Source organism: Nocardia huaxiensis, assembly GCF_013744875.1.
GTDB lineage: Bacteria > Actinomycetota > Actinomycetes > Mycobacteriales > Mycobacteriaceae > Nocardia > Nocardia huaxiensis.
Window position 1 is genome coordinate 3,045,860 of sequence record NZ_CP059399.1, and the last position, 115,343, is coordinate 3,161,202.

Here is a 115,343-nt window from a genome sequence, read left to right on the forward strand (position 1 = left end):
GTCGCGTTCCAGCTGGTGGACGATCTCATGGGCATCTGGGGTGATCCGGCCCGTACCGGCAAACCGGTCGGTAGTGATCTCATGCGGCACAAGCGCAGCCTGCCGGTGGTCATGGCGCTCGAATCCGCTTCTCCCGCAGGGCGGGAACTGGCCGAGCTGTACGCCTGCGACCGTCCGCTCGACGGCCCGTCCGCCGCCCGCGCCGCCGATCTGGTGGCCCGCGCCGGTGGAAAGCGTTGGGCGCAAGCCGAATCCATCCGGCACCTGCGGGCGGCCCAGTCCTGTCTGGCCGGATATCGCAATGCGCACGATCTGCTGGAGCTGGCCGAATGCGTCGTGCACCGGGATCGCTGAGCTCCGCTGTCCGATAATCGAATTCGACCCGAATTGGTTTGACCGTACGGTATTCATTTGCTGTACAGGCTATTTCAGCAAACTCGTGTCAACCCCCGTATACCCCTAATTCGACGGAATTCATTGCTCCAAAACCGCTCGGCTGCCAGGATATTCAGCAAATTCACGGCTTGCCTATTTCCTGGGAGTTCGAGCATGACGACGGGGGCCCACATCGCGCCGGCGCAATTGCTGGCATTGGGCCGGGAATCAGCCCGCGAACTCGTGCGGGAACTGGCGCACGCGTCGGCCACCGCCCGCACCGGCACCCTGCGAGTAACCGGTGAACCCGGCGGCGATCTGTATGTCGCCGAAGGCCGCGTGCTCACCGTGGAATCGCCCGGCGCGCCGGGGATCCGGGAGTTGCTGGCGCGCCCCGGCCGCACCTGCACCGGCATGGCGGATCTGCGACTGGTCGCCATGATGGCGGCCCTGGACGGCGCCTTCGCCATAACGTCGGGCTGGATCGGCGGTTGCCACTGGCAGGACCGCCCCTCCGGACCGCCGGTAGCGGACAGTCCGATCCCGCCCGTGCCCGGCGTGGATCCGGGCTGGCTGCTGCTGGAAACCGATCGCCGGCTGCGCGCCCTCGCGCACGGCCGGGTGTCCCCGCATCGGAATCACCTGCAGCTCACCGAGGCCGGGCGGCTGCTGCTGAGCGGCCCTGACAACAGTCAGTGGCAGCCGATTCTGCTGTGGGTCAACGGTCGTCGCAGCTGCCGCGACATCGCCATGCTGCTGTGCCGCGCACTGTACGCGGTCACCGTCGACGTCGTGCGCATGCTCGACTGCGGTCTGCTCGTCATCGGTCCGGCCGAGCGGGAACCGGACGTGCAGCCCGCGCGCGGCGGGAGTGCTCGTTCGATGCTGCCGCGCCGTCGCCGCGGGGCCAGCGGCATCAACGACACACTCCCGCCGCGCCCACCCATGGCGACCCGCGGCATGCAGCTTCTCGCACGGAAATCAGAAAGGACGCAATGAATACGAATACCCCGGGCCAGAATCCGCCGGCCAGCCTCACCGACCGAATCGCGATTCTGGTGAAGGTGCTGCGCTCCGAGGTCCCCGAATGCATAGCCGCAGGCGCCATAGACATGGCCACCGGAATGCTGCTCGCCGTGGAAACCGTCGACAACCATCCCCAGGAAGTCCTCGACCTTCTCGCCGCCGCCACCCTCGACATGTTCCAGGGCCGCAATGTCATCATGATCGAAGACATCTGGAAGGAACGCCGCGGAATTCGCCTCGAACGCCACTATTTCCAGGAGATCCTGGTCAACAGCGACAACCTCACCCACCTGTTCATCCGCACCGAAAGCCGGGACGACGTGGTCATCGTCGTGGTCTGCCGCAAATCGGTCAATGTGGGCATGCTCTTCGCCCAGGCTCGCCGAGTCCTGAAGGACACCGGCCGCCTCTGACTCCGCGCTCCGACACGATCAGGGAGCTCTCCTGGCGGGAATGGGGACGAATTCCCGCCGTGCGAGCTCCCTGATCGTGATGGTGGTGGTCAGGGGATGCGGGCGAGGGCGCCGAGCATGGAGACGGCTTCGGCTCGGGGGTGGGGGCGCCAGACTTCGGGGCGCCAGTCGGTGATGGGGGTGATGCCGGGGGCGATGAGGTCGAAGCCGTCGAAGAAGCGGGCGAATTCGGGGGTGGAGCGAAGGCGGAAGGGGATGCCGCTGCGCTGGTTGGATTCGGCGGTGCGGGCTACGTCCTCGGGGTCGAGGTAGTCGCTGGTGGCGTGGGTCATGGCCAGGTAGCTGCCGCTGGGGAGGGCGTCGGCCAGGTGGCGGACCAGGTCGTAGGGGCGCTGGTCGTCGGTGATGAAGTGCAGCACGGCCACCAGCATGAGGGCCACCGGGCGGGACAGGTCGATGGTGGCGCGCAGGTCGGGGTGGTCGAGGATGCGCTGGGGGTCGCGCAGGTCGGCGTCGAGGAAGCTGGTCGCGCCCTCGTCGGTGCTGGTGAGCAGGTCGTGGGCGTGCACCAGGACGATGGGGTCGTTGTCGACGTAGACGATGCGGGATTCGGGCGCGATGCCCTGAGCGATCTCGTGCACATTGCCGGCGGTGGGCAGGCCGGTGCCGATGTCGAGGAACTGGCGGATGCCGGCCTCGGCGGCCAAGTAGCGGGTGACCCGGCGCAGGAAGTTGCGGTTCTCGACCGCGGCCAGCCGTACCGTGGGGAACGCCTCGGCGACCGCGTCCGCGGACTCGCGGTCGGCCTCGAAATTGTCCTTGCCGCCCAGCCAATAGTCGTAACGACGGGCCGGATGCGGTTTGGTGGTGTCCACCCGTGCGGCGGCCGAATCCGGTGTCGGTTTCGAGTTCACAACGCCCCCAATCCTTCTCGACTAGTGTTGCATCATGTCAGCCCGAGTTGCGAACCGGTAGCGGCGGGGGCCGCACCGACCCGGAAGGTCAGTCATGCAGTTGCGCTACAGCCCGTACGACTTCGACGTCCACGCGGATCCGTATCCCCACTATGCCCGATTGCGTACCGACGCCCCGGTATACCGCAATGAGACGGACGACTTCTGGGCGCTGTCCCGGCATGCGGATGTGCTCGCCGCCCTGCGCGACTCCGAGCGTTTCTCCAGCGTGAACGGCATTCGCATGGAACCGGCCTTCTGGGGGCCGCAGGCCGAGCGGTTCTTCTCCTTCGTCGCCATGGATCCGCCCAAGCACACCCGGCTGCGCGGACTCGTCACCAAGGCGTTCACCGCACGGCGCGTGCAGGGGCTGGAACCGCGACTACGCGAGATCGCCCGCGGTCTGCTACAGCCGCTGCTCGAACGCGGCAGCTTCGACCTCATGGCCGATTTCGCCGGGCCGTTCCCCACCGATGTGATCTCCGAACTGGTCGGCGTCCCCGAGGCTGATCGCGACATGCTGCGCAAACTCGGCATGGAGATCATGTACACCGAAGAGGAATCCACCGACCTGCGGCCCGAGGCCATGCAGGCCATCGGCGCACTCGTCGGCTACTACACCGAGCTGACCATCGAGCGCGCGCAGCGGCCGCAGGACGATCTGCTCTCCGGGCTGCTCGGAGCCAGCGAGGGGGAGGACCGGCTGACGCCGGAGGAGATCGTCGGGGTACTGATTCTGCTGGTCGGCGCGGGCATCGAAACCAGCATGCTGACCTTCGGCAATGCCTGGCACGCGGCGGCCCTGCATCCCGAGCAGCGGCGGCAGGCGCTCGACGGGCGCATCGACGACTGGATCGCCGAGGCCATGCGCTGGGATCCGGCCACGCAGACCCAGCTGCGCAGCACCACCGAGGCGGTCGAACTGCACGGGGTGACGATTCCGGCCGACGCCAAGATCCTGCTGCTCACCGGATCGGCCAACCGCGATCCGGAGGTGTTCGAGAATCCGGACACCTTCGATCTGGATCGCGATACCGGCGCTTCGCTGGTCTTCGGCAGCGGCCGCCACCACTGCCTCGGCTCGAACCTCGCGCTGCTCGAGCTGCGGGTGGCCTTGCAGGAGGTCGCGGCGGCGGTCTCGGACTTCGAGGTCGACACCGCCGGGTTGAAACGCATCCACTCCTCGAACAATCGCGGTTTCGCCGGCCTGCCCACCACGGTGACGCGGCGCTGATCAGCGATCGGAAGGCGGTGCCGCGGAAGACCTCGTCCTCCGCGCCACCGGTATCCGGCGTTGCTGTCGAGGGTGATCAGCGCCGGAAGAGCTTGCGGCGCAGGGGTTCCCGGGGATCGTCGGATTCGCGCGGGGGTAGCGGGGCGGTGCCGGTGGCCTCCAGGACCAGAAGGGTGGCGATCCGGTGGGGCAGGTCCAGGCGCAGGCGCAGGGAGCGCCAGCCGCGTTCCAGGGCGGCGACCTGTTCGGCCGGGTCCAGGCGCAGAGCGGAGGCGGCGCGCAGCAGGATGTGCGGGTCCAGTTCGGGATGGCGGGCGGCGGCGGCGATCAGGGTGGGTAGACGGTCGATGCCGGCGCTGGCCATGACCCGGGCCAGCACCTTGGCCCCGCTCGGGGTGCGCGAGCGGCCGGCCATACAGTCCGCCACCAGTTCCACATCGGAATCGATTGCGGCCCGCAGGATTTCGTAGCAGTCCTCGATCATGAAGTCGTGATCGGCGGTGCTGAACATGTGGATGATCTCGGATTCGTGCCATTCCGTCTGCGGGCGGCGGCGGATCAGGCCGAGCGGGGACGGGAGCCCGCGGCGGCCCTCTCGTTCGACGAAACGCTCCTCCGCGGTCGCGTCGAGAACCACCAGCGGTGCGATCGCATCCGGCAGCGGCAGCAAGGCGCGCAACGATTCCCAGCCGGGTTGCAGCGCGGCGACGATATCGGCGGGGTCCGCGCGCACCAGGGTGACGGCGCGCAACAGCTCGATCGGGTCGCAACCGTAGTAGGCGCACGCGGAGATCAGCGCGGGCAGCCGGTCGTCGGGCGCGCAGCCCAGAACCTGCTCGAGGATGTAGCGGTCACCGCCGGTGGCCGACACATCGGCCAGGAGCCGGCCGACGATGTCCACATGGGTGTAGATCGCGTTCAGCAGTAGCTGACTGCTGCCGGGATGTGCGGCGGGATCGTTCACCTCCGCGAGAATCGCCTCGTACGCCAGATCCCGGTCCTTGGAGACGAGCGCGTACTCGCGCAGCGTCCGATGCTGTTGCAGATGCGTAAGAACCTGTGCGCGTGTGGATTTGCTACCCGAGGTCCACGACTGGAGCAGCCGCGGCCACACCGTCTGTGCGTCCTCGGACGCGAGCGCGCCGTCACCCAGCCGCTTCCAGGCCGACTCCTGGATCTCGCGGCTGATATCGAACCCGAGCTGACCTGCCAGCTGCGCGGCCCGCGTCCGCTCCCGGCCGCCGTGGCGGACGTGTTCGACCAGCACCTTCTCGAAGAGGGACCGGAGCTCGCGGTGAAACTCCAGGCGGCCGAGCGCCTTTGCCACCGGCTGCTGGTCGAGCGCGAGCGCGATGGCGCGCCGGGCCACCGCCGGATGGGCGAACCAGTCCGCGGTCAGCTCCGGATCGGTGATCACGGCGGCCAGTTCGTCGTCATCGAGCCGGGACGGTTCGATGGTGCGCAGGTGCCGCTGGTAGCACCACTGGTAGATATCGTGCACGCTCGCAAGCGATTCCGGCGGCATCACCCCGTCGCGGCGATGCCGGACGAGCTCGCGGCCCATGCTGGAGAAGGTGTCGGTGCGGCTCTCGGCACTGCTGTCGCGGGTGATCACACGGCGTTCGCCGGAGACGGTCATGGTGTTGCCCGGCACCGTCGCGACAATGGCGGGCTGGGTCGACGACTGTTCGGCATAGGTCGAGAAGGTGAACTCCCGCAGTGGTTTTCGCGGCAGCATGCCGTAGAGTGCGCGCAGCATCCGCACGGCCTGCCGGGCACTGTCCACCTGGAGCGTGATCGACGGTCCCTGACCGGCGAGCCGGGCCAGCGCGGCGCCGATCAGCACCGGCAGCCAAGGTTCGTCCAGGGCATCGAGAGCCGCTGCGGCGCACAGGTTCTCGGTGGACCATGCGGGCAGCGCGGCGGTATCCCACTGATCGGTGGGGGAGACCGACCCGTTCAGCGTGCTCACGAAGCCACCCGAATCGAACAGGTGCAGCGCCGAAACCCCGTCCAGCACACCGGGTTCCCCCGCCACCAGATGCGTGACACAGGTTCCGGGCCGCGCGTTCGACGGCGTCTTCAATCCCGCCAGCGCGATCCCGCCCACCACGGTGAACTCCAGCGCGAACATCTCCGCCGAATCCGGCGGCTCGTCGCCGGGCATGGTGACCAGCGAACCCATCTCGCGCACGGTCGAACCCAGCTGCGCGGGCCATCCGGGCGATCGAGCCACCACTCCCACGCCGGCTCCGGAGGATTCCAGATTCACCATGGCCCAGCCGCACAGCAGCTGTGGAAATCCGGTCATCGGTCCATCCGCAGTTCTTCGATGAGGTTGAGCATGTACAGCATCGGATCCGAGGCGGCATACGGCTTGAACACGGGATAGGAGTTGTCGCTGCGCTTTCCACAGCCGACCGCCGAGACCGGGAAGTACCGGTTGTACGGGAAGTGGATGGACAGCGTGGTGTCCACCGCCGGAAACAGTTTGCGCACCAGGCTTCTCGTCGCCTCGCTGCGATAGTCGATCTGATTCCAGTTGTAGAGATTGCCGGATCCATTGGTGCTCAACGGCGACTGCGCCCAATCGGCGGGCGGCGCGACAATGCTCACCTCCGGCATGTCGATGAGCGAGAGCAGATCGGATTTGGCCAGGATCGTCGAAACATGTAGTCGCGGCGGTTCGATCGGCTGATGCGACGGATAGCTGTTGGCGGCGCGCCACATGTTCGAGATCTGATCGATCATCACATTGGTGCGCCCGACCGTCTGCGAATGCTCGACATCATTGCTCAGGCTGTCCTCGTTGGCGGGGCCCGCGTGCTCCCGCATGATCGACAGGTACTGCTTGTTCAGGGTCGAGGGCACCACGAACCACAGGAAGTCGGCCACCGCCAGATGCGGGCTGACCTGCGCCGCCACCGCGCCATCGGTGATGTCCTCACCGGCCACGTCGATGAAGGCCAGATTCACCGTGCGCCGCGTGTACAACGACGACACCTTGACCACGATGGGCGTGCGCTGCTGCAGATGGCTCCAGGCGTGATGGCGCGCCTGTGTCTGCGTCTGCCGTTGTCCGCCGGGCGGTGGTGGCGGCGGATCGTCCAGCTTCTGCAACTGATTGCCCGCGAACTTGCGTCCCTCGGTGGCGCGAATGGCCTTGCGGTTCACCAGCTGATCCTCGAGCGATGCCCACTGCCGCACCGATTTCCGGGTCAGGATGATCGACCACTCCTGCGCCAGCACCGGGTCGTTCATCATCGAGTGGATCATGGACACGATCAAATGCGTTTTGGAGGACGCGGATTCGCCGACGAAGCCGATCACCTTGGTGGGGTGGTTCAGCATCTCCTCGTCGATCTCGCAGCCGTTCGGGCATTTCAGATTGAACCTGTCGAACAGCACGCCGAGCTGTTTCGCATGATCGCCGTTGGGTTTACGGATGATCCGGAACCAGGAGTCGGTGCTGCGGTCGTAGCGGAACTCGGACAGGCAGTTCAGGCAGACGGTGCGCATCGCGGCCCTCTCAGGTCGTGAGGCTGTAGAGCAGCACCATGACCGTGAGGCCGAAGGTGGTCAGCCCCACCATGAACGCGACCCGCAGCCAATGCGAGGCGCGCGACCCCGCGAACACATACTTCTGCCACGCCGTCCCCACCGGTCGATATCTCATTGCCCCACCTCAGAATTGGTCCACGAGGGTGACGATCACCCAGCCGATCAGCAGGAAGGCGAGCCACCCCAGCAGCACGCCCGTCACCGCCGCCGACGCGATGACCCCGGCGACATAGCGGGGATCGCTCTTGGAGAGCCGTTCCAGGACGCGCTGCCGCGATTCGATCACGGGCGCGAGCAGGAAACCGGCCGTCGTATCGGTGGGCAGCTTCGGCGGGGTCGGCACCTGCACCGAATCCTGCATGTCGCCGGGGGTGAGCACGCTGGTGTGCCGCATGCCGCCGCCCTCGCGGACGGGACGATGCGCCGCGACGTGCAGCGGCCACGCCACATGCGCGACCGCCTGGCGGAACTGGGCCTGGAATTCGCGCGCGGAGCGTTGCCGCGCAGCGGGTTCCGGCTCCAGCGCCCGGGCCAGCACCACCTGCACCGGTTCGGGTAGCGGCGCGCCGTTGTGCACATGGCTGAGCGTCTCCCAGCACACGCGCGCGAAGGAGAACACGTCGCTGAGTTGCGTCAGCTGACCGCCATTGAGTGATTCCGGGGCAGCGTAAGCCGGTGTGGCGACCTGATAGTGGGCGCGCGTCAAGCGCTGGAAGTTCTCCCGCAGCTCGACGGCGATGCCGAAATCGGTGAGCTTGGCCGACCCGTCCGGGCACACCATGATGTTCTCGGGCTTGATATCCCGGTGCACCACATGGTGTTCCGAATGCGCGTACACCAAACCCGCCAGCGCGCCGTCGAGATAGTTCAGCAGCACCGGCAGCGCGCAGGGTTCGCGCAGCCGCTGCCGTAGATTCGGGCCGTCGATCAGCTCCATCACCAGGAACGGCCGCACCCCGCGCCCGTCCTGATAAACGCCCGAATCATGCACCGTCACAATGTGTGCCGAGGTCATGCGGGCGGCGATGCGCGCTTCCCGCTCGAAGCGGGCACGCTGCATGCCGAGATCACCGCCCGCCGCCGCGAGGCTGCCGGAATCCAGCATCTTCACAGCGACCGACCGCCCTAGCTGGTGGTCCAGCCCGGCGTAGACCTCGGCCATCCCCCCAACGGCAATCAGCTCTTGCAGCTCGTACCGACCATTGATCAGCTTCAACCGCGTGCGATCCCTTCGAACCGGACCCGTCCATCACCCCCGACGATTCACCGCCGAGTGTACGCGTCCGCGCTCGATTCGCGACTGCTTATCTCCTTACGCCCCAAGCCCTCTCGACTTTCGTAAGGCCACCAAAACACCTGGACGATGGCGGCGACGAGCACCACACCGGTTCCCAGCAGCGCCCCGCCCAGCACATCGGTGAGCCAATGCACACCCAGATACAAGCGCGTAATCGCCATGAGCCCCACCACGATCACTCCCACCCCCACAGCAATCACCCTGCGCCCCAACCCCTCATGCGCGCGCAGATACACCAGAACGAGCACACCGACCAGCGCTGCCGTCCCCGTCGCATGCCCCGAGGGAAACGACAGACTGGTCTCGGCCACCAACCGGGTTCCCACCGGCGGCCGCTCGCGCCCCACCAGCGCCTTGACCACATGCCCGATCCCGGTGGCGCAACCCACTGTCGCCACCACGAACACCGCGCCCCGCCAACTCCGGTACCGCCACCCGACGAACGCCCCCACGCCGGCCGCGAGGAACACCGCCCGCTCCGGATTCCCGAGGAACGTGACCTCCTTCGCGAGCACCGTCCACGCGTCTCCCCGATGGCCGACGAACCAATCCAGCGTTCCCGCATCGGCCCCCGTCAACCACCCCGCCACCACGACCTGCCACACCACCACCCCGAACGCGGTAAGCACCCCACCAGCCCACACAGCCCGCCGGAGCGCCACCGCACGCGCGTCACCCATCCCGTTCCGACCCATCCAGCCATCATCCAGTTCCATCCTGAGAACCACCGGATTTGGCTCTCAGGGGTACCAATGGTGTAACTTCTTCCACGCACTCGGGAAACCGAAGGCAACCATCCGGGGCTATGGCGCAGCTGGTAGCGCACCACACTGGCAGTGTGGGGGTCAGGGGTTCGAGTCCCCTTAGCTCCACCGTGTTTCGCGGTTCAGGCGAACATTGTTTTTTAGGGGACTGTGTCGTGGCCGTTGACAGTCCCGTGACTCCCTCGACCGCATCGACCGGCACCGTGGTGCGCGGCCGTGGCGGCCGCTTCGAATTCCTCGATGCGCTGCGCGGACTGGCCGCCATGGCCGTGGTCATTCAGCACTGTTCGGAACGGCTGTTCCCGGCGTATTTCCGGTTCTCCCAAGCCTATTTCGGGCTCGGCGAGTTCGGGGTCTTCGTCTTCTTCCTCGTCAGCGGCTTCATCATCCCCGCGTCCATGGAGCGCGGGCGGTCACTGGGCGCGTTCTGGGTGGGCCGGTTCTTCCGGCTGTTCCCCTTGTTCTGGGCCTGCCTGGCCGCGGCGCTGATCCTGCACTCGATGGGCCGATACGGGCTGCCGGCGCAGTTCATGGACGATCCCGTGGTGAACCTGCTCTCGAACCTCACCATGATGCAGTTCTTCATCGGCGGCTGGGATATCCAGATCGTCGGCGCCTCCTGGTCGCTGTCCTACGAGCTGGCGTTCTACCTGTTCCTGTCGCTGCTGCTGATCGCCCGGCTCAATCGCCGATCGGTGCCGCTGGCGGTGCTCGCGGTCATCGTGATCGTGCCCGGGGCGCTGCTGCCGCCCGCACTGATCAATGGCGCGCAGGCGAATGCCGTCACCCGGTCGATCGTCGTGGTCGCGACAATCCTGGTGGCAGCGGTGTTCGCCCGGCTGGCAGCCGATCGGCGCATGGCCCTCGCCGCGATCCTGCTCGCGGTCATCACCGTCCCGCTGGTGCTCAACCAGCCCGGGGAGTCGGTGCTGACCTTCGGGTACTTCGCCACCATGTTCGTCGGCACGGTGCTGTACCGCATGGCGTCGGGCGAGATCAGCGCGTGGCTCGGGTGGGCGGTGTTCGGGTTCACCCTGTGCGTGATCTTCGGGATCAGCCTCTTCATTCCGCCCACGCTGGCTCCGGAGACGGGTGTGTGGGTCACGTGGGTGAAGCAGCCCCTCACCATCATCCCGGCCTACCTGCTGTTCGCCGGGGCGTTGTTGCTGCGGCGCTGCTCCTTTCCGCGTCCGCTGCTGTACCTGGGGCGGATCAGCTACTCGCTCTATCTCGTGCACGTCCTCGTGCTCGACAGCCCGCGCTGGAGCACCTCCGTTCTCGGCGTTCCCGCCGCATGGCTCACCCTGTGCACGTGGGTGATCGGCGTGCTGCTGATCGCGACCGCGACCTACCGCCTGATCGAGCAGCCCTGCCAGAACCTGGGTCACCGGATCATCACCGGAATGGATGCGCGCAAGCGTGCGGAGAACCTGCCGCAAACCGTTGCCGCATAACGTAGTCGGTCGCCTGCCCGGTTTATGCTGGCGCTCATGCTGGTGGGACGCGACGCCGAGCTGACCGCAATCGATGGGCTGCTGGCCGATGCGGCGGCCGGACACGGCCGCGTGCTGGCGATTCGGGGTGAGGCGGGGATCGGGAAATCGGCGCTGCTGGAGTACGCCGCCGAGACCGCCGCCGGCATGCGGGTACTGCGCGGGGTCGGCATCGAATCCGAGGCCGAACTGGGGTTCGGCGTCCTGCACATGCTGCTGCATCCCTTCTCCGCACGGATCGACGGGCTGCCGGGACCGCAGGCGGCGGCGCTGCGGGCGGCGCTCGGGCAGGCGGAGGCGGGGGAGGTCAATCGATTCCTGGTGGGCGCCGCCACCTTGACGCTGCTGGCCGAGCTGGCCGCCGAGAAACCGACGCTGCTACTCGTCGACGACGCCCAGTGGATCGACCAAAGCTCCACGGACGCACTGCTGTTCGCCGCCCGGCGGTTCGGCGAGGATGCGGTGGCCATGATTCTCGGGGTGCGGGAGACCGCCGTGCCGTTCGCCACCCCCGGTATCGCGAGCATGCGCTTGTCCGGGCTGCCTCCGGCGGCCGCCGCCGAGCTACTGGACCGGCACACCCCGGGCCTCACCCTGCCGGGGCGGGAGCGGGTGCTGACGGAATCGGGCGGAAACCCCTTGGCGCTGCTGGAATTGGGTGGTGCGCGGCGCAGCGCGGAAGCCGCCGGGCAGGTCGATCCCGGGCACGAGGTGGGTCCGCTGGCGGCGACCTCCCGGGTGCAGGAGAGTTTTCGTGCGCAGATCGCCGAACTACCCGCGGGCACGAGGACTCTGCTGTTGATCGCGGCGGCCGACAGTGGCACCGATATCGGCACGGTGCTCGCCGTCGCCGCCGGGCACGGCCTGTCGGACGCGGATCTGGAGCCCGCGGAGCGCGCCGGACTGGTGACCGTGGAAACCGATCGGCTGGTGTTCCGGCATCCGCTCATTCGCGCGGCGGTCTACCGGAACGCGGCGCACCACGCGCGAATCGCCGTGCACGACAGCTTCGCTCGCGTGCTGACCGCACCCGCCGACGCCGACCGCCGCGCCTGGCATCTCGCGGCCGCGACCACCGAACCCGACGAGACCGTGGCGCTCGCGCTGGAACAGACCGCGCGGCGGCAGCAGCGCCGGGGCGGGGCGATGGCCGTCTCCGCCGCCTACGACCGGGCCGGGCGGCTGAGCGTGGATCCGCAGCGCAAGGCACATCGCATTCTGCTGGCGGCGCGCGCCGCCTACGACGCCGGGAAACCGGATCGCGCGACCCGGCTCGCCGCCGAAGCCGCAGCGCTCACCGAGGATCTCGGAATCGTCGCCGACGCAACACATATCAGGGCGCAGGTCGAATACGAGCGCACCTCACCCGCCGCCGATGCCGAGCTCAGCCTGCGGGCCGCCGCGCTGATCGCGGACACCGATCCCGAGCGCGCGGTGTTCATCCTCGCCGAGGCGATCTGCTGTGCGCGCGACGCCGCGGACCGCGCCCTCCTGCTGCGGGGTACCGAACTGCTGAACTCCATTCGGCTGCCGGAGGATTCGCCACTGCGTCCGCACGCGGCCGCGCAGATCGCCTGGGCGGACCTGCTCGGCGGGCAGCCCGCGCCGGCGGTCGCGGTCGTGGCGGCGCACATTCGTGCGGCGCGGGCGAACACGGTGGATGACCTGCACAAGGTGGTCGCGGCCTTCAGCGGACTGATGCTGGCCGACGACGCGGCCGCCGCCGCGATCATGGAGGAGATGATCGCGGGCGCGCGGGCGACCGGTGAGCTGCAATGGATTCCGTACGCGCTGGAACCGGCGGCCCTCGCGCACCTGTTGTCCGGCGCCTTCGGCGAAGCGAGAACCGCTGTGGCCGAGGGAATCTCGCTCAGCGAGGAGATCGGCATGCCGATCGAGGCCGGAGCGCTGCGAGCCATCGAGGTGTGGCTGACCGCCGTCAGCGGGGACAGGACGGGATGCCGGGCGCTGGCCGGTGCGATCCTGCCGGGATTGTCCGCGACCCACCGCACGCACGCGGCGCTCGCCGAGTGGGGCGTCGCGCTCGCGGACCTGGCCGCAGGCGATTTCGACGCCGCCCGGGACCGGCTCGACAGCGTGTGCACCGGTCCCGCCGCGCACGACTTCCTGATTCGCGCGGTGCCCGATCACGTCGAGGCGGCGGTGCGCGGTGGTCGGCCGGAGCGGGCGGGCGATCACCTCACCGCGTTCGAGCGGTGGGCCGCCAGTGTCGCAAACCCGGTGGCGGAAGCCCTGTTACAGCGCTGCCGGGCCCTGCTGGCCGGCGGCGACGACGCCGAGAAGCACTACTCGGCCGCGCTGGCACAGCACGGCGACATCGGCAGCCCCTACGATCGGGCGCGCACCCGGCTGGTCTACGGCGAGTGGCTGCGCCGCCGCCGCAGACGCTCCGACGCGCGCACCCAGCTGGTCGAGGCCCTGGAGACTTTCGAGCAGCTGGGCGCGGGAGCGTGGGTGGGCCGGGTGCAGACCGAGCTCGCCGCACTCGGGGACCAGCCGGCGACGCCGCGCCGCAGCGATCCGCTCGCGCAGCTGACTCCCCAGGAAACCCAGGTGGTCCGGCTCGCGGCCGCCGGATACAGCAACAAGGAGATCGGCGCCCGGCTGTTCCTGAGCCCGCGCACCATCGGCCATCATCTCTACAACGCCTACCCCAAGCTGGGTATCGCCCGGCGGGCCGACCTCGCGCAGTTCCGGCTGTGAGCACGCTCGGGTGACCCATTCGACCCCGGTCGCCCGCCCCGAACGCCGGTAGGTTGACCGATGCCGCCGAAAGTACCGGCGAAATAGCGTTTTTCGTGTCAGGAATCCACCGCACGGAATGAGACGCTCATGCTCCTCGACAACAAGACCGCGGTCATCTACGGCGCCGCCGGTTCCATCGGCTCCGCCCTCGCCGCGGGTTTCGCGGCCGAAGGCGCGAACTGCTTCCTGGTCGGCCGCACCGCCGCCACCCTGGAATCCGTCGCCGGGAAGATCCGGGCCGACGGCGGTCGCGCCGAAACCGCCGTGGTGGACGCCCTGGACGCCGCCGCCGTGCACGATCACGCCGCCGCGATCGTGGAAAAGGCCGGGAGCCTGGACATTTCGGTGAACGTCATCGGCCAGGAGACGATCTTCGGCTCGCTCGCCGGCATCCCGGTCGCCGATTTCGCCGGCTCCCTGTCGCGGTTGCTCACCTCCCAGCTGATCACCACGCAGGCCGCCGCCAAGTACATGGTCACCCAGGAATCCGGTGTCATCCTCTTCTTCGGCGGCTCCGACTACGCGGGCAAGATGCCCGGGCTCGGCACCGTCCAGATCGGCAGCGACACCATCGAGGCGTTGCGCCGCCAGTGGGCCTGCGAGCTCGGACCGCACAATGTCCGCGTGCTCACCCTGCGCACCGGCGGCATCCCCGAATCCCTGCCCGACATCCCGCAGACCGAACTCGCCAAGCAGAGCATGGTCGACGCCACGCTGTTGAAGCGCGCCGCCACCCTCACCGATGTCGGCCACGTGGCGGCCTTCGCCGCCTCCGACAAGGCACGGTCGATGACCGCCACCCAGCTCGACATCTCGTGCGGGGCCTACGCGAACTAGCTCTGCGGGGTGCAGGTGTAGCGCGGGTGCCCGTTGAGGGCGTCGATCAGATACTCCGGTCGCTGCACCATGATCAGCGCGGCGCGATCCGGAACGCGCAGGCACAGTTTCGGTCCGGCGGCGCCCTGCGGGGCGTATTCGCTGGCGAATCCGCGCGACATGATGCTGTCGGATTCCAGCAGCGCGTCACAGGCGGCCGGGTCGGCTTCGGCTCGGCCGTAGCACTTGAACCAGTTGACCGAGTACTTCACCGACATGGCCGGGGCGTGCACGTTCTTGTCGGGGACGCCGATCCAGTTGATCGAGTCGGCGTGACCGCCCGATTCGGAGATGATCGACTGGATCGGGGCGGTCGTGCCCTGCCGCAGCAGCTGGTCCACCTTGTCGGTGGTGCCGAACGGACCGTCGGTCGCATTGAACAGCGGTTGATAGAAGTTGGTGAGCCCGTAGCCGGCCAACCCTGGGATGTCGTAGTCGCCGGTCTGCATCTGCACCGGGACATCGGCGTGCATGTTCTGGAAACCCGACATGAGCGAGGCCGAGGAGACGCGGGGGAGCGGGCGCCCGTCGAAGCCGTGGCCCTTGACCTGCCAGTCCAGATAGCTGGAAACGCCTACGGCGCCGATGGATTGGCCGTAGACACTGATGTGCTCGGTGTCCATCAGATCGATCCACGGGTTGCGCTGGTTGGCGCCGACCGGGGCGTAGGCCGGATCCTGGCGGACCAGTCGCGGCACCATGAGCACATTGTTGAGCTCATTGTTCAGGTCGACCACCGGGATGATGTCGTCACCGGCCACCCAGCGGATGCCGTCCTGTGCGGACCAGCAGGTGGACGGCGCAAAGCAGTCCGGCACGGTGAACTGCGGCAGGAACATGTCCAGTATGGTGCCGGGGCTGTCGGGCTGACCGACCTGCGCGACGCTCACTGCGATGAAGCCGTTGCGCACATACGATTCGGTGTACATGGAGATGTGGCTCATGGATTCGCCCGCACCCGGCATGCCGTACGCGACCGGGAACTTCTGACCCGAGCCCTCGGCGCCCTCGGGCAGCCACACCATGGCGGACATGGGGATTCCGCGTGATCCGATGATCTGAGTCTTGTGTACGGTGCCGAGCTTGAAGTCGGCGCCGGGGGTGTCGCCGGGAACGCAGGTGCCGGAACGGGTTTCGTAGAAGACGCTGCCGTCCTCATTGACGCACGGGTACCGGAAGTCCGCCTGCATGAAGTCCGGGTTGTCGTAGACGTCGTCGAGCGCGACATCGGAGGTCTCCGAGGCCGGGGCCGGCCAGTTGCCCGCCGTGTCCGCGAGACCGAACTTGCCGTCGTGGTTCCAGTCGGGGAGGTAGTCCGGGTGCGGTGGGAAGTTGACGCCGAGCCCCTCCAGATGCGCGAGCACATCCCACGCCTGCTGGGCGGCGGTCAGAATCTTCTGCTGCGAATCGGGGCCGGTGTAGGTGGCCGGGTTGGCCAGATCGGCGAAGCCGCCCTGCCAGTTGCCGGTGATATCGGTGATGCCGGCGCGGATCAGGTAGTCGAGCATGCCGGGGGTGGAGAGATCGCGGACCGTGGCGCTGAACGCGCCATTGGACGGATCGAAGGGGTGCAGCAGATAGGCGGGGTCCGGGTTGGGGTCCGGCGGCGGCGCCGGGGCCGCGGCTGCCAGGGGCAGTGTGCCGCCCGCCATCCACAGCGAGACCGCCGCGGTGAAAGTTATTGCTGCTCTTGCCAGCTGTGGCCTCAGTCTCACCGCTCGAGCGTATGGTCGCGAGGCCATGCCGCTGAACGACATCGGCCGCCAATGCCATGGCCCGAGCGGCCATTCGGCGCTGTCGATCGGCAACGCGGCTTCATCCCATTCGGTGCGAATTGCGCGGAATTCGGGTGCGCGCATTCGCCGATGCCCCTGCTTCATTTGTCTTGACGAACGCCGCGAGTGGACGTGGGATCGATCGACGTCGGAGTACAGCGAATCGCTATCAGTAGGCAACGCAGTGTGTTTGCGCACTCAGCGCTCACTGCGTTTGCAAACTCCTCTATTTCAAACTAGCGTCCATTCAAAACTTCATAATCCGAGCAGGACCATGAGCTACTTGCGCTCATCATGTTCGCTGCCGGGAGGGAATCGGTTCATCAGCGAACAGATACGACGCCGCAGGTCAACGGTGGCGTTCGGCCCTGTCTGTCGGAAATAATTTTGGGGGCAGTTCATGTCAGCGATCCTCACGGTTCGCGTCGAGCCGGAGCATCGTCCGGATACCCACCCGTCGTTCGCACTTCGCCCTGTCGCCTTGATGGCCACCATCACCGCGATAGCCCTGACCGTGACGGCGGGGCGCTACGAGTTCTTCGGCGACGAACTCTATTTCTTGTCCGCCGGAAGGCGACTCGACTACACCTATGCCGATCAAGGCGTGATCGTTGCGCTGGCGGCGCGCATCGCGGATCTGCTCGCACCGGGCTCGGTGACGGCACTGCGCTTCCCGGCCGTGCTCATGGGCGTGGGCGCGGTCATCGTGGCGGCGCTCATCGCCTACGAGATGAAGGGCACCCGGCGCGCCCAGTTGCTGGCCGCGGGCACCTACGCCACCTCCTACCTGCTGGCGACACAGGTCGCGCTGAGCACGTTCTCCTTCGACGCCACATTCACGGCCGTGATCACCTGGCTGTTCATCCGCTGGGTGCGGACCCGGCAGGACCGGCTGATCGTGTTCGCGGGACTCGTCGCCGCGCTGGACATGCAGGTCAAGTGGATGATCCCGCTGGTCTGGGCATGCCTGGGCGCGGGTGTCCTGCTGTTCGGACCGCGGGAGATCCTGCGTCGCCCCGCACTGTGGGTGGCCTCCGGCATTCTCGCGCTGTCGCTGGTGCCGATTCTGTACTGGCAGTCGCAACACAACTGGCCGCAGCTGGCCATGGGGCCGATCATCGGCGCCGAGCAGGATGCGACGGGTTACGGTCCGCCCGGATTCATTCCGCAGTGGCTCGGCCTGGCCGGCATCCTCGGCTCCCTGATGCTGGGCTTCGGATTCTGGGGCGTGTGGAAACTGGAAGCCCTGCGTCCGTACCGCTTCATCGCGGCCGCGCTGGTGCTCATGACCGCCTTCGTCATCTTCACGCACGGGCGGCCGTACTATCCGACGGGCTTCTTCCCCGCCATGTTCGCGCTCGGCGCGATCGCCTTCTTCCAGTACGACCGCAAGCGCTGGATGAACCTGGCGATGATTCCGATCATCGGCGCGCAGGTGGTGACCTTCATCGCCTCGCTCACCGTGCTACCCCTCCCGCCGAGCTGGCGCACCGAGACCCACGATGCCATCGACCTCGGCTTCCGTTCGGCGTTCTTCGGAACCACCAACTGGGACCGCATGGTCTCCGCCGTCGACATGGGCTACCAAACCCTGACGCCGGAGGAGAAGGCCAACGCCGTCATTGTCGCCCAGGGCTATTGGCAGGCCGGCGCCGTCGAACAGTTCGGCGGCAAATACAACCTGCCCGCCACCTACAGCCCGAGCCGCGGCTTCGGCTTCTTCGGCCCGCCGCCGGACACCGCGAACACGGTGATCTACGTCGGCCTCGACACCGCCGAACCCACCCTCCGCGCACAGTTCACCGAAGTGAAGCGGGTCGTCAAACTCGATGACCAGATGGGCATCCCAGGCATCGACCGCATGGTCGCCGTCTGGAAACTGACCGGCCCCAAACAGCCCTGGTCCAAGCAGTGGGACTCCATGACCACCCTCTACTTCGACCTCGGCCTCTGGCGCGACACCCGAGCCACCACCCGCCCCACCCGCTGACCCGATCGAGCCCGGCCCACCCGCCGGGCTCGACCCCTGTCCACCGGAAATCCGATGGACGTGCGGCATTCGTGCACCGCATGATGCCCCAATGGTTTTCGATCTACGCACCGCCGACCTGAACGCCGTCAACAGCGCGACGAAGTACCCGTCCATCGCCACCTACCACCAGCTCGGTGAACGTGGCGCCCTGACGGATGTCGCGACCCCCTTCACCGGCACGGTCATCGGTACGGAAAAGGTCGACGGCACCAACTCGCGCGTGATCAGCCTCCCCGACGGCACCTGGCTGCTGGGCAGCCGCGAGGAACTGCTGTGCGCCAAAGGCGATCTCATCGGCAACCCCGCGCAGGGCATCGTCGCGGCGCTGCGCGAATTCGCCGACGGCCTGGAACCCGCCCGCGGCGTGGTCCGCGTCCATTACCTGGAGCTCTACGGGGGCAAGATCACCGCGGCGAGCAAGCAGTACACCGGCGCCCGCTCCGTCGGGTACCGCCTCTTCGACATGATCGAGCTCCACGACTACGAGTCCATCCTCGCCATGGCACCGGCAGAGATCTCCGCCTGGCGCGAATCCGGCGGCCAGCCCTTCCTGCCCGAATCGGCCCTGACCGCAGCAGCCGACCAGGCCGGCCTGGAACTGACCCCACGCCTGTTCGCCCTGAACGCCACCGACCTACCCACCGAAATCGAGGCAACCCGAGACTTCCTCACCACCCACCTGCCCACCACCCGCTGCGCCCTGGACGACGCCGCCGCGGGCCACCCCGAAGGCATCGTGCTGCGAACGGCAGACCGCTCCGTCATCGCCAAGGCCCGCTTCGAGGACTACGACCGCACCCTCCGCCGCAGACAGCCTGCCGCCCGCTGACTCTCCGGTGCCGTCCGCAACACGCCGTGCGGCACACGGGGAGGCGGTATGTGCGCGCGTGTCAGGGGTATCGGGTCGGGTGGGGGCGGCGGGATAATTCTCTCCTGCGGAAATGCTCTTCTATCAGGGGGTTGGGGTCATGGCCCGCACTCTTCCTTTCTTCGGTGATGCTTGGCCGCTGCTGCGGGATCCGGTGGGGTTTCTGGCGGGGTTGCCTGCGCGTGGGGAGTTGGTGTGGCTCAAGTTGGGGCCGATGCCGATGGTGATGCTCTGTGATCCGGAGCTGACCTATCGGGTTCTCAAGGATGACAACACCTTTGACAAGGGTGGGCCGTTCTTCGATCGGTTGAGCGATTTGTTCGGGGATGGGGTGGGGACCTGTCCGCGGTCGAAGCATCGGCGGTTGCGGCGGCTGGTGCAGCCGGCATTCCGGCCGGCGCAGATGCAGCGGTACGAGGTGGTGATGCGGGAGGAGGCCGATCGGATGGTCGAATCCTGGAATGCGGGAGGGGATTTCGATGTGAGCCGGGCGTCGATGGCGTATACCGGGCGGATCGTGTTCCGGACATTGTTCTCGGCGTCGCTGACCGAGGAGTTGTTGAACGGGGCGCTGACCGATCTGGACGACTTCGTGGCCGAGGTGCCACGGCGCATGCTCACCCCGGATTGGATGGCGCGGCTGCCATTGCCCAGCAATCGGCGGTGGCATCGGACGATCGCGGGACTGCGCGACGCCGTCGACGGGATCATCGAGCAGCGGCGGCGGCAGACCACCACCGACGAATCGGATCTGCTGGCCAGCATGATCCTGTCGCACGACGAGGAAGGCGGGTGGCTCACCGACGCCGAACTCACCGACCAGGCCGTCACCTTCCTGGCCACCGGAACGGAAACCAGCGCAACAACTTTGGCGTGGGCCATGTATCTGCTGGCCACCCATCCCAAGGTGCAGCAGGACCTGCGCGACCAGGTGTCCGCCTCCGGCCCCACCTCCCTGTCGGATTCCGAGAACGACACAACGGCCCTGTGCCACCGCATAATTCACGAATCCCTGCGCATGTACACCCCACCCTGGATGCTCACCCGCGTCACCACCACCGACACCACCCTGGGGGAACACCACATCCCCGCCGGCACCGCCATCGCCTACAGCCCCTACATCCCCCACCGCAACCCCGACCTCTACCCCGACCCCGACACCTTCGATCCGGACCGCTGGATCGCCCGATCACCCTCCACCCCTTGCTCTTTCCTCCCCTTCGGCGACGGCCCCCGCGGCTGCATAGGCAACCGCTTCGCCTACCTCGAACTGACCGCCGCCCTGCAGGCCATAGCCGCCCGCTGGGAACTCCACACCCGCACCGACGCCCCCCTGCACCCCCGCATCGGCACCACCGTCGCCCCGCACGGCCTCCGCCTGCGAGTCACCGCGTAGCGCCGCGACCGGTGCGGTTTCGGGTTCGAGTTCAGAACAGGATCAGCGCTGCGCACAGCCCGGCGAGGGCGGTGAACTGCAGGCCGATCCGGTATTTCAAGATGCTGTCCCACCTGTCCTGCAGCGCACGGGCATTGGCCGGAATGATCCCGCTCTGCGCGGCTGCCGTCTGCTGCGCATTGATCGGCTTGGCAATACGAACGTAGAACCCGAGCCAGGTAACCAGCGCCACCAGTGCGACCCCCGCTCCCGCGGCGGCCCCGATCTGTCCCGCTCCCAATGCGATCGCCAGTGTGAGCACCGCGGCCACCACCCCGCTCACGCCGAAGAACGGCATTCGCCTGTCGCCGTAGTAATGCCCCCACCCCGCACTGACGGTCACGGTCGCATCATCCAGCCGTCGATACACCGACCGACTGATCACGGCCGCACAAACATCGGTGCCATAGATAACCGCATTGGTGAGAACCGCGGCAACAGCGACGATCTGGCCGGCAACGATGAGCATCCTCAGCTCCCTCTCTTGAAATCTAGCAACGCTAGGAACTGAAGCAACGGTAACAGTCACCCGCCAGATTGTCTAGCGGCGCTAGATTTTTGGCCCGAGCGCAGCCGCGGCATCACCGTCGGCGGAGTGCGAACTGGCGGTGAGCGCGCCGGACCCGGGCTCAGAGTTCGTCGAGGGTGAGGTAGCCGTCTTGAAGGGCTCGGGCCAGGAGGGCGGCCTTGGTGGGGGCGGGGCGGCCCACGTGGTGGTATTTGTCGCGGATTCGGGCTATGTGGGTGTTGACGGTGCCTGGGGAGATGAAGAGTTGGTGGCAGACTTCGGATTTGGAGTCGCAGAGGATCCAGGCCAGGAGGACTTGGAGTTCTCGGGGGCTGAGGGTGGGGACCTGGCGGGGGGTGGTGGTGAGCACGACGTGTCCTTTCGCCGGGCCTGGCGGGCTCTGTTCCATGGTCCCCGATGCGGGTGGGGGAGAACAGGTGCATTGGTCATCGTTCAGCGTTTGTCGGTTGGTCGGCGGATACCGGTGCGGGCGTGGGGGTGCCACAGTGGAGTGGGTCAGATTCACCGGATGCCAGTGAGCTCAGCATGTTCGGCCGCTACGAGGAGACGGTTCGGGCCGGGGAGGGTGTGTCCGCGCCGCCGCGGGCGCCCGGCTCGCTGCTCACTCCTACGCTGCTGATTTTCCTGACGGTGTCGGCGCTGGTGCTGACCGGCGGGGTGGTGGCGGTCTACTTCGAGAGCGCGAGCCGCGGTGCGGGGCAGGCGCTGCCGGGGCAGTTGCGGAATACCTATCCGACCATGCCCACGGCGGAATGGAAGGCCGAGGCCGCGAAGGTGGCCACCAATCTCGTGTACGTGCGGCCGGACCCTACGTCCATGCAATACCTGTCGCCCGGATTCATCGACCTGGGCGACCTGCTGATCAGCACACTCGTGGTGAAGAACAGTGATGTGGATCCGCTGCTGGTCGCGATCGATTCGCGGACGGGTGCGGTGCGCTGGCAGACGCTGATCGAGATGTACCCGCACAAACCGTCGTGCGCCACGCAGGCCGTGAACGGATTGCTGCCGTGCATCGGCGGGGATGCCGTGCACTTCTTCCGGCTGTCGGACGGAACCGTCGATCACGCGCTGCCGGTGGGGGAGGTGTCGCGGGTGGAGGTGATCGGCGCAGACGTCGTGACCGCCGGATATCGCGAAATGTCCAGGGGGACACCGGAGAACCTGACGGCCCGCTGGCATCGGACCTACCCGCAGGAGCCGGGGGACTGCCCCGGATCGGGAGATTCGCAGCAGTTCGGGGTCACCGATCGGTTCATCTATTTCGGCAGCGATGTGGGAGCGGTGGTGGCCGATGCCGCCACCGGACAGCAGGTGATCGACAGCCAATTGCAGGGCATCGCCGTGTATCCCGGGCAGGGGCTCGTCGGACGGCGGTGCTCCGGGACCACGGTGGAGACGGTTGTGCTGGACGAATCCGGGAGAACATTGCGCACGCACGCCGGTGATGGCTGGCCCGCCCGGCCCTCGCTGCTCACGAAACAGGATCGCGGACCGTACGTGATCGGCGGCAGGGCATACGATTTCGCGCGCGGTGCCGAACAATGGAGTGTCGACGCCGACGGTGCGCGCATGGTCGGGGATCTGATCCTCGCCGTCGAATCCGGGACGATGACCGGCTACAACCGGAACACCGGTGAGCAGATGTGGGCCACCGCGACGCCGGGGGATCCCGTCACCTCCGATGGTGAACGCGTGCTGTGCTCGTCGGACAGTGGCGTCACCGCCGTGGAGATGCGAACCGGGCGGACCGCCTGGACGCAGCACAGCGTGACCTCGCGCGGAATCGCCCCCGCGGGAACGGGATTCGCGGAGGGGACGGCGGACAGCATCATCTTCTACCCGCCGACCGGCGGCGCCGCGCATGCGCCCGGCCCGCTCACCACGGGCGTGGCCGCCTCCGAGAACTCGGCCGAGGGCAGCCGGCTGGTCACCAAGTGCGGGAAGGTTCCGGTCCTGCGGCCGGTGTCCTACCGCACCGACACCGGGGCGCTCATAGTGAAATTCGAGATCAAGGCCGCCTGCTCGACCGGGGATGTGGTGTCCACCAGTGCTTTACGGATCACTGTCACGGCGGGCGGACAAGTGATCGCCTCCGGGGTCTTCGACTTCGGAGACAGCCCGATGTATCTGCCGCGCACCGACAACTCCGCGGGTACGACGCTGCGCGAATTCCGTTATCCGCTGGGCAGTTTCTGGCAGTTGCCGACCGGTTCCGGGCCGAGCGGCGATCAGGTCGTCGAATGCGAGGACCAGGGCACCAGTCGTGGACCTGAGCGCGGTGAGCCGCCCAGCACGTCGGCCGGTGGCACGCCCCTCACCGCGGTCCGGTCGGTGCTGCCCGCCGGGAAGGACTCCGACACGGTGAGCCTGGCGGCGCTGCGCGCTCGCGCCGACGCCGACAAGGCCACTGTCGCAGCGGATCTCGCGGACCGCTGGGTTCCGCAGATCTCCTCGAAGCGGGTGAATCTGGTCGCGCCGGATGTGGACGGGCAGATGGTGACCTGGTACGCCACCGACATCCTGAACCAGCACCTGCGCATGCGGTTGCAGTACCCGAATGTGCGGCTGGTGTGGAGCAACGAGTGGCGCAGTTTCGATCTCGACGGCTGGTGGGTGACGCTGGCCGGGGTCACCAGCACCGATGCCGATTCCGCCAACCGCTGGTGCGACAGCAATGGCATCCCGACCGACGAGTGTTTCGCCAAAATCGTGAGCAATTCCCGTGATTCGACCGGCACCACCAGGTACCGCCGCTAGCGAGGAGGTCGTGCGGTGTATCCATCGGGAATGAGCGGGCCCGCCTATGTGCGGCCGCCCAGCGGGGTGACCGCCGTCTTCGCGGCGATATTGGCATTGCTCGGCGGGGGAGCCGGGGCGATCGGCGTGCTGGCCTTCCTGTCCTTCGTCGAGGAGCTCGGCGGGGTGGACCAGGCCGCCGGATATCTGCGCGGATTCGGACCGGACTGGTGGGAGGCGGTGGTCGTCGGCGGGCAGATCAGCAATGCCGTCTCCGCGATCCTGCTGCTGGCCGGTGCCATACAGCTGTTCCGGCGGCGGCTGTCCGGACGCACCATGATCATCTGGGGCTGTCTGCTCGTCATCGCGACCGGCATCGCCGGACTGATTGCGTCGCAGGCGGTGGTGAACTCCTGGCGCAACGGCATCGGCGGCGAATACTTCTCCGGCGAATACAGCGAGCTCATTCGCGGCGCGAGCCTGTCCTCGGCGGGAATCTCGCTGGGGCTGTTGATCTTTCCACTGGTCACGCTGATCCTCGCGGCAGCGCCGCCCACCCGGCGCTGGTGCGACTTCCGCGTCGTGGCGCTGCCGCCGGGCACGCCCGCGCCCTTCTACTTCCAGGCTCCGTCCGGCCCGGTCCCGATCGTGCCAACGCAGCAGCCGAATCCGGTTGCGTCACAACCCTATCGACCACCGGTGGTGCCGTCGCAACCGCGTATGCCGGTAGCCGTCCTACTGGGTGATATCTCGACGGCCGATCGGGTCCGGGATGGCGTCGCGGTGGTGCTGCTGTCGGCGGCGTGGCTGCTGCCGTGGAATCGACGTGTGGATCTGCCGGGTGGGAACGGACAGGCGTCGGTGCGCGCCATGATCGTTTTCACGACCTTGCTCGCGCTGGTGGCGGTCGCGGTGCCGTATCTGTCCCGTCTCGGTGCGTGGGCGCGGGAGTGGAGTGCCGCCCGGTCGCGTGTGGTCCAAATACTGGCGCTCGCACCGTATCTGATCCTGATCGGCGGATTCTTCATCGCCGATGTGGCCTCGGCGCGGTACCTGTTCGAGGCGCAGGCCCCGGCCGGTCCGGGGACCGGACCGGCCGTGTGGGCCGGTGCGGCGGGCGCGATGCTGGCGATTCAGCCGCGAACGGTACAGGGCGACAAGGGTGTTCCGCTGTGGTGGGGGCAGGCGGCGCGGGCGGTGCTGTGGGGCGCCGCCGTGCTGGCGCTGCTGTCCGGGCTGCTGGCTGTCCTCGCCCAGGCGATGGACTCGGAGGCTGGTTCGGAGGATGTCGCGGCTGTCTTCGCCCTGCGGACGATGCTCGCCGTGGGTGTCGCCGCAATTGCCGCCACCGGGCTGGGGATCGACGAGACCGCGTGGCGGATCGCCGTACTCGCCTACGGTGCGGCGGTTCTCGTCGTCGGTGTGCTGGACGCGCTGTTCGGGACCGGCGGCATCGAGTTCTTCGGCGGTGCGGGCTTCTGCGCCTGCCTGCTCTGGTGTGTGGCCGCCGCGGTCGCCGTCGCTGCCCCGCGCGACCCGGACGCCGTGCGGCACACCGGCCATGTCCTCGTGGCCGCCTGCCGTAATGTGCTGATACTCATTGCGTTTCAAGCCTTCTTCGATGGCGCGGCAACAGTGCTCGGGGCACTCGGTGCAGCCCGCGAGATCGGGGTGGGCCTCGTCGTCGCCGTGTTGTCGGCGGTGATACTGGCGGCCGCCGCGACGGGCGCGCACATGTTGCGGCCCTGGGCATTACCCGGCCGGGACCCGCGTATCCCGCGACTGGTCTCGATGGTGGCGTGCGCCGTGATCGTGGTGCTTTCGGTGTGGCGGGCGGTCACCGGTCCAGCGCTCGACGCGGAGGTGACCACTGGCCCGGTCGTGCTCGTCCTGTCCGCGGTCATTGCCGTGGTGCTGGTCGCGGCCGCCCCGGTGACCGCGCTGTACGGCGAGAAGCCGCTGCTCGCCGAACTCTCGGCCGCTCTGCACGCCGCGCTCGCGGCTCCGGGCCCGGTCTCGGACGATCCCGATCACCAGGCCGTCACCGACCCGAACACGCCGGAGGCGCGTCTCGCCCGCATCGCGCAGCGCCGCCCGGACCTGCGCGCCGCCGTCGCCGCACACCCGCATACGCGGCGTGGACTGCTGGAATGGCTGGCCGCCCAGGGCGATCCCGAGGTCGCGCGGATCGTCGCGGGCCGCAGCGGAGGTTTCACGCAACCCCGGTGAGCGATCGGACCGCACCTCATCCGTGATGGGCGACGTGCCCGCCGCCGGTCTCGGCTTGACTCGCGCTGTGCGAAAGATGCTGATTCCGCTCGCCCTGGCACAGTTCATCTGCAGCTTCGCCGGCTCGAGCATGAATGTGATGATCACCGATATCGGGACGGATCTGCACACCACGGTCGCAGGGGTGCAGCTGGCGATCACGGTCTTCCTGCTGGTGATGGCCGCGCTCATGATTCCCGGCGGCGCGCTCACCGAACGCTGGGGGCGAAAACGCTGCTTCCAGCTGGGGCTGCTCATCTACGCGGCGGGCGCGTTGCTGAGCGCCGTCGCACCCGGTCTGGGCGTGCTCATCCTCGGCAACTCGATACTCGAGGGCGTGGGAACGGCCCTGCTCATCCCGCCGGTGTACATCCTGACCACCCTGCTGTTCACCGATACCGCCGCGCGCGCCGGGGCGTTCGGCCTGATCACCGGGATGGGCGGGGTGGGGGCGGCGACCGGGCCGCTGATCGGCGGGGTGATCTCGACGACGATCTCCTGGCGGGCCGTCTTCCTGTTCCAGGTGCTGATCATCGTCGTCATCATGGCGCTGGGCCGGAGGATCTCCGATCCGCTGCCCGCCGTGCCGGATCGGCCGTTCGACCTGGTGGGGACCGTGCTGTCGGCGAGCGGCATGGTGTTCCTGGTGCTGGGAATCATGCAGGCGAACAATGGATTCAGCGTGATGATGCTGCAGATCGCGGTGGGCGTCCTGGTGCTGGCCGCCTTCGTGTTGCACCTGCGTTCGCGTGAGCGGCTGGGCCGCCCGGTCCTGTTGTCGCTGAGCATGTTCGGCAACCGGACCTCGAATCTGGGTCTGATCACGCAGAACATCCAGTGGTTGCTGCTGATGGGCAGTTCCTTCGTCGTCGCCACCTATCTGCAGGTCGTGCGCGGCTTCAACGCCGTCGAGACGGGCGTGATCTGCACGGCCGCCACCATTGGAATCCTGTGCAGCTCACTGCTGGCCGCGCGGTCGGCCCGAAATCATCCGGCGCGGGTGATGATCATCGCCGGCTTTCTGGTGACGATCGCGGGCATGGTGGTCCTGCTCGTCCTCGTGCGCGCCTGGCATTCGGCCTGGGCATTCACGCCCGGACTGCTGCTCACCGGTCTGGGCCTCGGCGCGATGCTGACGCCCTCGGTCAATGTGGTCCAGTCGGCGTTCCCCGAAGATCAGCAGGGCGAGATATCGGGACTGTCCCGCGCGGTGTCGAATCTGGGTTCGGCCCTGGGTACCAGCATCGCCGGCACGCTGCTGCTCGTCAGCCTGGCCACGCCCGGCCGGGCCTATCTGCTGGCGGTGGCCGTGCTGGTCGCTTTCGCGGTCGCCGGGCTGGTAGCGGCCTGGTTCCTGCCTGTCACCCAGCCGGAGCCGGTCGAGAATTCCGGCTAGGTCGTCCACCGCGACGAACTTGCAGTTTCTGAAAAATTGCAGATTCTGCTAGATTCTCGGGCATGGGTGAGGCGAAGGGCAGCGAGCCGGAACTCGGGCTGCGCGAGCGCAAGAAACGACAGACGAAGATCGATCTGTGCATGGCGGCGCGACGGCTGACGATCGAGAAGGGCCTGGACGCGACCACCACCGATGACATCGCCAAGGCGGTCGGGGTGTCGCCGCGCACGTTCTTCAACTACTACGACACCAAGCTGGACGCGGTCGTCGGGCCGGTGACCGAGATCGGAACCCCGCAGGCGCGCACGGAATTCGTGGCCGGCGGTCCCACCGGGGTGCTCATCGACGACGTGGTGTGGCTGTACGCCTCCGGCTACGAGCCGGAAGACGAAGTGCGCGAAAGCATTGCGCTCGTCGCCGAGATCATCAAGACCGAGCCGCGCGTGCTGGCCGGATTCATCGCCGCCGGAGCACGGCACGAGGCGGCGGTGGGGGAGCTGCTGACCGCGCGCCGGGGCGCGCAGGTCTCGGCCGAATTCGCCGGAGTCACCGCAGGAATCATGTCCAACCTCACCACCCGGGCAGCAATGTCGTTGGCCGCCGATCCTTCTCGGTCGCTGGCCGAGGCGCTGCGAGCGCAGTGCGCATTGGCGGCCGACCTGTTCCGCCGACCTGATGAGAGATGAAGGAGTAGTGCCGATGACCACGACGGCTGATTCGCCGCCGACCCCGATCGTCCTGACGCAGAAACGAATCTGGCTCATCTTCGCCGCGCTGATCGCCGGCATGTTCCTGGCCAGCCTCGATCAGACCATCGTGGGCACCGCCATGCCGACCATTGTCGGCGAGCTGGGCGGCGTCAACGAAATGGCGTGGACCGCAACGTCCTACCTGCTGGCCACCACCATCGTCATGCCCATCTACGGCAAATTCGGCGACCTGTTCGGCCGCCGCTGGCTGTTCCTGTTCGCCATCGGCGTCTTCACCGCGGCGTCGGTCGGCGCGGCGCTGGCCACCGGATTCTGGGAGTTCATCGCCTTCCGCGGCCTGCAGGGCGTGGGCGGCGGCGGTCTGATGATCCTGGCGCAGGCCATCATCGCCGATGTGGTGCCGGCCAAGGACCGCGGCAAATACATGGCCCCGATGGGCGCGGTGTTCGGTCTCACCTCGGTGGCCGGGCCGCTGCTGGGCGGTTTCTTCGCCGATCACACCGGCTGGCGCTGGTGCTTCTGGATCAATGTGCCGATCGGGCTGGCGGCCTTCGCCGTCGCGTTCAAATACCTCAACATTCCCAGCCATCGGCCCAAGGCGAGGCCGGACTACCTCGGCGTCGTGCTCATGTCGGCGGCCACCACGCTGCTCATTCTCGTAACCGATTGGGGCGGTAAGCGTTACGCGTGGGATTCCGCGGTGATTCTGGCCATGATCGCCGCCCTGGTGCTGGTGGTCGGCGTGTTCATCATGGTGGAGGCGCGGGCCGAAGAACCCATGCTGCCGCTGTGGCTGTTCCGCAATCGCACCTTCGTGCTGACCTCGGCCATCGGCCTGGTGGTGGGCCTGGTCATGTTCGCGGCGCTCGCGTTCATCCCCACCTATCTGCAAATGGCCACCGGCGCTTCGGCTTCGGTGTCCGGCCTGCTGCTGATCCCCATGATGGTCGGCATGATGGCCACGCTCATCACCTCCATGAACGCCATCACCAAGACCGGCCGCTACCGCGTCTATCCGCCGCTGGGCGCACTCATCATGGGCGCCGGCATGCTGTGGCTGACCCAGCTCAGCGCGAGCACCTCCATGTGGGTGGTGTCCGGGATGCTGCTGGTCATGGGCGCGGGGCTGGGCCTGATCATGCAGATCATCGTGCTGGTGGTGCAGAACGCGGTTGCGCCCGATCAGATCGGCACCGCGACCAGCGCCAACAACTACTTCCGGGAAATGGGCGGCGCGATCGGCGTGGCGGTCTTCGGGTCGATCTTCACCAACCGGCTGACCGAGGGACTCACCGGCGCGTTCCGGGACAACTGGGCGCAGGCGGCGGGCTCCGGGGTGGATCCGAGCGCGCTGGTGCCGTCGGTGGTGAAAAACCTTCCCGCCCAACTGCACGACGCGATCGTGGGCGCATACGTCGACGCCCTGGTGCCCGGGTTCTGGTACCTGATTCCCGGTGTGGCCGTGGCCTTCCTGCTGGCGCTGTTCATCCCGCACCTGACGCTTTCCGACGAGGCGGGCATGATCGCTCGCGGTGAAGCGGTGCTGGAGGAGGATCTGCCGAAGGCGGACGCGAAGGCATAGTGACGGTTCAACCGTTGTAGCGGAAGACATTGTCCCAGTGGCGATCCAGATCCTGTTTCGCCCGGGGCAATGTCACCGCGTGCAGCCCGCCGCTCTCGTCCGCGGTCACCAGGCCGAGCTCGCGCAGCGTGCCCAGCCCGTCCTGGACATCGAAGTCGAAGGTGGTGTTCCAGCGTTCGCGGAACCAATCCTCGACCTTCTTGTCGAGGTCGGCGGTGCTCAGCGGCCGGTCGGCGGTGCGCAGGAAGTGGTAGGCCAGTACGGCTTCGGTGACCTCGGATTCCTCGGCCGCGCCGAGCAGATGGTGGAAGACGCCCGCGCCATTGTCGAGATTGCGGAAGTACAGGTGCTCCTGCAGCGACTTCATGAGCTTGATCTTGCGATTCTTGAACTTGGAGAACTGCCGCACCAGATAGCCGCCCAGCGCCGCCATGCCCGCGCCCAGGGTGACCAGCGCCGTCTGATCCAGTCGCACCGATTCGTCGCGCAGCCCGACCCAGAAGGCGAACAGCAGCACCAGCAGCCCCAGGGAGGCAATGAGTTTGGTGACCAGCACGATGATGCCGGACACCACCGCGGGCACCCCGATCAGCAGCTTGTCCAGCGGCCGCATGCGCACCCGCACGGTCGGATACAGCATCTCCAAATCATTGCTCGGCACATTCTGGAACAGCTTCAACAGCACCGAACCGCCCTCGGGCGAACGCTGCTCGTCGTCGGTCTCGCTGAAGGCGACGTAGACGAGAACCTTGGCGTAGCTGGTGAATTCGACGGTCCGCTTGCGTAAGCCGTAGAACGACTTCACCTCCGCGGTGCGCCGCGCCGCCCCGCGCCGGAAGAACAGCACCGTGTCGATGCCCTCGTCCTCGACCCGCAACCGCACCTTGAGCAGCGAGTGCTCACCGAACGCCCGCCCGATCTCCGCGGCGTCGATGCGGGTGAAGTTGGCGTCCTCGGCCAGGGCGACCAGTTCCCGCTCGACGGTTTCCCGGGCGGCGACCCGATCCTGTGCTGTCACAGCGCGAATCGCGCGCATGTTCACCGCCGGATCGATCACGTGATAGGCGTCCAGCACCGCCTCGCCGCGCTCGTGGAACCGGTGGTGGAGCAATGCGGCCAGCAGCCGCGCGAACTCCCGGAACTCGGCGCGCTCGGCCTCGGGCAGCTCACCGGCGCACAGCGAGATGACCGCGCTCTTGCGGAACGGCAGAAAGTGTTCGGTCTGCATCACCAACTCCTCGCCTCGAAATATCCGCCGCGACAACACGAGTGCGCAAGGGCCGGCTGTCTCAGCCGAAGGGATTGCCGTCGATGCCGCAGCCGGTGCCGGCCGCGGGCAGCACCCCGGAGAACAGGTAGTCGCGCTTCACGCGTTCGGCGCAGGTGCTCGGCACGTACATGCTGCTGTGCCCGGCGCCCTCGACCACCACCACCTGCGCGGCGGCCAGCTGAGCGGCGCCCGCCTGCGCGCCCGCCAGCGGGGTCGCCGGGTCGAACCTGCTGTTGAGCACCAGAATCGGGGCCGCGGTGCGGCGGTTCCACGGCCCGGTGTAGCGGTCGGCGTCGCGACCCTGCCAGAAGGCGCAGGCCATCATGTCGAAGACGCCGATCCGGCCGAAGTAGGGCACGCGGCGGTCCTCGGATTCGGCGGCGCGGCTGTACACGGCCAGGTCGGTCGGGACGACGCTGTCGCTGCACTGAATGGTGTAGTACGCCTCGGTGCGATTACCCGTGTACCCGGCCTCGGCCGCGATGGGGACCACGCCCGACAGCGTGGCGCCCGCGTCGAACAGCGATTGCAGCAGGGCGGCCAGGTTCGGATAGGTGTCCGAACGCGAAAGATCCGCTGCCGCATTGACGATCGCGGAGTAGGTCCACTCCTGACCGTCGAGCAGGATGGGAGCCAGGCGCGCCCGCTCGGCGATGACCCGCCACTTCAGCGCGGGATCACCGGAGGAGAAGGCACAGCGCGGACCGGCTTCGGTGCACAGGCGCAGGAAGGCGTCGAAGGTCTGGGCGATGCCGGTCGCCACATCCTGGCGCATATCGATGGGGACGGTGGCGCCCTGTGTCCCATGGCCATTGGCGCTGCCCTCGAAATCGAGCGAGCCGTCGAAGACCATGGCGCGCACGCGCCCGGGGAACATGTTCGCGTAGATCGCGCCGAGCTGGGTGCCGTAGGAGATGCCGTGGTAGGTCAGCTGTGCGTCGCCGACCGCACGCCGCAGCAGATCCATATCCCGGGCGGTGTTCGCGGTCGAGGCGTGATGCAGGATCGGACCGGCCAACTGCGCGCAGCGGTCCGCGAATTCCCGGTTGTGCGAGAAGAATTCGGCTTCACCCGCCGGATCGCCGGGCATATCCGGGAACGCGCCGAGGAAGGCCAGCTGCTCCTCGGTATTCGGGAAGCAGCGGGCCGTGGCACTGCGCGCGACCGATCGCGGATCCCAGGAGACGAGGTCGAAGCGCGCCCGCAGTTCCTCGGAGAACAGCCACGGCCAGTGTGCGCGCTCGCGCAGCCGGTCCACGCCGGAGGCTCCGGGTCCGCCGAAATTGACGAACAGCGTGCCGATTCGGGCCGCCGGGTCGCTCGCGGGCAACTTGATCACGGCGAGATCGATCTGATCGCCGCGCGGGGCGTGATAGTCCAGGGGCACCCGCGCGGTCGCGCACTGGAAGCCATCAGCGCACTGATCCCACTGCAGCACAGGGGTTTCCGCGGCTTCGGCGAGTGCGTCGAGGAAGGGGTCCGGTGCGGCCGCCACATCGGCCGACACCGGCCGCGCCGAGGCGCCGGCTCCGAGGGCTACGACGAAGGCGACGATCCAGACCAGGCGAAATCTGTTGCGTACCAATCGTGGAGCCACCACACCAAGAGCCTTCCGAGCACAGATGAACACTTGCCCGCCACACCCTGCCATACCGCACCCGCAGTCGGCATGCGGGTCGGCGAAAAGTGAGCGCCGCAGGGTGAAAAACTCGTCGCGAAGCCGGGCGTATCGCCCGCGTCATGTCATGTGCGCAGGTGGGCAAGGCAATTCGTGGTCATGGACCATGCGGTTCGAAAGAGAGTAGAAGGTGAGTACTCGACCAACTTAGAGTTCGAACTCCACCGATGAGGTTCCGGTCGGAAGGAGTCGACGATGACCACTGATGGAGGATTGCGGACGGGGCTGACAGTCTCCGGACGGCCCATGTCCATGCCGCTGCAGGATGTGCGGACGCTGTCGCGGCGGCTGGTCGGACATTTCGTCGACACGGTGATTCCGTGCGGGACATTGCCCGGAGACGTCATATCCGGTGATGTCACCACGATCACCCGCCTCTGCCTGGAGCTGGCCGTGAGCATGCTGGACGGGGAGGACATCCCGGCCAAGACCGGCCGGCTGGCCGAGGCCGCGGCGGGCTGGGCACGCGAGGGCGTTCCCATCGACGTCGTGCTGCACGCGATCCATGAGGGCTTCAAAGTCGGTATGGGGCTGACTGTTTCGAATGCCACGGCGCAGGACTTCGAGAGCGTGGTGAACGGGGCCAAGCTGGTGATCGAACTCCTCGACACCATCAGCGCGACCGTGGCGCGCGCCTACGTACGCGAGCACAAGGCGGTGGTGAGCGAACATCACACCGCCGTGCACACCCTGACTTCGGCACTGCTGGGCGGACATTCGACCTCGACCATGGCACGCGAATGCGGGATCGAGATCGCCGACGCGTATTCGATACTGGCACTGGATATTCCGCAGCATCCGGACGAGCGGCATCCCATGCTCGACGGGAAGGTGGTGGCGCGGCGCAAGTTACGCCGGGTACAGGCCGAACTCGCCGTGCGCTGCGGGGAGACCGCGCTCGCCCTGCTCAGCGTGGACGGGGGCACCATCCTGCTGCCCGCCGCCGAGAATGACGAATGGCTCGGCGAACTGCTGGAACGGCTGTCGGCGGCCGCGCATGTGCCCATTACCGCGGCGGTGGTGACCGTGCCCGCGACCGACGTGCCCGCGGCGGCCGACCGCGCCCACGAGCTGCTCGACATGGTGCAGCGCCTGGAATGCGTGCCGGGACTCTATCGATTCGCCGACATGGCCCTGGAATATCAGCTCACCCGGCCCGGCCCCGGCCGGGAATCCCTCGGGGCGCTGCTGGATCCGCTCGATGCGCATCCGGAATTACTGGAGACCCTGCGCGTCCACATCGGCAACAATCTGAATCGGCAACGCACAGCGCGAATCCTGCACATACACACCAATACCGTCGACTATCGCCTGAAACGGATCGGCCAACTCACCGGATTCGATCCCACCGTGACCTCCGGACTGTGGCAGCTGCGCTCCGCGCTCATCGCCCGCACCTTCACCGAGCACCGTGTCGCCTAACACCGCGCCGGCCGGTCCGCGCCGGTCGGAAAAGGTCTCTGTTTCGGCTCACCGAATGCTTCCCCGCCATTCGTGAGCTGGTCCAGAATTCGGCCGTGAACCTTCTGAGCGCGTTTCGCCCCGGCCTAGCGTGAGCGCGCACCAGGCGGTCCGAAGAAAGGCAAGTCCATGAGAAAACCATTCCGGCGCAGGATAGTTCGCACGGCAATCCTCACGGGGGTGGCAGTGCTCGCCCTGGCCCTCGGCGGGCCGGGCGCTGACGCCGCACCGGGGACGGGGTCGGCGTGCACCTCGGGCAGCGGGGCCGGCTCGGGCAACGGCTCGGGGAACTGCTTCGGCGGCTCGGGTTCCAGCGCGGGGCTGTCGGGCGGATACGCCTCCGACACCCAGGGCTTCGGCCCGGTCATGACGTCCTGGCTGGCAGCGTTCGGGTACGGCCTGTTCCATCCGGACGCCACTCCGCCGGGCGCGAACGACTGGGGCTGCAAGCCCACCGCCGAGCATCCCCGGCCGGTGGTGCTGCTGCACGGCACCTGGATGAACGCGTACAACGGATTCGCGTACATGGGTCAGCCCATCAAGGACGCCGGGTTCTGTACCTTCACGTTCAATTACGGCCGCTCGAATCTGATCCAGGGCGGCGGTCTGGGGTCGTTCCTGCCGGGCACCATGGGCACCGGCTACATTCAGGATTCGGCGAAACAGCTGGCCGTCTTCGTCGATCGCGTGCTGGCGGCCACCGGCGGCACACAGGTCGATATCGTGGCGCACTCGCAGGGCGGCTCGATGGCCAACTGGTACACCAAGTTCGACGGTGGCGCGACCAAGGTGAACAAGCTGATCACCTACGGTGCAACGCATCACGGCACCTCGCTGGACGGAATCGGCGCACTGGGCCGGGCCGTCAACAACTTCGGCATCGACATTCTCGGCTTCGTCGAACTCTTCGTGGGCCACAGCGGAATTCAGCAGACCATCGGCTCGGATTTCGTGAATCAGCTGAATGCGGGCGGCGATACGGTGGCGGGCATCGACTACACGATTGTCGGGACCCGCTACGACGAGATCACCAACCCCTACGATCTCACCTTCCTCACCGCCGGTCCCGGGGCGCAGGTGGACAATATTCTGCTGCAGGACGGCTGCGAAACCGATCTCTCGGACCACCTGACCATCATGTATTCGCCACGCGCCCTGTCCATTGCACTGCGCGCCCTCGATCCGGCGAAGTTCCCTGAGCTGCAATGCACCTTCAACCCGTGGCTGCTCGGCGGCGGCGGGTCCCTCTAGGCGCGAGCCTCGGCCTCGATCCAGGCGGCCATCATCTGCGCGGTGGTGGCGATGGCCTCCTGGCGCTCGGCGGGGTCGACCTCGAGCGCGGTGGCGCGCAGCACAGCCGCGAAGCCGGTATTGATGAACACGAACGTCATCACCTCGTACCGGTGGTCGTCACCCGGCCCCAGCAGCTGAATCAGCAGCACCTTGACCAGCAGGCGCAGCCGCGGCTCGAATTCCGGCAGGCCGCTGCTGTAGAACTGCACCCCCGCCACCAGCGCCCGCACCAGCTTGGCATTGGCCACCAATTCCTCGGTGAACACCTCCAGCAATTCGGTGATCAGCCGGGGCGCGTCGGCGAGCAGATCGCCGGGCGGCTGCCGGGACAGCGTGGACACCCAATCGGTGGCTCGCCGCTCCAGATTCTCCAGCAGCCGCCCCAGCAGCTCGTCCACCATCACACTGCGATCGGAGAAATACCGATATACCGTGCCGATACTCACCCCGGCCGTGGCCGCGATCCGATTCGTCGAAGTATTGGAGATGCCGCGCTCACCGAACAATGCGGCGGCGGTATTCAGAATGTGTTCGCGAGTTTCCTTGGAGCGCAGCTGAGTCGGGCGACGCCGCGGTCGGACAGCTTTCGGCGGCATCCGCTCATCATAGAGTCACAGGAAGTCGAACAGGGGCGGGAAAACGAGAACAACCGCCCATGCCCAGACCGCATAAATCACCAGATAGCGGGTCTGCCATTGTTCGAGGCGGCCGAATGGCGTACGGCGGCGCAGGAATCCGAACAGCAGCCGGGCCGACCAGGCGAGATTGGCCAGCAGAATCAGGTTCTCACCCAGTGCCGCAATGCGATTCGGAGTCGAACCCCATTCGGTGATGCGTCCCGCGACCGCGGCCAGCACCAGAACATCCACGAGCAGCGCGCTGACCACCAGAGCCAGCTGCAACCTGTCGAAAGCGCCTGGAGCAGGGGCGGGTTCACGGGCCGAGATCGAATAGAGCAGCAGGGCGAGCACCAGCGCCAGCAGCACGTCGAACAGGATCAGGGCGTCGCGATCCACGTCGATTCCCCTGCCGCTCAGCCCGATTCCGGCGAGCAGCGCCAGCAGCACAGCGGTGAACAGGGGAGTGAAGACCTTCGTCAGCAGCGGCGCGATATTCCCGACCACATTCTGCGTGCCCTCGGCCGGCCACGCCGCCACCACCACGGCCGCGACGCCACCGCACGGCAGCAGCCACTGCGAAACGAACTCCTCCGCATCGACCCCGATGGCATCGAACGTGCCGAGCGTGACCCCGATCAGCACCCCGCCACCGAGACAGATCAGCACGAAGTAGATGAACCACTCCCCGGTGAACCGAATGAAATCCATCCGCCGCCGACCCGAACGCCACGCACCCGCGGTGTAGGCCACCCCGGTCACCAGCCACAGCGCGATCGGCAGATGAATCGCGGTGAGCACCAACGACTGCGAATCCGACCCGAGCGGATAGGCATTGGCCGCAACGGCCCCGAGCCCGAACAGCCCGGCCAGCATCGCCACCACCCGCAGCGAAAGCCGGTGCCGGATGGCGAAATACACGGCCAGCGGCGCGAACGCGAACAGCGCGGCATTGCGGCCGTAGAACTCCGGATGCCCGTCCAGATCGACCCCAAAGGCCACCGGCAGCTTGACGGCGACAGCCGAGGCCACCGCACAGCCGACCATCACCACCAGATCCGGCCGCGTGACGCGATTGCGGGCCGCTGCATCGGAGAGCGGCACAAGCTGTTTCCACAGCAGCTCATCCGCCCCGCCGAGCCGCTTCACCGCGATGAGAAACGCCTCATCCGCCGCCAGCCCCGCCGCGGTCAGCTCCGTCACGCTGCCACGCAGCCGGGCCTCCGAGTCCGTGATATCGGACTCCGGCAACTTCCTCCGCTGTTCCACATACGCGCGCCACCGCGCGATCCGTTCCTCGACATCGCTGTCCGCGGTCATGAGCCGTGGATAGTAGTCCCTGACCAGTAGGCATGCGGGGGAACAAACCGAATGACCACCCGGTGTCGTCGACTCCGCGCGGTCACCCTCGTGCGGCCCGCCGCATTGCCGCGCGGTCTGCCGGCTCTTCAGCCCACCGGGTACCTCGCGCCCACCCGGCCGCGTCGGTCTGCGCGGCCGAAGTACGCGCGTCGAATGCCCTCCGCCACCGCGCCTGCACCGACTCGGTACTGCCTGGGTCGACGCCTCCCACCGGATTCTCGCCGTTCGTCATGTCCGAGATATCCCCGCCGTACAGGTGGCAGGTACGGGATATCGCGGTCTCGGCAGCGCAGTGGGTGTGTGCCGGATCGGGGCGGCCGGTAAAGTGGCCCCGGATGAGTTTTTCCACCGCTGTTGCTGAGCCGAAGTCGCTGGACCGCCGATTCGGGCGGGTGATGTGGCTGGTGCCGGTGTTGTGTACGGGCTTCGCGGCCCTGTGTCTGATGGTGCCGCTGTGGCCGTTCAAGGAGATCTCCGACAGCTTCATCGACCTGCAGGTGTATCGGCTCGGGATCGAGACGCTGCGCGATGGCGGTGATCTGTACGGGCAGCTGCCCAAGACCTCGGTCGGGATCGGGTTGCCGTTCATCTATCCGCCGTTCGCCGCGCTGGCGCTCGCGCCGTTCGCGCTGCTGCCGTGGGATGTGGCCGCGTTCTCGTTCTTCGTCACCTCGGTGGCCTGTATCGCGCTGACGCTGTACCTGGTGGCGCGGCGGGTGTGGGCGGGCGAGGATCGCAAGCTGCTCGCGGTGTGGGTGATGGCATGTGCGACGCCGCTGGCGCTGCTGCTCGAGCCGGCGCGGGAGACCCTCGATTTCGGGCAGGTCAATCTGCTGCTGATGGCCTTGGTCGCGGCGGACTGTTTGACCGAGAAACCGAAGTGGAAGCGCGGGATGCTGATCGGCATCGCCGCCGCCATCAAGCTGACGCCGGGTGCGTTCGTGCTGTTCTTCCTGGTCCGCAAGGATTACAAGGCGGCCGTGACCGCGGCGATCACGGGTGCCGCCGCGACCGCGCTGAGCTTCGCGGTCATGCCGAAGACGTCGACCGAGTACTGGTTCGGCGGAATGGGCAATGTGAAGGGGCTGAGTGGGTCGGCCTTCCACACCAATCAGTCGATCCAGGCGGTGCTGGCGCGCTTCCAGATCGAGAAGCCGCTGTTCACCATTCTGTGGCTGGTGCTGAGCGCCGTCCTGCTGGTGCTGGTGGTGGCGGCCATGCGCAAGGCGGCGGCCATGCCCGCACTGGCGCTGGCCCTCAATGCCGTGTTCACGCTGCTGGTGTCGCCGATCTCGTGGTCGCACCACTGGATCTGGATCGTGCCCGCGCTGCTGGCCATGCTCGGCTACGCGACGCGGTTGCCGTGGCGGCAGGCGGCGGGCTGGTACGCGGTGACGGCCGTGACCGCGTGGGTCTTCGTCTACGGGCCGCAGAACTGGCTGCCCGGTGACGACAATCGCGAATTCGCGTGGTCGATCCGGCAGCACATCGAGGGCGACACCTACGTGTGGCTGAGCGTGCTGCTGGTGGTGCTGTTCCTGGTCACGGGACGCCGGACCGGCCCGGCCGCCGTCGACACCGCCGCCGTGGCCGCCCCGGTGGGGGAGACCACGGCTTTGGAGGGCACGACTACTCCGCGGTGAGCCGCACCGGGAGCTCCCGGTGCCCATTGGAGATGAAGCCGATGACCGGGGCCACCTCGGCCGGGTCCACCGCCAGCGCCAGCTTCGGGAACCGCTCGAACAGCGCGGGCAGCGCGATGCTCGCCTCCAGCCGGGCCAGCGGTGCGCCGATGCAGTGGTGCGCGCCGTGCCCGAACGCCAGGTGGTCCTTGGTCACGCGGGTGACGTCGAAGGCGTCGGCGGTCGCGCCGTGCACCTTCGGGTCGCGGCCCGCGGCGGCGTAGGAGGCGAGAATGGCCTCGCCCTTGGCGATGCGGATGCCGTCGATCTCGATGTCCTCCACCGCGTAGCGCAGCGGCAGGTGCGCCACGGGCGATTCCACCCGCAGCGTCTCCTCGATGACGTCCTCCCAGCTCGCCTGGCCCGCGCGCACGGCGGCCAGCTGTTCGGGGTGCGTGAGCAGCAGGAAGATGGCCTGGTCGAGCAGGTTCACGGTGGTCTCGTGCCCGGCGTTGATGACCAGCATCAGCGTGTCGATCATCTCCTTCTCGGTGAGCCGCTCGCCGTCCTCGTCGCGGGTGGAGATGAGCACGCTGGTCATGTCGTCGCCCGGATTGTCGCGGCGGAAGGCCACCAATTCCGCGATGAGACCGCCCATTTCGATGTAGTTGGCGACCGCGGCGTCCGGGCTGATCTCGGTGTCGAAGAAGCGCGCCACGCAGATGCGCAGCCCGGCCTCCATGGACTCCGGCACGCCCAGCAGCTCGGTGATCACCTGGATCGGCACCGGATAGGCGAAACCCTCACGCAGGTCCGCGATCTCACCGGCTTCGGTGGCGGCCAGCTTGTCCAGCAGGGTGTTGACGATCTCCTCGATGCGCGGCTTCAGCGCCATGGTGCGGCGGTTGGTGAAGGCCGGTGACACCAGCTTGCGCAGCCGTCGATGATCGGCACCGTAGGCGGTGAACATGTTTTCGGCCACCACCCACGGGAACAGCGGCCACTCCGCGCTCACCGTGCCGTCGATGAAGGCGGGCCAGTGCTGCGAGGCGGACTTCGATACGCGCGGATCGGCCAGCAGCCGCTTGAGCACATCGGCATCGGTCACCGACCAGGCGGGCACACCCATCAACTCGATCAGGGCCACCGGCCCGCGCTCCCGGATGCGGGCGTTCTCGCCTTGAATGTCGACACCGGTCAAATCCAATGCCAGGGGTTCGATCGTCACTGCTGGTACTCCTTGTCCTACTTCACATTCAAGGGCGGGCTCGCCGGGAAGATGACCGGCAGCCCCGCCAGCGCCCGGTGGAAAGGCCCTGGCCGCCAAGACAATTCTTCGGCAGGAACGGCAAGTCGCAACTCGGGCAAGGCATCCAGCAGCTGATCGATCGCCTCCTGCGCCACCAGCGACGCCACCGACCTGGCCGGACAGGCGTGCGGGCCCAGGCTCCACGCCAGATGCGAACGGTTGCCGATGCGTTCGCCGCCGCCGATGGCCGGATCGTTGTTGCAGCCGGTCATGCTGATCACCACCGGCTGATGCGCGGGCAGCCAGGTCTCGCCGATGAGCATGGGCTGGCGCGGGTAGGAGACGGAGAAGTTGGCCATGGGCGGGTCGTTGAAGAGCACCTCGTCCAAAGCGTCACGGGTGGAAAGGCTTCCGCCGAGCACGTCACCGGCGAAACGGTCGTCGGTGAGGATGAGCCGCAGGGTGTTGATGATCAGGTTCTGCTGCGGTTCCAGGCCCGCGCCGTAGATGCTGATGATGTTGTAGAGCATCTCGGTGTCGTCGAGGGCGGCGTCGTGCTGCAGCAGGCGGGTCACCATATCGTCGCCCGGCTCGGCGCGTTTGAGCGCGATGAGCTCGAGCAGCGCCTCGCTGAGCATCTGCATGCCGAGGGCTGCGTTCTCGTCCACGGAGTCGAACAGCGCGGCCATGCCCGCGGCCACCCGCGCGCCGATATCCGGTGGGCAGCCCAGCATGTCGTTGAGTCCGGCGAAGACCAGCGGCATGGCGTACTGGCTGATCAGCTCGGCCTCGCCCGCCTCGCAGAAGGCGTTGATCAGCGGCAGCGCCTCGCGTTCCACGATGGCGTGCAGGCCGTGCAGGTCCACGCCCTCGACGGCGGCCACATTCGCGCCGCGGTAGCGCCGGTGCGTCTCACCGGCATTGCGCAGCACGTTCGGATACCACTGCAGCATCGGCTTGATCGGGCTGTCGTCGGGGATCGAGTCCTGCCACAGCCGTGGATCGGCCGGGAAATGCTCGGGATCGTTGAGGATCCGCACGGCGTCGTGGTAGCCGATCACCAGGGTGGCGGGCACGCCCGGGGCCAGTTCCACCGGCACCAGCGAGCCGTAGCGGCGACGCATCTCCCGGTACGCGCCGTGCGGGTCGGCCGCGAATTCCGCTGTGTAGAGCGGGAAGTGGCGTGCTTGCGCGAGGGCGGACAGTCCGATCGGCGAACCGGTCGACGTGGTCACAGGCGGGACTCCTGACGGGAATGAAACAGGAACTCGACGAGGGTGATGAGCGATTGCACGCAGGTGCGGCGATCGCGCGCATCCAGGGCGGTCAGCGGCGTCTCGTCGGTGAGATCGAGGGCGTCGCGGATCTCGCTGAGCGGGTACCGGTGCGCGCCCTCGAATTCGTTGACCGCCACCGCGTACGGCACGCCGCGCTGCTCCAGCACCGCCAGCACCTCGTCGGACTGTTCGATGCGGCGGGTGTCGACCAGCACCAGCGCGCCCAGCGCACCCAGCGCCAGCTCCTCCCACAGCGGGACGAAGCGCTGCTGGCCCGGCGTGCCGAAAAGGTACAGGGCCAGTTGTGGATTGAGCGTGATGCGGCCGAAATCCAGTGCGACGGTGGTGGTCGTCTTCTCGCGCAGCCCGGCCATATCGTCCACACCCACGCTGGCGTGCGTGATGGTTTCCTCGGTGCGCAGCGGCTTGATCTCCGATACGCTGCCGACGAAAGTGGTCTTGCCGACCCCGAAATTGCCTGCCACCAACAGTTTCACCGACTTGGTGACGGTCGGCGGCAGGTAATCGACGCCCGCGGGAGCCGACTCAAACCGCGAGGGCTCGAAGCCCATTCAGTACCTCTTCCAGCAAGCTGACATCCGGCAGGGTGTGCTCGGGTGTCCGGGTTATCAGGTGACCGCTGTCCAGCAGGTCGGCCACGACGATCTTCACCACCGAGGGCGGCAGGTCGAGGTGCGCGGCGATCTCGGCCAGCGACAGGGCGTTGCGGCACAGCGCGAATATGCGGCGCGCGTCGGGGGAACCGCCCTGCAGTGGCGTTTCGGCGGCGACGATCACGGTGACGAGGTCCAGGTGCCGGGTGGCGCGCGTCCGCCCACCCGTGCGCACATAGGCCCGGACCAGATCGGGATCCCGCCGCGGGCCGGTCACGGCCGGGCGGCGTCGCGGCGCGGCACAGCGCCGAGCTCGTGCCCGACCCGGGCGGCGAGCTCGTTGAGGCGGTGCGCGACCAGTGCGACGTCGACCTCGGTGGTGGTCGAAACACCCAGTACCGCACCGACTCCGGCGGCGGTGATGAAGATCATCCCGCCGTCGTACTCGGTGACGTTCTGGCGCACATTGTCACCCGGCCCGCCGCAGAATTCCCCGAGCGCCTTGCCCAGCGACCGCAATCCCGATGCGGCGGCGGAGAATCGCTCGGCATTGTCGCGAGTGATATTGCCGTGGTGCGCCATGCGCAGCCCATCCTCGGACAGCAGCACCGCGAAACGCACCCCCGGCATCTCGAGATCGGCCAGCAGCCAGGCCAATTGGTTGGGTCCGTCGGCGGAATTGGATAGCACCGCGTTCTGCTGGCCGGCGGCGGTCGGAGAGTTCACGAGTTCATCCCTTCGGTGTGGTCGGCTCCGGCCGCGGCGTGGCGGCCGCTGACCGAGCCGCTGTGCCAGGCCACCGCGATATCGGGTCGCGCGAGTTGCAGGGTCGGTGCCGGGGCGGATTGCGGAGCGGGCGCGGGGGCCGATGCGGCTGCCGCGGTGGGGTGGAGCACCGGCGCCGGTGCCGGATGGAGCGAGGGGGCCTGCGCGCTGGGCTGAGTCACGGTGCGCCGCCGCCGTTTCGTGAGGCCGCTGGCGGTGAGGGCGGCGGAAATGGTGTTCTCGCGCACCGACTGCTCCTCCACGGGCTCCACCGGCGTCACGACCGCCGGTATCACGGCAGGCTGCTCCACGACCACGTCATGCGGTGCCACGAGCAGGGTTTCGGGGATGAACACCATGGCGCGCACACCGCCGAAGGCGTTCGGGCCGTCCACGTAGACATTGAATCCGTAGCGGCGCACCAGCGCCGCGATACTCGGGAAACCGATCTTGGGCGAGGGGCCCAGTTCGAGAATGTCGACACCGCGCTCACCGGCCAGCACCTGGCGCGCGTCCTCGAGCTGCTCGGTGTTCATGCGCACACCGGCATCGTCGATGAGGATGGTGACGCCGTGGTGCCCTTCCTGAAAACTGATGTCCACGAACGAGGTCGGCGGCGAATACCGCAGCGCGTTGTCCACCAGCGTCGCCACCGTGTGCACCAGCGGCTCCACCACGCGCGACACCACCACGCGCTCGGCCTGTCCGGCCCGCACCCGCTGGTAGTCGCGGACACGGCCGACCGCGCCGCCCACCACGTCGGTGACGGCCTGCTGCGGCCAGCGGCGGCCGGGCAGGCCACCGCTGACGATCACGTAGGACTGCGCCTGCCGGATCATCTGCTGCACACTGTGATCGATGCGGATGAGGGTCTCGTAGACCGCGTCGTCGCGGTGCTCGCGCAGCGCGGCGCTGACCACCTTGCCGACGTCCGCGCCGAGGCTGACCACCGACGTGCCGAAGGAGCGCACGGCCGCGGCGGTCACGTCCCGCGACGCGCTCTGCATCTCCTCACGCACGGCCTGGGCCTGGTCCTGGGCAGCCTGCTCGGCGGCGCTGATCGCCTGCCGCGCTTGAGTTTCGATCTCGCGTCGGCCCTGTTCGGCGGCCTCGGTCCAGACCCGCCGCAGTTCCTCGCCGTGGTTCTCGACGGTCTGGGCGAGCAAATGCTCCGAGGCGCGCAGCTGGGCCTGCAGGGCATCGACGCGTAGTCGATCCGCGCGCCACCGCATCGTGACGAACCCCGCCACCCCCACAGCGAGTATCAGTACAGGTAGGAGTATCCAGAGAAACATCACGGCCATATGGGGTTTCGTCAATCCTGTCGGCTACACCAAGGTCGATCACGGACGGGCAAACACGCCCGACAGTAGCCCACAACATACCGATTCCGTTACCCCAGCAACACTTTCAGGCGGGATCCGGCCGGGCCGACGCTGCGACCCGCCCGGATCCGGTGTGTCCGTGCGGGATTCACCCGTCACGAAACCGCGCCGATGAAACCTCCGATCGCGGCCCCGATCGCGCAGCCCACGATGGCTCCGACCAGGAAGAACCAGATGCCGATGACAATGCCGACCAGGCAGCCGATGAAGGCGCCGGCGAGGATCGCGTCACCGCCGCCCGCGGTGTGGATGAACGGCAGATCCTGTGAGCTGGTGGCGGCGGGGGTGGGGCCGCCGACCGGGGTCAGGGTCAGTTCGGTGTCACTGGCGAGCGTCGGGGTGACCTGGAAGGCCGCGCCGGCGTCGGTGCGCAGGGTCAGGGGGATCGCTCCGATGACCACGCCGTCGTCCGCGACCACCTGAACCGCGTCAGGAGCGAGGACGAATCGGCCGGAGGCCAAGGTGACCAGGGCATTCGAATGGTCGGCGGCCAGGGTGGTGGTGTATCCGACCGAGCCGTCCACGCCGCTGACGGTGAGCCCCGCCTCGCCGTGCGCCGTCGCCATGGTGATTCCGGTGGCCGCGATGGCGAAAACAGCTGTCGCCACCAATTTCTTGATGAACATGATCTCTTCCATCCGTTCGGGTTTCCTTTGACGTTCCCCCGACGAACGGCACCGGATGTTCTTTCATGATGCGCTTGCGGACCGTTTGCTGTCCATGGCTTCTCGCGGCTGTATGTGATCGAGACCTCGAGGGGGTGGACGTGAGCGTCGAAACCGTCCACTATGCTTAGGCTTACCTATCAACAAGGAGATTTGCCATGGTCCGCAAGTTCGTCGCCGCTTCGATGTCGGCCGCCGCTCTGCTGCTGCCGGTTTCGGCCGCCGTCGTCGTCTCCGCGCCCGCGGCCATCGCCGCGCCGGCCACCCCGTCGGCCGGTGAACTCCAGGGCAAGCTGCAGTCCGCGCTCAATGGCAATGCCGCCGAACTGGAATCGGGCGATGCCAGCCAGATCGTGAACGTCGGCACGACCATCGCCCGCATCCCCGGCTACAGCTGGGACGTCTCGGGCGTGTCCGTCGACGGTGACGTCCTCTCCGCCACCCTCAACAGCCGCCTCGGCTCCTACAGCTTCCCGATCCCGCTGACCTGGAAGAACATCGGCGGCACCTGGAAGCTGTCGCAGGAGAGCCAGGACACCCTGGTCAGCTACGCGAATATGGCCTGGTAACAACGCCTTACCCGGCTTGCTGCCCCGGTCCTCGCGGCCGGGGCGCGGGTCAGATCGTCTGCGCGGCGTCCGCCTCGACCAGGTTGCGCAGGAAGTCGATGGGCACCTCGGGCCAATCGGCATGCCAGCGCCCGGCGAGGCGGTCGGCGTACAGGGCCGCGAGCGTGGCCACCACGTGCGGTCCGCCGTCGAGGATGTAGCGGACCGAACCGTGCTCCGCGCACTGGGCGGTAATGGTCGCCAGCAGAGCCTTGGCCTCGTCCGTGCGATCGGTCGCGGCCAGGCAGGCCACCAGCAGCCGGCGTGCCTTCAGCAGTTCCCTCGGGCGATGCACCGATTCGAGGTGCTCGACCCACTCGCGGGCCCAGGCGCACGCGAGTTCCCGGCTGTCGGAGGCCGATTCGGCCAGCAGCAGCCGGATGGCGGTGAATTCCTCGTAGAGCACCGTGAATTCGTCGATCGGATCCACCGGCCTGCGACGATGCTCGTACTCGACCACCGGTTGCGGGCCGAATTCCGGATGCGGCGGCAGGCCCAGGCGCAGCCGCTCGTTCTCGACTTCCGCGCGCAGTCGCGGCAGTGACATCGAATGCGCCACGCGCGCACCCTCGTTCAGCCGCCGGATGGCGGCGGCCCGGTCGCCGAGCAGCGCCTTGATGCGCGCGCCGACCACGTACCGCGCCAGTTTGAAATCCACCACGCCCGCGTCCGGACCGAGTTTGTAGCCCTCGTCGAGATAGCGTTCGGCCTCGACGATCTCACCGCGCTCGTAGAGCACTTCGCCCAGCAGCGAACCGGCCAGGCGCGCACCGTAGGAGTGGCTGCCGCCGGACTGCTTGGCGACTTTCAGCGCACTGCGGAAATACCGTTCCGCCCCAGCGATATCCAGCTGGAGGCTGGCCGCCAGGCCCAGGAAGCACAGGCCGTGCACATTGTTGTAGAAGCCCTTGTTGCGGCGCATGTACGGCGCGGACCACTCCTGGATGCGCACCGCCTCCTCGAAGTCGCAGCGGTAGCCGGCGGCCAGGCTTGCCACATTCGCGCCGATGGCCACCACGTAGGGCGACAGTTCGTCCGCGTGCGCGAAACATGGGGCGAGCATGTCCTCCACGCCGAGCAGCACATCGGCGCGCACCGAGACCACGGCGTGCACGACGCCCGCCTCGGCGCGCAGGCGAGTGGTGGTCGCCGGGTCGAGCGAGTCGCCGTCGAGGTTCGATTCGGCAAGGCGCAGTGCGCGTTCCGCGGGTCCGGCGCGATGTAGCAGGATATTCGCCCACGCCAGATCCAGTTGCAGGCGCGGATGCGTCTCGATGACCGTCGGCGGTAGCTTGTTCACCAGTCCGATGAGGCTGGCCATCTGCCCGTACTCGAGCAACGACATGCCGTCGCGCTCGACGATCTCGACGGCGTACGCGTCGTCACCGGCCATCACCGCGTGATCGACCGCCTCACCGACCTGCCGATGCTCGGCGAACCAGACCGCGGCCGCGCGGTGCAGGCCCTCGATCCGTTCCGGCGCGGCCAGTTCCAGCCGCTGGCGCAGGAAATCCTGAAACAGGTGGTGGTATTGGAACCAGCGGCCGCCGTCGATGCGGCGCAGGAACAGATCCTGCTGCTCGATCTGCTCCAGCAGCGCCTGCCCGTCGGCGACGCCGGTGAGCGCGGAAGCCAGTTCGCCGCAGGTGCGTTCGGTGATCGAGGTGGCGACCATGAACTCCAGCACCTCGGGTTCCAGGGTCTCCAGGACATTCTCGGCCAGGAATTCGCCGATGGCGTGATGGCGGCCGGTGAGGGTGCCGATGAGGCGGGCGGGATCCGCACTGTCACGCAGATTCAGCGCCGCCAGTTGCAGGGCCGCGGCCCAGCCGCCGGTGGATTCGGTCAGATCCGCGACGTCTTCGCGGTCCAGGTCGAGCCCGCCCAGCCCGACCAGCAGCGTGTACGCCTCGTCGGCCTCGAATCGCAGGGCGGCGGTGTCGATTTCGGCGAGCTCGTGGCGGGCGCGCATGGCGCTCATGGGAAGTCCGGTCTGCCGGCGGCTGGTCACCACGATGCGCAGCACCGGACCGCACCCTTCGATCAGGAAGCGCAGGGCGGCAACGGTCGCCGCATCGGTGACCCGATGCCAGTCGTCGATGACCACGGTCAGCGGTTCCCCGCGCCGGTCGAGCTCGTTGATCAGCGAGGTGAGCACGAACCGCCCGGCCCCGTCGGCGTGCTCCTCCAGCAGTTCGCCGAGTTCTCTTGCCAGCGTGGGCCGTACCGCGCGAATGGCGTCCACCAGGTGCGCGAGGAACCACACCGGATTGTCGTCGTCGCTGTCGACGGTCAGCCACGCCACCGAGCCGCCCTCGGCGCTGATCGTGGCGCACCACTGGGCCGCGAGGGTGGTCTTGCCGAAACCGGTGGGGCCGTGGATGACCACGAGCCTGCGGTCCGATCGCAACCGGTCGAGCAGACGCGGGCGGTCGACCAGTGCACGGGGGAGTGCGGGCGGGCGCAGACGTGTCGCGGGCACGGGCGGGGTCCGGGTCGTCTGGCGGCGGCGATCGGAGCCCGTGGTCGCCGGTGGGCCGGCGGCGGCCTGGAACAGGAGGGGGTTGGAGCCGGTGATCGGCGGGTACGGGCGCTGGGTGGAATCTGCCGGCGTCGCGGGCGAACCCGGCTCGGCGCTGTCGGTGGCGGGCAGGGGGATCGGCAGGTCGTCGGGCGGAAGACCGTGCAGCACCTGGATATCCCGCAGTGCCGTCCCGAATTCGGCGGCGCTGCCGGGTCGTTCACCTCGATCGCGGGCCATGGCGGATTCGATGACCGTGGTGAGCTCGGCCGGCAGCCCGGAGGCGCTCAGATCCGGGATCGGTTGTTTGGTGATGCGGACGAACTGGGCGACCAGCTGTTCGCCACTGCGGCGTTCGAAGACGGCGTGGCCGGTGCCCGCGCAGAACAGCGTGGAGGCCAGGCTGTAGATATCGGCGGTCACATCCGGGGCCTGGCCCTGCAGCACCTCCGGCGCGGTGTAGGCGGGCGAGCCGGTGATCGTCCCGGCGGTGGTCTCGAAACCGCCTGCCAGCCGGGCGATTCCGAAGTCCGCCAGCTGTGGCTCCCCGTATTCGGTGAGCAGGATATTGCCCGGCTTCACATCCCGGTGCAGCAGTCCGCGCCGATGCGCGGTCTCCAGCGCGCCCGCGATCCGCACCCCGATGTGCAGCACGTCCTGCCAGCTCACCGGCCCCTGCTGCTGAATCCGCGCATCCAGTGACCCGTGCGCGTGGTACGGCATCACGATGTAGGGCCGTCCGGTCGCGGTGGACCCCACCTCGAAGACGTTCACGATATTCGGATGCCCGGAGAGTTTGCCCATGGCGAGCTGCTCGCGCACGAACCGTTCGAGGCTCTCCGATTCCAGGTCGGCCGTCAGCACCTTGATGGCGACCGTGCGCTCCAGCGCGGCCTGGAAACACCGGTACACCACACCGAATCCGCCCCGCCCGACCTCGGCCGGATCGGTGAATCCGGCCGCCTCGAGTTCCGCCGCGAACCCCGCCGTCGGGTCGCGGCGCGTGGAGAACGGATCGATATGCGCCACAGCCGACCCCGATAACCAAACGAGCCTGTTACCCCGAGCATAAGCCGGTTACCCGAACCACGCGGTGTTGATCGCCAACCGTTTCCCCGGGAGCCCCGGGGTGCGTTTCGGTGGAACCGTTCGTCCAGGTCAGCCGCCGGAGTGCGGTCAGGGGGGTCAGCTGCCCAGCGCGGCAATGCCCGCGCGGGCGAAGGTTTCGTCCTGATCGCCGCTCGGCGCGCCCGCCACACCGATCCCGGCGATCGGCGCGCCACCCTTGGCCTGAATCGGCGCGCCGCCACCCAGGAAGAGGGTGCCGGGGATGTCGGCCAACTGCGGGGCGGACTTCAGGCGCTCGGTGAGCTGCGAAGTGGGCGCGTTCCAGGAGGCGGCGGTGAACGCCTTCCGCTGGGCAGCGTCATAGGACTGCGGGCCCGCGCCGTCGCCGCGCAGCACCACGATGGTGTTGCCATTGCGATCCACCACGGCCACGGTGACGTGCTGATTCGCCTTGGTCGCCGCGTCGAGGGCGGACTGCGCGGCGCGGGTGGCGGCGGCAATCGTGAGATGGGTGCTCTGTTGCAGGTCGGCATCGCTGATGTCGGCGGTGATCGGGGCCTGCGCGGCCGGATCGGGGCCGTTCGCGTTCACGGTGGCGATGCCGATGCCCCCGGCCGCGATCACCGCGGCGGCGGCTCCGGCGATGACGAGGCGAGTACGGGCGGGCTTCTTGGTTTCGGTCATGCCTTCAGCCTGCTGCCGTTCTCGCGAATTCCGATCGGTGGATCGGGTGGGACCTGCGAGCGCATCGGGGGAGTCCGCTATCAACCGATCGGATGACCGTAGGCTGGGTGGCGCACCCCAGAATGGAAGTGTATGCCCACGTCAGCGCCATCGAGGAGGTGATCGGAGTGCGCAATTCCGGTGCGGGAACCCAGGATTCCCGGCTGCTGGCAACCATCGTGCACTGCGCCTTCTACGTGCTGCTGGCGGCGTCGCTGCTGCGGTTCATGCTCCGGCACCGCGGTTCCCCGCAGCTGTCGTGGGTGCTGGGGCTGACGGTGGTGGTGGTCGTGCTGTACGTCATCAGCGAGCTGCGCGAGTCGCGGCGGGTGCTGTGGTTCGTGCTCCTGGTGGCGGCCTGGTCGGCGCTGGTGGTGCTGGCGCCGAGCTTCGCCTGGTGTGCGGTGCCGCTGCTGTACACCGGACTGCGGATCCTGCCGGTGCGGATCGCACTCGGCCTGGTGGCGGCCCTGACCGGGCTGGTGGTGGCGGCCCAGCTGCGCGTGGCCACCTGGGCCGATCCGAACCTGCTGCTGGCGCCGATCGCGGTGGCCGCCCTCACCACCGCCCTGTTCGTCGGCATGCAGCGGCAGACCGAGGAACAGGCGGCGCTCATCGACACCCTCCGCGCCACCCGCGCCGAACTGGCCGCCACCGAACGGCGCGAGGGCGTGCTCGCCGAACGGGAGCGGCTCGCCCGGGAGATACACGACACCCTCGCCCAGGGGCTTTCGAGTCAGCGCATGCTGTTGCAGGCGGCGGATCGGGTGTGGGAGACCGACGGCGAGCAGGCGCGCGGGCATGTGCGCACGGCCGCCGATGTGGCGGAACGGAATCTGGCCGAGGCCCGCCGGTTCGTGCACGATCTCACGCCCTCCGAGCTCGCCGCCGGCGGCTCGCTGTAAGCCGCGCTGCAAGCGCTGGCGGAACGCGAATCCGGGGTAAGCCTGTGCGTGTGCGTTCATCTCGATGGGGTTCCGGTGGCGCTGCCCGATCCCATCGCGACGGCCCTGCTCCGCATCGCGCAGGGCGCGCTGGCCAATGCCCGCGAGCACGCGCACGCCACGCTGGTGACACTGTCGCTCACCTACCTCGACGACAGCGTGATGCTCGATATCGCCGACGACGGAACGGGTTTCGACCCCGAAGCGCCCGTTTCAGCACCGCAGCGCGGTCACGGCCTGCCCGCCATGCGCGCCCGCATGCGCCAGCTCGGTGGCCTGCTGACGCTCGAATCCGCGCCCGGTGACGGCACCGTGGTGTCGGCCTCGGTGCCGCTCGGGCACTCCGCCCCCGCCCTGGAGGATCGATGAATTCGGTTGTGCGCCTGGTGCTCTGCGACGATCACGCGGTGGTGCGCGCGGGCCTGCGCGCTCTGCTGTCCAGCGCCGAGGGCATCGAGGTGATCGGTGAGGCGGGCAGCGGCCCGGAGGCCATCGCCCTGGCCGGTCACCTGCACCCCGATGTCATTCTCATGGATCTGCAACTGGGCGGGGACATGGACGGCATCGAGGCCACCCGCCGCATCACCGCCCTCCCTGCCCCGGTACCGCGCGTGCTGGTGCTCACCACCTACGACACCGACGCCGACATCACCCGCGCCATCGCCGCGGGCGCGACCGGCTATCTGCTGAAAGCCGAACGGCCCGAGGAGCTTTTCAGCGCCATCCACGCCGCAGCGCAGGGTCGCACCGCCCTCTCCGCGCCGGTCGCCGACCGCATGATGACCCAGCTGCGCAACCCGCGTCCCGCGCTGACCGCCCGCGAACTCGACATCCTCACCCAGCTCTCGCTCGGCCTCGGCAATCGGGAGATCGCCCGTGCGCTGCACGTCAGCGAGGCGACGGTGAAAACCCATCTGGGCCGGATCTACGAGAAGCTCGGCGTGGACACCCGCGCCGCCGCGGTCGCGCACGCGAAAGAGCAACGCCTACTGGGGTGATCCGGGTGCGCGCAGGCCGTTGAGCATGAGGTCCAGCATCACGTCGATATGGTGTGCGCGGCCCTGGGGGCCCAGTGGCTCGGTCAGCATGTCGACCAGGCTCGGTGACAGCATCATGTAGATGGACCGTCCGATCAGCCGGGTGTCGATCCCTTCGCGCAGATACCCTTGCCTCACACCGTCTTCGAGCATCGAGGCGATGGCCGCGCCGAGCGCCTCGTGCACGCCGAGCAGTCGCGCGGTGAGCTCCTCGTCCACGGCCGTGCCCTCGAACAGCAGCATGCGCACCATGCCGGGTTCCTCGTCGAGGGCGCGCATCATGGCCTCGCCCACCGCTTTCAGATGCGCGATGTATCCGTCGAAGGTGTCGTCGGGCCCCTCGCCCCAGGCGGCCTGCATGGCGTCGAACATCTTCTCGATGCCGAATTCGATGACGTGGTCCAGGATTTCGCGTTTGCTGTCGAAATACCGGTAGAACGTCCCGGTGGCGACGCCGAGCCGATCGGTGATGTCGTTGACGCCGGCGGCGGTGTAGCCCTTGTCGATGAAGACCGCGTACGCGGTCGCGACCAATTCGCGGCGGCGTTGCGCGGTGCGGTCCGCGCTCGGCGGCCTGCCGCGCCGGGGCGGCGCGGGTTCGGTCGGTGGGGTCATGGCGCTTTCTCTGGACGGTGGGTCGGCGCGGCCATCCTACCGCGCGCCGGTTAATTGAGTGAGATCTCATTCACCTAATTCCCAAAGTGTCCCAGACGTGCTAGCTTTCGATGCGAATGAGGTCTCATTCACCTAATTCTTTCGGGCAAAACCGCAGTTCAGCAGGGGAGAACACGATGGCACGAGACGCATCGGACAAGAAGGTGCCCACCTCGCGCGCACTACGCACCGCCGCCCTCGGGCGGGTTGCGGCAGGGGCGGTCCTGCGTCAGGCGGGGGTGAAGGTGGCCACGGTCGGCCGCAGCGAGGAGAAGAAGAAGGCGGTCATGGACCGCAAGCAGGCCGAGGCCATGAAGGCGCTCGTCAACGGTCTGGGCACCATGCGCGGCGCGGCGCTCAAGATCGGCCAGGCGCTGTCCATCGTCGACGGCGGCATCTTCCCCGACGAAGTGCGTGACGACTTCCAGAAAGCCCTTGCCAAGCTGCGGGATTCGGCCCCGACCGTCGGATTCGACAAGATGCGCAAGCTGATCGAGACCGAGCTCGGCGGCAAGCTCAGCGAGCACTTCGCGGAATTCCGCGAGACCCCGATCGCCTCGGCCTCCATCGGCCAGGTGTACCGGGCGCGACTGCACGACGGCCGCGAGGTGTGCGTGAAGGTGCAGTACCCGGGCATCGACAAGGCCGTGCGCGCCGACATCAAGAACATGGCGCTGTTCAGCCACGCGCTCAAACTCATTGCGCCCGCGCTGGATACCGCCGCGCTGTCGGCCGAGATCCGCGACCGCGTCGAAGAGGAGCTCGACTACGAGCTCGAGGCGCAGAACCAGCGCGCCGCCGCCCGGCTGTTCCGCGGCCACCCGTTCATCGTGGTGCCCGATGTGGTGACGGCGCTGTCCGGGCAGCGCGTGCTGGTCACCGAATTCTTCGACGGCCGCGGCTTCGAGGACATCAAGAACGACGATCAGCAGGCGCGAAACCGCGTCGCGGAGATCATCTTCCGGTTCTTCTGCGCGGGCCTGCTGCGCTACGGCCAGTTCTCCGGTGACCCGCACCCCGGCAACTTCCTGGTCGGCGCGGACGGGCGCATCGCCTTCCTGGACTTCGGGCTCTACAAGTTCATCGATCAGAAGTCCATCGAGGATCTGCTGGTCATTCAGCGCGCCATGGCCGAGGGCGATGCCCTCGCGGTGCACCGAGGTCTGGCCGCCGGCGGCTTCCTGCCCGACCCGGACGAGGTGGACGCCGAGGAGGCGCTGCCCATCGTCGAGTCGGTCTTCGGCTGGCTCACCGTCGACGAGGTCGTGGAGATCACCCCGGAGATGGTCAACGACGCCCTGGCCAACACCATCGTGCCGACCGGTGACAGCTTCAATCTCATTCGCAAGCAGTCGATTCCGCAGGAGCAGATGGTCTCGCTGCGCACCCTCGTCATGGTGATGGCGGTGCTGGGCCAGCTGCGCGCCGCCAACAACTGGCACGCCATCGCCCGCGAATGGCAGTACAACGACGCGCCCACCACCGAACTCGGCCGCCTGGAGGCCGAATCGGAGTGGGCCGACACGCACGTCTTCACGCCCGCCCGTGCCTGATATGAATCCGCTTGACCCCCTGGAGAAACCGATGCTCACCAACCTGCTGAACGATATTCTCGAGAACCCCATCGCGCGGGGTGCGATCGATCGCGCCAACGATGCCCGCGACACCGCGCTGGCCACTCAGCAGGCCGTGCTCGGCCTGCTGAATCTTCCCACGGCCACCGACGTCGAAACCATCACCCACCGGCTCAAGTCCATCTCTCAGCGCCTGGAGCAGCTGGAGGACGCGGTGGACAATCTGAACCGCACCGCGACCACCATCGCCTCGATCTCCAAGAAACTGACCCAGCTGGATCAGCACCTGGAAGCCGTGCTGGCCGAACGTATTCCGTCGGCCTGAGGTGCTCGCGCGGGCGATGCCGGTGACGGCATCGCCCGGCGCTCACGCGTCAGAAGCCCTGGCGCGGAATGTCACCACCGGCAGGGCCCGTGTAGCCGCCGGGACCCGCAGGGGGGATCCCGCCGGGGGTCGTGCCGGGCATGCCACCCGGATCCGGGCGCGGGATCTCGCCGCTGCCCGGCCGCGGCACCTCGCCGCGCCACGCGCCGGACTCGTAGCCCTGGCCCTCGATGAACTCCTTGAACCGCTTCAGGTCTCCCTTGACCCGGCGATCGAGCAGTCCGAGCTTGTCGCCGACATTCTCGACGAACCCTTCCGGATCGATATCCATCTGGGTGATCACCCGGGTGGTGCGATCGTCGATGCGATGGAATGTCACCACTCCCGCATGTTCCGGCCCGTTGTCCGACCGCCAGGCCACCCGCTCATCCGGATGCTGCTCGGTGATGGTGGCGTCGAATTCCCGTTCCACCGGCCCGAAATGCACCTTCCAATGCGTGTGCGTGTCGTCCAGCTGCTGGACCTGCTCCACCCCCTCCATGAACCGCGGAAACGATTCGAACTGCGTCCACTGGTTGTAGGCCGTCCGAATCGGCACGTTGACGTCGGTCGACGCGGTGACAGTACCCATGGCAAACCTCACTTTCCGTCCTCGTGTGCCGCGTTCTTCGGCACCATCGGCCGCCTACCCGTGAGAAACGGGTGTAAACAGCCGGGGCGCCGGTGTACCCGGGGCTACTGTCGGGCACATGACTAGCGGTAACCAGCGGGTGGTCGTGGGTGGTCGGGCGTTGACGCGGGCGGAGGTGGTCGCGGTCGCGCGGGGCGGCGCGGGGGTGGAATTGGACGGGGTGGATCTGGCGCGGCTGGGGAAGGTCCGGGGGTACATCGACGAGCTGGCGCAGGGGGAGCGGGCCGTCTACGGGGTGTCGACCGGGTTCGGAGCGCTTGCGCTGCGGCACATTCCGGCGGAGCGGCGCACGGACCTGCAGCGGTCGCTGATCCGGTCGCATGCGGCGGGGGCCGGTGCGGCGGTCGAGGCGGAGGTGGTCCGGGCCATGATGGTGCTGCGGCTGCGGACGCTGATGTCGGGGTTCACGGGGGTGCGGCCGGAGACCGCGGTGGCCCTGGCGGGATTGATCGACAGCGGGCTCATTCCCGTTGTGCCGGAATACGGTTCGCTGGGATGCTCGGGGGATCTGGCTCCGCTGGCGGCGGTTGCGCTGGCCTTGATGGGGGAGGGGTCGGTGCTGGCGGGGGACGGCGTGCGGCCCATGGGGGAGGCCATGGCGGAGGCGGGATTGACGCCTTTGACGCTGGCCGAGAAGGAGGGTCTGGCGTTGACCAACGGCACCGACGGGATGCTGGGCATGCTGGTGCTGGCCATCGAGGATCTGCGCGGGCTGCTGGCGGTGGCGGATCTGACGGCGGCGATGAGCGTGGAGGCGCTGCTGGGGACGGATCGGGTGTTCGCGGCGGATTTGCAAGGGCTGAGACCGCATCCGGGACAAGGGGTTTCGGCGGCACGCATGCGGGCCGCGCTGGCCGGGTCCGAGATCGTGGCCAGCCATCGGGGAGACGACTGCCCGCGGGTGCAGGACGCGTACTCACTGCGCTGCGCGCCGCAGGTGCACGGGGCCGCACGTGACACCCTGGACTACGCCGAGACCGTCGCGGAACGCGAATTGGGTTCCGCCATAGACAATCCCGTGGTGCTCGCGGACGGGCGCGTGGAGTCCAACGGGAACTTCCACGGCGCGCCGGTGGGATACGTGCTGGACTTCCTGGCCATCGCGGTGGCGGATGTGGCGAGCATTGCCGAGCGGCGCACCGATCGAATGCTGGATGTGCATCGCTCACACGGGCTTCCGGCCTTCCTGGCCGATGATCCCGGCGTCGATTCGGGCTACATGATCGCGCAGTACACGCAGGCCGGGGTGGTGTCGGAGTTGAAGCGGTGCGCGGTGCCCGCGTCGGTGGACTCTATACCGTCCAGTGCCATGCAGGAGGACCACGTGTCCATGGGGTGGGCGGCGGCGCGCAAGCTGCGGCGCGCGGTGGATGGCCTCACCACCGTGCTGGCGATCGAATTGCTCACCGCGGCACGGGCTCTCGACTTCCGCGCTCCGCTGCTGCCCGCGCCGGTGACCGGTGCGGTGCGGAATCTGGTGCGGGAGACGGTGCCCGGACCGGGGCCGGACCGCCACCTGGCCCCCGATATCGCCGCGGCCGTGGAGCTGGTGCGGTCGGGGGCGGTGCGCACGGTCCTGGACCTGGGTTAGGCCGGTATCCGGCACGCGGATCCCCGATGGGGGTGCGAGGACGGGATTCGCATTGCCTCCCTGGAGAGTCCATGCCAGCCTGGTGTCATGAAGGATCGGACCGGGCTCGAGGACCAGGTGCCGCTGCGGGTCACCGTCGAGTTCACCGATGCGGTGAACCGTTCGCTCGGGGTCCGGTGGTCGCCCGCCACGGAGGCGGGTGCGCGCAAGAAATTCGAGTACGCCCGGATCTTCCTGGTCGAGCTGAGCGACCGGCCGCACCGGACATACCTCGATATCGTCGAGCACCATCCCTGGACCTCGGTGCAGCTACCCCCGGCGCTGGCCGCGGGCGAATACGCCATCGAGATCGACGCCTACGGCAGCGCCAGCTGGGGCGACGGCCGCCTGGACGCGCACGGCCGCAGCCCCTCCTTCACCGTCGGACCTGTGCCAACCGGTGAGCCAGCTGCTTGATCAGTTCCGTGGCGATGACAGCCTGCCCGGAGGTGGAGAAGTGAATCCGGTCCGCGCTGAGCAGATTCGGGCGATCGTTGAACGGGTGATCCCAGGTGTCTGCCACCAGCGCGCCGAATTCCGCGGCCAGTCCGGCATTGATCTGGTTGACCCGGCGGACACGCTCGGTGAAATCCGGGAAGACCGGCACCACGAAGGCGCGGCCGAGCTGAATCGTGGTGAGCTGCGCTCCGGTGCCCGCCGCGAATTCGTACAGGCCGCGTAGCTTCGCTTCGATCTGCTCGAAATCCGGTGTGCGGCGCATGATGTCGTTCGCGCCGGCATTCACGTGCAGCAGGTCCGGGGCGAAGGCGCGCATGGGCGCGGTTTGCTCGGCCAGGGTTTCCGTCGTGGTGGCACCGTATTTCGCGACATTGAGGTAGGCGAGATCGGGTCGCACCCGCCGCAGCACCCCGGCCACCCGTTCGGGCCAGCCCTCGGGCAGATAGCCGGGGCTCGGATCGCCGGTTCCCAGGGCCAGGCTGTCGCCGAGGACGCCGAAGCGTCGCCACGGCGCGTCGTGCACCAGCGCCGCCGCATCCAGTGCGCCGATGACGAACGGATCGGTCTCTTCGGTGACGGCGAGGGCATGACCGATCTGACTAGATTCAACCATAGTCAGACCATACCCATCTGACTATTGATTGCTAAAGCCAGATTTCGCGTCGCGGCGTAACCCGGCACCTTCCGCGATGTCGGACCGGGAAGACCGTTTGACCGCCGGTGTGCCGGGAATGGCGGGAATACCAACGTTTCCGGCATCGGAGGATTTCCCATGATCAGGCTCGTCCGGCGTATTGCCCGGCCATTGCTGGCAACGGCATTCATCGTGGACGGAATAGATACGCTCACCCACCCGGAACCCCGGGTGAAGGCCGCTGACGCGCTCATGCAGCGCGGCCGGCGGGTGCTGCCCGCCCAGACCGCCGACAAACTTCCCGCCGACCCCGGTCAGGTGGTCCGCGCCAATGCCGCCGTCCAGGTCTTCGGCGGCGTCCTGCTGGCCTCGGGCCGCACACCCCGGCTGGCCACCTTCCTGCTCACCGCCACCGTCCTGCCCGCCACCGTCACCGAACAGGACTTCTGGGCCGAGGCCGACCCCGATCGCCGCGCCGCCAAACGCACCGCCTTCGTCAAGGACGTCAGCCTCCTCGGTGGCCTCCTCATCGCCACCACCGACTCCGCCGACCCGCCGCCCCTCACCAAACGCGCCCGCCGAGCGATGAAACAAACGGCCGCCGCCCTCCCCTCCGCCGCCGCCGTCTCTGAAGCCATGGCCCCGCTGCGCGACCAGCTCGCCCACGCCGCGACCCGCACCCGCGACCTGGCCGACGAAGCCATCACCGCCGCCCCCGACCTGGCCGACGCCGCCCGCACCCGCGGCGCCCACCTCGCCGAAGTCGTGAAGGATCGAGGCGGCGAACTCGCCGAGGTGGTGAAGGACCGTGGCGGCGACCTGGCCGAGGTGGTCAAGGACCGCGGCAGCGACTTCGCCGCCGTGGCCCGCGAAAAGGGCGAGCATCTCGCAGAACTCGCCCAGGATCGCGGCGCCGAACTGGCCGCCGCCGCCCGCGACCGAGGCGAACACCTCGCCGACACCGCTCAGGACCGCCGCACCGGCTTCGCCGCAATCGCCCGCCGCAATCGCAACCGCTGGGCAGAGAAAGCTCAGGACCGCGGCATCGAACTGGCCGCCGCCGCCCGTCAGCGCCGCGAATACCTCGCCGAGACAGCTCAGGACCGTCGTGCCGAATTGGCCGCCGCCGCAAGGGAAAAGAGCGAGCGCCTCGCCGAGGCGGCCCAGGATCGCGGCAACGGCCTCGCCGCCGCCGCCCGCGAGCGCGGCGAACACCTGGCCGAGGCCGCGCAGGACCGGGTGGGTCGCGCAGCCGAACGCGCGGGCCGCGCCACCACGCGCGCAGGAAGGCGCATGCAGTCGCACTGACCCGCCGGCCGACCCGGGCCCGGTGAATCCTCCTCTGTCCCAGAGGGTTCAGGGGCACAGCCCCTGAGAGACCGGCGCGTCAGATCGTGCGGAGCCAGTCGATGACGGCGGCCTGGTAGTCCTTCGTGTTCAGGGCGAGGTTGAGCGAGTGGCCGCTGCCGGGGAGGACGTAGGTGCGCAGGCGGGCTGCCGGGGCGAAGTAGGGGGCCTCGGCGGCCTGCAATGCGACGGTGTCGGTGCAGATGGAAAAGGCTGGGCCGCAGGACAGTCGGTCCTGGCCGCCATTGACGATCATGACCGGGGCGGTGATGGATTCGGACATGCCGGGCAGGGTGGAGGTGAGGCCGTCGGGATATTCGGTGAGGGAGAAGGTTTCCTTGGTGGCCTCGTCCACGGCGAGCACCTGCGGATCGACATTGCCCGGCCCGTGGAAGTCGGATTCGCGGGCGCCGGGGCGGGTGACGAGGTAGCCGGAGTCGTAGCCGCGGTCGCGGAAGAGCGGGTCCTCGACGGCGGGGTGGTAGGTGCTGATCACGCCGAGCACGTCGGGGATGGACAGGGTGTGCGAGTAGCCGGTGAGGAGGACGCCGTCCACATCGTGGTGGGTGGTGGCCTCGATCACCGAGGTGCCGGAGGTGAGTGAGTGCCCGGCGGTGACGACCTTCGAGAACGGTTGCGCACCACCGAATCCGGCGCGCAGCGCCTGCACCAGGCCGTGCAGGGCGTCGGCGGTGGCCGTGGCGGTGAGGCTCAGGCTCGGCGGCCGGGTGCTCGCGCCATTGCCGAGCCGGTCGGCCACCAGGGTCGCGAAGCCGGCGGCGTTCATGGCGCGCCGGAAGTTGTAGGTCTCCGGGGCGTAGGGGAAATCCCAGTAGGTGTGGTTGTAGTTGGAGCCCGCCATCATCACCAGCACCGTGCCGGTGGGCCGGTCGGGCAGGCAGAGGGTGGTGGCGAGGCTGCCCTGCGCCACCGGGAATTCGATATCGCGGCAGCCGCCCGCGACACTCGGATCGGCCTGGGCCATACCGGGGACGAAGCTCAGCAGCAGGACCGCGGCCGACACCGCGGCGGCGCGGAAAGAGGTTCGCACGCTTTGCCCTCCCTTGGGCCGGAGCGAATGAATCGATGGGTGAATTCGGCAGGCCATCCGGCCTGATGGCGAGACACGATACCGCACAATCAAATTCGTATGAGCGAATCTTCCGGATGGGTAATCCGGGAAATTGATCTACGATGCACCGCATGAGCACACGTGTTGTGCATTTTGTCGGTAGCTTTCCGGCCGACGGCACAGACGACGCCATGCGCGCCATGCTCGACGGCGCGGGCCGCCGCATGCTGACCCTCCCGACGGGCGAGACCTGGCGCTACGAGTTCTACATCCAGCCGATCATCGCGGAACTGGTGGCGCAGGGCGCCCTGGAGGTCAAGAAGCCGGGGACCTTGCGCTCCAGCAGAGAACGGTCCATTCACCGTGCGCCCCGGGGCATTCGGCTGACCGGCGACCTGTTGAATCTCGGCTATCTGCGCGAAGCCGACGAAGCGCTGCCCGTCTTCCGGCGGCTGCGGGCGGAGTACGAACTGCCCGAGGTGTCGTTGCAGATCGGCATGCCGACCGATTTCACCCTGGCCTTCATCGCCATGGGCGCGACCGGTCTCCGGCGACACCGAAAAGCCTTTCGCGACGCCACTGTTCGTGAAATGGCAGCGGTGCGAGCTCGCGTCGGCGCGGAAGTGGTGCTCCAATTGGAGGCCACCGCCGAATTGGTGCTCATGGCGAAAACGCAACCGCTGCACCGGAAAACGGATGCCGCCCTGCAGCTGTCCCGGGGCATCGCCGACCTGGCCGCGGCCGCGCCGGAGGGCGCCCGGATCGGTGTGCACCTGTGCCTCGGCAGCATGCACAATCGGGCCCGCGCCACCCTGCGCGATCTGCGCCCCTTCGTGGATCTCGCCAATTCGATCGCCCGGCAATGGCCTTCGGGCCGGACTCTGGAGTACGTCCACGGTCCCCTCGCGGCCGGGGAGCGCCCGCCGCCCACGCGATTCGAGTTCTACGCCCCGCTCGCCGAGCTGGATCCCGGCATCAGGTTCTACGCGGGTCTGGTGCACGAGGAGCCGAGCGAGCCGGAGCAGATACGGACCGTGCGTATGGTGGAGCGAGCGCTGGGCCGTCCGGTCGACGGCCTCGCCAGCGCCTGCGGTCTGGGCCGGCGTCCCCGCCCGATCGCGGACGCCATGGTGCGCCGCGCCGAAAGGCTGTGCGCCGCAGTGTGATCAGCCCTTGCGCCCGATGCCGCCGAACAGCACCAGCTGAGTGTCGGGCAGATCGTCGCCCAGCCATTGCTGCACCGGCACCAGGCCCGGTTCGACGATCTCGAACCCGTCGAGGAATCGCAGCGTCTCCTCGTGGGTGCGGTAGGCGGGCTGGGCCGAACTCTTGGCGGTGTCCATGCCCGTGCGCTGCTTGAATTCCTCGGTGGTGGTGTCCCCGCCCTGCGTGAAGATCAGGTAGCTCCCGGGCGCCATCGCATCCCGGAGCCGGGCGACGACCTCGTATGGTTTCTCGTCGTCCATGATGAAATGCAATACGCCCACCAGCACAATGGCGACCGGCCGGGTGAAGTCGATGTGCTGTTCGGTCTGCAATCTGTCGAGCAGGTCCGGCGCCCGGACGTCGGCCAGCATGGTGGTGACGCCGGGCGCGCTACCCAGTGCCGCATTGAAGTGCGCGATGACCACCGGGTCGTAGTCGGCGGCCACCACGCGGGCCTCGGGTTCCACGGCGTGCACGATCTCGTGCACATTGGGTGCGATGGGAATGCCCGCACCGATGTCGACGAACTGCCGAATCCCTTGTTCGGCAGCCATTTTCACGCTATTGAGCATGAACTTCCGGCTGAACCAGGCCAGCGCCTTGGTTTCGGGGGCAACCGCGAGCATGCGGTGGGCGACCATCTGGTCGACCTCGTAGTTGTCCTTGCCGCCCAGCAGGTAGTTGTAAACCCGTGCCGCGTTCGGCATGGACGGGTCCACCCCCACCGGGACGCGACCGGTCTCCGACACCGCACCTCCCTCGTATCCCGTCGATCGTATCCAAGCCCTGACTGTTGTCAGGCGAAAACACTCCCGGCGGGACGCGGGTCTCAACCGACGGTGATGGGCAGGGTCGGCGCCGCGCCTTCTCCCTTCTTCGCGTCATAGGTCAGCGTGTAGGCGCCGCGTACCGGGTCGGGGACCACGAACACGACGTAATTCTTGGCGCTGTCGATGGTTTCGTTGCGGTTGAGCAGTTCGTTGATCGGCCCGCGCATATCGGCGGTGACCAGCTGCCCGTCCGGGGTCTTCAGGGTGAAGTAGTCATAGAAGACATTCAGCCCGCCATCGGCGATGCCTGATCCTCCAATGATCTTGATGTGCAGGGCGAGCTCCATCTTGCCGCGCTCGTCCTCGGTGTAGCTGGGCGTGAGCGTGCCCCCGGTGACCTCGATGGTGGTCTGATCCTGCACCAGTTTTCCGCTGACCGTCAGCGCACGCGGCTGCACGGTGTCGACCTTCGCGTCGGCTTTCAACGGAATCTTGGTCTGATTGTCGGAGGGCTGTCCGTACACCACCGTCATGGTGTCGAGCAGGTGTTCCGCATCCGACAGTCTCTGCACCGACGTGGTGACACTCCCTGCGGCAGAACCCTTTCCGGGCACACTCGGATTGTCGAAACTGGCCCCGCCGTCGATCTCGCCGCCCACCTGCAAATAGCTGCTGCTGTACAGCGTCGCATTATCGGTGGAGGTGTTCTTGTACGTGATATCGATCCGCACCTTCCCCCCGCCGTATTCGTCCGGCACCACGGTCGCCTTGTCCACCGTGATCTCGAACCCGCTGTAATACCCCGTCTTCCCCACGGTCCGCACCGTGGACTGCCCGTTCTTCCCACCCGGCTGCTGTCCATCGACCGACGTCCCCGCCACCACCGTAGTGGTCCCGTCCCCGCTGGTCTTGCCAGTGCACGCCGTCGTCAGCAACGGTGTCACCCCAATGAGCGCCACCGCCCCCACCGCGGTCACAATCCGCCGTTTCCGCCCAACGGAATTCCTATTCGATCGCACGCTGCCTCCCAACAGATTCGCAATCCCAGTGCGCGCACGCCCGGACCCCCGAGCGCATGTTTCGCACTGAAATCTTGCACGCGCGCCGACACGTTAACCAGATGATCGTGCACGCGCGATTGGCTATATTCGCAATGCGGCAGTGACGAGCGTGACGAACTCCGAGCCGCTCGGCCGGTCACCGAATGCGACGACCGTCAGAGGCAGCCGATTCGGCTGTGAAGGTGTGGTGGCACCGCGACTTCCCGATCGCCCACACCTCCCGGGGCAACTACTCAGGAGGTGGATTCGATGACACGTACTCTCTGCGCGGAATTGGCCGCCGCACATGCAGCGCGACCGGACGGGTCGGTGACGGTCGAGGGGTGGGTACACCGGCGGCGACAGTTGTCCGGATCGACGTTCGTGGTGGTGCGGGACAGGTCCGGCACGGCGCAGGTGGTGGCCACGGAAGACGCTGTCCGGCAGCGGATTTCGGAGCTCCCGGAGGAGACGGTGGTACGGGTTTCCGGCCGGTTGACCGCCAACGTCCAAGCACCCGGCGGCATCGAGATCGTCGACCCGGAGATTCGGCCGTTGAGTGCGCCATCGCTCCCGACACCCGTCGAATTATGGCGGCCCGCACTGAAAACCGGCCTGCCGACGCTGCTCGACCACGCCGCGCTCACCTGGCGACACCCTCGCCGCCATGCTCGACCGGGTGCGGGCCGTGGCGGGCGCGGCGGTGAAGCTCGCCGGAGCGGAGCTTCCGGTAGTGCCTGAACACATTCCGGTGTTGCACTTCTCGGACGCCCTCGAACTGGTGGGCGCGCCCGCGGAGGAGCCCGACCTGGCCCCGGAACACGAACGCGCCCTGAGTAAATGGGCCAAAACAGAATTCGGCTCCGATTTCCTCGCGGTCGAGGGCTACCCGGCGGCCAAGCGGCCGTTCTACACCCACCCCCAACCCGGCGACCCGCGCTGGACCAACTCCTTCGACCTCCTCTTCCGTGGCCTCGAACTGGTCACCGGCGGCCAATGCCTGCACAACTACGCCGACTACCGCACCGCCCTGGCCGCGCGCGGCGAGGACCCGGCGCGGTACGAGGCGTACCTGGAGGCCATGAGTCACGGCATGCCCCCGCACGGCGGCTTCGCAATCGGGTTGGAGCGCTGGGTATCCCGTCTGGTCGGCGCGGAGAACATTCGCTCGGTCACGCTCTTTCCCCGCGACCTCCATCGCGTCCGGCCCTGAATCCCGGTACGGCCGAACCAAGTTCAGCGCAGCGGGACGACCCCGCCCGGCACTGCCGGGCGGGGTCTCGTAGCCGCCGCGAAATTACTTGGCGGGGTTGGGCATCGGGGAATTGATCGTCGTGAAGTAGCGGGTCACGGCCAAGGTTGCTCTGACCGGGGTGAATGGTGATTGGTTTGTAGTGCCACCGGTTGATTGACCGGCTGTCAACTTTCGAAAGCAGGGGAAATGATCTGACCTGCGGAAACAAGGTGAATCGCTGAAGTCGATTTCAGGGCGTGGCCACGCTGGGCGATTCGAAGTGTTCGGTGATGATGGTGCGGGCGAAGGCGATCAGGCGCTGGCGGGTGAAGATTTCGGGTTCGGAGAGCAGCATGCGCCCGGCTTCCCAGGCGAGGGTGAAGATGACCCGGGCGGTCATCTCGATGTCCGTGCCGGGCGGGACGGGGGCGTGGCGCAGGTAGTCCTCGAACAGTTCGGTGGCTGCCTTGCGCTGTTTCTCGATGCGGCGGCGGAATGTTGGGGTGGAGCTGTCGACCAGGCTGAAGGCGGCACGCCAACGGTTTGGGGCCTCGAGGACCGCGGTGAGGAAGCCGTCGAAGTATTCCAGGATGGCGGTCCCCGGATTGTCAGATGCCTGGAGTGTTGTCAGTACCGGCAGTAGCTGTGTGAGCGCACCGGCGGTTTCGCGGTCGAGCGAGGCGCGCAGCATGTCGTCGGCGTCGGTGAACACGCTGTAGACGACCGGGCGGGTGACGCCGACCTCGCGGGCCACGGTGTCCATCGACACTTTGTGCACACCCTGCTCGACGATAATTTTCAGGACCGCGTCCAGTAGTTGATCGCGCCGTTCCTCGGGGGGCATGCGCGGTGCGTAGGCCTTGCCGCGTCGTACCGGGGTGCTGGTCACGCTGCGTCCTCCTCTAATGTCGCTGCCTTGCGGCGAGCCCTGCCTGCTTGACATTCGACCGTGCAGCGCAAATACTACACTCAATGTAGCTACAAAGACTGTAGCTTTTGAGGAGGTCGCAATGACGCGCCGTTACTGCATCATCGGGGCTGGTTACACCGGGTTGGCGGTGGCGAAGGCCTATGCGGATCTGGGTTTGGACTACGACCACATCGAGGCCACCGACGCCATCGGCGGCAACTGGTCGCACGGGGTGTACGACTCCACATACCTGATCAGTTCCAAGGGCGTCACCGAGTACCCCGACTACCCGATGCCGCGTGACTATCCGGACTTCCCCAGCGCGGGCCAGATGCGCGACTATCTGCGCGCGTTCGCCGCCGAGTTCGGCCTCGCGCAACGCATCGAATTCGGCACGCTGGTGACCGATGTCGCGCCACTGGATGATTCGGGCCTGGCGGGCTGGCGGGTCGAATTCGCGAGCGGCGAGGCACGCGAGTACGCCGGTGTCGTGGTCGCCAACGGGCACTACTGGGACGTCAATATCCCCTCGTACCCGGGCGAATTCACCGGCAAGCAGATTCACTCCAAGAACTACAAGCGGCCCGCTGACCTGGACGGCACCCGGGTGCTCGTGGTCGGTGCCGGGAACTCCGGTTGTGACCTGGCGGTGGAGGCGGCGGTGACCTTCGGAAACGCGGAGATTTCGCTGCGCCGCAGCTACTGGTTCATCCCCAAATACGTGCTGGGCATTCCGAGCGGAACATTCGATGTCGGTTCGGTGCCGGTACCGAAAATGGTGCAGGAGGCCGTGTTTCGCTCGATCGTCGCCCTCGGCATGGGCAGCTACAAGAGTTTCGGGCTCCAGAAGCCCAAGCATCGGATCTTTGACCAAGATCTGGTGGTCAACCAGCAGCTGCCGTATTTCCTCAAGCACGGCCGAATCGCCGTACGCCCGGAGATCGCGCGATTCGACGGGCGCACAGTACATTTCGTCGACGGCACCAGCGGTGAATACGACACCATCGTGTGGGCGACCGGCTTCAAGACCACCTTTCCGTTCTTGCGCGAGGGACTGCTCGAGTGGGACAACGGCCAGCCCCGGCTGGTGTCACATACCTTCGCCCCGGGCCTGGCCAACCTGTTCTTCGCCGGACTGGTCGCCCCGCGTTCGGGCGCGGGCATGCTGCTGATGAACTCCTCGCGGCTGCTCGCCGAGGTCGCACTGCTGCAACAGCGTCTGCGCACTCCGGTCGGCGATCTCTACGCGCGCGTGTCCAAGCCGTCCAGTGAAATCCTCGCGGGCGGACCGGATTTGCGCTGGGAGGCGTTGCGCGGTCGGTGGCTGGTGCGCACCATGGCTCAGCTGTCCACGCTCCGCATGCTGCTGTCGGACACTCCGGCCGAGGCCCGCGTCGCCGGCGATGTCGAAGAGTCACGGCGGGACTCGACGCCGAGCCCGATGAACTCGATCACGCCGCGCGCTCTGCCTGGCACCGTGCTACGGCCGATTCTCGCCGTCGCCCGCCGAATCGCCTGACAGCAAATTCCCTCCGCGCCGATAGGAGTCCGCAATGCCCCCCAAGAACCGCGCACAGCGCACCGTTGCCGTCGGCAGCCCACTGACCTTGCCGTGCGGCGTGACCCTGCCCAACCGAATCGCCAAGGCCGCCATGAGTGAACAACTCGGCGAGATCAACGGCGCGCCCAGCCAGACCTTGACCCGGCTCTACAGTGCCTGGGGTCGTGGTGGGGCCGGGTTGCTCATTACCGGCAATGTCATGATCGACCGCCGCGCCTACGTCGAACCACGCAATGTGACCCTCGAAGACGACCGGCATCTCGAGGCCGTAAGCAATTGGGCGCGAGCGGGTTCGCGCGCGGGCGCGGCGATGGTCATGCAGATCAACCATCCGGGACGAGTCGCGGTCGGCCCGCTCAACCGGCGTCCGGTCGGACCGTCGGCTTTGCGTCCCCAGGTGATCGGCTACAACCTGCGCAAGCCGCGAGCGCTCTCGCTCGATGACATCGCCGATCTGCGCCGCCGCTACGCGCGGACCGCGGAACTGGCCGTGGCCGCCGGGTTCGCGGGTGTGCAGGTGCATGCCGCGCACGGGTATCTGCTGTCGCAGTTCCTGTCCCCGCTGGCCAACCAGCGCGAGGACCGGTACGGCGTCAGCCCGGAAAACCGCCGTCGCCTGCTGCTCGAGGTCATCGCGGACGTGCGCGCGGCCATCGGTCCCCACGCTGTGCTCTCGGTCAAGCTCAACTCGGCCGACTTCGAACGCAGAGGACTCGAAGAAGACGAATCACTCGATGTCGCGCTGGCATTGGAGCAGGCCGGGATCGACCTGCTGGAGATCTCCGGCGGTAATTACGAAGCTCCGGCCATGACCGGGGTGGTGCAGGACAGTACTCGCGAACGCGAGGCGTACTTCCTGCGCTACGCGCAGAATCTGCGCGCCCGCTCGGCGATGCCGCTCATGCTGACCGGCGGCATCCGCACCCTCGACTTCATGAACGAGGTGCTCGCCCAGGGCGCGGTCGATGTGATCGGGTTGGGTCGCCCCTTCGCCGTGCGGCCCGAAATCGCGGCGGAGTTGCTCGCCGGCACCCGGGAGCCGGAACTCCTGCCCACCGCACCGCGTATCGCGCTGCCCGGGGTGGATCCGATCAACTCCTATCTCCAGCTCGCCTGGCACGCAGCGAATTTCCGCAGTATCGCCGCGGGGGATAAGCAGGTGAGCGGCCCCGGTGCGGTCCGCACCCTGGCGGCCGCGGGGACCACCATGACCGTCCGTGCTCTCACTCAGTTCTGATCGCCGAGGAGCCATCATGAGTCTTCCCACTCCCACCCCCGTAGCGCGGGCCGTCGTCACCGGAGCGTCCTCCGGTATCGGCGTCGCGCTCGCCGAAGGTCTTGCCCGGCGAGGATATTCGCTGATTCTGGTCGCTCGTCGCGAAGACCGCCTGCGCGATCTGGCCGCGGAACTGAACGCCCGCCACGGGGTCGAGGCCGAGATCCGGGCCGTCGACCTGTCCGATCGCGATGAGCGTGGAAAATTGTGCGAGGAACTCGCCGGTCGCGATATCGCCGTGCTCTGCAACAACGCCGGTTTCGCCACCTACGGTGAATTGGCTGTCGCCAACCCGGGCCGGGAGCGGCAGCAGGTCGAGTTGAATGCCGTTGCGGTGCACGACCTCACCCTCGCGGTACTGCCCGGCATGATCGACCGGCGGGCAGGGGCGATCCTGATCACCGGGTCGACGGCGGGCAATCAGCCCGGCCCGAACAATGCCACCTACGCCGCGTCCAAGGCGTTCGCCAACACCCTGGCCGAATCGCTGCACGGTGAACTGGCCGGAACCGGTGTGCAGTGCACGCTGCTCGCGCCCGGCCCGGTCCGCACCGAATACGCCGAGACCGCCGAAGTCCCGAACCTGGACCGCATGGTGCCCGGCCCGCTGTGGGTCAGTGCGGAACAGGCTGCGGCGGAGGCGATCGCGGGTATGGCCGCGGGTCGCCGCCGTGTGGTCCCGGGGGTTTTCGCCAAGGTGCAGACCGTCGGCGGCCAGTACACCCCGCGCGGGTTGGTCGGGCCGATCCTGCGCACCGTTTATCGAAAGGTCAAGTGACATGGGCTGGGAACCTGCCATTCGCACCGTCGGCCGCTCGCTCGGCGCGGATCTGCGCCGCGTGCTGGCGCTGGGCGATCCGCGCCGCAGTCTCTACCGCGACGCCCATTACTTCAGTGCCACCGTCGAAATCGACCCCGAGCGCATGAAACAGTGGCTGCCCGCCGGGGTCCAGCTGGCCGAACCGGCCCGTGCGGACCTGTTCACCGCGTGCTTCCCGGACAACAATTTCGAATCCCCGGGGTACCACGAAGCCGGACTGTTCGTGCACATCAAGACGTTGCAGGGCACCGGAATCCACTGCCCGTGGATGATTCTCGATGATGACGTGGCCCTCATCATCGGCCGCGAACTGCTCGGCTATCCGAAGAAGCTGGGCGAGGTCGAGTGGACCGTCACCGACACCGAGATCCGCGCCGAGGCCACCCGCCGCGGGCACAAACTGCTCACCATGGGCGGACGACTCGGCGAGGCCGTCGCCGACCCGCCGCCGATCCTGGCCCGCCCGCATCGCAATATCGTCGGCCTCGCCGGTATCTTCCCGTCCTGGCTGGTGGGCTTCACCCCGCGCGAGAGTGTGATCGAGGTGCGGCGGATCGAAGACTTCACCTTGGAAGTCCATGGCTCCGAACGCGACCCGCTCGACCAGATGGGCATCGGCCGGGTCATCGAGGCCCGGCTGCACCGGGTCGACCTACTGGGCGTGTGGGTGCCCCCGATTCCCTTGCGCCCGTTGACTCCGCTGTTCGCCATGACGCACGCCCGGCCCCGCGTCCTATGACCGACACGCTCCCGACCGCGCCCGCCAGGAGGTCCGCATGAGCATCGCCGAACGCCTCACCACCGCGCCGATCGCCATCCCGCGACCGGCCACCACCGCACGCTTCACTCGTATCGACGCCTTCGACAAGGCGCTCATCGCACCCGGTGGTTTCGGTCCGCGACTGCGCGCCTGCCGTACGGCCGCACTGGATTTCCGCAGGGAGTTCGCCGCGACCGGCCGCCCGGACTCGGTGCGCACCCATGACCTGATCTCGCTGCCGTACCCGACCCGCTACGGGTTGTTCCGGGCCGCGATCAGCCCCACCCCGTTCCTCACCATCAGCAACCGCATGCTGATCGTGCGCTGGACGGAAACCGACGGCACCCCGCGCACCCTGCTGTTCGAACCCAGCGATCACGAACTCGACTCCTACACACCGTATTTCGCCGAACTCGAGCGACTTACCCCGGGACCGCTGCGTGGGCTGTTCGTGACCGAGCACTCCGATGTGCTGACCGCCTGCCGCCGGGCGGGCGTCGATCCGGCCGAGGTCGACTACCTCGCCTTCGATCACCTGCATACCCAGGACGTGCGACGCTGGCTCGGCACCACCCGACCGCAACCCGACATCAGCCCGGATCGTCCGGTGCCAGCGGCCTTCCCGAACGCGAAGCTGCTGGCTCAGCGCGATGAGCTGGAGGCCATGGCCGATCTACATCCCTTCCAGCGGCCCTGGTATCAGCCCACCACCTTCGTCGACCTGCCGCCGGAGAAGATCCTGCCGCTGGACGGCAGCGTGCTGCTCGGCCCCGGCGTCGCACTGATCACCACACCCGGCCACGCCATGGGCAACCAATCGCTGGTACTCAATACCGACACCGGCATCTGGGCCATCAGCGAAAACGCCATCGCCACCGAATGCCTCACCCCGGAGAACTCCCGCATCCCGGGCCTGGCGCACGCGGCGAAGAACTGGGGACACGAGGTCATCCTGAACGCGAACACCATCGAGACCACCTACGAGCAATACAACTCGCTCATCATCGAGAAGACCATTGCCGATGTGTCCCAGCAGGATTCACGCTACCTGCAGTTCTTTCCGTCCAGTGAGCTGACCGGCGCGCTGCTCAACCCCGGCACCTCACCCAGCTTCGCCCACCGCGCTATCCGGCACGGCTGACGTTCCCGGAGGCACCATGTCCACGACCCCCACACCCAGCCCCGGCTTCTTCGCCCAGTTGCTGGACCCGGCGCAGCGCGCCGATCCGTACGCGCTCTTCGCCCGTATTCGCGAGCAGGGACCGGTTCGCCTCGGTGAGTTACCGGTCGTGGTGCTGTCCTCCCATCGTGATTGTGCGGCGGTGCTGCGGCACAAGGCAGCAAGCGTCGAGCGTCACCACGCGTCGATTCCCCTGGGTCTCACACCGGTTCACGATCTCGCCGGTGCGTCCCCCGGTGAGCTCACCGGCACAGCATCGATGCTTTTCCGTGATGCGCCCGACCACACACGGCTGCGGCGATTGGCGGCCAAGGCCTTCACACCCTCCGTCGTGCGTGCGCTCGAACCGCGTATCACCGCCATCGCCGACGCCGCCCTGGATCGCGCCGCCGAACGCGGCGAGCTCGACCTCGTCGAGGATCTGGCCTACCCGCTGCCCGTCACGGTCATTTGTGAGCTGCTGGGCGTCCCGCTCGATGACGAACCACAACTGCGTCGCTGGTCGATGCTGCTGGCCCGTGCCCTGGACCCGATTTCGGCCACCGCGACAGCCGGTAGCCCCGATCCCGGGGAAATGGTCCGCGCGAACAACGAGCTACACGACTACTTCGAACAGCTCGTGCGCCGCCACCGCACCCGACCAGGTAATGACTTGCTGTCGGCCTTGATCGCCGCCGAGGAATCCGGCGACGCGCTCACCCACGACGAACTCATCTCCACCTGCGCGCTGTTGCTCATCGCCGGGCACGAGACGACCGTCAACCTCATCGCCAACACCGCCCTGACCCTGCTGAGCCACGGGCATCGCCATTACCTGTCCATCCTGCGCACCGCCCCGGCCTTCGCGACGTCGGTGATCGAGGAGAGCCTGCGCTACGACCCGCCGGTGCAGCTGCTTCCGCGCATTGCCCGCGAAGCCATCGCACTGCCCGGCATCGATATCGCGGCCGGTGACCTCGTGGTCCTGCTCTTGGCCGCTGCCAATCGGGATCCAGCCGTGTTCGCCGACCCGGACCGGTTCGATCCCGCGCGCGGCGACCGACATCTGGCTTTCGGTCTGGGACAACACTTCTGCCTCGGTGCACCGCTGGCCCGCCTCGAAGCGTCAGCCGCACTCACGCGATTCGCGCGCCGGGTCCGCGACCCGCGCCTCGACTGTGACGAGCCGCCGTATCGAGAGCATGTCACCCTGCGTGGTCCGGCCAGGCTGCCGCTGGCGTTTACTTCGATCGACCCGGTGAGGTGAGTGCGATCATTCTGGAGATGACGAAGCGGCCATACGCGCTGTAACCAGCAACCCGATGCTCCCAGGGCTGCAGGTCCAAGCAGTTGACGCTTTTCCGAGTAGTCGCCAAAGCTAAAAGCCCCCGGGCGGCGGCCACTACTGTGAACCGCCGCCCGGGTGGATGTAACCGAAATCACATCGCTAGAAATGGCTGGTTAGCCGCCATTTTTCACATGTTTCCCCAGGTCGGATCATTTCCCCGGGAAGGGGGAATTAACCGTGGTGAAGTATTGGACGGCGGCCATGATGGCGACGGGGGCGGTGATGAAGATCTGGCCGATCAGGGTGCCGAGGAAGCCGATGGCGCCCATGCCCGCGATGCAGCCCACGGCGGCGGCGGGGATGAAGGGGCCGAACATGCCGACGATGGTGGCGGAGGCGATGGCGGCGCCGCCGAGGCCGCCGACCAGGGTGGCGATGCTGGCGCCGAGGCTGATGGTGCTGCCGAGGCGGCTCCAGGCGGCGACCTCACGGTCGTACTCGTTCTTCCAGGGAGCCTTGTCCTCGTAGGGCAGGGCGACCGGCTTGTAGACGGCGTGCGCCACATCGAAGCGGGGGGTGAGGGTGGCGGTGCGATCGGCGATCTCGGCGGTGATCGGGAACTCGAAATCGTCTACGCGGAACTTCAATTCGGTGCCTGCGACGGTGGTGCCATCGGCGGCCTTCACCTTGAAGACGCCGTCCTCGACGACCATGGAGCCCGCGTCGGTCTTGATGACGGTCTGCGTCTCGGTATGGGTGGTGGAGTAGTTGATGACGCCGGCGTCGGAATCCGCCGGCGGTGCGGCGTTGGTCGCTCCTGCGGTGACTCCCAGCGAAACACTGAGCGCGGCGGCCAGCATGGCGACCTTGGTGAACTTCACGGGCGGTGAACCTTTCTCTGTTCCCTCATCTGGACGCAGTTCATCGACCCCGGCACATGCGCAGGTGAATTGCGGTGCGGGGGTGGGGAATACGCCTTGTCCGGCTCGCGGGGGAGTTCTGGGTCGATCGCCGCGGCTGGGCGATAGCTGTGAACCGGACGAGATGAGACGGTAGGGTAGGCAAACCTAAGTTTCAAGACCTTCGTTGCCGAACACTCGCACCGACTCCGGCGGCTCGACCACAGGAACCGCTGGTACAGCACACAACCCGGAAGAAATTACCTGATGGAAAGATCTCGTGCCCGGCCGCGACATTGGCCGGGCTGGCTGGTGGCCGCCGCCGTGCTGGTGGCTGCCTGCTTGCTCAGTCTCATGGTCGGCACCAAAGCCATTCCGGCCGCGCAGGTATGGGACGCGCTGTGGGGCGACGACGGCTCGGCCGACGCGCTCATCGTCACCGGGTACCGGGTGCCGCGCACGCTGCTCGGACTGCTCGCCGGGGTCGCGCTCGGCGTCGCCGGATGCCTCATGCAGGGGCTGACGCGCAATCCGCTCGCGGACCCAGGACTGCTCGGCATCAATGCCGGGGCGGCGTTCGCCATCACCATCGCGGTCGCGTTCCTGGGTGTCAGCGAGATCACCTCGTATGTGTGGTTCGGTTTCGCGGGTGCGGCGATCGCCTCGGTGGTGGTGTACCGGTTGGGCACCGCGGGCAGGCAGGGGGCCGATCCGATTCGGCTCACGCTGGCCGGGGTCGCCATCACGGCGGTGCTGTCGGGGCTGACCAAAGGGTTGATCCTGTTGAACGCCAAGGCGTTCGACGAGATGCGGCAGTGGGATGCCGGTGCGCTGACCGGGCGCGGGTACGACATCATCGGCGGCGCCGCGCCGTTCATCGCGGTGGGCGTGGTCGCGGCGGTGGTCGCGGCGCGCTCGCTCAATGCGGTGGCGCTCGGGGAGGATCTGGCGCACGCGCTGGGCGTGCACGTCGGGCGGACCCGGCTGCTCACCGTCACGGCGCTGACCCTGTTGTGCGGCACCGCGACCGCCGCGGTCGGGCCGATCACCTTCGTCGGACTGGCGGTGCCGCACATGGCCCGCTGGATCGTCGGCCCCGACCAGCGCTGGATCATCGCCTATTCGATGCTGCTCGCGCCGATCCTGGTGCTGGGCGCGGATGTGCTGGGGCGCATCGTCATCCGGCCGGACGAACTGGCGGCCGGTCTGGTGACGGCATTCCTCGGCGCACCGGTGCTGATCTGGCTGGCCCGCCGGACGCGGGTGAGTTCGTCATGACCGGAATCGATTTCGGCCGCTCGGTGCTGGTGCTGCGCTCGCGCCGGCTCACCGCCCGGGTGGGCATCCGGACCGTGGTGGTGTGCGCCGTGCTGGTGACGGCGGCGCTGATCATGGCCGTATTGTCGCTGGGCACAGGCGATTACCCGATTCCGCCGGACCGGGTGGTGCGGGCGCTGTTCGTGGGCGATCAACGCTTCGACCGGCTCGTGGTGTGGGACTGGCGTTTTCCGCGCGTGGCGCTGGCGCTGGCCCTGGGCGCCGCGCTCGGTGTGAGTGGCGCGATTCTGCAATCGGTGACCCGCAACCCGCTGGGCAGCCCGGATCTGGTCGGCTTCAATACCGGGGCCTACACCGGCGCGCTGATCGTCATCCTGGCGCTGGGCGGTGGCGGCTATCAGACGGCCGCCGGTGCGCTGATCGGCGGATTGCTTGCGGCCCTGGCCATTCAGCTGCTCGCCTTCCGGCACAATGTCACCGGTTTCCGGCTGATCATCGTCGGTATCGGTGTCAGCGCCATGCTGTCCTCGGTCAATACCTGGCTCATTCTGCGCGCCGACCTCAATGCCGCCATGTCGGCCGCGGCCTGGGGTGCGGGGTCGCTGAGCGGTGTGACCTGGCCGCAGGTCGCGCCCGCGCTGGTCCTGCTGGCCGGGCTCGGCGTGGCCGCCGTCCCGGCTTCGCGGCGCTTGCAGATTCTCGAGCTCGGCGATGATCTGGCGCAGGCGTTCGGTATTCGCGTCGGCCGCGACCGCATGCTGCTGATCGTGCTGAGCGTCGCGCTCACCGCCGTCGCCACCGCCGTCGCCGGGCCGATCGCGTTCCTGGCCCTGGCCGCACCGCAATTGGGCCGCCGCCTGGCCCGCACACCCTCCACGGCCCTGGCTCCGGCGGCGGCCATGGGCGCTCTGCTGCTGGTGACCTGCGACTGGATCTCACAGCGGGTGTTCGCGCCCACCACCCTGCCGGTCGGCGTCGTCACCGTGTCGGTGGGCGGGCTCTATCTGGCGTATCTGCTGGTCGCCGAGGCGCGACGGAACTAGAGGAACGATGAACGAAAAGATCGGTGCCCGAACGGAAGTGGCGGTACAGCAGGAAACCGCGGTGCGGTTGCGGGCGGACCAGGTCCGTCTCGGCTATCGCGGCCGGACCATCAGCGACCAGCTCTCCGTGGACATCCCAGACGGCACGTTCACGGTGATCATCGGCCCCAATGCCTGTGGCAAATCCACGCTGCTGCGGGCGCTGGCCCGGCTGCTGGCCCCCGAGCGGGGCGCGGTGCTGCTGGACGGCAAGGCCATCGGCGCGTACCCGGCCAAGGAGGTCGCGCGCCGGATCGGCCTGCTCCCGCAGACTTCCACCGCGCCCGATGGCATTCGGGTCGCGGATCTCGTAGCGCGCGGCCGCTATCCGCATCAGACCCTGCTGCGGCAGTGGTCGCGGGCGGACGAGGAGGCGGTGACGGCGGCCATGGCCGCCACCGGCGTCACCGAGTTGTCGGCGCGTTCGGTGGACGAGCTGTCCGGCGGGCAGCGGCAGCGGGTGTGGATCGCCATGGTGCTCGCGCAGGAGACGCCGATCGTCCTGCTGGACGAGCCCACCACGTACCTGGATATCGCCCATCAGATCCAGTTGCTGGATCTGTGCCGCACGCTCAACCGTGAGTCCGGCCGGACCGTGGTGGCGGTGTTGCACGATCTGAACCACGCCTTCCGCTACGCCGATCACCTCATCGCCATGCGGGACGGGCGGGTGATCGCCGCCGGAGCGCCGCGCGAGATCGTCACCGCCGAGCTCGTGCGGGAGGTGTTCGCGCTCGGCTGCCGGATTATCGACGACCCGGAAACCGGTGCGCCACTGGTGATTCCGCTCGCGGAAAACGCGGCCGAAGTGGGCTGATGCGGCAGCGCGGAACGTAGGTTCCCCACTCCTACTAAAGTTAGGCTAACCTTCATTTGCCCCTCCCTTGCCGGCCTTTCGCAGAGCCCGGGTGGACCGGGGGAGGGGTCGAAAATCGCTGATGGTGAAGGGAGTTTCCGTGGGACCGGTGGAACGGGACGACTCGAGCGCCGGTCACCCCGGACTGCCGCTCACCGGACCGCAGCTGGGCATCTGGAACGCCCAGCGCTTCGACCCGGAATCCGGCCGCTACCTGGTCGGCGAGGTCCTCGAGATCTCCGGCGGGCCGGTCATCGAGGTGGACCTGCTCGCCGAGGCCATCCGCCGCACGGTGGCCGAAGCCGAGAATATGCGGCTGCGCTTCCGCGAAACCGCCGATGGACCAAGGCAATTCGTCGCCGACACCCCGGCCGTGCTGCGCCCGACCATCGACCTGCGCCTGGCCGCCGACCCGTTCGCCCTGGCCCACGAGGCCGTCGCCCTGGAACGGCAACGCGCCGCCGAGGACTGCCGCGCCATGGTGGACCGGCAGCTGTACAACTACACGCTCATCCGCGTCACCGACCACGACGTGTGGTGCGTACAGCTCTACCACCACCTGATCGTGGACGGCTACAGCGCGGCCCTGCTGTCGCGCCGGGTCGCCGCCCACTACAGCGCCCTGAGACGTGGAAAACCGAAGCCCAAGAACACCTTCGGCACCATCGCGGCACTGGTGGCGGAGGAGCGGGACTACCGCGCCAGCGCACAGTTCCAGCAGGACCGGCAGTTCTGGCGCGAACAGCTGACCCCCTGGCCGGATATGGACGGGCGCGGCGTGCATGTCGGCGGCGCGGTCGAACGCACCCTGCGCGCCGAAGCCGTGCTGTCCACCGAAACCCTTGCTCGCCTGCGGGAATGCGCCGACAACTACGGCATCACCTGGGCCGACGTCCTGCTCGCCGCCTACGCCGCCTTCCTCAACCGGCAACTCGGCACCTCCGACGTGGTGTTGTCCATGCTGCTCATGGGCCGCGTCGGCCGCGCCGCCCTGACCACCCCCGCGATGGCCGTCAACGTCCTCCCGCTGCGCCTCACCGTCCGCGCCGACGACCGCCTCGGCGAACTCGGCCCCCGCGTCGCCGAGGCTCTCCGCGAAATCCGCGCCCACCAGCGCTACAGCGGCGACGACCTGGCCCGCGACTTCCACGGCTACAACGCCGGTGAACTCCTGCACGGCGTCGGCATCAACCTCAAGGTCTTCGACTTCGCCCTCGACTTCGACGGCGCCCGCGGCGTCCTGCGCAATGTGGCAGGCGGCCCCCCGGAAGACCTCGGCCTCACCGTCACCCCACTCCCCGACGGCACCGTCCTGCTCGGCTTCGAACCCGACGCCCGCAGTAACACCCCGGAAGCTGTCCAACAGCGCATCAACGGCCTGGTCCGCGTGATCGACGCCTTCACCGGCGGCGACAAGCCCCCGGTCGGCTCGCTCGAACTCATCGACCGCGACGAGCGAAACCGCCTGCTCGACAGCCGATCCGGGGACCTGGTCGGCGGCCCGTCGGACCGGGCTCCTGTCGATACGACGGCGGTCGATCTGCCGGTCGGCGCGGTCGAGAGCCGATGCGGCGTCGCTGAGGAGGGAACCGGCGTCGCCCGCCCAGGACCGGTCGCCGCGGAATCCGCATCGCTTCGGAGTGGTCGCGCTCCGGGGGCGACCGAACTGGCCCCGGACGCGCTATCGCGTGTGGTGGCCGAGCAACCCGCCGCGACCATCCTTTCCGCAGGCGAATTGCACTGGACCGCTGCGGAATTCGCCTGTCGTGTCGACACTCTCGCCGCGTTCCTGCGCGGTCACGGCGTGGGGCCGGAGGCAATCGTCGGCGTGGCTGTGCCGCGTTCGGCGGACCTCGTCGTGGCGCTGTTCGCTGTCTGGCGGGCAGGCGGCATCTTCCTGCCCCTCGACCCGGAGCACCCGGTCTCGCGACTGCGAGCCGTAATCGCCGACGCCGCACCGAAACTCATCCTCGCCTCCGACGAACTGGCCGCCGACCTGGAGTCCGATCCGACCGGCCAACCCGCTGCGGCCGACGGCACCCCGCCTCTCGTCATTCCGGCATGCTTTTGGCCGGAATCCACACAGTCCGGTGAAGTCGCGTTGGGTATGGATCCCGCTGGGGTGCGGATACTTCCGAGCCATGGCGCTTACCTGATCTACACCTCGGGTTCGACCGGCCGTCCAAAGGGCGTGCTGGTGGAGCACGGCGCACTGGCTCAGCTGCTGGCTTCGCACCGGTCGGGGATGTACGCCGACACCGCGGCCCGGATCGGTCGCCCGCTGCGGGTGGCGCACACGACGTCGTTCGCATTCGACGCAGCCCTCGATCCGCTGCTGTGGCTGCTCGACGGGCACCGAGTTCATGTGTACGACAGTGAAATCCGCCGCGATCCGGCAGCCCTCGTCGCGGCTTTCGCTCGCGATCGAATCGACGTCGTCGATGGCACACCGACCTTCGCCGCCACACTGCTCGAGTGCGGGCTGCGCGGCAGTGCGCACCGTGAGATCGAATCGGTGGTTACGCAGTCGCCGGGTGCCACTGCGGATTTCGCGGCCACTGCGCCCGCTGCGATACCGGGTGTGCGTCCGAGCGCCGAGGGGATGAATGCCGTCGCGTCGGTCGCGTCCGCCTCGGAATCCGGTGGTTGGCCGGGAATCGCTCTGCTGGCATTGGGCGGGGAGGCGTGCCCGCCGGAGCTCTGGCAGCGGATTCAGCGGGCGGGGATTGCGGCGGTGAATCTGTATGGGCCGACCGAAGCCACCGTCGACGCGTTGCACGCGGAGGTGCGGGGTGAGTCGCCGCATATCGGGTCGCCGTTGCCGGGGGCGCGGATCTACCTGCTGGACAATGCTTTGCAGGTCGTCGCCGACGACCGGGTGGGTGAGTTGTATCTGGCCGGGCCGCAGGTGGCTCGGGGGTATCTGGGGCGTGCGGACGCGACCTCGGATCGGTTCGTGGCCGACCCGTACGGGCCGCCGGGGGCGCGGATGTACCGGACCGGGGACCGGGCTCGGTGGGTTGCGGGGCGGGGTTACGAGTATGTCGGGCGGACCGACAATCAGGTGAAGATTCGCGGGCATCGGGTGGAGCTCGGGGAGGTCGAGGCCGCGCTCGGCGGGCTGCCGGAGGTGCGGGCAGCCGCGGCCGATATTCGGGAGATCGCCGGTCGGCCGATGCTCATCGGGTATGTGGTGCCCGCCGGTGCGGTGCCGAACTCGGTGGAGTTGCGGTCGCGGCTGGCCGATCTGGTGCCGGATCACATGGTGCCTTCGCGGCTGGTGCTGGTGGATGCGCTGCCGCACACTGTGAACGGGAAGGTGGATCGGGGCGCGCTGCCCGAGCCGCCGGTCGAGAGCTGTGGCCGGATGCCTTCCACCGCAGTGGAATTCGCGGTGTGCGAGGTGGTCGCTGGGGCGCTCGGGCATGACGCCGTGAGTGTCGACGACGATTTCTTCGGGGCCGGTGGGGACAGCATCACCGCGATCAGCGTGAGCAGCCGGTTGCGGGAGCGGGGGATTGTGCTGACTCCGCAGGAGCTGCTCACCCGGCGCGCGCTCGCCGAACTGGCTGCCACCGCAGCGGTGGTCGACAGTTCGGACGCCGGTTCGGGGTCCGACCTGGTGGTTGCAGACGGGGTCGGCCCGGCATCGTCGCCCGCGCACACGGGCACGACTGTCTTCGCGGGAGCGGCCAATACCCGAGTGGCGCAATCGATCACGCTGCCGCCGAAGGTGCTGGATCGGCTGCTGGCGCGGTACGGGGCTGTCGCGGATGTGCTGCCGCTCGCGCCGTTGCAGGAGGGCCTGCTCTTCCATGCGCTGCGCGATGGTGACGGCGATGTCTACACCATGACGGCGCGGTTCGAGCTGTCCGGTGTGGTCGATGCGGATCGGCTGGGTGCGGCGTTCGAAGCAATGCTGGCGCGGCATCCCAACCTCGGTGCGGCGTTCAGCTACGAGGACTTCGACCAGCCGGTCCAGGTTGTGCCGGTCACACCTCGATCATCCTGGCGCGTAGCGGATTTGCGTGGTCTCGCGGCCGAGGAGGCGACCGGGGCCGCGGCGGAGCTGGAGCGGAGCGCCGGTGCGGAGAGCTTCGACGTCGCCGATCCACCGCTGGTGCGGGTGCTGTTCATCCGGATGAGCGAGACCTCGCAGCGACTGGTGCTCATCGCGCATCATCTGCTGGCGGACGGGTGGTCGGTGCCGATCATGTTGCGCGAGACACTCGCGCTGTACCACGGAGAAGGCGAAAAACTGCCTGCTCCAGGGTATTACGGCAACTATCTGAGCTGGCTCGGTGCGCGTGATACCGCGTCGGCGGTGCAGCGGTGGCGGAGCTATCTCGACGGGCTGTCCGCACCGACGGTGGTCGGTCTCGCGGGGCGGCGGTCGACGGCTGCCGGGCTGCGAGTTGCGGTGTCGGAGAGCACTGCCGCCGCATTGGAAGGGCTCGGCCGCGAGCACGGGCTGACCATGAACACGCTGCTGCAAGGCGCGTGGTCGATGGTGCTGGGCGAGCATCTCGGGCGGACCGATGTGGTGTTCGGCGCGGTCATCTCCGGGCGGCCGGCGGAGCTAGCGGATGTCGAGAAAACCGTTGGGCTGTTCAGCAATACGGTGCCGGTGCGGCTGCGGCTGGACACCGGCCGGACGCTGGTGGAACAGCTCGGCGACTTCCAGCAGACCACCTTCGACATGCAGGCGCACGGCTACCTCGGCCTCGCGACTGTCGAAGGCGCGGCCGGGCTGGGCCGGTTGTTCGACACGCTCGTGGTCTTCGAGAATTTCCCCAAATCCGGTCTGGGACAGCCCGATACGCATGACGTGCGGGTCGCGGGCGTGGCCGTGCACAGCCGCACGCACTTCCCGATCACCGTCACCGCACGGCCGGGGGAGCGGTTCGAGCTGCTGCTGCACCATGATCCGGCCGCCGTGCCGGAGAATGCGGCCACCTCGCTGGCGGAGCGACTGGGCACGGTGCTCGCCGCTATCGCGGCGAACCCGGACGCCACGGTCGCCTCCGTAATCGAGCGAACCGACCGAAGGGACACGCGCGGAAGGACTCTCGCGGACTGGGGCCGAACCGTCGATCCCGCCGCCCCCGCGATCACCGCGGCGGGCGAGACCATCGACTACCGTGACTTCGACGCTCGGGCGAATCGCCTTGCGCGCCTGCTCATCACACAGGGCGTCGGGCCCGAGACCGTGGTCGCGGCGGCCATGCCCCGCACCGTGGATTCGGTGATCGCCGCGCACGCGATCATCCGGGCAGGTGGCGTGTACCTGCCGGTGGATCCCGAACAGCCCGCCCAGCGGATCGCGCAAATCCTCGAAACCGCTGCTCCCGCACTGGTTCTCCGCACGCTCGACGGTCTGGCGAGCGGCGGTTTCTCGGACGCGCCCGTCACCGACGCGGAGCGCCGCGCGCCACTGCGCCCCGGCAATACCGCCTACCTGCTGTTCACCTCCGGCTCCACCGGCGTCCCCAAGGGCGTGACCGTCACCCACGCGGCCATCGTGAACACCTTCGACTGGCTCCAGCGCCGCCAGAGTTTCGGCCCCGGAGACACCGTGCTGTACCGCACCCCGGCGATCTTCGACGCGTCCCTGCTGGAACTGTTCCTGCCGTTGCACGTCGGCGCGCGCATCGTGCTGACCCGCGAGAACGGCCACAAGGACCCGTACTACCAGGCCGAACTCATGCGCGACGAGCAGGTGACCGTGGTCCAGATGACCACGTCCATGCTCACCGTGCTCGCCGAGGAGACCGACCTGTCCGGCTGTACCGCGCTGCGCTGTGTGATCACCGGCGGCGAGGCGCTGCCCCCGGCGACCGCGCACCGCGTGCGTGCCCTGACCAGTGCGAGCGTGAACAACCTGTACGGCCCGACCGAGGCCGCCGTGGCGCTCACCTACCACGAGACCACCGACCTCGATACCGGATCCGTGCCGATCGGCAAGCCCGCCAATGGATCCGGCGTCCGCGTGCTCGACGAACGCCTGCGCCCGGTCGCGGCGGGAACCATCGGCGAGCTCTACCTGACGGGCGAGCAGCTGGCGCGCGGCTACCTGGCCCGCCCCGACCTGAGCTGTGCCGCCTTCATCGCCGACCCGTACGACCACGGTGCCCGCATGTACCGCACCGGCGACCTGGTGAAGTGGAACCCCGACGGCGAGCTGGAGTACGTCGGCCGCAGCGACAGCCAGATCAAACTACGCGGCCAGCGCATCGAACTCGGCGATATCGAAGCGGCCCTGCTGGGCTGCGCCGGCGTCGCCCAGGCGGTCGTGCTGCTGCGCGAGGACACCCCGGGCGATCAGCGCCTGGTCGCCTATCTCATCGCCCGCTCCGGCATCACCGTCGACACCGAGGCAGTCGCGGACGAGCTGCGAAATACGCTGCCCGCGTACATGATTCCATCGGCATACCTGGTGCTCGACGAGATCCCGCGCACGGCCAGCGAGAAGATCGACCGCAAGGCTCTGCCCGCACCGGCTGCTGCGGCAGTGGCTCCCGGAATGCGGGACGGTGCGGGAGCGGAGGTTGTCCGCGAGGTCGGCGATCAACCCAGCCCCGTCATTCCGGCGTGTTCTTGGCCGGAATCCACCCAGTCCGGCGCGGTCGCTGCGGGAGTGGATCCCGGCCACAAGCACGCCGGGATGACGAGGGTGGCGGCTCTGTGCGACGCGATGGCCGCGGTGCTGGCGGTCGACGACATCGGCGCGGAGGATGACTTCTTCGCTGCCGGAGGGCATTCGCTGACCGCCGTCCGGCTGGTCGGCAGGCTGCGCCGGGCGGGGTTCGCGGTGGTGCTCGATGATGTCTTCGCCGCGCCGACCCCGCGTGCGCTGGCCACCCGTATCGCCGAGCTCGAGAGCTCACACGCCGACAGCGACAGCGGCGCGGAAGGGCTTGCGCTGCTGGGAAGTCGGCTCGACCATGTGCTGACAGTGCGCGCGAGTGGGACCGGCTCGCCCCTGTTCTGTGTGCATCCGGTGGGCGGCACGGCCTGGCAGTTCGGGCCGCTGGCTCGGCTGTTGCGCGCGGATCGGCCGATCATCGGGCTTCAGCTCCCGACGTTGAGCGACAAAGGCTTCCACGCCGAATCACTGGACGAGTTGGCGCGGCACTACCTGGCGACCATTCGCGGCATCCAGCCGCACGGCCCGTATCACCTGCTCGGATATTCGCTGGGCGGCAATATCGTTCACGCGATGGCGGCGCTGCTCGAGGCCGAGGGGGAGTCGATCGCCTATGTCGGGCTGATCGATTCGCATCCGCTGGCCAATCTCACCGATCGGGCCACCCGCGCACTGTCGGACCCCGCTGAGCTGGATCGACTGATTCCGGAAATGCCCGGTGACGCACCGGAACTGGCGGATGCCATCCGCACCGCGGCCACCGCGCTGCTCGGCATGGTCACCCGCTCCGGCGCACCGGACTATCGCGGCCGGATGGCCCTGTTCGCCGCCGATGACGGCACCGTGCCCGCCCGCACCCGCGCTCAGCTCGACGGCTGGCTCGCCGTGGACGCCCGCCTGGTGGTCCGGCGGCTGCCCTATTCGCACTTCGACATCGTGTCCCCCACCGGGTGGACCGAGGTCGCCGCGTTGCTCGACGCCGATCCCGCGATCGGCGCCTGAGCGTTCCCCCAACAAGAAAGAAAGTAACCCCTGCAATGTCGCTGTACCGCATGACGGCTCGCGTGCGCGCCGCCGTCGCCCTGCTGATTCTCGCGCTCGTCGCGGTGGTCGCGGGCTGTAGCAGTTCCACCACCGACGATTCGGGCAAGTCCGGTACCCGGGAGGTGCAGACCGAAAAGGGCGCGATCACCGTGCCCGCCGACCCGCAGCGCATCGTCGTCCTCAATGGCTCGCTCGCCGGATACCTCTACGACCTCGGTGCGAAGGTGAAGGCCGCGGACCCGCGGGTGCTGGGCGTGACCCTGAAGCCGGGGGAGTTCCCGTCCGCCTGGTCGGCCGACGCGCAGGCGCAGGGCACCGTGGTGGTGCCCTCCGGTGACAATCTCAATCTGGAGTTCATCGCCGCGCAGCAGCCGGATCTGATCATCGGCGGCGGCCAGGGCTACCCGGGCCAGCAGACCATCGACAGCTACGACAAGCTGACCGCCATCGCCCCGACCGTGCTGATCTCCGCCAAGCTCACCAACTGGCAGGACATGCTGAAGGCCGTGGCCGACGGGGTCAACCAGTCGGCGAAGGTGGACGGGCTGATCAGCAAGTACAACGACAAGGTCGAGCAGGTCAAGGCGAGCATCAAGGTGCCGCAGGGCGCGGTGTCGGTGTACCAGTCCCGCAAGGACAACAAGCCGACGCTCATCGCTCCCGTCACCCCGCTGGCCGGGCTGCTGACCGAGGTCGGCTTCACCGTCGACGACAAGGTGGAGGCCAAGGCGGGCAACCCGACTCGCGCCGCCGCCGCGGACTGGGTGGTGTTCAGCCCCGAACTGCTCACCACCGTGGTGGACGCGCCCGGCCTGTTCGTGATCACGCTCGACGGCGGTCGCACCATCGATCAGCTGAAGACCGATCCGATCATGGCCAAGCTGCCCGCCTTCCAGGCCGGCAAGGTGTACGAGCTGCCCGCCACCAGCCAGCGCCCCGACTACCGCAATGCCATGGCCACCCTCGACCTGCTCGGGGAGCGCTTCAAGTGACAGCGGTCGGCGGCCTGCTCATCGACACCTCGCCGCTGCGGGCGAGCCGGGAATTCCGGTGCGCCTTCGCGGCCCGGCTGGTGTCGGTGCTCGGGATCGGCCTGCTCATGGTGGCCCTGCCCGTGCAGGTCTACCAGCTCACCGGATCGTCCCTGCACGTCGCCGGCGTCACCACGGTCACCGCGGTCGCCCTGTTCGCCGGTTCGCTGGCGGGCGGGGTGATCGCGGACCGGTACGACCGGCGCACCGTCATTCAATGGTCGCGCAGCGCAGCGGGTTTCGGCTTTCTCGCGCTCGGGATCAATGCCCTGCTGCCGGAGCCGCAACTGGCCGTCATCTACGCCGCGGGCGTGGTGGACGGTCTCGCGGGCGGGGTCAGCGGGTCGGCGATGATGGCCCTGGTGCCCATGCTGGTCGGCCGCGAGAAGGTGGCCGCCGCAGGTGCGCTGACCGCGCTGACCTCCGATCTGGGCACCATGATCACCCCGGCCGTCGCCGGGCTGCTCATCGCGAAAACCGGTGTCGGAGCGGCGTATTTCATCACCGCCGCCGCCACCGTCGCCACCGTGACGCTGATTCGTGCACTCGGGCCGCAACCGCCGCCCGCCCGCGACATTCAGCATCCGCTGCGGGAACTCGCCATCGGCATCCGATTCGCCATGCAGCACAGGGTTATTCGAGCGGCCCTTGTGACCGGCCTGATCGCCATGCTGGTGAGCGGGCCGCTGGTGCTGCTGCCGGCGCTGGCCGAACACGAATTGGGTGCGGGGGAAACGACTCTCGGCCTGCTCTACGCCGCACCCGGTGCGGGCGCAGTGCTCGGATCGTTGACCAGTGGCTGGATCGGCCGCAGCAGCACACCCGGTCGCGCCCTGCTGATCTCGCTGGCGCTCATGCCGATCGGCGTGATCGTGGCCGGACTGGTGCCGAACGCCGCCGTGGTCTTCCTCGGTCTGGCCGGGTTCGGTACGGCCCGCGCCATCAGCATGGTGCTGCGCTTCACCGTCCTACAGCAGCACGCGCCCGACGAACTGCGCGGCCGCGTGTCCGGCCTGCTCATGGTGCAGGCCGTCACCGGCACCGCCGTCGGCTCCATGGTGGCGGGCATCGTCGGCCAATTCTTCGCGCCCGGAACCGCTCTCGTGGTCTACGGGCTGTCCGTACTGGTACTCGGCGCGGTGACGGCGCTCGCCGCCGCGCCCCTGTTGGGAAAGGAGAAGCCCTGATGGATCGTGCCGCCTACGCCGAACGCATCGACGAGGTGCTCTCGGGTGAGCACGGGGCCAAGGTCGGCTATCCGATCGGACTGTGTGATGTGGAGGTGGCCCGCACCGTGCAGGTGGGGGCCGGACTGCTGCGCATCACCTTCACCGGGGAGGACCTCGCCGGATTCCACAGCTATGTGCCGGATGAGCATGTGCGCCTGATATTTCCGGATGACGAGGGCGTATTGCGCCTGCCGAAGAAGGACGGGCTGTCGCTGGAATGGGGTTCGCCGCGACCGGTCTCACGCGAGTACACCGTGCGCCGGTTCAGTAAGGAGGATCGCGAACTCGATATCGACTTCGCCATCCACCCGGGCGGCCTCGCCTCCGACTGGGCGCTGAAGGTGAAGCCCGGCAGCAGGATTCATATCGCGGGACCACCCGGGGGCGTCGTGGTCCCCAAGACCTACGACAAGTACCTGCTGGCCGGTGACCTCACCGCCCTGCCCGCCATCGCGCGCTGGCTGGAATGGCTGCCGCGCGAGGCCGCCGGATGGGCGGTCATCGAGGTGCGCGGCCCGGAAGAGGAGATCGAGATCGACGCCCCCGCCGGTGTCGAGGTGCACTGGGTGCATCGCGGTGACGCCGAAGCCGGGACCGGCGACGCCTTCGAGAAGACGTTGCGGGCCATCGAACCCGTTGCCGGAGAACGGCTCTACGTGTGGCTGGCCGGTGAGGCGGGGGTGCTCAAGCCGCTGCGTAGCTGGGTGCGCACCGACCTCGGCGTCGGCCCGAAGGACAGCCTGATCGCCGGGTATTGGAAGCGCGGCATCGCCGATTACGACCGAGACGAGTGAGGACGACCATGACCGACGAGAACACCGCCCTGGCCGACCGCGTGATCGCCGATGTGGCAACGGCGCTGGGCGTGGATCCGGCCGAACTGACCGGCGACGCCAACCTGCTCGACGCCGGACTGGATTCGGTGCGCATCATGTCGCTGGTGGAGAAGTGGCGCGCCGCGGGCTACGAGCACATCGACTTCCCCACGCTGGCTTCCGATCCCGTGCTGAGCTCCTGGATCGAAGCGCTCTCATGAGGAGTGGTGGTGCGGCGGTGTCTGAATCGTCTTCCGATGCCGCCGCGTCACTTTTCAAGTCACTTCAGGTGTGCGCCTTCGGCGAGCAACCGCCGCAGTTCCTTGCGGCTGGTCTTGCCCACGCCGGTCTCCGGGAACTCGTCCACGACGACCACCGAGTCCGGCATCTTCCAGGCCGCCACACCGCGCTCGCGCACGAAGGCGCGCACGGTGGTCAGCGTGGGCTTGTGCGCCGGATCGGCGGGCTGGACGAAGGCGGAGATGCGCTGTCCGAGCACCGGATCCGGGGAGCCGATGATGATGACGTCGCGGATGCCGGGATGCTCCAGCAGGTGGGCTTCGAGCTCCTCGGCGGAGACCTTCTCGCCGCCGCGGTTCACCCAGTCGCCGGCGCGGCCCTGCACCACCAGATTGCCGTCCGGGCGGATGCGCACGATATCGCCGGTGCGGTACCAGCCGTCGGCGGTGAAGCTGCGGGCATTGGCCTCCGCATTGTCGAAGTAGCCGCGAATCGTGTACGGGCCCTGCGTGATCAGATTGCCGTCGGCGCCCGGCGGCACCTCGTTTCCCTCGTCGTCGACGGCCTTGAACTCGTCGAATTCCGACATGGGGCGGCCCTGGGTCGCGATCACCACCTCGATCGGATCATCCAGGCGCGTATAGCAAACCAGGCCCTCGGCCATGCCGAACACCTGCTGGAGCGTCACGCCGAGCGCCGGGCCGACGCGCCGCGCCAGCTCCTCCTGGCAGCGCGCGCCGCCGACCTGCACCACGCGCAGGCTGGAAAGGTCCGGCGTATCGCCCTTTTCGGCGCGTTCCACCCACAGTCGCGCCAGCGGCGGCACCAGACCGGTGATGGTCACCCCGAACTTCTCGATGGCGGCGAACGCGGTGGCCGGGGTCGGATCCGGGGTCATGGCCACGGTGCCGCCCGCCCACAGCGCACCGAGAATGCCCGGCGAACTCATCGGAAAGTTGTGTGCGACAGGCAGAGTCGCCAGGTACACGGTGTCGGCGTCGAGCTCGCAGAGCTCCGCGCTGCGCCGCACGCTGAACAGATAGTCGTCGTGGGTGCGGGGGATGAGCTTCGGAATTCCGGTGCTGCCACCGGACAGTTGCAGGAAGGCCACCTCGCTCGCATCGAGCATGGGCAGTTCACCGGGCTCGTCCCGGAACTCGGCGAGATCCCGTGCGCCCTCCGGCAGGGCGGCTGCGGCGTCGTCGGTGACCACCAGGATGTGCCGCAGCGAATCCACCTGCGCACGAACCGCATCCGCCAGCGCCGCGTAGTCGAACCGCTGGTGCATCCCGCAGGTGATCACGGCGGTGGCCGCGCTGGCGGTGGCGATCGGCACCAGCTCCGCCTGCCGATGCGCGGGCAGGCAGAACACCGGCAGCGCACCCAGCCGGAACAGCGCGAAGATCACCTCCACGAATTCGGCGCGATTGGGCAGCTGCACGAGAACCCGGTCTCGCCGGGCGATTCCGAGTCGCGCCAGCCCGGTGGCGAGCGAGCGCGAGCGCCGATCGAGTTCGGCATAGGTCCAGCGATGCGTGTCGTCGACGACGGCAATGGCCTGCGGAGTGGCGGCGGCCCGCGCGGTCAGCAGGTCGCCGAAGGTCTTTCCGGTCCAGCAGCCGAGTTCGCGATAGCGCTGCGCCGCGGCCTCCGGCCACGGTGTGAAGCCCGTGAGCACGGTCGATGGCATTGTGGGACACCTCTTTTCGGGGGAATGATCGGCGCTCCCCGGATGCGGGAAGAATGGAGCGCCCCACATTCTTATCAGGTTAGGCTAACCTTATGCGCATGATCGATTCGGTTGAGCGCGTGGTCGTCGTCACCGGGGCGGCAGCGGGCATCGGAGCAGCGACGGCCGCCGCCCTCGCACCCGGCGCACGAGCACTGGCACTGTGGGATCGCGATCCGCAGGTTCATGCGGTGGCGAACGAAATCGCCCGGCGCACAGGAGTATCCGTGTCCGCCACGGAAGTGGACGTGGCCGACCGGAAGTCGGTGCACGACGCCTTCGACCGGCTCACCGCCGAGCACGGCCGGGTCGACGCGCTGGCGCACGCCGCAGGCGTCATGGATCCCGGTGCCGCGCTGGAGATCACCTCCGAAGCCTGGCAGCGCAGCTTCGCCGTCAATGCCACGGGCACCATGCACGTCATCCAGCGCGCCGCCCGCGATATGGCTGCCGCCGGACGGGGAGCCATCGTGGTCGTCTCCTCGAATGCGGCGAGCACACCCCGCCTGGGAATGGCGGCCTACTGCGCGTCCAAAGCCGCGGCCACCGCCTACACCCGCGCCCTGGCCCTTCAGGTCGCGCCCCACGGCGTACGCGTCAACCTCGTCTCCCCGGGTTCCACCGATACCGCCATGCTGCGCGGCCTGTACGTCGCCGCAGAGACGGAGCGCGCGGAGGCGGCGGCCGTCGTCCCCGGGCCGCTCGACTCGGCCGCGCAGGCGAGTCTGCTGCACGGCGATCCGGAGGGGTTCCGGCTCGGAATCCCCCTGCGGCGCATCGCCGATCCCACCGACATCGCTGCGGCCGTGCGCTTCCTGCTCTCTGACGAAGCGCGTCACATCACCATGCATGACCTGCGCGTCGATGGCGGCGCGACGCTCGACATGTGAATCCCCCGGCTGCCGTCCGCGATTTACGGGCGCAGCCGCCCGATGCCCGGCGTGCATCGGGTGTTCCGCGATCAGCCGTTGTCACTATCAGAAGGAGCCAAGATGGCGGGCGGAAGCCATTCCATCCCTACGGAACTCGCCGCAGCAGCGGAGCCGGATCCTGCCTTTATCCTCGCCCGGCCCTATCGGACCGTGGTCGCGCGCGGGGCCGGGCGTACCTTCCGCTCACCGGCGGAAGCGGTCAGTGCGATGCGCGGCGGCGAGGTCAGCCACATTGTCGGTGCGCTGCCTTTCGCCCCCGGCGCGCCCGTCGCCCTGTGGTCGCCGGAGTCGGTATCGGTGGAAGAGGCCGCGTACGGGGCTTCGGCTGCGGCCCGACCGGCATTCGAATTCGCTGCGGCACTACCGGATCCGGAGGTGCATGTGCGGCGGGTGGCCGAAGCGGTTCGGCTGCTGCGGGATCCGGCGCATCCGATTCGGAAGGTGGTGCTGGCCCGCTCTATTCGGGCTCTGGCGGCGCAGCGTGTGCGGCCGGTGGAGATCCTCGATCGGCTGGTGTCGACCGATCCGATGGGCAATGGCTTTCTCGTGGACCTCTCCGCCGCGGGCGGGCGGTTCGCCGGACGGCACCTGGTCGGGTCCAGTCCGGAGATTCTGGTCCGACGGGACGGCGCGGAGGTGCTGAGTTATCCGCTGGCCGGGTCGGCGCGGCGCAATCCGGAGGATGAGCGGGTGGATCGGGAGGTCGCGCGGACACTGCTCGGGTCGTCGAAGGATCAGCACGAGCATCGGTATGTGGTCGATCAGGTGAGCGCGGTGCTGCGTGATCGCTGCGCCGAAGTGCACACGCCCGCACCGGAACTCACCAGCACCCCGGAAATGTGGCATCTCGGGACGCCGATCACCGCCACCGTGCGCGCCGACGGGCCGTCGGCACTGGAACTGGCGGCGGCACTGCATCCGACACCCGCGATCTGCGGGACGCCCACCGCCGAGGCCGCCCGGCTCATCACCGAACTCGAAGGTGACCGCGGCTTCTACGCGGGCGCGGTCGGCTGGTGCGATGCCGACGGCAATGGTGAATGGATGGTCAGCATCCGCTGCGCCGAACTCGCCGCCGACGGCCGCAGCCTGCTCGCGCACGCGGGCGGCGGCATCGTCGCCGAATCCGATCCCGCCGCCGAATTGGCCGAGACCACCGCCAAATTCCAGCGCATCCTGCGCCCGCTCGGCATTTCCCTCCCGGTCACGGTCGCCTGATCGGCTGCCCGACACCGCTTTCCGGCCATCGGCCGACGTCACCAACGCATACGACGAACCGGAGCTACCCCGTGCCCATCCCCCCGATCGCGCCCTACGCCATGCCCACCCTGGACGAGGTGGCCGGCAATCAGGTGCCGTGGACCGTCGAACCGGCCCGCACCGCCCTGCTCATCCACGATATGCAGCAGTACTTCCTGTCGGCCTACGACGCCGAGCAGGAACCCGCACGCACGCTGATCGCCAATATCGCGCGACTGCGAAACCGCTGCCACGAGTTGGGAATTCCGGTGATCTACACCATGCAGCCGGGCAACCAGCACCCCTCGCGGCGCGGCATCCTCGCCGACTTCTGGGGGACCGGCATGCAGCACGGCCCCGACACCGAGGTGATCGCCGAACTGCGCCCGGACGAGCGCGACATCCAGGTCACCAAATGGCGGTACTCGGCCTTTCAGCGCACCGACCTGCGGGAGCTGCTCGGCTACTACAACCGCGACCATCTCATGGTGACCGGCGTCTACACCCACATGGGCTGCATGCTCAGTGCCGCAGAGGCTTTCATGAGCGATGTGCGGCCGTTCCTGGCGCTGGACGCCACCGCCGACTTCAGCCGCGAGGAACACGTCATGGCGCTCAACTACACCGCGCGGCGCTGCGGCGCGGTGCTGACCACCGCCGAGCTGCTGCGTCAGCTCGACGGTGCGCAGATCCCCGCGCAGGCCGCGTCGTAGTCGGCTACATCCGTGCCGGCGCGGCGATTCCCAGCAGATCCAGACCCGTCTCGAGGACGCGGGCCGTGAGATCGGTGAGCGCCAAACGACTCTCGCGCAGGGCCGGGGTCTCGGCCTTCAGGATCGGGCACTTCTCGTAGAAGCCGGTGAAGGTCGTCGCGACGCCGAACAGATAGTGCGCCAGGCGATGGAACTCCAGGGTCTCCACCACATCGGCCAGGACATCCGGGAAGCTCAGCAGTTCCAAGGCCAGTGCGCGTTCGGCGGTCTCGGTGATCAGCACCGGGGAGCCGTCGCGCACCGGGGCCACATCCCCGCGCCGGAAGACGCTCTTGATCCGGGCGTGCGCGTACTGGAGGTAGGGCGCGGTATTGCCGTCGAGCGCCAGCATGCGGTCGAAGTCGAAGACGTAGTCGCGCACGCGATCGGTGGACAGGTCGGCGTACTTGACCGCACCCATGCCGACCTGTTCGGCGATCTCCGTGCGGATCGCCGCCGCCAGATCCGGATTTTTCTCCGAGACAACGGTATTGGCGCGGTCGACGGCCTCGCCGAGCAGGTCGACGAGTTTGAACGTGCCCCCGGCGCGGCTGCGCAGCACCTTGCCGTCCGCGCCCAGCACGGAGCCGAATCCGACGTGCTCCGCCCGGGCCTGCGAGGTGAGCCACCCGGCGGCGCGGGCGGTGGCGAACACCATCTCGAAGTGCTGCCGCTGCGGTACGCCCACCACGTACAGCAGCCGGGTGGCGTCCAGATCGCGGAGCCGGTTGCGGATGGCGGCGAGATCGGTTGCCGCATAACCGAAACCACCATCGGACTTCTGCACGATCAAGGGCAGCGGGGTGCCGTCGCGCCCGGTGAACCCCTCCGGGAAAACACATTTCGCGCCATCGCTGATCTGGATGAGCCCGAGCTTGTCGAGTTCCTCGACCACCGGCTGCAATTCGTCGTTGTAGGCGGATTCGCCGACGAAATCGGCGTCGGTCAACCGCACCCCGAGCAGTTCGTACACCGAGACGAAGTACCGCTTGGATTCTCCGACGAGCAGGTGCCACAGCCGCAGCGTCGCCTCGTCCCCGCCCTGCAACAGCACGACCCGCTGCCGTGCCCGCTCCTTGAAGCCGTCGTCGGCATCGAACTTCCGGCGCGCGGCGGTGTAGAAGCCGTTCAGATCGCCGACCGAGAGTTCGTGGGCCGCTTCACCCTCCCCGATATCGAGCAGGTGCTCGATGAGCATGCCGAAGGGCGTTCCCCAGTCGCCCAGGTGATTCCGCTTGATCACCCGGTGCCCGGCCCATTCCAGCACGCGCACGGCCGCATCCCCGATCACGGTCGACCGCAGATGCCCCACATGCATTTCCTTGGCCACATTCGGCGCGGAGTAGTCGACGACCACGGTGTCGGGCCGTGCGGCGCGCGGTACGCCGATCCGGTCGTCGGCCAGCGCGGCACCGGCCAGCGCGCCGATCACCTCATCGGCGAGCGTGAGGTTGATGAATCCCGGGCCCGATACCTCGGCGGCGCTGACCACACCGGACAGATCCGCCTCGGCGAGAATGCGATCCGCCAGCTCTCGCGGATCGGCTCCCAGTCGTCGCGCCAGCGCCAGCGTGCCATTGGCCTGGTAGTCCGCATGCTGCGAACGCTGCACGATCGGATCGACGGGTACGCCTGCCACAGTGCCGAAGGCCGGCGTCAGACGATCCCGCAAGAGTTGGCTGGGAGTCTTCATAGCCCAGAACCCTAGTGAGTCCCTCGGCGCGGGTCGCGTGTTTATTGCGCGGCGAGACGCTCGAGCGCGGCGAGGGCTGCGGCGGTGGAAGCCTCCTCGGCGGGCAGCAGCGGGAGCCGGACCGTCGGGGTCGGAATCCGGCCCTGTGCTGCCAGAACGGCTTTGATGACGGTGGGATTGGGCTCGGCGAACAGGGCCGTGGCGATCGGGGCCAGGCGGTTGCTCAGGTCGCGGGCCTTGCCGATCGGGCCGTCCTGCCAGGTGCTGACCAGGCTCGCGTACGCGCCGGTCGCCACGATGGCGGTGGCGAGAATGGCTCCCGGCGCGCCGAGAGCGAGCAGGGGAGCGGCGTACAGGTCGTCGCCCGCGAGGACGGCGAAATCGGCTGGGCGAGCGGCCATCAACTCGATGGTGGTGTCGTCGAGCGCGCCGACCGCGTGCTTCACGCCGGCGATGTTCGGGATATCCGCAAGGGCCAGCAGGGTTTCCGTGCTCAGCGTGCGGCCGGTGCGGTACGGAATGTTGTAGACGACCAGCGGCACCGGGCTGGCGGCGGCCACGCGCCGGAAGTGTTCGAGCACGCCCGCTTCGGTGGGGCGGGTGTAGTACGGCACGACGGTGAGCGCGGCCGTGATGCCGTCCCGCAGTCGCCCGACCGCCTCCAGCGAGGCGGCGGTGGCATTGGTGCCCGCGCCGACGATCAAGGGCGCGTTGTGTTCCCGGCACACCCGCACGCAGAGGTCGATCACCTGCGTGCGTTCCGCGTCGGTGAGCATGGCGGCCTCGGCGGTGGTGCCCAGCGCGACCAGGCCGGTGGCCCCGTCGGCGAGGATGTCGCAGGCGAGCCGTTCCAGGGCGTCGGCGGCGAGGGTGCCGTCGGTGTCGAAGGGCGTGACGAGCGGGACGAAGAGACCTGAGAGCGTCATGGCTACGAGCTTCGCGGCATTCGACCGTAAGAACCAGTTCACATTTCTGGCATCGACCATAAGCTGAACTGATGCTCGATATTCGCAAGCTGCGCCTGCTGCGCGAACTCGCCCACCGGGAGACCATCGCCGCGGTCGCCGACGCCCTGAGCTACACCCCGTCCGCGGTCTCACAACAGCTGACCGCCCTGGAGCGGGAGGCCGGGGTGCCGCTGCTCGAGCGCACCGGGCGGCGGGTGACGCTGACCCCGGCCGCGCATGGGCTCGTGGGCCATACCGAATCGATCCTGGCGATCCTGGAACAGGCCACGGCCGAACTCGTGCAGGGCCGCACCACCCTCGCCGGGACGCTGCGAATCGGCACCTTCCCCACGGCCATTCGCACCATTCTGGCCCCGGCGCTGGTCATCCTCAGCACCGAGCATCCGGCGCTGGAACTGACCGTGACCGAACTGGATCCGGCCCTCGCCCCCGACGCGCTGCGCGCCGAAACCCTCGACATCGCGCTGATTCAGGAGTACGACTACGTGCCGGTCGACCCGGGCGCGGCCCTGGACACCGAGCCGCTGCTGGAGGAAACCATCTATCTGGCAGCCCTTTCCGACTCGTCCCTGGCCGGACATCGCCAAACATCCTGGATCGCGGGCACACCCGGCACGCTGTGTCACACCATGACCGTAAGAGCCTGCCAGGCAGCGGGATTCACCCCGCGCATCCGTCATCACGCGGACGATTTCGACGCCGTCCTGGAGTTGGTGGCCGCCGGTGCGGGGGTGGCGCTCGTGCCCGAACTGGGCGCGCGCACCCCGCCGCCCACCGTGACCCTCACACCCCTCGATGCCCGCCGCCGCACCCGCATCGCCTACCGCCGCGGCATGGCCGCCCACCCCGCCGTCCGAGCCGCGCGGACCGCCCTGCGCCGCGCCGCCGCCCACCGTGACCATTGACAGGCAAGTCCAAGGACGCCCTCGTCGCCGACGGCATCCCGGCCGCGTCGTTCTAGGTCGCCGATGTTCAGGCCGAATTCGATCGCCTGCAGGGCCTGGGCGTCGCCTTCACGCAGAAGCCGTTCGCGGCAGGCCCGGTCACCACCGCCGTCTTCGACGACACCTGCGGCAACCTCATCCAGATCGTCACCCCCGCCTGAGGCGCGACCTACTGCGGGCGCAGCACCACGATGCCGGGGACCGAGGCCACGTAATCGCTGAAGGCCGAGTCGACGACCTGGTTGTTGGCGGCCAGTGAGGACGCGTTGCGGAAGACCGGGCCGTTCGCGGTCATGACGAACAGGCCGACATGCGTGACGTCCAGGCCCGGGGCGTCCGCGTACGCGCCGATGTAGTCACCCGTGCGCAGCGCGGCGATCACCCCGGCGTCCACCGCGCCGGACGGGATGTAGGTGATCGTGCGGTCGACCGTCGGCAGGCCCGGAAGATAGGTTCCGCCATCGGCTTTCGCGTTCAGGCGCTTGGCCACCGGCACCGCCGCACCGGTCAGGGAGGTGGTGATGTCGGTGGCGGCCACACGCGGCACCTGGGCCCAGTCGGTGAAGAAGTGCTTGCGCTGCGCGAAGTCCACGCGGCCGCCCGCGTACCGGGTCTCGACCAGGTTGGTGAGGAACTGGTCGCGGTTGGACGAACGGCTCAGGGCCTCCACGTAATCGAGCAGGGTGAAGCAGTCCACCGCGCGCAGATCGACGATCAGCTGCTCGTGCTGGGACGCGGAGCCGACGAGCATGTTCGCGCCGTACGGCGTCCCGAGGAACTGCCGGGACAGCACCTCGAGCAGCTCGCCCTTGCCCGCCCCTCCCGCGGCCTTCACCGCGAGCAGCTCGTCGATCCGGCGGGCCGACCAGTCGTCGATATTCGCCGTCGGGGTGGCGCTCGCGGTGGGCAGCAGCAGTGCGGAACCGCAGATCAGCGCTATCACGACAATAAAGACACGAACGATGCTGCGCAGGACGCCTCCCAGGCCGAGCGGGCGGATTCGATCTCCACCGTACGGGCTAGACGCCGGTGGTTTCCAGCTCCGCCGGCGCGGACTGTTCGTGCGGCACGGTCTCGTCGGCGTCCCGGCGGCGCTGCCGCTGGTAGGCCAGCTGCAGCAGGGCCACGCCGGCGACACCCACCAGCGCGGCCGAGACCTCGCCGACGAAGCCGGGCGGCTGCCAGCTCACCACCAGCTCGGAATCCTTGGTCCCGGCCGGAATATCGACCGCCAGGAAGGATTCGGCCACGCTCGTGTGCGGGATCGTCTCCCCATTGAGGGTGATCTCGAAACCGGGCCAGTTCAGCCGGTTGAAGACCACGCGCCCGCCGTTCACCGAGGTCACGCGCAGCACGCTGCTCGTGTCGTCACTCGAAACCGATTTGGCGGCAACGCCTCTGGTGTCGGCGATATCGCCGTTCACGGTGGACAGCAGGCCGCCGGTGCGTTCCAGCACCCAGATGTAGCGCTCGTGCCCGGGGTAGTCGACCCACTTCCAGCCGTCGGGCGCGGGCTGATTGCCCGCGTCCGGGTACTGGGCGCGATGCAGCACCACCCGATCCACCTTCATCAGATCGACGATGGTGCGGCCCGTGGACGGTTCGGGGGAGAAGGCGCGGCGGTAGGCATCCGGGCAGGTGCTGCCGTCCCACGCCATGCAGAGCACGCCCGCGAAGGTGTGAAAACCGATGGGCGTGTAGGCGTTCACATAGTCGAGCTCCAGCGCCTTGGCGTAATTGCCGATGGCCAGCGAGGCGTATGCCGCATCGATACTGCGATCCTCCGGTCCCAGGATCGCGCGGTCGGCCAGCTGCAGGGTGACGCCCTCGAAGTCCGGGAACGCCTCCCGCATGGTGGAGCGCTGCTCCGGGAAGTTGTACGACATGGGCGTCGACGGCGCGGTCTTCACCTGAGTGAAGGCGATCGGGAACATCGCCAGAATGGTCAGCGCGCAGGCGAGTGCGATGCCGCGCGTGCGCGCCAGCCACACCACACCCGCGCCCAGCGCCGCCACCACCGCCGCGGCCAGCAGATGCTTCGCGGCCAGATCCGGCGCCGCCGAAGCCGATCGCACCAGCAGCAGCCCGATCAGGACCGCGGCCGCGATATTCCGATTCCGCGAGACCCGGAAAACCCCATGGCGGCTGAGCAATACGCACACCAGCACGATCAGCGCCAGCGCCAGCATGGGCAGCACTCGGGCGGGCCAGCGCAGCGGGCCGATGGCGCCCGGCCCGGCCGTCCACATCAGCGCCGCCACCGCGAACAGCCCGATCCCGCTGAAGTCGCGCGCCGAGTGCACGGCCTTGCGCCAGTCGATGAAGGCCAGCGCCGGAATCAGGAACCAGGCGATGTACACCATGGGCAGCGGCTGCACATGCCCCCACCAGGCGGTGAAAGCCGGTGTGGTGGTGGGCAGGCTGGCATTGAGCGACTCCGACCACGGCACGGTGAGGAACGGGTCGTTGTGGATGCGGGCATTGCCGCGCCAGGTCACCTGCGAGGACAGAATGCCGGGCAGGTTCGCGGGCAGCGAGGCCAGCGCCGCGCAGGCGGCCACGCCGGCCACCCGCAACGACGGCTGCCATCGCTGCTGATGGATGAACTCACCGGCGATCACCGCCGCGATGATCAACGCGGATTCCACCGCGGGGAACGCGTATTGGACCGTCAACGCCAGATACAGATAGACGAACAGCGACACCGGGCTGCCCTGGCCGCGCGCGTACCGCACGGCCGAGGCCCAGGCGTGCACCATCCACGCGGTGGCGGTGTGGCAGGTCACCCAGCTGGCCTCGTCGAAGAACAGGTACCAGCCGCTCAGTGGAAAAGCGATGCCCGCGACCGCCGCCCACGGCGTGCGGGCCCCGTACGCCAGACAGATCCGATAGACGCCCAGCGCCGCGATGATGGAGAAGATCAACTTCACCACCGTCGCGTACACGGCCAGATTGTCGAAGGACGGGGCGAGCAGATGGATCAGCAATTGCGGCGGGTTGTAGAGGCCCGCCTCCTCGATGGTGTAGTTGCCCGCCATCCACTCGTGCTGGACGAGCCACGGAAAGTTGCCCTCCCGCAACCGGTTTCCCAGTGCGATCCACATGGGCGCGTACTGCGCCTCGGTGTCGTCGGTATAGAAATGCCGGGGATCGCCCAGCAGCACCGCCACATATCCGGCGATGACTCCCACCGCGGTGATGGCCCCCCACCGCAATCGATCTCTTTGCGGTTCACTCTCCGCGACAGTGCTCACGAAGGCCGGAGCGTAGAGCAACCCGGTGAACAGAGCAAGACATTCACGCGGGGGTTGCGGCGCGGCGCTGTGACCCGCCGCACTCGCGGGTGTATAAGTCCAACCCTTGGCGGGAAATGCCCATTTCGGGCCAGTTTCCCCAGGATGGATCTTGTCGCGGCGTGGCGTCGCTCACCACCATGGTGTGATGACAGCTGTTCCGAAAACCACGCTGCTCCCGGCGTCCGTGCGCGAATCCTTCGCTCCCGCCGTCACTTTCCTCAATGCCGCCAGCCACGGCCTGCTGCCCGTCGCGGTGGCCGAGGAGGTCGCGCGGGCCGAGCACGAGCGAGTGCGCGGCGATTTCTCCATTCCGGACGTCGATGCGCTGGTGACCGCGTGCCGGGCGTCCTTCGGCAGGCTGGTGGGTCTGGACGGTGCGCAGGTCGCCATCGGGTCGCAGGTGTCGCAATTGATCGGACTGGTGGCCGAGAGCCTGCCCGAGGGCGCGGGCGTGGTGCTGCCGCAGGGTGAATTCGCCTCGGTCGTCTGGCCTTTCCTCGCCAAGCCCGGCCTGCGGGTGCGCACGGTGCCGCTCGACGAGCTGGCCGCGGCGGTGCGGCCGGACGACGCTCTGGTCGTCGCCTCGGTGGTGCAGTCCGCGGACGGCCGGGTGCTCGACACGGCCGCGGTGGTCGCGGCGGCGCGGGCGCACGGCGCGCGCGTGCTGTTCGACGTCAGTCAGGCCGCCGGCTGGTTCCCCGTGCACGACACCGGCGCCGACTTCCTGGTCAGCGTCGGATACAAGTGGCTGCTCGGCCCGAAGGGCTCGGCCTACCTCGCCGGGCCCGACGAGGCCCTCGACACGCTGCGCCCGCTCGCCGCCGGCTGGTACGCCGGATTCGATCCGTGGCAGACCATCTACGACGCGCCGCTGCGCCTGGCCGAGGGCGCCCGGCGCCTGGACCTCGCGCCCACCTGGCCCGCCTTCCGCGGCCAGGTGATCGCGTTCGACCTGCTCGAGGCCATCGGCATCGAGGCCATCCACGCCCACGATGTCACCCTCGCCAATCGGCTGCGCGCGGGAGTCGGCCTGCCGGAGAGCAATTCGGCCGTGGTGTCGCTACCGGTCACCCCGGAGGCCACCGATCGGCTGGCGGCCGCCCGGGTGATCGGGTCCATGCGCGCGGGCCGGCTCCGGCTGTCCTGCCACCTCTACAACACCGAGGACGACATCGATCGGGCGCTGGAAGCCCTCAACGGGTAGCGGTCTCGGCGGCCAGGGCGACGAGCTGGGCGCGCACCAGGTCGGGCCGCTCGTCGGCGATGAAATGCCCGCAGCCCGAGACGGGTACGAGCCGGTAGTCGTCGGCGCGCGCGGTCCGCGGATCGGCCAGCGAGTAGTGCACCGCGCCGTCGTCGACGCCGAACAGCGCCCGGATCGGAACGGTGGCGCGGCGGCGCTCGGGATTGCGGCTCAGCCGGGGCATTTCGCGCAGCAGGAAACTGCGGTAGGTGTCGGTGGCGGCCCGCGCGCACACCGGATCCCGGAATCGATCGGCGAAAATGCTGGTCAGCTCTGGAGTTGCGGCGGTCCGGTCGGTGAACGCCGTCCGGATCAGCCAGTGCAGCACCCGCGTCCGCTGCTGCAGCGGCATTCCGAACGCCGCCACCGCGGGCTGATACAGCGCGAACCGCCACAGCTGCCGCGCCACCACCCCCGGTGGCGCCCACGGATGCGCCATGTTCAACACCAGGAATCCGTCGAACCGCTGCGGCTCCCGCAGGACCAGCCGATACCCGACATACCCACCCCAGTCGTGCCCGACCAGCAGGGTCTTGCCGATTCCCAGCGCATCCAGCAGCGCGAGCAGATCCGCGGCGACCTCTTCCTTCTCCCAGCGATGCGGCGCCGGACCCGACCACCCGTAGCCGGGCAGGTCCGGCGCGATGATCCGCAGTCCCTCCGGCGGATTCGCCAGCAGATCCCGATACGCGTAGTGATGCTGCGGCCACCCGTGCAGCACCAGCACGGGCCGGCCGTCCGCCGGCCCGGATTCGGTCACATGGAAGCGCACCCCGCGCGCTTCGACGAATGAACGGCGCACCCCCGCGATCGCGGGCGGCTCCGAGACGACACTGTCCACGGCATTCTGCATGGATTCGACGATATTTCGCGGTCGTGCCCGCCGGAACCGCCCACGGGTGGAGATCTCGAGCCGCGTTCTTGTCGGTGCCCGGGTCTACTGTGTCGGCGTGAATCGGACGGATCGGTTGTATGCGATCGTCGAAGAGTTGCGGGCGATTTCGCCGCGACTGCGCACGGCGCGGGAGCTCTCCGAACGGTATGGGGTGAGCCTGCGGACCATCGAGCGCGATATCGCCGCGCTGCAGCAGGCGGGGATCCCCATCTACGCCGATGTGGGGCGGCGCGGGGGATACGCGCTGGAGAAGAGCATGTCGCTGCCGCCGCTGAATTTCACCGCCGCCGAAACCGTCGCGCTCGCCGTGGCTTTGGCGCGCAGCCGGGGCGGTCCGTTCGAACAGGCCGGGCGCAGTGCGCTGCGCAAGGTGGTGGCCGCCATGCCCGAGCGGCACGCGGCGGCGGCGCGGGATCTGGCGGCGCGGGTGCGGGTGCTGGAGGTGCCGCAGCCCTCGGCGATACCGCCGCTGATCGAGCAGGCCATCGAGCGGCGGCTGGTGCTGCGGATCGCGTATCTGGATCAGCACGGGCAGGCCAGCGAGCGGGAGGTCGAGCCGGTGGAATTCGTGAACGGCACGCACGGCTGGTATCTGATCGCGTGGTGCCGGTTGCGCGACGGGTTCCGGGTGTTCCGGCTGGATCGGATGCGGGTGCTCATCCTGACCGATCTGCCCGCGCCGGTGCGCTCGCGCGACGGGTTCCCGGAGGGGCCGCGGGAAATGCGGGTGCTGCCGGTCGCGCTGTGACGGCGGTGCCGGAAATTCGTCCGGAAACACCGACACAGGGTTGTCGCCTGCGGGAGCGATCGTGGTCGGGCAAGCGAGAAACCGATCCTCAGGAGACCTCATGACCGCGCCCGCTTTCAACACCGTGTCCTGGTTCCAGATCAGCAGTGACAAGCCGGAGGACGCGAAGAAGTTCTACGGTGAGCTGTTCGGCTGGAATTTCGCCGCCGATCCGCATTCCCCCGGCTACGACCTGATCAACTACCCGGGCAGCGAGATCCCCAGCGGCGGCGTGAATCACGCGGACGACGCCACCACCAATCACGCCATCTTCATGGTGCTGGTGCGCGATGTCGCCGCCACCGTGGCCGAGACGGAACGGCTGGGCGGCAAGGCGATTCAGCCGCCGGTGACCACACCCAACGGTCTGGTCTTCGCGCATCTGCGCGACACCTCCGGCAACCACTTCGGGGTCTTCACCCCCGCGCCCTGATTCACAGCAAACTCCTGTGTCGGCGCGGTGCGAAGCGCAATACCGTGGAGGTATGCGAACTTTCGTTCACCTGCTGTTGTTCGCCTGCGCCATCGGCATGGCGGTGGGGGTTTTCGGTCCGCTCGTCGGCTCGGTCGACGCGCGCGATGTCCGATTCTCCGATCTGCGTGAGGGATTCGACACCGGCCTGAGCCTGGGGCAGGTGGGCGGCCAGTCGGCATCGATCGTGATGTCGCTGGCCGTCCTGCTGCTGGGCGTGGCCGGTGTCATCCTGATCGCCGCCCTGACCGGGGCGCGGGCGATCGGCTGGCTCGGAGTGCTCGGCGGGCTCGCGCTGTTCGGCGTTCTCATCTGGCGGCTGGACGAGCGCTTCGGGGACCAACTGCGCGACGACTACCGCGACCTGCTGACCGGCGCGTGGGGGTTGTATCTATTCGGCGGCGGGCTGGTGCTCGCCCTGCTCCTGCTGCTCGTACCCCGGGAACGGCAGGCCGCCCCGGTGCCCGTGCCGCGCTAGTCCCGCTGCCCCGAGAGATTCTGCCCCGAGAAGTCGGGGGTCACGAAAAGATAACGGCCGCACCGGCATTCCGATGTGCTCGACGAGACTTCGGAGTGGAGGCGGGTGTGATTCGTTCGGTGACGGTCCTCGCGGTGGCCGCGATGACGGCGGCGCTGGTGCTGATCGGGGGTGGCGGCGAGGCCCGCGCGGCGGAGCAGAAGCAATGCCAGGTCAGTTCCGGGCGCACGCCGGAAACGGCGACACCAGAAGAGGTGGGCATCGATTCGGCGGATCTGAGCAAAGCCATCGACTTCGCCTCGGATCCGACCCGATTCACGCTGCAGATCTTCCGCAACAACTGCCTCATCGGCCACGGCCCGAACACCGAGCGCACCCGCGGGACGGCATGGAATCTGTGGAGCGGCACCAAGAGCGTGGTGTCGCTGGTCACCGGCATCGCCGTCGACGAGGGCAAGCTCAGCGTGGACGACCCCATCGGGCGGTATCTGCCTGCGGGACTGGGGGATTCGGACCATCGCGCGATCACCGTGCGCAGTCTGCTCACCGAGACCTCCGGCATGAAGGTGGCCGTCGCCTCCGAGGGCATCACCGGACTGGTGCAGCTGGACCCGAATGTGGTGGCGCAGGCGCTGGCCATGCCCATCCTGCATCCGCAGGGCACACAGTGGCAGTACAGCCAGCGGGCGGTGGATCTCCTGGTGTACGTGGTGCAGCAGGCCGTCGGCGAGGACTTTCAGGCATACGCGCAGCGAAAACTGTTCGACCCGTTGGGAATTCCGAAGAGCGACTACTACTGGGGCCGGGACCGCAGCCGGAACACCTACGGCTACGCCCATCTCGTCCTGCCGCCCGACGACTTCGTCAAGCTGGGCCTGCTGGTCGGCAACTACGGCAATTGGGCCGGGAATCAAGTGGTTTCGCGCGAATACATGAAGCAGGCCACCACCGGCACCGAGCAACACCCTTGCTACGGCTACCTTTTCGTGGTCAACGGCGCCGGCTGCGAAGACCTGTTCCCCGGCCTGCCCTCCGATGCCATCCAGATCTCCGGCATGATGCGCCAGGACAATTTCATCGTCCCCAGCCTCGGCCTGCTGGTCAGCTGGACCGGCGTCACCATCCCCGGCGGCGCCGTGAGCTTCCCGCACGACGTCCTGCGCGCCATCAACGCCGCCTTCCGCGACCCGCTCATGCCCGACCCGGGCCCCTACACCCAGAAGGCCGACGTCAGCGTCACCGACCCGATGATCTCCAACCCGGACGCCTTCCTGGCCGCCCTCGGCATCGGCCCCGACGCCTATCCGGGCTGCAACCTCTTCACCTGCCTCGGCCGGCCGCTCTACCCGCCCTTCTCCGACTGGCCCCCGGGCTGCTTCATCGTCGGCTGTATCGGGAACGACCCGGCAACCCCGGGCATCCGCTGATCAATTCCTGTGTTCCACCTCACATTCGGATCAACCGCGTGGGAAAAACCATGATGCCGAACAAGTTTCGAATGCCTACGCTGGACCCTGATCCACGGTCTCCACTAGAAAGCAGAACGCAATGCCGATTATCAATCTCGGTTCCGCCGCGCTCGACCTGGCGAACTCCGTGACCGCGCTGGCCGCCAACATCACCTACCTGCTGAAGGCGTGGGGCTTGGCCTGATTTCCCGAGCGTGACGACGCCCACCATTCCACTCGGAATGGTGGGCGTTCGCTATTGCGGGGACGATGCGACGGAGTTCACGCGCGCAGCAGTGCGCTCTGGACCTGGCGCAGGCGTTCGCCGTCGCCGCGGAAACCGGCTACGGCGTCGTTGTAGAGGAAGGCCTCCCACAGGCGGACCAGGGCGTAGGCGAGGGTGTCGCGGTCTATGGGTGGGTGGTAGCCCTCGGTTTCGGCGCGGGCTATGAGTTGTTCGACATGGTGGACGGCGGCCTGGTGGACCGGGCCGTCGCTGCGGGTGACCAGGCGCAGGGCGGCGGTGGACTCGTTGTCGAAATAGGTTCGCAGGGAATCGTCTTCGACCAGCAGGTGGACGGTGCGGTCCAGGATGTGCTCGAGCCGCGCGCCGCCGGTGGCCGTGCAGCGGCTTTCGATATGGGCGATCATGCGTTCCAGCTGATGGGCGATGGCCGCGCCGAGCAGGCCGTCGCGGGAGCCGAACCAGCGGTAGATGCTGGCCCGGCCGACGCCGAGCTGGGCGGCGATGGCATTGACATCCAGGCGTTTTCCGGCGAGGAAGACGGCGATGGCGGCGCGCAGCACATCCTCGCGGCTGGCCGAAGCCGGCCGGCCCGGAGCTCTGGTTCCCTCGCTGCGCGTCACGCGGAAAGCATAGGGGTCAGGTGCGGGGCCAGCGTCCGCACGGTCGCGGCGTGACCCAGGTCGAGGGCCTGGCGCAGCAGGGCGGGGTCGCGGGTGGTGCGGCCGACGGCCGGGCCGCCGCGCGGCGGGCGGATCTGCGCTACGGCCGGATCGGAGCCGAAATCGGCCTCGTCACGATGGTGACGGTGGACCCGGGACAGCCACGGTTCGACAGCGCCGGGCGCATGCCGGGACAGGAAGCGCGCCACCACCCGATTCTCCAGATAGGAAGGCGCGGAGACGGTTTCGCCCGCACGGCGGGTGCGCAGCACCAGCACCCGGGTCGCGCCCTGCGCCAAAGCCGTTCGAATGGGCACGGATTCGGAAAGTCCGGCGTCGACATAGCGGTGCTGTCCGATGCGCACGGGCTTACCGGCCAGCAGGGGCAGGCAGGTGGAGGCGCGCAGGGCGGCCTGCACCGCGGCCGGATCGGTCAGTCCGGCATGCAGATCCACCGCCGCGCCGGTGTCGGCATCGGTGGCGATCGGGTGGAAGGTGACCGGATTGGCGAGGATGGCGGGGAAATCCATCGGCACCAGCCGCTCGTAGACGGTGTGCACGAGGTAGTGCGTATCCACCACCGGGCCGCCGCGCAGGGCGCGCGCCGGGGCGATCACCCGATTGATGACCTCGGGATTCCAGGCGCGGCGTGCTGCCACGGCCCGGCCGCACAGCAGCCACGCGGCATTGAGCGCACCCGCGGACGCGCCGTAGACGGCGTCGAAACAGGGCAGTACGCCGAGTTCCTCGAGGGCCATGGCCATGCCGTGCGAGTACGCGCCCCGGGACGATCCGCCCTCGATGACCAGGGCCAGCCGATGCCGGTCGGCGCGCTGTCCGGGCCGGCTGCCGGCTCGGTGCCGGGCGGCGATGAGCTCGGCCACGCCCAGTGTGGAGTCGTTCACCCGAGGTCCTCCCGATGGCTATTTGAGACATTCAATACTCTGTGTATCATACCCGACCATGCAATTGGCACTCACCGCCGACGAGCTCGCCTTCCGCGACGAGCTGCGCGCGTTCTACCGCACCGAAATACCCGAGGACATCCGCAATCGCGCCCGGCACGGACAGGAGCTGACCAAGGACGACATCGTCACCACCCAGCGCATCCTCAACGCGCACGGGCTGGCGGTGCCGAACTGGCCGGTGGAATTCGGCGGCCGCGACTGGACGCCCATCCAGCGCCACATCTGGCACGACGAGATGCAGCTCGCCTCGGTGCCCGAACCACTCACCTTCAATGCCAACATGATCGGGCCGGTGATCGCGCACTTCGGCTCGCAGGAGCTGAAGGAACGCTTCCTGCCCGCCACCGCCAACCTCGACATCTGGTGGTGCCAAGGGTTTTCCGAGCCGGAGGCCGGATCCGACCTGGCCTCGCTGCGCACCACCGCGGTGCGCGACGGCGACCACTACATCGTGAACGGCCAGAAGACCTGGACCACCGCCGCGCAATCCGCGGACTGGATCTTCTGCCTGGTGCGCACCGACCCGAACGCGCCCAAGAAGCAGGCCGGCATCTCCATGCTGTTGTTCCCGCTGGACACCCCGGGCGTGACCGTGCGGCCCATCCAGCTCATCGACGGCTGCCACGAGGTCAACGAGGTCTTCCTGGAGAACGTCCGCGTCCCTGCGGAAAACCTTGTGGGCGAAGAGAATCAGGGCTGGACCTACGCCAAGTTCCTGCTCGGCAACGAGCGCACCGGCATCGCCGCCGTCGGCCAGACCAAGGTGCGGCTGTGGCTGGCCAAGGAGCACGCCAAGCAGACCCGCCTGGGCCACGGCACCCTGCTCGACGATCCGATCTTCGCCACCCGGGTGGCCGAACTCGAAAACGAGCTGCTCGCACTGGAACTGGTGCAGCTGCGGGTGGCCGCCGGATCTGCCGACGGCAAGCCCAACCCGGTCTCCTCGATCCTCAAACTGCGCGGCACCGAACTGCAGCAGGCCGTCACCGAACTGTTCGTCGACATCGCCGGACCCGACTCCCTGGCCCGCGAAGGCGCACAACCGGATTGGGCCCGTCGCTCCACCGCCACCTACCTCAACTACCGCAAGACCTCGATCTACGGCGGCTCCAACGAGGTTCAGCGCGGCATCATCGCCTCCACCATTCTCGGACTGTAAGGCAGCACAATGGATTTCGATCTCACCCCGGAACAGGAAATGTTGCGCGACACCGTCCGCGACGTCCTCGAACGCGCCTACACCCCCGAACGCCGCGCCGAAATCGTGGCCACCGAGCTCGGCTGGGACCCGGCCGTGTGGCGTACCTTCGCCGAAATCGGCCTGCTCGGCCTGACTTTCGCCGAGGAGGACGGCGGCATGGGCGCGGGCCCCATCGAGGCCATGCTCGTCCTCACCGAACTCGGCCGTCGCCTCGCCCCTGAACCCCTGCTGGACTGCGCCCTGCTGCCCGGCGGCCTCATCGCCCAGGCGGGCACCGACGCCCAGCGCAAGGGCCTGCTGCCCCGCATCGCCGAGGGCGAGCTGCGCGTGGCCTTCGCCCACGGCGAACCCGGCACGCGCTGGCCGGCGGCCGAACTCGCCACGCGTGCCGTGCGCACCGCCGACGGCTGGGCGCTCACCGGCGTCAAACACCCGGTGTCGCATGGTGATTGCGCGGAACTGTTGCTCGTCAGCGCCGTGCTCGCCGGCAACGGCGAGATCCTGCCCGGCAGTTCCGCGATCGAGGCGACCGACCCCCGTCCGGCCGAGACGACGGTGGGCTTGTTCCTGGTCGATCCGACAGCCGCGGGCGTACGCCGCACCGCGTACACCGGACACGACGGCGTGCGCGGCGCGACCATCGAATTCGACCGCGCCGCAGCCGAATTGCTCGGCGATCCGACCGATGTCTCCGGCGCGGTATCCGCCGCTGTCGCGGGTGCGCAGGCCGCCCTGTGCGCCGAGGCGATCGGCGCCATGGAGGAATCGCTGCGGCTCACCACCGAATACCTGAAGACGCGCAAGCAGTTCGGTGTCCCACTGCGCGCCTTCCAGACGCTGACCCAGCGCGCCGCCGACATGTACGTCTCCCTGGAGCTGGCGCGCGGCATGAGCATGTACGCCGCCATGTCGCTGGCCGACGGCGTCGCCGATCCGGTCGTCGCCTCCCGCGCCAAACTGCGAGTCGGCCGCTCCGCCAGGCACATCGGCCAGGAGGCCATCCAGATGCACGGCGGCATCGGCATGACCGCCGAATACCCGGTCGGCCACTACACCGCCCGCCTCACCGCCATCGAGCACAGCCTCGGAGATTCCTCCGACCACCTGCGCTACCTCGGCGGCACCGTGGGCGACCACCAGATGGTCGAGATCTGATGCGCATCACCGGGGCGGTGCTCGAACAGAGCGGCCGCCCGCGCCCCTTCGCCGGCTCGCGCCCGATCACGGTGTGCGAGCTGGAATTGGGCGACCCCGGCCCCACCGAGGTGCTGGTCGCCATCGAGGCGGCCGGGGTGTGCCACTCGGATCTCAGTGTGGTGGACGGCAATCGGCCGCGCCCCCTGCCCATGCTGCTCGGCCACGAGGCCGCGGGCACGGTGCTCGCAACGGGCGAACGGGTGTGGGATGTACGGCCCGGTCAGCGGGTGGTCATGTCCTTCCTGCCCCGCTGCGAGCAGTGCGACGCCTGTGACCGGCAGGGGCAGCTGCCCTGCTCGGCGGGCACGCACACCAACAATGCGGGTGAGCTGCTGCACCATTCGGGCCATCTGTCCCGCGCCGGTGAGCCGATCCGGCACCACCTCGGCGTCTCCGGGTTCGCCACGCACGCCGTGGTGGACCGCGCCTCGGTGGTGCCGGTCGGCGACGACGTGCCACCAGAGGTCGCGGCCCTGTTCGGCTGTGCCGTTCTCACCGGCGGGGGAGCGGTGCTGAATGTGGCGAATCCGCGCCCCGGGGACGGCCTCCTGGTGATCGGCCTCGGCGGCGTCGGCATGGCGGCCGTCCTCACCGCCAAAGCCATTGGCGTGGAACGCATCATCGCCGTCGACCGATTGCCGGAGAAGCTCGCCCTGGCCCGAACGCTGGGCGCCACCGAGGCCTACACCCCGGAGCAGTTGAGCGAGGCGCAGGTCCGGGTGCGCTACGTGATCGAATGCGCCGGCCACCCCTCCGCCTTCGAAACGGCCTACGCCGCAACCGCTCCCGGCGGAACCACCATCACGGTCGGTCTGCCCGCGCCGCAGGCGACGGTGACCTTGAATCCGCTGAGCATCACCGCCGAAGCCCGCACGGTCGTCGGCAGCTACCTGGGCTCGGCGGTTCCGGCACGCGACATCCCACGCTACGAGCAGATGTGGCGAGCGGGGCTGCTCCCGGTGGAACACCTCATCTCGGCCCGCATCGGCCTCGGCGAGATCAACGAGGCGATGGATCAGCTGGCCGACGGCAAGGCCGTGCGGCAGGTCATCGTTTTCGGTGCGAGGCAGACCGACCCGGAGGGCAGGCCGGCCACCGCCGCTCTCGCCGCGAATTCCGGTATGGACAAGGAGATCTCATGACGGTCATGGCCACCGAGCCGCTCGCCGACATCCCGGTGGGGCATTACATCGACGGCCGCTGGACCGATGACGAGGCGACCATGCCGGTGGAGAACCCGGCCACCGGTGCGGTCATCGCCCAGGTCGCCGATGCGCACGCGGGCACCGGCGTCGCGGCCCTGGACGCGGCGGTCGCTGCCCAGTCCGACTGGGCCGCAACCGATCCGCGTCGGCGCTCGGATCTGCTCATGGCGGTTTTCCGGCTGCTGCACGAGCGCGCCGAGCGGTTCGCCACTCTCATCACGCTCGAGATGGGCAAGCCGTATGCCGAGGCGCTGAGCGAGGTCGCGTACGGGGCCGAGTTCCTGCGCTGGTTCGCCGAGGAGGGAGTTCGCGGCGGTGGCAAGTACTTTCGCGCACCGACCGGGGACCGCCGAATTCTGGTGACCCGCCAGGCGGTGGGGCCGGTCTTCGCCATCACGCCGTGGAACTTCCCGCTGGCCATGGTGACTCGCAAGATCGCGCCCGCACTCGCGGCCGGGTGCACCGTGGTGCTCAAGCCGGCACCGCAAACACCGCTCACCGCACTGGAATTCATGCGCGTTCTGCACGACGCGGGGGTGCCGGCGGGCGTGGTCAATTGCCTCACCACCTCGAACGCCGCCGAGGTCTCGACTCCCGTCATCACCGACGAGCGACTGCGCAAGCTCACCTTCACCGGTTCCACGACCGTGGGCAGGCTGCTGCTCGCCCAGGCGTCCCGCCGGGTGCTGCGCACCTCCATGGAACTGGGCGGGAACGCGCCGTTCGTGGTGCTCGAATCGGCCGATCTCGACAAGGCCGTCAGCGGTGCGGTGGCGGCCAAGATGCGCAATACCGGACAGGCCTGTGTGTCCGCCAACCGGTTCCTGGTGCACGAATCGCTGGCCGCCGCATTCGCGCAGCGCCTGGCCGCCCAGCTGGCGGGGCTGCCGGTCGGCGACGGCATGCGGCCCGGCACGCAGGTGGGTCCGCTCATCGATCGCGCGGCGGTCGACCGGGTGGCGGGTTTGGTCGCCGATGCGGTCGATCGGGGTGCGCGGCTGCTTCCCGGCGCCGAAATACCGCAGAGCACAGGCTATTTCGTCGCACCGGCGGTGCTCACCGAGGTCGATCCGGCCGCCCGCGTGCTGCGCGAGGAGATCTTCGGCCCCATCGCGCCGATCACCGCCTTCACCACCACGGACGAGGCGCTCGCCGCCGCCAATGCCACCGAGGCGGGGCTGATCGGATACGTCTACGGCGAAAACCTGGGCGAGACCATGCTGTTCGCCGAAGGGATGCAGACGGGCATGGTCGGCGTCAACACCGGTGTCGTCTCCGATGCGGCCGCACCGTTCGGCGGAGTCAAGGCGTCCGGCATCGGCCGTGAGGGTGGCAGCGAAGGATTGGAGGAGTACCTGGAGACCAAGTACATCGGCGTGGCGTTCTAGCGTTCCCCGGCGGCGAACAGTGCGCGCAGCGCCCTGGTGATCGCTCGCGACGCCTCGGCCTGCGACAATCCGCGCCGATCCATCAGCTGGTGGCGGTACGCCCAGCCCACGGTGGCCTCGACCAGATCGAGCAGTTCGGCATCGGTCTCCCCGCCGCGGGTGAGCTCCGGGCCGAAGGTGCGGGCCAGGGCTTCGCGAATCCGATTGTCGGTCAGCCGCATCCGCTCGTCGATCGCCGGAATCGACTGGGACTCCAGCAGTCCCAGCAGCCGCGGATTGCGCTGCGCCGCGAAGATCGCCTCGCTCTGCCCGAGCACGGCGGTGATCCGCTCCTCCAGTGGCAGTGCCGGATCCGGGGTCACGACCAGCGATTCCACCAGATCGGACTGTGCCTCCACGGCCGCCACCCGCAGATCGTTGCGTCCGGGAAAGTGCACGAAGATGCTGCGCTCGGACACTCCGGCCCGGTCGGCGATGTCCTTGGCGGTCGGAATGAACCTGCCGTCCTTGATCGCCGTCAGCAGCGCGTCGACGATCGCCTTGCGCGTCTGCTCGGGATTGCGCCTGCGGCGGCGCACGGTCGTGCCGTCACTCATAGCTGCATCCGATCACAACACGCGCGGCGATGTCGTACCGGGTGTGGGCGGCAGGTCTATAGCCGCTATTGCAGAATGACTGCAATAGCGGCTATAGTCGGCATGACAGCGAATCAACGGCTAACCATGCTCGGCGTGGACGCGAACCGTTCGCGCCGGTGACAGACAGGAGATCGAAGTGGCTGACGGCGACCAGGTCGGTGACACGGAGAATCCGGGCGGCAGGCGGTTCGCGGTATCCCGGCGCGGCATGTTCGGGGTCGGGGCGGCGGCGCTCGCCGCGGTCGGCGTGGGCGGCACGCTCAGCGGGTGCGGCTCCTCCGACGAGGTCAATCCCTCGGCGACGCAGACCGATCCGACCGATCACGTGGTCGCGGCCAACCGGAAGATCGCCGAGAGCTACCCGTTCTCCGACACCGTCGACTTCGCCGACGCCGACCACGGCTTCATCGCTGATCTGAAGCCCGGCGTCGTCAAGGATGCCAATGGGAAAGTGGTGTGGGACAACGATTCCTACGGCTTCCTGCGGGGCACCTGCCCGTCTTCGGCCAATCCGAGCCTGTGGCGGCAGTCGCAGCTGGTGGTCAAGCAGGGTCTCTACGAGGTGGCTCCCGGCTTCTACCAGGTGCGCGGCCTGGACCTGTCGAACATGACCATCATCGAGGGCGACAGGGGCATCATCGTCATCGATCCGCTCATCTCCACCGAAACGGCGGCCGCCGGTCTCGCGCTCTACCGTGAACACCGTGGCAATCGACCGGTTACCGGACTGATCTACACCCACTCGCACGTCGACCACTTCGGCGGCACCCTGGGCGTCGTCGCCCGCGAGGACGTGGAGTCCGGGCGCGTCCCGGTGCTCGCCCCCGTAGGGTTCCTCGAGCACGCCGTCTCCGAGAACATCTATGCCGGCACCGCCATGGCCCGCCGTGCCGCTTACATGTACGGCGCCGCCCTGCCGCGCGGCGAGAAGGGCCAGATCGGCGCGGGCCTGGGCCAGACCACCTCCACCGGCACCGTCACCCTCATCGACCCCACCATCGACATCACCGCCACCGGGCAACAGGAGGTGATCGACGGCGTCCGCATGGTGTTCCAGATGACCCCCGGCACCGAGGCCCCGTCGGAGATGAACTTCTACTTCCCCGACCGCCGCATCCTGTGCATGGCCGAGAACGCCGTGCACACCCTGCACAATGTCCTCACCCTGCGCGGCGCGCTGGTGCGCGACCCGCACGTGTGGTCCAAGTACCTCACCGAATCCATCAATCTCTATGCGCGCCAATCGGATGTGGTGTTCTCCTCGCACCACTGGCCCATCTGGGGCACCGACAAGATCGTGGAATACCTTTCCCTGCAACGGGATCTGTACGGCTACCTCAACGACCAGTCACTGCGCCTGCTCAACCAGGGCTACGTGGGCAGTGAGATCGCCGAGATGATGCAGGTCCCGCCCGCCATCCAGCAGGCGTGGTTCACCCATGGCTACTACGGCTCGGTGTCGCACAATGTGAAGGCCATCTACCAGCGCTACATGGGTTGGTTCGACGGCAATCCGGCGCACCTGTGGGAGCATCCGCCGGTCGACTCCGCCAAGCGGCACGTGGACGCCATGGGCGGCGCGGACAGCGCCCTGAAGACCGCCCAAAAGGCGTACGACAGTGGAGATTTCCGCTGGGCGGTGCAGGTCACCAACTATGTGATCTTCGCCGACCCGGACAACAAGAAGGCCAAGGACCTCGAGGCGAGCGCCTTCGAACAGCTCGGCTACGGCTCCGAATGCGCCACCTGGCGCAACTTCTACCTCTCCGGTGCGTACGAACTCCGCAACGGCTCCTTCGGCACGCCCACCTCGGCCAACTCCAAGGGCCTGCTCGCCGCCCTCACCGTCGATCAGGCCTTCGACGCGATCTCCCTGGTCATCGATGGCCCGAGGGCCTGGGACACCCGCATCACCACCGACTGGCGCTTCAGCGACGACAACAATCGAGTGCACCGCGCCGAACTGCGCAATGGTGTGCTGATCCACTACGACCGCTGGCCCGGCGACGACCTGCCCGCCCCCGACGCCACCGTCACCCTCACCCGCGGCGCCTTCCTGCAGAACATGCTGGCGGGTGGCAGTATGCAGGACGCCGTGGTCAAGGGCGAGGTCAAGATCGACGGAAACCCGGCCGTCCTCCTGCAATTCAAGAACCTGGTCACCAAGCCGGACCCCAACTTCGCCATCGTCACCCCCTGACCCCGGGGCGGCGGACCTCATCCCGCCGCCTCCGAAAATCCGAATACTCGAACATATGTTCTATCGTGAGGTAGGCTGCTGCGGGTGACCACACATTCGACCGCGCTGGCGCCGAATGCTCCAGCATCGGGATGGCCGGACCTGGCAGATGTCGACCTGCTGCGCACCCTCGTCGAAACCGAACGCCGCCGGCGGCGGCTGGATGCCGCCATGCGGGCGGCCGTCGCCGAAGCCGAGCGCCGTGGCCTCGCCGCGGACACCGGCTACCGGGACACCGTGGACCTATTGACCGACCTGCTGCGGATCAGCACCCACGAGGCGCGCCGCCGAATCGAATACGCCGCCGCTCCGCCGCCCCGCTCACGTTCCAGGAAGGTATGGCGCGTGCTGGCGGCAGCCAGCTGAACTCAATACCCTTGGTGCGTAATAAAATCGGTGGATTCGGAGTAGGCGCGGTTTCTACACTTCAGTGATGAACACCGCAGAAATTCTCGACCACTTCCGCAGCCGCGGCGCGCCACTGGTGTTGTCCAGGGCCGGCGCTGTGGTGTGGGATGACGCGGAATTCCATGAGGCCGCTTATATTTCGGATCCCGAGGGATACGCGCTGCTGGCGCTGGTTCCCGGCGTGCGGGACGCACAGCGGGCCCGGGTGCTTTTGCAGGTGCTCCGGGTTTCCAGGGCGGGATTGAGCGAGGAAAGCCGCGTGGTTCTCGATAAGTGCACTCGGGCACTGATTTTCGGGATTCCGCCGAATTCTGTTGTCACCGTGCTGCTGGCGCTCCGGCGTATGCGGGCCAACCATAAGCATGTGGCCCGGGGGATTCTGAGCTTTGTGCTCGATCATCCGGATGGGGAATTGCTCATCGCGGCGCGGCGGCCCGCGTTGCGGGATGCTTTCGAGCATGCGCTGGGCAAGGCGACCGCGCGCGGGTGCGCCCGGCTGATTGCCCAAGGCGACGTCGGGTCTGCCGAGCTGCGGC

The 115,343-nt window shown here is 68.1% G+C and carries 98 protein-coding genes, 1 tRNA gene and 2 pseudogenes (2 of these 101 running past the window's edge); 62 read left to right on the top strand and 39 right to left on the bottom strand.

Annotated features, from left to right (window positions below; all coding sequences use genetic code 11):
- The 3 genes from H0264_RS13610 to H0264_RS13620 form a co-directional block, all read left to right on the top strand.
- A protein-coding gene (locus H0264_RS13610; RefSeq protein ID WP_181584289.1) for a polyprenyl synthetase family protein crosses the window boundary here: on the top strand, positions 1-354 show its end. 705 nt of this gene lie to the left of the window's left edge; only the last 354 of its 1,059 coding nucleotides appear in the window; its start codon lies beyond the left edge, outside the window; the stop codon is at positions 352-354.
- 195 nt (positions 355-549) lie between these two features.
- A complete protein-coding gene (locus tag H0264_RS13615) occupies positions 550-1,374 on the top strand; it encodes a hypothetical protein (protein ID WP_181584290.1) in 825 nt (274 codons plus the stop codon).
- Positions 1,371-1,814: a hypothetical protein gene (locus H0264_RS13620; RefSeq protein WP_181584291.1), complete on the top strand. Its 444-nt coding sequence runs from the start codon at positions 1,371-1,373 to the stop codon at positions 1,812-1,814. Before H0264_RS13615 ends, H0264_RS13620 begins: the two co-directional genes overlap by 4 nt.
- Positions 1,815-1,903: 89 nt before the next feature.
- Here H0264_RS13620 and H0264_RS13625 read toward each other — a convergent pair whose 3' ends face one another.
- Positions 1,904-2,728: an SAM-dependent methyltransferase gene (locus H0264_RS13625; RefSeq protein WP_231082958.1), complete on the bottom strand. Its 825-nt coding sequence runs from the start codon at positions 2,726-2,728 to the stop codon at positions 1,904-1,906.
- 94 nt (positions 2,729-2,822) lie between these two features.
- Here H0264_RS13625 and H0264_RS13630 point away from each other — a divergent pair, with 94 nt between their 5' ends.
- Positions 2,823-4,001: a cytochrome P450 gene (locus H0264_RS13630; RefSeq protein WP_181584292.1), complete on the top strand. Its 1,179-nt coding sequence runs from the start codon at positions 2,823-2,825 to the stop codon at positions 3,999-4,001.
- 76 nt (positions 4,002-4,077) lie between these two features.
- On the opposite strand, the gene H0264_RS13635 is transcribed toward H0264_RS13630, so the two are convergent.
- From H0264_RS13635 to H0264_RS13655, 5 genes are read right to left on the bottom strand one after another with little or no spacing between them, the layout of a single operon-like run.
- Positions 4,078-6,312 (bottom strand): GAP1-M domain-containing protein, encoded by a 2,235-nt coding sequence (locus H0264_RS13635; RefSeq protein ID WP_181584293.1) that lies wholly within the window; start codon positions 6,310-6,312, stop codon positions 4,078-4,080.
- Complete coding sequence (locus H0264_RS13640; RefSeq protein ID WP_181584294.1) at positions 6,309-7,520, bottom strand: hypothetical protein; 1,212 nt, start codon at positions 7,518-7,520, stop codon at positions 6,309-6,311. The genes H0264_RS13635 and H0264_RS13640 overlap by 4 nt, the downstream gene beginning before the upstream one ends.
- Positions 7,521-7,530: 10 nt before the next feature.
- On the bottom strand, positions 7,531-7,677 hold the full coding sequence (locus tag H0264_RS13645) for a hypothetical protein (protein ID WP_181584295.1): 147 nt from the start codon (positions 7,675-7,677) through the stop codon (positions 7,531-7,533).
- Positions 7,678-7,686: 9 nt separating this feature from the next.
- Complete coding sequence (locus tag H0264_RS13650) at positions 7,687-8,778, bottom strand: serine/threonine-protein kinase (protein WP_276514541.1); 1,092 nt, start codon at positions 8,776-8,778, stop codon at positions 7,687-7,689.
- Between the two features lie 47 nt (positions 8,779-8,825).
- On the bottom strand, positions 8,826-9,575 hold the full coding sequence (locus H0264_RS13655) for a phosphatase PAP2 family protein (protein WP_181584297.1): 750 nt from the start codon (positions 9,573-9,575) through the stop codon (positions 8,826-8,828).
- 83 nt (positions 9,576-9,658) lie between these two features.
- On the opposite strand from H0264_RS13655, the gene H0264_RS13660 reads away from it, so the two are divergent.
- From H0264_RS13660 to H0264_RS13675, 4 genes are all read left to right on the top strand, one after another.
- Positions 9,659-9,731 (top strand) — tRNA-Ala (locus H0264_RS13660).
- A gap of 47 nt (positions 9,732-9,778) precedes the next feature.
- Positions 9,779-11,077 carry an acyltransferase family protein gene (locus tag H0264_RS13665; RefSeq protein WP_181584298.1) on the top strand — a complete coding sequence of 433 codons (1,299 nt, stop codon included), beginning with the start codon at positions 9,779-9,781 and terminating at the stop codon, positions 11,075-11,077.
- Positions 11,078-11,113: 36 nt separating this feature from the next.
- Positions 11,114-13,840 carry an ATP-binding protein gene (locus H0264_RS13670; protein ID WP_220139974.1) on the top strand — a complete coding sequence of 909 codons (2,727 nt, stop codon included), beginning with the start codon at positions 11,114-11,116 and terminating at the stop codon, positions 13,838-13,840.
- Between the two features lie 129 nt (positions 13,841-13,969).
- Entirely contained in the window at positions 13,970-14,719 is a 750-nt protein-coding gene (locus H0264_RS13675; protein WP_181584300.1) for an SDR family NAD(P)-dependent oxidoreductase, read from the top strand.
- Here H0264_RS13675 and H0264_RS13680 read toward each other — a convergent pair.
- The gene (locus H0264_RS13680; protein WP_181584301.1) at positions 14,716-16,473 is read right to left on the bottom strand and encodes a hypothetical protein; all 1,758 of its coding nucleotides are present in this window, start codon (positions 16,471-16,473) and stop codon (positions 14,716-14,718) included. The genes H0264_RS13675 and H0264_RS13680 overlap by 4 nt on opposite strands.
- Positions 16,474-16,933: 460 nt before the next feature.
- Between H0264_RS13680 and H0264_RS13685 the strand changes: the two genes are divergently transcribed.
- The 3 genes from H0264_RS13685 (at position 16,934) to H0264_RS13695 (ending at position 20,829) form a co-directional block, all read left to right on the top strand.
- A complete protein-coding gene (locus tag H0264_RS13685; protein WP_181584302.1) occupies positions 16,934-18,523 on the top strand; it encodes an ArnT family glycosyltransferase in 1,590 nt (529 codons plus the stop codon).
- 91 nt (positions 18,524-18,614) lie between these two features.
- Positions 18,615-19,394, top strand: coding sequence for an RNA ligase family protein (locus tag H0264_RS13690; RefSeq protein WP_181584303.1), 780 nt, complete (start codon positions 18,615-18,617; stop codon positions 19,392-19,394).
- A 139-nt stretch (positions 19,395-19,533) separates the two neighbouring features.
- The gene (locus H0264_RS13695; protein WP_181584304.1) at positions 19,534-20,829 is read left to right on the top strand and encodes a cytochrome P450; all 1,296 of its coding nucleotides are present in this window, start codon (positions 19,534-19,536) and stop codon (positions 20,827-20,829) included.
- Between the two features lie 31 nt (positions 20,830-20,860).
- Here the strand turns inward: H0264_RS13695 and H0264_RS13700 are convergent, their stop codons facing one another.
- Together H0264_RS13700 and H0264_RS13705 are read right to left on the bottom strand one after the other, a co-directional pair.
- On the bottom strand, positions 20,861-21,337 hold the full coding sequence (locus H0264_RS13700; RefSeq protein ID WP_181584305.1) for a DUF1772 domain-containing protein: 477 nt from the start codon (positions 21,335-21,337) through the stop codon (positions 20,861-20,863).
- Positions 21,338-21,497: 160 nt separating this feature from the next.
- A complete protein-coding gene (locus tag H0264_RS13705; protein WP_231082953.1) occupies positions 21,498-21,746 on the bottom strand; it encodes a response regulator transcription factor in 249 nt (82 codons plus the stop codon).
- 176 nt (positions 21,747-21,922) lie between these two features.
- Between H0264_RS13705 and H0264_RS13710 the strand changes: the two genes are divergently transcribed.
- The 5 genes from H0264_RS13710 to H0264_RS13730 all read left to right on the top strand — a co-directional run bounded on the left by H0264_RS13710 (position 21,923) and on the right by H0264_RS13730 (position 30,092).
- A complete protein-coding gene (locus tag H0264_RS13710) occupies positions 21,923-24,157 on the top strand; it encodes an outer membrane protein assembly factor BamB family protein (RefSeq protein ID WP_181584307.1) in 2,235 nt (744 codons plus the stop codon).
- Positions 24,158-24,187: 30 nt separating this feature from the next.
- Positions 24,188-26,365: a DUF7937 domain-containing protein gene (locus H0264_RS13715; protein ID WP_181584308.1), complete on the top strand. Its 2,178-nt coding sequence runs from the start codon at positions 24,188-24,190 to the stop codon at positions 26,363-26,365.
- 76 nt (positions 26,366-26,441) lie between these two features.
- Complete coding sequence (locus H0264_RS13720; RefSeq protein WP_181585529.1) at positions 26,442-27,800, top strand: MFS transporter; 1,359 nt, start codon at positions 26,442-26,444, stop codon at positions 27,798-27,800.
- Positions 27,801-27,862: 62 nt separating this feature from the next.
- Positions 27,863-28,486: a TetR/AcrR family transcriptional regulator gene (locus H0264_RS13725; protein ID WP_181584309.1), complete on the top strand. Its 624-nt coding sequence runs from the start codon at positions 27,863-27,865 to the stop codon at positions 28,484-28,486.
- A 13-nt stretch (positions 28,487-28,499) separates the two neighbouring features.
- Positions 28,500-30,092, top strand: a complete 1,593-nt coding sequence (locus H0264_RS13730) for an MDR family MFS transporter (protein WP_181584310.1) — start codon at positions 28,500-28,502, stop codon at positions 30,090-30,092.
- 7 nt (positions 30,093-30,099) lie between these two features.
- On the opposite strand, the gene H0264_RS13735 is transcribed toward H0264_RS13730, so the two are convergent.
- Together H0264_RS13735 and H0264_RS13740 are read right to left on the bottom strand one after the other, a co-directional pair.
- Positions 30,100-31,320, bottom strand: a complete 1,221-nt coding sequence (locus H0264_RS13735) for a TMEM143 family protein (protein ID WP_181584311.1) — start codon at positions 31,318-31,320, stop codon at positions 30,100-30,102.
- A gap of 61 nt (positions 31,321-31,381) precedes the next feature.
- A complete protein-coding gene (locus H0264_RS13740) occupies positions 31,382-32,947 on the bottom strand; it encodes an alpha/beta fold hydrolase (protein ID WP_244976175.1) in 1,566 nt (521 codons plus the stop codon).
- Positions 32,948-33,235: 288 nt separating this feature from the next.
- On the opposite strand from H0264_RS13740, the gene H0264_RS13745 reads away from it, so the two are divergent.
- Positions 33,236-34,462, top strand: a complete 1,227-nt coding sequence (locus tag H0264_RS13745; RefSeq protein ID WP_231082949.1) for a PucR family transcriptional regulator — start codon at positions 33,236-33,238, stop codon at positions 34,460-34,462.
- A gap of 168 nt (positions 34,463-34,630) precedes the next feature.
- Positions 34,631-35,752 carry an esterase/lipase family protein gene (locus tag H0264_RS13750; RefSeq protein ID WP_181584313.1) on the top strand — a complete coding sequence of 374 codons (1,122 nt, stop codon included), beginning with the start codon at positions 34,631-34,633 and terminating at the stop codon, positions 35,750-35,752.
- Here the strand turns inward: H0264_RS13750 and H0264_RS13755 are convergent.
- A complete protein-coding gene (locus tag H0264_RS13755; RefSeq protein WP_181584314.1) occupies positions 35,749-36,390 on the bottom strand; it encodes a TetR/AcrR family transcriptional regulator in 642 nt (213 codons plus the stop codon). The two genes, H0264_RS13750 and H0264_RS13755, sit on opposite strands and share 4 nt — an antisense overlap.
- A 15-nt stretch (positions 36,391-36,405) precedes the next feature.
- Positions 36,406-37,731, bottom strand: a complete 1,326-nt coding sequence (locus tag H0264_RS13760) for a hypothetical protein (protein ID WP_181584315.1) — start codon at positions 37,729-37,731, stop codon at positions 36,406-36,408.
- A gap of 377 nt (positions 37,732-38,108) precedes the next feature.
- Here H0264_RS13760 and H0264_RS13765 point away from each other — a divergent pair, with 377 nt between their 5' ends.
- Positions 38,109-39,416, top strand: coding sequence for a glycosyltransferase 87 family protein (locus H0264_RS13765; RefSeq protein ID WP_181584316.1), 1,308 nt, complete (start codon positions 38,109-38,111; stop codon positions 39,414-39,416).
- On the opposite strand, the gene H0264_RS13770 is transcribed toward H0264_RS13765, so the two are convergent.
- The 7 genes from H0264_RS13770 to H0264_RS13800 all read right to left on the bottom strand — a co-directional run bounded on the left by H0264_RS13770 (position 39,403) and on the right by H0264_RS13800 (position 45,323).
- Positions 39,403-40,623 (bottom strand): cytochrome P450 family protein, encoded by a 1,221-nt coding sequence (locus H0264_RS13770; protein WP_181584317.1) that lies wholly within the window; start codon positions 40,621-40,623, stop codon positions 39,403-39,405. The genes H0264_RS13765 and H0264_RS13770 overlap by 14 nt on opposite strands.
- Positions 40,624-40,640: 17 nt before the next feature.
- A complete protein-coding gene (locus H0264_RS13775) occupies positions 40,641-41,879 on the bottom strand; it encodes a cytochrome P450 family protein (RefSeq protein ID WP_420832060.1) in 1,239 nt (412 codons plus the stop codon).
- Positions 41,876-42,493, bottom strand: coding sequence for a GTP-binding protein (locus tag H0264_RS13780; RefSeq protein ID WP_181584318.1), 618 nt, complete (start codon positions 42,491-42,493; stop codon positions 41,876-41,878). The genes H0264_RS13775 and H0264_RS13780 overlap by 4 nt, the downstream gene beginning before the upstream one ends.
- Positions 42,468-42,812: a DUF742 domain-containing protein gene (locus H0264_RS13785; protein ID WP_181584319.1), complete on the bottom strand. Its 345-nt coding sequence runs from the start codon at positions 42,810-42,812 to the stop codon at positions 42,468-42,470. Before H0264_RS13785 ends, H0264_RS13780 begins: the two co-directional genes overlap by 26 nt.
- Positions 42,809-43,165, bottom strand: coding sequence for a roadblock/LC7 domain-containing protein (locus H0264_RS13790; protein WP_181585532.1), 357 nt, complete (start codon positions 43,163-43,165; stop codon positions 42,809-42,811). Before H0264_RS13790 ends, H0264_RS13785 begins: the two co-directional genes overlap by 4 nt.
- 92 nt (positions 43,166-43,257) lie before the next feature.
- Complete coding sequence (locus H0264_RS13795) at positions 43,258-44,532, bottom strand: ATP-binding protein (RefSeq protein ID WP_231082946.1); 1,275 nt, start codon at positions 44,530-44,532, stop codon at positions 43,258-43,260.
- Positions 44,533-44,780: 248 nt separating this feature from the next.
- Entirely contained in the window at positions 44,781-45,323 is a 543-nt protein-coding gene (locus H0264_RS13800) for a DUF8020 domain-containing protein (RefSeq protein ID WP_231082945.1), read from the bottom strand.
- A 185-nt stretch (positions 45,324-45,508) separates the two neighbouring features.
- Between H0264_RS13800 and H0264_RS13805 the strand changes: the two genes are divergently transcribed.
- Positions 45,509-45,919: an MTB12 C-terminal domain-containing protein gene (locus tag H0264_RS13805; RefSeq protein ID WP_181584321.1), complete on the top strand. Its 411-nt coding sequence runs from the start codon at positions 45,509-45,511 to the stop codon at positions 45,917-45,919.
- Between the two features lie 49 nt (positions 45,920-45,968).
- On the opposite strand, the gene H0264_RS13810 is transcribed toward H0264_RS13805, so the two are convergent.
- Both H0264_RS13810 and H0264_RS13815 read right to left on the bottom strand, forming a co-directional pair.
- Complete coding sequence (locus H0264_RS13810; RefSeq protein ID WP_181584322.1) at positions 45,969-49,508, bottom strand: serine/threonine-protein kinase; 3,540 nt, start codon at positions 49,506-49,508, stop codon at positions 45,969-45,971.
- A gap of 156 nt (positions 49,509-49,664) precedes the next feature.
- On the bottom strand, positions 49,665-50,231 hold the full coding sequence (locus H0264_RS13815; protein ID WP_181584323.1) for a GlcG/HbpS family heme-binding protein: 567 nt from the start codon (positions 50,229-50,231) through the stop codon (positions 49,665-49,667).
- Between the two features lie 122 nt (positions 50,232-50,353).
- On the opposite strand from H0264_RS13815, the gene H0264_RS13820 reads away from it, so the two are divergent.
- The 3 genes from H0264_RS13820 (at position 50,354) to H0264_RS13825 (ending at position 52,212) form a co-directional block, all read left to right on the top strand.
- Positions 50,354-51,175, top strand: coding sequence for a sensor histidine kinase (locus H0264_RS13820; RefSeq protein ID WP_244976176.1), 822 nt, complete (start codon positions 50,354-50,356; stop codon positions 51,173-51,175).
- A 75-nt stretch (positions 51,176-51,250) separates the two neighbouring features.
- Complete coding sequence (locus tag H0264_RS38580; protein WP_244976177.1) at positions 51,251-51,583, top strand: ATP-binding protein; 333 nt, start codon at positions 51,251-51,253, stop codon at positions 51,581-51,583.
- A complete protein-coding gene (locus H0264_RS13825; RefSeq protein ID WP_181584324.1) occupies positions 51,580-52,212 on the top strand; it encodes a response regulator in 633 nt (210 codons plus the stop codon). Before H0264_RS38580 ends, H0264_RS13825 begins: the two co-directional genes overlap by 4 nt.
- Here the strand turns inward: H0264_RS13825 and H0264_RS13830 are convergent.
- Complete coding sequence (locus H0264_RS13830; RefSeq protein ID WP_181584325.1) at positions 52,201-52,866, bottom strand: TetR/AcrR family transcriptional regulator; 666 nt, start codon at positions 52,864-52,866, stop codon at positions 52,201-52,203. The genes H0264_RS13825 and H0264_RS13830 overlap by 12 nt on opposite strands.
- Positions 52,867-53,042: 176 nt before the next feature.
- On the opposite strand from H0264_RS13830, the gene H0264_RS13835 reads away from it, so the two are divergent.
- Both H0264_RS13835 and H0264_RS13840 read left to right on the top strand, forming a co-directional pair.
- On the top strand, positions 53,043-54,458 hold the full coding sequence (locus tag H0264_RS13835) for an ABC1 kinase family protein (protein WP_181584326.1): 1,416 nt from the start codon (positions 53,043-53,045) through the stop codon (positions 54,456-54,458).
- A 31-nt stretch (positions 54,459-54,489) separates the two neighbouring features.
- Positions 54,490-54,804 carry a hypothetical protein gene (locus tag H0264_RS13840; RefSeq protein ID WP_220139976.1) on the top strand — a complete coding sequence of 105 codons (315 nt, stop codon included), beginning with the start codon at positions 54,490-54,492 and terminating at the stop codon, positions 54,802-54,804.
- A 178-nt stretch (positions 54,805-54,982) separates the two neighbouring features.
- On the opposite strand, the pseudogene H0264_RS13845 reads toward H0264_RS13840, so the two are convergent.
- Positions 54,983-55,435, bottom strand: a pseudogene (locus tag H0264_RS13845) (SRPBCC family protein); the annotation flags it as partial.
- 118 nt (positions 55,436-55,553) lie between these two features.
- Here H0264_RS13845 and hutH point away from each other — a divergent pair.
- A complete protein-coding gene (hutH, locus tag H0264_RS13850) occupies positions 55,554-57,086 on the top strand; it encodes a histidine ammonia-lyase (RefSeq protein ID WP_181584329.1) in 1,533 nt (510 codons plus the stop codon).
- Positions 57,087-57,173: 87 nt separating this feature from the next.
- The gene (locus tag H0264_RS13855; RefSeq protein ID WP_181584330.1) at positions 57,174-57,542 is read left to right on the top strand and encodes a hypothetical protein; all 369 of its coding nucleotides are present in this window, start codon (positions 57,174-57,176) and stop codon (positions 57,540-57,542) included.
- On the opposite strand, the gene H0264_RS13860 is transcribed toward H0264_RS13855, so the two are convergent.
- The gene (locus H0264_RS13860; protein ID WP_181584331.1) at positions 57,502-58,197 is read right to left on the bottom strand and encodes an SGNH/GDSL hydrolase family protein; all 696 of its coding nucleotides are present in this window, start codon (positions 58,195-58,197) and stop codon (positions 57,502-57,504) included. The two genes, H0264_RS13855 and H0264_RS13860, sit on opposite strands and share 41 nt — an antisense overlap.
- A 159-nt stretch (positions 58,198-58,356) precedes the next feature.
- Between H0264_RS13860 and H0264_RS13865 the strand changes: the two genes are divergently transcribed.
- The gene (locus tag H0264_RS13865) at positions 58,357-59,526 is read left to right on the top strand and encodes a DoxX family protein (RefSeq protein WP_181584332.1); all 1,170 of its coding nucleotides are present in this window, start codon (positions 58,357-58,359) and stop codon (positions 59,524-59,526) included.
- A gap of 79 nt (positions 59,527-59,605) precedes the next feature.
- Here the strand turns inward: H0264_RS13865 and H0264_RS13870 are convergent, their stop codons facing one another.
- Positions 59,606-60,616, bottom strand: coding sequence for an alpha/beta hydrolase (locus H0264_RS13870; protein WP_244976178.1), 1,011 nt, complete (start codon positions 60,614-60,616; stop codon positions 59,606-59,608).
- Positions 60,617-60,768: 152 nt separating this feature from the next.
- On the opposite strand from H0264_RS13870, the gene H0264_RS13875 reads away from it, so the two are divergent.
- On the top strand, positions 60,769-61,803 hold the full coding sequence (locus H0264_RS13875) for a hypothetical protein (protein WP_181584333.1): 1,035 nt from the start codon (positions 60,769-60,771) through the stop codon (positions 61,801-61,803).
- Here H0264_RS13875 and H0264_RS13880 read toward each other — a convergent pair whose 3' ends face one another.
- Positions 61,804-62,592: an SAM-dependent methyltransferase gene (locus H0264_RS13880; protein ID WP_231082936.1), complete on the bottom strand. Its 789-nt coding sequence runs from the start codon at positions 62,590-62,592 to the stop codon at positions 61,804-61,806.
- 80 nt (positions 62,593-62,672) lie between these two features.
- Positions 62,673-63,572 carry a hypothetical protein gene (locus tag H0264_RS13885; RefSeq protein ID WP_181584334.1) on the bottom strand — a complete coding sequence of 300 codons (900 nt, stop codon included), beginning with the start codon at positions 63,570-63,572 and terminating at the stop codon, positions 62,673-62,675.
- A 351-nt stretch (positions 63,573-63,923) separates the two neighbouring features.
- On the opposite strand from H0264_RS13885, the gene H0264_RS38240 reads away from it, so the two are divergent.
- Together H0264_RS38240 and H0264_RS38245 are read left to right on the top strand one after the other, a co-directional pair.
- Positions 63,924-64,394 (top strand): OB-fold nucleic acid binding domain-containing protein, encoded by a 471-nt coding sequence (locus H0264_RS38240; RefSeq protein WP_220139977.1) that lies wholly within the window; start codon positions 63,924-63,926, stop codon positions 64,392-64,394.
- The gene (locus tag H0264_RS38245) at positions 64,321-64,866 is read left to right on the top strand and encodes an amino acid--tRNA ligase-related protein (protein ID WP_220139978.1); all 546 of its coding nucleotides are present in this window, start codon (positions 64,321-64,323) and stop codon (positions 64,864-64,866) included. The genes H0264_RS38240 and H0264_RS38245 overlap by 74 nt, the downstream gene beginning before the upstream one ends.
- A 271-nt stretch (positions 64,867-65,137) precedes the next feature.
- Here the strand turns inward: H0264_RS38245 and H0264_RS13895 are convergent, their stop codons facing one another.
- Positions 65,138-65,776 (bottom strand): TetR/AcrR family transcriptional regulator, encoded by a 639-nt coding sequence (locus H0264_RS13895; RefSeq protein ID WP_244976179.1) that lies wholly within the window; start codon positions 65,774-65,776, stop codon positions 65,138-65,140.
- A gap of 121 nt (positions 65,777-65,897) precedes the next feature.
- Between H0264_RS13895 and H0264_RS13900 the strand changes: the two genes are divergently transcribed.
- From H0264_RS13900 to H0264_RS13925, 6 genes are read left to right on the top strand one after another with little or no spacing between them, the layout of a single operon-like run.
- Positions 65,898-67,316 carry a flavin-containing monooxygenase gene (locus tag H0264_RS13900; protein ID WP_181584335.1) on the top strand — a complete coding sequence of 473 codons (1,419 nt, stop codon included), beginning with the start codon at positions 65,898-65,900 and terminating at the stop codon, positions 67,314-67,316.
- Between the two features lie 34 nt (positions 67,317-67,350).
- Entirely contained in the window at positions 67,351-68,595 is a 1,245-nt protein-coding gene (locus H0264_RS13905; RefSeq protein WP_181584336.1) for an NADH:flavin oxidoreductase/NADH oxidase family protein, read from the top strand.
- A 16-nt stretch (positions 68,596-68,611) separates the two neighbouring features.
- Complete coding sequence (locus H0264_RS13910; protein ID WP_181584337.1) at positions 68,612-69,412, top strand: SDR family NAD(P)-dependent oxidoreductase; 801 nt, start codon at positions 68,612-68,614, stop codon at positions 69,410-69,412.
- Position 69,413: 1 nt separating this feature from the next.
- A complete protein-coding gene (locus H0264_RS13915) occupies positions 69,414-70,193 on the top strand; it encodes an acetoacetate decarboxylase family protein (protein WP_181584338.1) in 780 nt (259 codons plus the stop codon).
- 37 nt (positions 70,194-70,230) lie between these two features.
- The gene (locus H0264_RS13920; protein WP_181584339.1) at positions 70,231-71,355 is read left to right on the top strand and encodes an MBL fold metallo-hydrolase; all 1,125 of its coding nucleotides are present in this window, start codon (positions 70,231-70,233) and stop codon (positions 71,353-71,355) included.
- A 16-nt stretch (positions 71,356-71,371) separates the two neighbouring features.
- Positions 71,372-72,640 (top strand): cytochrome P450, encoded by a 1,269-nt coding sequence (locus H0264_RS13925; protein ID WP_181584340.1) that lies wholly within the window; start codon positions 71,372-71,374, stop codon positions 72,638-72,640.
- Positions 72,641-72,870: 230 nt separating this feature from the next.
- Here H0264_RS13925 and H0264_RS13930 read toward each other — a convergent pair whose 3' ends face one another.
- On the bottom strand, positions 72,871-73,542 hold the full coding sequence (locus tag H0264_RS13930) for a DUF8020 domain-containing protein (RefSeq protein ID WP_181584341.1): 672 nt from the start codon (positions 73,540-73,542) through the stop codon (positions 72,871-72,873).
- 285 nt (positions 73,543-73,827) lie between these two features.
- Here H0264_RS13930 and H0264_RS13935 point away from each other — a divergent pair, with 285 nt between their 5' ends.
- The 8 genes from H0264_RS13935 (at position 73,828) to H0264_RS13970 (ending at position 87,762) form a co-directional block, all read left to right on the top strand.
- The gene (locus H0264_RS13935) at positions 73,828-74,838 is read left to right on the top strand and encodes an iron chelate uptake ABC transporter family permease subunit (RefSeq protein WP_181584342.1); all 1,011 of its coding nucleotides are present in this window, start codon (positions 73,828-73,830) and stop codon (positions 74,836-74,838) included.
- Positions 74,835-75,881 carry a FecCD family ABC transporter permease gene (locus tag H0264_RS13940; RefSeq protein WP_181584343.1) on the top strand — a complete coding sequence of 349 codons (1,047 nt, stop codon included), beginning with the start codon at positions 74,835-74,837 and terminating at the stop codon, positions 75,879-75,881. The genes H0264_RS13935 and H0264_RS13940 overlap by 4 nt, the downstream gene beginning before the upstream one ends.
- A gap of 7 nt (positions 75,882-75,888) precedes the next feature.
- Positions 75,889-76,737 (top strand): ABC transporter ATP-binding protein, encoded by an 849-nt coding sequence (locus H0264_RS13945; protein WP_181584344.1) that lies wholly within the window; start codon positions 75,889-75,891, stop codon positions 76,735-76,737.
- Between the two features lie 139 nt (positions 76,738-76,876).
- Complete coding sequence (locus H0264_RS13950; RefSeq protein ID WP_181584345.1) at positions 76,877-84,424, top strand: amino acid adenylation domain-containing protein; 7,548 nt, start codon at positions 76,877-76,879, stop codon at positions 84,422-84,424.
- 50 nt (positions 84,425-84,474) lie between these two features.
- On the top strand, positions 84,475-85,458 hold the full coding sequence (locus H0264_RS13955; protein WP_231082930.1) for an ABC transporter substrate-binding protein: 984 nt from the start codon (positions 84,475-84,477) through the stop codon (positions 85,456-85,458).
- Positions 85,455-86,684 carry an enterobactin transporter EntS gene (gene entS, locus H0264_RS13960; protein ID WP_181584347.1) on the top strand — a complete coding sequence of 410 codons (1,230 nt, stop codon included), beginning with the start codon at positions 85,455-85,457 and terminating at the stop codon, positions 86,682-86,684. The genes H0264_RS13955 and entS overlap by 4 nt, the downstream gene beginning before the upstream one ends.
- The gene (locus H0264_RS13965) at positions 86,684-87,520 is read left to right on the top strand and encodes a siderophore-interacting protein (RefSeq protein WP_181584348.1); all 837 of its coding nucleotides are present in this window, start codon (positions 86,684-86,686) and stop codon (positions 87,518-87,520) included. Before entS ends, H0264_RS13965 begins: the two co-directional genes overlap by 1 nt.
- A gap of 8 nt (positions 87,521-87,528) precedes the next feature.
- Complete coding sequence (locus H0264_RS13970; RefSeq protein ID WP_181584349.1) at positions 87,529-87,762, top strand: phosphopantetheine-binding protein; 234 nt, start codon at positions 87,529-87,531, stop codon at positions 87,760-87,762.
- A 59-nt stretch (positions 87,763-87,821) separates the two neighbouring features.
- On the opposite strand, the gene H0264_RS13975 is transcribed toward H0264_RS13970, so the two are convergent.
- Positions 87,822-89,471, bottom strand: a complete 1,650-nt coding sequence (locus tag H0264_RS13975; RefSeq protein ID WP_181584350.1) for a (2,3-dihydroxybenzoyl)adenylate synthase — start codon at positions 89,469-89,471, stop codon at positions 87,822-87,824.
- 92 nt (positions 89,472-89,563) lie between these two features.
- On the opposite strand from H0264_RS13975, the gene H0264_RS13980 reads away from it, so the two are divergent.
- From H0264_RS13980 to H0264_RS13990, 3 genes are all read left to right on the top strand, one after another.
- Positions 89,564-90,400, top strand: a complete 837-nt coding sequence (locus tag H0264_RS13980) for an SDR family oxidoreductase (protein WP_181584351.1) — start codon at positions 89,564-89,566, stop codon at positions 90,398-90,400.
- 102 nt (positions 90,401-90,502) lie between these two features.
- Positions 90,503-91,660: an isochorismate synthase gene (locus tag H0264_RS13985; RefSeq protein ID WP_181584352.1), complete on the top strand. Its 1,158-nt coding sequence runs from the start codon at positions 90,503-90,505 to the stop codon at positions 91,658-91,660.
- A gap of 71 nt (positions 91,661-91,731) precedes the next feature.
- Positions 91,732-92,394: an isochorismatase family protein gene (locus H0264_RS13990; RefSeq protein WP_181584353.1), complete on the top strand. Its 663-nt coding sequence runs from the start codon at positions 91,732-91,734 to the stop codon at positions 92,392-92,394.
- 4 nt (positions 92,395-92,398) lie between these two features.
- Here H0264_RS13990 and argS read toward each other — a convergent pair whose 3' ends face one another.
- Positions 92,399-94,126: an arginine--tRNA ligase gene (gene argS, locus H0264_RS13995; RefSeq protein ID WP_181584354.1), complete on the bottom strand. Its 1,728-nt coding sequence runs from the start codon at positions 94,124-94,126 to the stop codon at positions 92,399-92,401.
- 41 nt (positions 94,127-94,167) lie between these two features.
- A complete protein-coding gene (dapA, locus tag H0264_RS14000) occupies positions 94,168-95,052 on the bottom strand; it encodes a 4-hydroxy-tetrahydrodipicolinate synthase (RefSeq protein WP_181584355.1) in 885 nt (294 codons plus the stop codon).
- 71 nt (positions 95,053-95,123) lie between these two features.
- Here dapA and H0264_RS14005 point away from each other — a divergent pair, with 71 nt between their 5' ends.
- Together H0264_RS14005 and H0264_RS38585 are read left to right on the top strand one after the other, a co-directional pair.
- Complete coding sequence (locus H0264_RS14005) at positions 95,124-95,999, top strand: LysR family transcriptional regulator (RefSeq protein ID WP_181584356.1); 876 nt, start codon at positions 95,124-95,126, stop codon at positions 95,997-95,999.
- 11 nt (positions 96,000-96,010) lie between these two features.
- Positions 96,011-96,199 (top strand): annotated as a pseudogene (locus H0264_RS38585) (VOC family protein); the annotation flags it as partial.
- 8 nt (positions 96,200-96,207) lie between these two features.
- Here the strand turns inward: H0264_RS38585 and H0264_RS14010 are convergent.
- The gene (locus H0264_RS14010; RefSeq protein WP_181585537.1) at positions 96,208-97,011 is read right to left on the bottom strand and encodes a DUF1460 domain-containing protein; all 804 of its coding nucleotides are present in this window, start codon (positions 97,009-97,011) and stop codon (positions 96,208-96,210) included.
- 46 nt (positions 97,012-97,057) lie between these two features.
- On the bottom strand, positions 97,058-99,292 hold the full coding sequence (locus H0264_RS14015; protein ID WP_244976181.1) for a hypothetical protein: 2,235 nt from the start codon (positions 99,290-99,292) through the stop codon (positions 97,058-97,060).
- A gap of 187 nt (positions 99,293-99,479) precedes the next feature.
- Between H0264_RS14015 and H0264_RS14020 the strand changes: the two genes are divergently transcribed.
- The gene (locus H0264_RS14020) at positions 99,480-100,538 is read left to right on the top strand and encodes an aminotransferase class V-fold PLP-dependent enzyme (protein WP_181584357.1); all 1,059 of its coding nucleotides are present in this window, start codon (positions 99,480-99,482) and stop codon (positions 100,536-100,538) included.
- Here the strand turns inward: H0264_RS14020 and H0264_RS14025 are convergent.
- Positions 100,528-101,430: an alpha/beta fold hydrolase gene (locus H0264_RS14025; RefSeq protein WP_181584358.1), complete on the bottom strand. Its 903-nt coding sequence runs from the start codon at positions 101,428-101,430 to the stop codon at positions 100,528-100,530. The genes H0264_RS14020 and H0264_RS14025 overlap by 11 nt on opposite strands.
- A gap of 97 nt (positions 101,431-101,527) precedes the next feature.
- Here H0264_RS14025 and H0264_RS14030 point away from each other — a divergent pair, with 97 nt between their 5' ends.
- From H0264_RS14030 to H0264_RS14045, 4 genes are all read left to right on the top strand, one after another.
- Positions 101,528-102,220 carry a helix-turn-helix transcriptional regulator gene (locus H0264_RS14030; protein WP_181584359.1) on the top strand — a complete coding sequence of 231 codons (693 nt, stop codon included), beginning with the start codon at positions 101,528-101,530 and terminating at the stop codon, positions 102,218-102,220.
- 100 nt (positions 102,221-102,320) lie between these two features.
- Positions 102,321-102,692, top strand: coding sequence for a VOC family protein (locus H0264_RS14035; RefSeq protein WP_181584360.1), 372 nt, complete (start codon positions 102,321-102,323; stop codon positions 102,690-102,692).
- Positions 102,693-102,744: 52 nt separating this feature from the next.
- Positions 102,745-103,209 carry a hypothetical protein gene (locus H0264_RS14040; RefSeq protein WP_181584361.1) on the top strand — a complete coding sequence of 155 codons (465 nt, stop codon included), beginning with the start codon at positions 102,745-102,747 and terminating at the stop codon, positions 103,207-103,209.
- A 107-nt stretch (positions 103,210-103,316) separates the two neighbouring features.
- Entirely contained in the window at positions 103,317-104,636 is a 1,320-nt protein-coding gene (locus H0264_RS14045; RefSeq protein ID WP_231086917.1) for a serine hydrolase domain-containing protein, read from the top strand.
- Positions 104,637-104,939: 303 nt separating this feature from the next.
- Here the strand turns inward: H0264_RS14045 and H0264_RS14050 are convergent, their stop codons facing one another.
- Together H0264_RS14050 and H0264_RS14055 are read right to left on the bottom strand one after the other, a co-directional pair.
- Positions 104,940-105,524, bottom strand: coding sequence for a TetR/AcrR family transcriptional regulator (locus H0264_RS14050; RefSeq protein WP_181584362.1), 585 nt, complete (start codon positions 105,522-105,524; stop codon positions 104,940-104,942).
- On the bottom strand, positions 105,521-106,468 hold the full coding sequence (locus H0264_RS14055) for a patatin-like phospholipase family protein (RefSeq protein ID WP_244976182.1): 948 nt from the start codon (positions 106,466-106,468) through the stop codon (positions 105,521-105,523). Before H0264_RS14055 ends, H0264_RS14050 begins: the two co-directional genes overlap by 4 nt.
- 58 nt (positions 106,469-106,526) lie before the next feature.
- Between H0264_RS14055 and H0264_RS14060 the strand changes: the two genes are divergently transcribed.
- From H0264_RS14060 to H0264_RS14075, 4 genes are read left to right on the top strand one after another with little or no spacing between them, the layout of a single operon-like run.
- The gene (locus tag H0264_RS14060) at positions 106,527-107,690 is read left to right on the top strand and encodes an acyl-CoA dehydrogenase family protein (RefSeq protein WP_181584363.1); all 1,164 of its coding nucleotides are present in this window, start codon (positions 106,527-106,529) and stop codon (positions 107,688-107,690) included.
- A 9-nt stretch (positions 107,691-107,699) separates the two neighbouring features.
- Positions 107,700-108,887, top strand: coding sequence for an acyl-CoA dehydrogenase family protein (locus tag H0264_RS14065; protein WP_181584364.1), 1,188 nt, complete (start codon positions 107,700-107,702; stop codon positions 108,885-108,887).
- Positions 108,887-110,071 carry a zinc-binding dehydrogenase gene (locus tag H0264_RS14070; protein WP_181584365.1) on the top strand — a complete coding sequence of 395 codons (1,185 nt, stop codon included), beginning with the start codon at positions 108,887-108,889 and terminating at the stop codon, positions 110,069-110,071. Before H0264_RS14065 ends, H0264_RS14070 begins: the two co-directional genes overlap by 1 nt.
- Positions 110,068-111,522 carry an NAD-dependent succinate-semialdehyde dehydrogenase gene (locus H0264_RS14075; RefSeq protein WP_181584366.1) on the top strand — a complete coding sequence of 485 codons (1,455 nt, stop codon included), beginning with the start codon at positions 110,068-110,070 and terminating at the stop codon, positions 111,520-111,522. The genes H0264_RS14070 and H0264_RS14075 overlap by 4 nt, the downstream gene beginning before the upstream one ends.
- Here the strand turns inward: H0264_RS14075 and H0264_RS14080 are convergent.
- Positions 111,519-112,118, bottom strand: a complete 600-nt coding sequence (locus H0264_RS14080) for a TetR/AcrR family transcriptional regulator (protein WP_181584367.1) — start codon at positions 112,116-112,118, stop codon at positions 111,519-111,521. The genes H0264_RS14075 and H0264_RS14080 overlap by 4 nt on opposite strands.
- 250 nt (positions 112,119-112,368) lie before the next feature.
- On the opposite strand from H0264_RS14080, the gene H0264_RS14085 reads away from it, so the two are divergent.
- The 3 genes from H0264_RS14085 to H0264_RS14095 form a co-directional block, all read left to right on the top strand.
- Positions 112,369-114,360, top strand: a complete 1,992-nt coding sequence (locus tag H0264_RS14085; RefSeq protein WP_181585541.1) for an alkyl/aryl-sulfatase — start codon at positions 112,369-112,371, stop codon at positions 114,358-114,360.
- Between the two features lie 84 nt (positions 114,361-114,444).
- Entirely contained in the window at positions 114,445-114,765 is a 321-nt protein-coding gene (locus tag H0264_RS14090; protein WP_231086908.1) for a DUF222 domain-containing protein, read from the top strand.
- A 67-nt stretch (positions 114,766-114,832) separates the two neighbouring features.
- On the top strand, positions 114,833-115,343 hold the start of the coding sequence (locus H0264_RS14095; RefSeq protein WP_181584368.1) for a VWA domain-containing protein. The gene runs 785 nt beyond the window's last position; only the first 511 of its 1,296 coding nucleotides appear in the window; it begins with the start codon at positions 114,833-114,835; its stop codon lies beyond the right edge, outside the window.

Coding starts and splice junctions, on each gene's coding strand:
- H0264_RS13615 (WP_181584290.1), top strand. CDS start 550: ATGACGACGGGGGCCCACATCGCGCCGGCGCAATTGCTGGCATTGGGC.
- H0264_RS13620 (WP_181584291.1), top strand. CDS start 1,371: ATGAATACGAATACCCCGGGCCAGAATCCGCCGGCCAGCCTCACCGAC.
- H0264_RS13630 (WP_181584292.1), top strand. CDS start 2,823: ATGCAGTTGCGCTACAGCCCGTACGACTTCGACGTCCACGCGGATCCG.
- H0264_RS13635 (WP_181584293.1), bottom strand. CDS start 6,312: ATGACCGGATTTCCACAGCTGCTGTGCGGCTGGGCCATGGTGAATCTG.
- H0264_RS13640 (WP_181584294.1), bottom strand. CDS start 7,520: ATGCGCACCGTCTGCCTGAACTGCCTGTCCGAGTTCCGCTACGACCGC.
- H0264_RS13645 (WP_181584295.1), bottom strand. CDS start 7,677: ATGAGATATCGACCGGTGGGGACGGCGTGGCAGAAGTATGTGTTCGCG.
- H0264_RS13655 (WP_181584297.1), bottom strand. CDS start 9,575: ATGGAACTGGATGATGGCTGGATGGGTCGGAACGGGATGGGTGACGCG.
- H0264_RS13670 (WP_220139974.1), top strand. CDS start 11,114: ATGCTGGTGGGACGCGACGCCGAGCTGACCGCAATCGATGGGCTGCTG.
- H0264_RS13675 (WP_181584300.1), top strand. CDS start 13,970: ATGCTCCTCGACAACAAGACCGCGGTCATCTACGGCGCCGCCGGTTCC.
- H0264_RS13685 (WP_181584302.1), top strand. CDS start 16,934: ATGTCAGCGATCCTCACGGTTCGCGTCGAGCCGGAGCATCGTCCGGAT.
- H0264_RS13690 (WP_181584303.1), top strand. CDS start 18,615: ATGGTTTTCGATCTACGCACCGCCGACCTGAACGCCGTCAACAGCGCG.
- H0264_RS13695 (WP_181584304.1), top strand. CDS start 19,534: ATGGCCCGCACTCTTCCTTTCTTCGGTGATGCTTGGCCGCTGCTGCGG.
- H0264_RS13700 (WP_181584305.1), bottom strand. CDS start 21,337: ATGCTCATCGTTGCCGGCCAGATCGTCGCTGTTGCCGCGGTTCTCACC.
- H0264_RS13710 (WP_181584307.1), top strand. CDS start 21,923: ATGTTCGGCCGCTACGAGGAGACGGTTCGGGCCGGGGAGGGTGTGTCC.
- H0264_RS13715 (WP_181584308.1), top strand. CDS start 24,188: ATGAGCGGGCCCGCCTATGTGCGGCCGCCCAGCGGGGTGACCGCCGTC.
- H0264_RS13720 (WP_181585529.1), top strand. CDS start 26,442: ATGCTGATTCCGCTCGCCCTGGCACAGTTCATCTGCAGCTTCGCCGGC.
- H0264_RS13725 (WP_181584309.1), top strand. CDS start 27,863: ATGGGTGAGGCGAAGGGCAGCGAGCCGGAACTCGGGCTGCGCGAGCGC.
- H0264_RS13730 (WP_181584310.1), top strand. CDS start 28,500: ATGACCACGACGGCTGATTCGCCGCCGACCCCGATCGTCCTGACGCAG.
- H0264_RS13735 (WP_181584311.1), bottom strand. CDS start 31,320: ATGCAGACCGAACACTTTCTGCCGTTCCGCAAGAGCGCGGTCATCTCG.
- H0264_RS13745 (WP_231082949.1), top strand. CDS start 33,236: ATGACCACTGATGGAGGATTGCGGACGGGGCTGACAGTCTCCGGACGG.
- H0264_RS13750 (WP_181584313.1), top strand. CDS start 34,631: ATGAGAAAACCATTCCGGCGCAGGATAGTTCGCACGGCAATCCTCACG.
- H0264_RS13755 (WP_181584314.1), bottom strand. CDS start 36,390: ATGCCGCCGAAAGCTGTCCGACCGCGGCGTCGCCCGACTCAGCTGCGC.
- H0264_RS13760 (WP_181584315.1), bottom strand. CDS start 37,731: ATGACCGCGGACAGCGATGTCGAGGAACGGATCGCGCGGTGGCGCGCG.
- H0264_RS13765 (WP_181584316.1), top strand. CDS start 38,109: ATGAGTTTTTCCACCGCTGTTGCTGAGCCGAAGTCGCTGGACCGCCGA.
- H0264_RS13780 (WP_181584318.1), bottom strand. CDS start 42,493: ATGGGCTTCGAGCCCTCGCGGTTTGAGTCGGCTCCCGCGGGCGTCGAT.
- H0264_RS13790 (WP_181585532.1), bottom strand. CDS start 43,165: ATGCCGGGGGTGCGTTTCGCGGTGCTGCTGTCCGAGGATGGGCTGCGC.
- H0264_RS13795 (WP_231082946.1), bottom strand. CDS start 44,532: ATGCGGTGGCGCGCGGATCGACTACGCGTCGATGCCCTGCAGGCCCAG.
- H0264_RS13800 (WP_231082945.1), bottom strand. CDS start 45,323: ATGGAAGAGATCATGTTCATCAAGAAATTGGTGGCGACAGCTGTTTTC.
- H0264_RS13805 (WP_181584321.1), top strand. CDS start 45,509: ATGGTCCGCAAGTTCGTCGCCGCTTCGATGTCGGCCGCCGCTCTGCTG.
- H0264_RS13815 (WP_181584323.1), bottom strand. CDS start 50,231: ATGACCGAAACCAAGAAGCCCGCCCGTACTCGCCTCGTCATCGCCGGA.
- H0264_RS13820 (WP_244976176.1), top strand. CDS start 50,354: ATGGAAGTGTATGCCCACGTCAGCGCCATCGAGGAGGTGATCGGAGTG.
- H0264_RS13825 (WP_181584324.1), top strand. CDS start 51,580: ATGAATTCGGTTGTGCGCCTGGTGCTCTGCGACGATCACGCGGTGGTG.
- H0264_RS13830 (WP_181584325.1), bottom strand. CDS start 52,866: ATGACCCCACCGACCGAACCCGCGCCGCCCCGGCGCGGCAGGCCGCCG.
- H0264_RS13835 (WP_181584326.1), top strand. CDS start 53,043: ATGGCACGAGACGCATCGGACAAGAAGGTGCCCACCTCGCGCGCACTA.
- H0264_RS13840 (WP_220139976.1), top strand. CDS start 54,490: ATGCTCACCAACCTGCTGAACGATATTCTCGAGAACCCCATCGCGCGG.
- hutH (WP_181584329.1), top strand. CDS start 55,554: ATGACTAGCGGTAACCAGCGGGTGGTCGTGGGTGGTCGGGCGTTGACG.
- H0264_RS13855 (WP_181584330.1), top strand. CDS start 57,174: ATGAAGGATCGGACCGGGCTCGAGGACCAGGTGCCGCTGCGGGTCACC.
- H0264_RS13860 (WP_181584331.1), bottom strand. CDS start 58,197: ATGGTTGAATCTAGTCAGATCGGTCATGCCCTCGCCGTCACCGAAGAG.
- H0264_RS13865 (WP_181584332.1), top strand. CDS start 58,357: ATGATCAGGCTCGTCCGGCGTATTGCCCGGCCATTGCTGGCAACGGCA.
- H0264_RS13875 (WP_181584333.1), top strand. CDS start 60,769: ATGAGCACACGTGTTGTGCATTTTGTCGGTAGCTTTCCGGCCGACGGC.
- H0264_RS38240 (WP_220139977.1), top strand. CDS start 63,924: ATGACACGTACTCTCTGCGCGGAATTGGCCGCCGCACATGCAGCGCGA.
- H0264_RS38245 (WP_220139978.1), top strand. CDS start 64,321: ATGCTCGACCGGGTGCGGGCCGTGGCGGGCGCGGCGGTGAAGCTCGCC.
- H0264_RS13900 (WP_181584335.1), top strand. CDS start 65,898: ATGACGCGCCGTTACTGCATCATCGGGGCTGGTTACACCGGGTTGGCG.
- H0264_RS13905 (WP_181584336.1), top strand. CDS start 67,351: ATGCCCCCCAAGAACCGCGCACAGCGCACCGTTGCCGTCGGCAGCCCA.
- H0264_RS13910 (WP_181584337.1), top strand. CDS start 68,612: ATGAGTCTTCCCACTCCCACCCCCGTAGCGCGGGCCGTCGTCACCGGA.
- H0264_RS13915 (WP_181584338.1), top strand. CDS start 69,414: ATGGGCTGGGAACCTGCCATTCGCACCGTCGGCCGCTCGCTCGGCGCG.
- H0264_RS13920 (WP_181584339.1), top strand. CDS start 70,231: ATGAGCATCGCCGAACGCCTCACCACCGCGCCGATCGCCATCCCGCGA.
- H0264_RS13925 (WP_181584340.1), top strand. CDS start 71,372: ATGTCCACGACCCCCACACCCAGCCCCGGCTTCTTCGCCCAGTTGCTG.
- H0264_RS13935 (WP_181584342.1), top strand. CDS start 73,828: ATGGAAAGATCTCGTGCCCGGCCGCGACATTGGCCGGGCTGGCTGGTG.
- H0264_RS13940 (WP_181584343.1), top strand. CDS start 74,835: ATGACCGGAATCGATTTCGGCCGCTCGGTGCTGGTGCTGCGCTCGCGC.
- H0264_RS13945 (WP_181584344.1), top strand. CDS start 75,889: ATGAACGAAAAGATCGGTGCCCGAACGGAAGTGGCGGTACAGCAGGAA.
- H0264_RS13955 (WP_231082930.1), top strand. CDS start 84,475: ATGACGGCTCGCGTGCGCGCCGCCGTCGCCCTGCTGATTCTCGCGCTC.
- H0264_RS13965 (WP_181584348.1), top strand. CDS start 86,684: ATGGATCGTGCCGCCTACGCCGAACGCATCGACGAGGTGCTCTCGGGT.
- H0264_RS13970 (WP_181584349.1), top strand. CDS start 87,529: ATGACCGACGAGAACACCGCCCTGGCCGACCGCGTGATCGCCGATGTG.
- H0264_RS13975 (WP_181584350.1), bottom strand. CDS start 89,471: ATGCCATCGACCGTGCTCACGGGCTTCACACCGTGGCCGGAGGCCGCG.
- H0264_RS13980 (WP_181584351.1), top strand. CDS start 89,564: ATGCGCATGATCGATTCGGTTGAGCGCGTGGTCGTCGTCACCGGGGCG.
- H0264_RS13985 (WP_181584352.1), top strand. CDS start 90,503: ATGGCGGGCGGAAGCCATTCCATCCCTACGGAACTCGCCGCAGCAGCG.
- argS (WP_181584354.1), bottom strand. CDS start 94,126: ATGAAGACTCCCAGCCAACTCTTGCGGGATCGTCTGACGCCGGCCTTC.
- dapA (WP_181584355.1), bottom strand. CDS start 95,052: ATGACGCTCTCAGGTCTCTTCGTCCCGCTCGTCACGCCCTTCGACACC.
- H0264_RS14005 (WP_181584356.1), top strand. CDS start 95,124: ATGCTCGATATTCGCAAGCTGCGCCTGCTGCGCGAACTCGCCCACCGG.
- H0264_RS14020 (WP_181584357.1), top strand. CDS start 99,480: ATGACAGCTGTTCCGAAAACCACGCTGCTCCCGGCGTCCGTGCGCGAA.
- H0264_RS14025 (WP_181584358.1), bottom strand. CDS start 101,430: ATGCAGAATGCCGTGGACAGTGTCGTCTCGGAGCCGCCCGCGATCGCG.
- H0264_RS14035 (WP_181584360.1), top strand. CDS start 102,321: ATGACCGCGCCCGCTTTCAACACCGTGTCCTGGTTCCAGATCAGCAGT.
- H0264_RS14040 (WP_181584361.1), top strand. CDS start 102,745: ATGCGAACTTTCGTTCACCTGCTGTTGTTCGCCTGCGCCATCGGCATG.
- H0264_RS14060 (WP_181584363.1), top strand. CDS start 106,527: ATGCAATTGGCACTCACCGCCGACGAGCTCGCCTTCCGCGACGAGCTG.
- H0264_RS14065 (WP_181584364.1), top strand. CDS start 107,700: ATGGATTTCGATCTCACCCCGGAACAGGAAATGTTGCGCGACACCGTC.
- H0264_RS14070 (WP_181584365.1), top strand. CDS start 108,887: ATGCGCATCACCGGGGCGGTGCTCGAACAGAGCGGCCGCCCGCGCCCC.
- H0264_RS14075 (WP_181584366.1), top strand. CDS start 110,068: ATGACGGTCATGGCCACCGAGCCGCTCGCCGACATCCCGGTGGGGCAT.
- H0264_RS14080 (WP_181584367.1), bottom strand. CDS start 112,118: ATGAGTGACGGCACGACCGTGCGCCGCCGCAGGCGCAATCCCGAGCAG.
- H0264_RS14085 (WP_181585541.1), top strand. CDS start 112,369: ATGTTCGGGGTCGGGGCGGCGGCGCTCGCCGCGGTCGGCGTGGGCGGC.